At 33.6% G+C, this 115,343-nt stretch carries 102 protein-coding genes and 1 tRNA gene (2 of these 103 only partly in view); 54 read left to right on the top strand and 49 right to left on the bottom strand.

Features of this window, described 5'->3' with window-relative positions:
- From aspS to Q0787_RS06730, 4 genes are all read left to right on the top strand, one after another.
- On the top strand, positions 1-1,452 hold the 3' portion of the coding sequence (gene aspS / locus Q0787_RS06745; protein WP_298901490.1) for an aspartate--tRNA ligase. The gene continues 303 nt to the left of window position 1, outside the view; the window shows 1,452 of its 1,755 coding nt (coding positions 304-1,755); its start codon lies beyond the left edge, outside the window; it ends in the stop codon at positions 1,450-1,452.
- A gap of 45 nt (positions 1,453-1,497) precedes the next feature.
- The gene (locus Q0787_RS06740; protein WP_298901489.1) at positions 1,498-3,276 is read left to right on the top strand and encodes a chloride channel protein; all 1,779 of its coding nucleotides are present in this window, start codon (positions 1,498-1,500) and stop codon (positions 3,274-3,276) included.
- 34 nt (positions 3,277-3,310) lie between these two features.
- Positions 3,311-3,547, top strand: coding sequence for a hypothetical protein (locus Q0787_RS06735; RefSeq protein ID WP_298901488.1), 237 nt, complete (start codon positions 3,311-3,313; stop codon positions 3,545-3,547).
- A 114-nt stretch (positions 3,548-3,661) separates the two neighbouring features.
- Entirely contained in the window at positions 3,662-3,853 is a 192-nt protein-coding gene (locus tag Q0787_RS06730; RefSeq protein ID WP_230934899.1) for a cold-shock protein, read from the top strand.
- A 54-nt stretch (positions 3,854-3,907) separates the two neighbouring features.
- Here the strand turns inward: Q0787_RS06730 and Q0787_RS06725 are convergent, their stop codons facing one another.
- Positions 3,908-4,318, bottom strand: coding sequence for a hypothetical protein (locus Q0787_RS06725; protein WP_298901487.1), 411 nt, complete (start codon positions 4,316-4,318; stop codon positions 3,908-3,910).
- A 14-nt stretch (positions 4,319-4,332) separates the two neighbouring features.
- Entirely contained in the window at positions 4,333-4,782 is a 450-nt protein-coding gene (locus tag Q0787_RS06720; RefSeq protein WP_298901486.1) for a nucleoside deaminase, read from the bottom strand.
- A gap of 78 nt (positions 4,783-4,860) precedes the next feature.
- Here Q0787_RS06720 and Q0787_RS06715 point away from each other — a divergent pair, with 78 nt between their 5' ends.
- On the top strand, positions 4,861-5,772 hold the full coding sequence (locus tag Q0787_RS06715) for an energy transducer TonB (protein ID WP_298901485.1): 912 nt from the start codon (positions 4,861-4,863) through the stop codon (positions 5,770-5,772).
- Between the two features lie 22 nt (positions 5,773-5,794).
- Complete coding sequence (locus Q0787_RS06710; protein WP_298901484.1) at positions 5,795-7,576, top strand: 1-deoxy-D-xylulose-5-phosphate synthase; 1,782 nt, start codon at positions 5,795-5,797, stop codon at positions 7,574-7,576.
- On the opposite strand, the gene Q0787_RS06705 is transcribed toward Q0787_RS06710, so the two are convergent.
- Together Q0787_RS06705 and Q0787_RS06700 are read right to left on the bottom strand one after the other, a co-directional pair.
- Positions 7,554-7,727: a hypothetical protein gene (locus tag Q0787_RS06705; protein ID WP_298901483.1), complete on the bottom strand. Its 174-nt coding sequence runs from the start codon at positions 7,725-7,727 to the stop codon at positions 7,554-7,556. The genes Q0787_RS06710 and Q0787_RS06705 overlap by 23 nt on opposite strands.
- Positions 7,728-7,957: 230 nt before the next feature.
- Positions 7,958-9,301 carry a deoxyguanosinetriphosphate triphosphohydrolase gene (locus tag Q0787_RS06700; protein ID WP_298901482.1) on the bottom strand — a complete coding sequence of 448 codons (1,344 nt, stop codon included), beginning with the start codon at positions 9,299-9,301 and terminating at the stop codon, positions 7,958-7,960.
- Positions 9,302-9,502: 201 nt separating this feature from the next.
- Here Q0787_RS06700 and Q0787_RS06695 point away from each other — a divergent pair, with 201 nt between their 5' ends.
- Together Q0787_RS06695 and Q0787_RS06690 are read left to right on the top strand one after the other, a co-directional pair.
- Positions 9,503-10,771, top strand: a complete 1,269-nt coding sequence (locus Q0787_RS06695; RefSeq protein ID WP_298901481.1) for a hypothetical protein — start codon at positions 9,503-9,505, stop codon at positions 10,769-10,771.
- Between the two features lie 82 nt (positions 10,772-10,853).
- Complete coding sequence (locus Q0787_RS06690) at positions 10,854-13,682, top strand: TonB-dependent receptor (RefSeq protein ID WP_298901480.1); 2,829 nt, start codon at positions 10,854-10,856, stop codon at positions 13,680-13,682.
- A gap of 86 nt (positions 13,683-13,768) precedes the next feature.
- On the opposite strand, the gene Q0787_RS06685 is transcribed toward Q0787_RS06690, so the two are convergent.
- Complete coding sequence (locus tag Q0787_RS06685; RefSeq protein ID WP_298901479.1) at positions 13,769-14,125, bottom strand: nicotinic acid mononucleotide adenyltransferase; 357 nt, start codon at positions 14,123-14,125, stop codon at positions 13,769-13,771.
- Between the two features lie 399 nt (positions 14,126-14,524).
- On the opposite strand from Q0787_RS06685, the gene Q0787_RS06680 reads away from it, so the two are divergent.
- The 3 genes from Q0787_RS06680 to Q0787_RS06670 all read left to right on the top strand — a co-directional run bounded on the left by Q0787_RS06680 (position 14,525) and on the right by Q0787_RS06670 (position 18,980).
- Complete coding sequence (locus Q0787_RS06680) at positions 14,525-15,730, top strand: porin (protein WP_298901478.1); 1,206 nt, start codon at positions 14,525-14,527, stop codon at positions 15,728-15,730.
- 81 nt (positions 15,731-15,811) lie between these two features.
- Positions 15,812-18,139 (top strand): inorganic phosphate transporter, encoded by a 2,328-nt coding sequence (locus tag Q0787_RS06675; RefSeq protein WP_298901477.1) that lies wholly within the window; start codon positions 15,812-15,814, stop codon positions 18,137-18,139.
- A gap of 118 nt (positions 18,140-18,257) precedes the next feature.
- Positions 18,258-18,980, top strand: a complete 723-nt coding sequence (locus tag Q0787_RS06670; protein WP_298901476.1) for a DUF6503 family protein — start codon at positions 18,258-18,260, stop codon at positions 18,978-18,980.
- Here the strand turns inward: Q0787_RS06670 and chrA are convergent.
- From chrA to Q0787_RS06655, 3 genes are all read right to left on the bottom strand, one after another.
- On the bottom strand, positions 18,977-20,116 hold the full coding sequence (chrA, locus tag Q0787_RS06665) for a chromate efflux transporter (RefSeq protein ID WP_298901475.1): 1,140 nt from the start codon (positions 20,114-20,116) through the stop codon (positions 18,977-18,979). The two genes, Q0787_RS06670 and chrA, sit on opposite strands and share 4 nt — an antisense overlap.
- A gap of 68 nt (positions 20,117-20,184) precedes the next feature.
- Positions 20,185-22,668 (bottom strand): ribonucleoside-diphosphate reductase subunit alpha, encoded by a 2,484-nt coding sequence (locus tag Q0787_RS06660; RefSeq protein WP_298901474.1) that lies wholly within the window; start codon positions 22,666-22,668, stop codon positions 20,185-20,187.
- 213 nt (positions 22,669-22,881) lie between these two features.
- On the bottom strand, positions 22,882-23,871 hold the full coding sequence (locus Q0787_RS06655; RefSeq protein ID WP_298901473.1) for a ribonucleotide-diphosphate reductase subunit beta: 990 nt from the start codon (positions 23,869-23,871) through the stop codon (positions 22,882-22,884).
- A gap of 700 nt (positions 23,872-24,571) precedes the next feature.
- Here Q0787_RS06655 and Q0787_RS06650 point away from each other — a divergent pair.
- Both Q0787_RS06650 and Q0787_RS06645 read left to right on the top strand, forming a co-directional pair.
- Complete coding sequence (locus Q0787_RS06650) at positions 24,572-25,306, top strand: LytTR family DNA-binding domain-containing protein (protein WP_298901472.1); 735 nt, start codon at positions 24,572-24,574, stop codon at positions 25,304-25,306.
- A gap of 55 nt (positions 25,307-25,361) precedes the next feature.
- Entirely contained in the window at positions 25,362-27,299 is a 1,938-nt protein-coding gene (locus Q0787_RS06645; RefSeq protein ID WP_298901471.1) for a tetratricopeptide repeat protein, read from the top strand.
- Here Q0787_RS06645 and Q0787_RS06640 read toward each other — a convergent pair.
- Positions 27,296-27,862, bottom strand: coding sequence for a DUF3109 family protein (locus tag Q0787_RS06640; RefSeq protein WP_298901470.1), 567 nt, complete (start codon positions 27,860-27,862; stop codon positions 27,296-27,298). The genes Q0787_RS06645 and Q0787_RS06640 overlap by 4 nt on opposite strands.
- Before the next feature lie 112 nt (positions 27,863-27,974).
- On the opposite strand from Q0787_RS06640, the gene Q0787_RS06635 reads away from it, so the two are divergent.
- The 3 genes from Q0787_RS06635 to Q0787_RS06620 all read left to right on the top strand — a co-directional run bounded on the left by Q0787_RS06635 (position 27,975) and on the right by Q0787_RS06620 (position 29,861).
- Entirely contained in the window at positions 27,975-28,562 is a 588-nt protein-coding gene (locus Q0787_RS06635) for a MarC family protein (RefSeq protein WP_298901537.1), read from the top strand.
- A gap of 220 nt (positions 28,563-28,782) precedes the next feature.
- Positions 28,783-29,385: an NAD(P)/FAD-dependent oxidoreductase gene (locus tag Q0787_RS06625; RefSeq protein ID WP_298901468.1), complete on the top strand. Its 603-nt coding sequence runs from the start codon at positions 28,783-28,785 to the stop codon at positions 29,383-29,385.
- Positions 29,385-29,861 (top strand): hypothetical protein, encoded by a 477-nt coding sequence (locus Q0787_RS06620; RefSeq protein WP_298901467.1) that lies wholly within the window; start codon positions 29,385-29,387, stop codon positions 29,859-29,861. Before Q0787_RS06625 ends, Q0787_RS06620 begins: the two co-directional genes overlap by 1 nt.
- Positions 29,862-29,863: 2 nt before the next feature.
- Here Q0787_RS06620 and Q0787_RS06615 read toward each other — a convergent pair whose 3' ends face one another.
- The 10 genes from Q0787_RS06615 to Q0787_RS06570 all read right to left on the bottom strand — a co-directional run bounded on the left by Q0787_RS06615 (position 29,864) and on the right by Q0787_RS06570 (position 44,422).
- Positions 29,864-31,474, bottom strand: coding sequence for a S41 family peptidase (locus tag Q0787_RS06615; RefSeq protein WP_298901466.1), 1,611 nt, complete (start codon positions 31,472-31,474; stop codon positions 29,864-29,866).
- Entirely contained in the window at positions 31,475-31,906 is a 432-nt protein-coding gene (locus Q0787_RS06610) for a dCMP deaminase family protein (protein WP_298901465.1), read from the bottom strand.
- Between the two features lie 141 nt (positions 31,907-32,047).
- A complete protein-coding gene (locus tag Q0787_RS06605) occupies positions 32,048-32,638 on the bottom strand; it encodes a HupE/UreJ family protein (RefSeq protein ID WP_298901464.1) in 591 nt (196 codons plus the stop codon).
- Positions 32,639-32,742: 104 nt separating this feature from the next.
- Positions 32,743-34,596: a phospholipase D-like domain-containing protein gene (locus tag Q0787_RS06600; protein ID WP_298901463.1), complete on the bottom strand. Its 1,854-nt coding sequence runs from the start codon at positions 34,594-34,596 to the stop codon at positions 32,743-32,745.
- Between the two features lie 16 nt (positions 34,597-34,612).
- Entirely contained in the window at positions 34,613-36,595 is a 1,983-nt protein-coding gene (locus Q0787_RS06595; protein WP_298901462.1) for a Dyp-type peroxidase, read from the bottom strand.
- A gap of 6 nt (positions 36,596-36,601) precedes the next feature.
- Complete coding sequence (locus Q0787_RS06590; protein WP_298901461.1) at positions 36,602-39,130, bottom strand: pyruvate formate lyase family protein; 2,529 nt, start codon at positions 39,128-39,130, stop codon at positions 36,602-36,604.
- Positions 39,131-39,279: 149 nt separating this feature from the next.
- Positions 39,280-40,527: a hypothetical protein gene (locus Q0787_RS06585; protein WP_298901460.1), complete on the bottom strand. Its 1,248-nt coding sequence runs from the start codon at positions 40,525-40,527 to the stop codon at positions 39,280-39,282.
- 24 nt (positions 40,528-40,551) lie between these two features.
- Complete coding sequence (locus Q0787_RS06580; protein ID WP_298901459.1) at positions 40,552-41,193, bottom strand: CHAT domain-containing protein; 642 nt, start codon at positions 41,191-41,193, stop codon at positions 40,552-40,554.
- 3 nt (positions 41,194-41,196) lie between these two features.
- Positions 41,197-42,120, bottom strand: coding sequence for a DNA/RNA non-specific endonuclease (locus Q0787_RS06575; RefSeq protein WP_298901458.1), 924 nt, complete (start codon positions 42,118-42,120; stop codon positions 41,197-41,199).
- Between the two features lie 106 nt (positions 42,121-42,226).
- A complete protein-coding gene (locus Q0787_RS06570) occupies positions 42,227-44,422 on the bottom strand; it encodes a CHAT domain-containing protein (RefSeq protein ID WP_298901457.1) in 2,196 nt (731 codons plus the stop codon).
- A 599-nt stretch (positions 44,423-45,021) separates the two neighbouring features.
- On the opposite strand from Q0787_RS06570, the gene Q0787_RS06565 reads away from it, so the two are divergent.
- Genes Q0787_RS06565 through Q0787_RS06555 form a run of 3 tightly spaced genes read left to right on the top strand, consistent with a single transcriptional unit; the run spans position 45,022 to position 54,088 of the window.
- Positions 45,022-48,975 carry a hypothetical protein gene (locus Q0787_RS06565; RefSeq protein WP_298901456.1) on the top strand — a complete coding sequence of 1,318 codons (3,954 nt, stop codon included), beginning with the start codon at positions 45,022-45,024 and terminating at the stop codon, positions 48,973-48,975.
- 25 nt (positions 48,976-49,000) lie between these two features.
- A complete protein-coding gene (locus Q0787_RS06560) occupies positions 49,001-50,398 on the top strand; it encodes a hypothetical protein (protein WP_298901455.1) in 1,398 nt (465 codons plus the stop codon).
- Between the two features lie 30 nt (positions 50,399-50,428).
- Positions 50,429-54,088: a hypothetical protein gene (locus tag Q0787_RS06555; RefSeq protein WP_298901454.1), complete on the top strand. Its 3,660-nt coding sequence runs from the start codon at positions 50,429-50,431 to the stop codon at positions 54,086-54,088.
- A 324-nt stretch (positions 54,089-54,412) separates the two neighbouring features.
- On the opposite strand, the gene Q0787_RS06550 is transcribed toward Q0787_RS06555, so the two are convergent.
- Positions 54,413-54,494: transfer RNA gene (locus tag Q0787_RS06550), tRNA-Leu, on the bottom strand.
- Positions 54,495-54,637: 143 nt separating this feature from the next.
- Between Q0787_RS06550 and Q0787_RS06545 the strand changes: the two genes are divergently transcribed.
- The 3 genes from Q0787_RS06545 (at position 54,638) to pth (ending at position 56,982) form a co-directional block, all read left to right on the top strand.
- On the top strand, positions 54,638-55,579 hold the full coding sequence (locus tag Q0787_RS06545; protein ID WP_298901453.1) for a ribose-phosphate pyrophosphokinase: 942 nt from the start codon (positions 54,638-54,640) through the stop codon (positions 55,577-55,579).
- A 25-nt stretch (positions 55,580-55,604) separates the two neighbouring features.
- On the top strand, positions 55,605-56,264 hold the full coding sequence (locus Q0787_RS06540) for a 50S ribosomal protein L25/general stress protein Ctc (protein ID WP_298901452.1): 660 nt from the start codon (positions 55,605-55,607) through the stop codon (positions 56,262-56,264).
- Between the two features lie 151 nt (positions 56,265-56,415).
- Complete coding sequence (pth, locus tag Q0787_RS06535; RefSeq protein ID WP_298901451.1) at positions 56,416-56,982, top strand: aminoacyl-tRNA hydrolase; 567 nt, start codon at positions 56,416-56,418, stop codon at positions 56,980-56,982.
- A gap of 48 nt (positions 56,983-57,030) precedes the next feature.
- Here the strand turns inward: pth and Q0787_RS06530 are convergent, their stop codons facing one another.
- Positions 57,031-59,796 (bottom strand): reprolysin-like metallopeptidase, encoded by a 2,766-nt coding sequence (locus Q0787_RS06530; protein WP_298901450.1) that lies wholly within the window; start codon positions 59,794-59,796, stop codon positions 57,031-57,033.
- 104 nt (positions 59,797-59,900) lie between these two features.
- Complete coding sequence (locus tag Q0787_RS06525; RefSeq protein ID WP_298901449.1) at positions 59,901-61,955, bottom strand: T9SS type A sorting domain-containing protein; 2,055 nt, start codon at positions 61,953-61,955, stop codon at positions 59,901-59,903.
- A 238-nt stretch (positions 61,956-62,193) separates the two neighbouring features.
- On the opposite strand from Q0787_RS06525, the gene Q0787_RS06520 reads away from it, so the two are divergent.
- From Q0787_RS06520 to Q0787_RS06420, 21 genes are all read left to right on the top strand, one after another.
- Positions 62,194-63,117 (top strand): bifunctional riboflavin kinase/FAD synthetase, encoded by a 924-nt coding sequence (locus Q0787_RS06520; protein ID WP_298901448.1) that lies wholly within the window; start codon positions 62,194-62,196, stop codon positions 63,115-63,117.
- On the top strand, positions 63,110-64,432 hold the full coding sequence (locus Q0787_RS06515; protein ID WP_298901447.1) for an HTTM domain-containing protein: 1,323 nt from the start codon (positions 63,110-63,112) through the stop codon (positions 64,430-64,432). The genes Q0787_RS06520 and Q0787_RS06515 overlap by 8 nt, the downstream gene beginning before the upstream one ends.
- Positions 64,433-64,473: 41 nt before the next feature.
- Positions 64,474-65,742, top strand: coding sequence for a serine--tRNA ligase (gene serS / locus Q0787_RS06510; protein ID WP_298901446.1), 1,269 nt, complete (start codon positions 64,474-64,476; stop codon positions 65,740-65,742).
- Positions 65,743-66,153: 411 nt separating this feature from the next.
- Complete coding sequence (locus Q0787_RS06505) at positions 66,154-67,929, top strand: tetratricopeptide repeat protein (protein ID WP_298901445.1); 1,776 nt, start codon at positions 66,154-66,156, stop codon at positions 67,927-67,929.
- 15 nt (positions 67,930-67,944) lie between these two features.
- The gene (locus Q0787_RS06500) at positions 67,945-68,394 is read left to right on the top strand and encodes an HAD family hydrolase (RefSeq protein WP_298901444.1); all 450 of its coding nucleotides are present in this window, start codon (positions 67,945-67,947) and stop codon (positions 68,392-68,394) included.
- 3 nt (positions 68,395-68,397) lie between these two features.
- Positions 68,398-68,910, top strand: a complete 513-nt coding sequence (locus Q0787_RS06495; protein WP_298901443.1) for a GNAT family N-acetyltransferase — start codon at positions 68,398-68,400, stop codon at positions 68,908-68,910.
- A gap of 45 nt (positions 68,911-68,955) precedes the next feature.
- The gene (locus tag Q0787_RS06490; RefSeq protein ID WP_298901442.1) at positions 68,956-69,279 is read left to right on the top strand and encodes a DUF4286 family protein; all 324 of its coding nucleotides are present in this window, start codon (positions 68,956-68,958) and stop codon (positions 69,277-69,279) included.
- A 1-nt stretch (position 69,280) separates the two neighbouring features.
- The gene (gene rsmA / locus Q0787_RS06485; protein ID WP_298901441.1) at positions 69,281-70,075 is read left to right on the top strand and encodes a 16S rRNA (adenine(1518)-N(6)/adenine(1519)-N(6))-dimethyltransferase RsmA; all 795 of its coding nucleotides are present in this window, start codon (positions 69,281-69,283) and stop codon (positions 70,073-70,075) included.
- 11 nt (positions 70,076-70,086) lie between these two features.
- Positions 70,087-71,457: a magnesium transporter gene (gene mgtE / locus Q0787_RS06480; protein WP_298901440.1), complete on the top strand. Its 1,371-nt coding sequence runs from the start codon at positions 70,087-70,089 to the stop codon at positions 71,455-71,457.
- 113 nt (positions 71,458-71,570) lie between these two features.
- Positions 71,571-71,936, top strand: coding sequence for a cupin domain-containing protein (locus Q0787_RS06475; RefSeq protein ID WP_298901439.1), 366 nt, complete (start codon positions 71,571-71,573; stop codon positions 71,934-71,936).
- Positions 71,937-72,017: 81 nt separating this feature from the next.
- Positions 72,018-72,959, top strand: a complete 942-nt coding sequence (locus Q0787_RS06470) for a 2-hydroxyacid dehydrogenase (protein ID WP_298901438.1) — start codon at positions 72,018-72,020, stop codon at positions 72,957-72,959.
- 32 nt (positions 72,960-72,991) lie between these two features.
- Positions 72,992-73,402: a response regulator transcription factor gene (locus tag Q0787_RS06465; protein ID WP_298901437.1), complete on the top strand. Its 411-nt coding sequence runs from the start codon at positions 72,992-72,994 to the stop codon at positions 73,400-73,402.
- Between the two features lie 108 nt (positions 73,403-73,510).
- Entirely contained in the window at positions 73,511-74,026 is a 516-nt protein-coding gene (locus Q0787_RS06460; protein WP_298901436.1) for a DUF4199 domain-containing protein, read from the top strand.
- An 11-nt stretch (positions 74,027-74,037) separates the two neighbouring features.
- On the top strand, positions 74,038-74,496 hold the full coding sequence (locus Q0787_RS06455; protein ID WP_298901435.1) for a DUF1801 domain-containing protein: 459 nt from the start codon (positions 74,038-74,040) through the stop codon (positions 74,494-74,496).
- A complete protein-coding gene (locus Q0787_RS06450; protein WP_298901434.1) occupies positions 74,497-74,883 on the top strand; it encodes a VOC family protein in 387 nt (128 codons plus the stop codon).
- A gap of 48 nt (positions 74,884-74,931) precedes the next feature.
- Entirely contained in the window at positions 74,932-75,474 is a 543-nt protein-coding gene (locus tag Q0787_RS06445) for a hypothetical protein (protein WP_298901433.1), read from the top strand.
- A 55-nt stretch (positions 75,475-75,529) separates the two neighbouring features.
- The gene (locus Q0787_RS06440; RefSeq protein ID WP_298901432.1) at positions 75,530-76,042 is read left to right on the top strand and encodes a YtxH domain-containing protein; all 513 of its coding nucleotides are present in this window, start codon (positions 75,530-75,532) and stop codon (positions 76,040-76,042) included.
- A gap of 103 nt (positions 76,043-76,145) precedes the next feature.
- Positions 76,146-76,469: a helix-turn-helix transcriptional regulator gene (locus tag Q0787_RS06435; RefSeq protein WP_298901431.1), complete on the top strand. Its 324-nt coding sequence runs from the start codon at positions 76,146-76,148 to the stop codon at positions 76,467-76,469.
- Positions 76,470-76,525: 56 nt separating this feature from the next.
- Positions 76,526-77,026, top strand: coding sequence for a DUF6428 family protein (locus Q0787_RS06430; RefSeq protein ID WP_298901430.1), 501 nt, complete (start codon positions 76,526-76,528; stop codon positions 77,024-77,026).
- Between the two features lie 8 nt (positions 77,027-77,034).
- Complete coding sequence (locus Q0787_RS06425; protein ID WP_298901429.1) at positions 77,035-77,523, top strand: GNAT family N-acetyltransferase; 489 nt, start codon at positions 77,035-77,037, stop codon at positions 77,521-77,523.
- Between the two features lie 5 nt (positions 77,524-77,528).
- Entirely contained in the window at positions 77,529-77,945 is a 417-nt protein-coding gene (locus Q0787_RS06420; RefSeq protein WP_298901428.1) for an arsenate reductase ArsC, read from the top strand.
- Here Q0787_RS06420 and Q0787_RS06415 read toward each other — a convergent pair.
- The 4 genes from Q0787_RS06415 to Q0787_RS06400 are packed head-to-tail and all read right to left on the bottom strand — an operon-like array spanning position 77,942 to position 82,533.
- Positions 77,942-78,958 (bottom strand): carboxypeptidase-like regulatory domain-containing protein, encoded by a 1,017-nt coding sequence (locus Q0787_RS06415; protein ID WP_298901427.1) that lies wholly within the window; start codon positions 78,956-78,958, stop codon positions 77,942-77,944. The two genes, Q0787_RS06420 and Q0787_RS06415, sit on opposite strands and share 4 nt — an antisense overlap.
- Positions 78,948-80,780, bottom strand: a complete 1,833-nt coding sequence (locus Q0787_RS06410) for a lysophospholipid acyltransferase family protein (RefSeq protein WP_298901426.1) — start codon at positions 80,778-80,780, stop codon at positions 78,948-78,950. Before Q0787_RS06410 ends, Q0787_RS06415 begins: the two co-directional genes overlap by 11 nt.
- A 21-nt stretch (positions 80,781-80,801) precedes the next feature.
- Positions 80,802-82,052 carry an aspartate kinase gene (locus Q0787_RS06405; RefSeq protein ID WP_298901425.1) on the bottom strand — a complete coding sequence of 417 codons (1,251 nt, stop codon included), beginning with the start codon at positions 82,050-82,052 and terminating at the stop codon, positions 80,802-80,804.
- A 1-nt stretch (position 82,053) separates the two neighbouring features.
- Positions 82,054-82,533: a GNAT family N-acetyltransferase gene (locus Q0787_RS06400; RefSeq protein WP_298901424.1), complete on the bottom strand. Its 480-nt coding sequence runs from the start codon at positions 82,531-82,533 to the stop codon at positions 82,054-82,056.
- A 117-nt stretch (positions 82,534-82,650) separates the two neighbouring features.
- Here Q0787_RS06400 and fbp point away from each other — a divergent pair, with 117 nt between their 5' ends.
- Positions 82,651-83,655, top strand: a complete 1,005-nt coding sequence (gene fbp, locus Q0787_RS06395) for a class 1 fructose-bisphosphatase (protein WP_298901423.1) — start codon at positions 82,651-82,653, stop codon at positions 83,653-83,655.
- Between the two features lie 58 nt (positions 83,656-83,713).
- Here fbp and Q0787_RS06390 read toward each other — a convergent pair whose 3' ends face one another.
- Complete coding sequence (locus tag Q0787_RS06390; protein ID WP_298901422.1) at positions 83,714-84,145, bottom strand: TerB family tellurite resistance protein; 432 nt, start codon at positions 84,143-84,145, stop codon at positions 83,714-83,716.
- 98 nt (positions 84,146-84,243) lie between these two features.
- On the opposite strand from Q0787_RS06390, the gene mfd reads away from it, so the two are divergent.
- The 5 genes from mfd (at position 84,244) to Q0787_RS06365 (ending at position 90,889) form a co-directional block, all read left to right on the top strand.
- A complete protein-coding gene (mfd, locus tag Q0787_RS06385) occupies positions 84,244-87,573 on the top strand; it encodes a transcription-repair coupling factor (protein ID WP_298901421.1) in 3,330 nt (1,109 codons plus the stop codon).
- The gene (locus Q0787_RS06380; RefSeq protein ID WP_298901420.1) at positions 87,570-88,436 is read left to right on the top strand and encodes a DMT family transporter; all 867 of its coding nucleotides are present in this window, start codon (positions 87,570-87,572) and stop codon (positions 88,434-88,436) included. Before mfd ends, Q0787_RS06380 begins: the two co-directional genes overlap by 4 nt.
- Positions 88,437-88,489: 53 nt before the next feature.
- The gene (locus Q0787_RS06375; RefSeq protein ID WP_298901419.1) at positions 88,490-89,839 is read left to right on the top strand and encodes a TlpA disulfide reductase family protein; all 1,350 of its coding nucleotides are present in this window, start codon (positions 88,490-88,492) and stop codon (positions 89,837-89,839) included.
- 147 nt (positions 89,840-89,986) lie between these two features.
- Positions 89,987-90,193, top strand: coding sequence for a hypothetical protein (locus Q0787_RS06370; protein WP_298901418.1), 207 nt, complete (start codon positions 89,987-89,989; stop codon positions 90,191-90,193).
- 18 nt (positions 90,194-90,211) lie between these two features.
- A complete protein-coding gene (locus Q0787_RS06365) occupies positions 90,212-90,889 on the top strand; it encodes a hypothetical protein (RefSeq protein ID WP_298901417.1) in 678 nt (225 codons plus the stop codon).
- A 121-nt stretch (positions 90,890-91,010) separates the two neighbouring features.
- Here the strand turns inward: Q0787_RS06365 and lysM are convergent, their stop codons facing one another.
- Both lysM and Q0787_RS06355 read right to left on the bottom strand, forming a co-directional pair.
- A complete protein-coding gene (gene lysM / locus Q0787_RS06360; RefSeq protein ID WP_298901416.1) occupies positions 91,011-91,520 on the bottom strand; it encodes a peptidoglycan-binding protein LysM in 510 nt (169 codons plus the stop codon).
- A gap of 196 nt (positions 91,521-91,716) precedes the next feature.
- Positions 91,717-92,661 carry a nicotinic acid mononucleotide adenyltransferase gene (locus Q0787_RS06355; protein ID WP_298901415.1) on the bottom strand — a complete coding sequence of 315 codons (945 nt, stop codon included), beginning with the start codon at positions 92,659-92,661 and terminating at the stop codon, positions 91,717-91,719.
- Positions 92,662-92,790: 129 nt separating this feature from the next.
- Between Q0787_RS06355 and Q0787_RS06350 the strand changes: the two genes are divergently transcribed.
- The 3 genes from Q0787_RS06350 (at position 92,791) to Q0787_RS06340 (ending at position 94,607) form a co-directional block, all read left to right on the top strand.
- Entirely contained in the window at positions 92,791-93,792 is a 1,002-nt protein-coding gene (locus tag Q0787_RS06350; protein ID WP_298901536.1) for an NAD(P)H-dependent glycerol-3-phosphate dehydrogenase, read from the top strand.
- A 95-nt stretch (positions 93,793-93,887) separates the two neighbouring features.
- Complete coding sequence (locus Q0787_RS06345; RefSeq protein WP_298901414.1) at positions 93,888-94,196, top strand: GIY-YIG nuclease family protein; 309 nt, start codon at positions 93,888-93,890, stop codon at positions 94,194-94,196.
- A gap of 102 nt (positions 94,197-94,298) precedes the next feature.
- Entirely contained in the window at positions 94,299-94,607 is a 309-nt protein-coding gene (locus Q0787_RS06340) for a GIY-YIG nuclease family protein (RefSeq protein WP_298901413.1), read from the top strand.
- Between the two features lie 164 nt (positions 94,608-94,771).
- Here the strand turns inward: Q0787_RS06340 and Q0787_RS06335 are convergent, their stop codons facing one another.
- Entirely contained in the window at positions 94,772-95,167 is a 396-nt protein-coding gene (locus Q0787_RS06335; RefSeq protein WP_298901411.1) for a hypothetical protein, read from the bottom strand.
- A gap of 86 nt (positions 95,168-95,253) precedes the next feature.
- Between Q0787_RS06335 and Q0787_RS06330 the strand changes: the two genes are divergently transcribed.
- A complete protein-coding gene (locus Q0787_RS06330; RefSeq protein ID WP_298901410.1) occupies positions 95,254-96,606 on the top strand; it encodes a carboxypeptidase-like regulatory domain-containing protein in 1,353 nt (450 codons plus the stop codon).
- Here Q0787_RS06330 and pheS read toward each other — a convergent pair.
- The gene (gene pheS / locus Q0787_RS06325) at positions 96,603-97,622 is read right to left on the bottom strand and encodes a phenylalanine--tRNA ligase subunit alpha (protein ID WP_298901407.1); all 1,020 of its coding nucleotides are present in this window, start codon (positions 97,620-97,622) and stop codon (positions 96,603-96,605) included. The genes Q0787_RS06330 and pheS overlap by 4 nt on opposite strands.
- Before the next feature lie 173 nt (positions 97,623-97,795).
- A complete protein-coding gene (locus tag Q0787_RS06320) occupies positions 97,796-98,152 on the bottom strand; it encodes a hypothetical protein (RefSeq protein WP_298901406.1) in 357 nt (118 codons plus the stop codon).
- A 113-nt stretch (positions 98,153-98,265) separates the two neighbouring features.
- On the opposite strand from Q0787_RS06320, the gene Q0787_RS06315 reads away from it, so the two are divergent.
- Positions 98,266-98,793 (top strand): CvpA family protein, encoded by a 528-nt coding sequence (locus Q0787_RS06315; protein ID WP_298901405.1) that lies wholly within the window; start codon positions 98,266-98,268, stop codon positions 98,791-98,793.
- A gap of 54 nt (positions 98,794-98,847) precedes the next feature.
- On the opposite strand, the gene Q0787_RS06310 is transcribed toward Q0787_RS06315, so the two are convergent.
- The 17 genes from Q0787_RS06310 to Q0787_RS06230 all read right to left on the bottom strand — a co-directional run.
- Positions 98,848-99,477 carry a carbonic anhydrase family protein gene (locus Q0787_RS06310; protein ID WP_298901404.1) on the bottom strand — a complete coding sequence of 210 codons (630 nt, stop codon included), beginning with the start codon at positions 99,475-99,477 and terminating at the stop codon, positions 98,848-98,850.
- An 18-nt stretch (positions 99,478-99,495) separates the two neighbouring features.
- Positions 99,496-101,364, bottom strand: a complete 1,869-nt coding sequence (locus Q0787_RS06305; RefSeq protein WP_298901403.1) for a SulP family inorganic anion transporter — start codon at positions 101,362-101,364, stop codon at positions 99,496-99,498.
- A 94-nt stretch (positions 101,365-101,458) separates the two neighbouring features.
- Positions 101,459-101,845 carry a hypothetical protein gene (locus Q0787_RS06300; RefSeq protein ID WP_298901402.1) on the bottom strand — a complete coding sequence of 129 codons (387 nt, stop codon included), beginning with the start codon at positions 101,843-101,845 and terminating at the stop codon, positions 101,459-101,461.
- Between the two features lie 134 nt (positions 101,846-101,979).
- Positions 101,980-102,264: a hypothetical protein gene (locus tag Q0787_RS06295; protein WP_298901400.1), complete on the bottom strand. Its 285-nt coding sequence runs from the start codon at positions 102,262-102,264 to the stop codon at positions 101,980-101,982.
- A gap of 11 nt (positions 102,265-102,275) precedes the next feature.
- A complete protein-coding gene (locus tag Q0787_RS06290) occupies positions 102,276-103,847 on the bottom strand; it encodes a SulP family inorganic anion transporter (RefSeq protein ID WP_298901399.1) in 1,572 nt (523 codons plus the stop codon).
- Positions 103,848-103,935: 88 nt separating this feature from the next.
- Complete coding sequence (locus Q0787_RS06285; protein ID WP_298901398.1) at positions 103,936-104,235, bottom strand: hypothetical protein; 300 nt, start codon at positions 104,233-104,235, stop codon at positions 103,936-103,938.
- A gap of 59 nt (positions 104,236-104,294) precedes the next feature.
- Positions 104,295-105,053, bottom strand: a complete 759-nt coding sequence (locus tag Q0787_RS06280; protein ID WP_298901397.1) for a tetratricopeptide repeat protein — start codon at positions 105,051-105,053, stop codon at positions 104,295-104,297.
- 2 nt (positions 105,054-105,055) lie between these two features.
- Positions 105,056-106,831 carry a BatD family protein gene (locus tag Q0787_RS06275; RefSeq protein ID WP_298901396.1) on the bottom strand — a complete coding sequence of 592 codons (1,776 nt, stop codon included), beginning with the start codon at positions 106,829-106,831 and terminating at the stop codon, positions 105,056-105,058.
- A gap of 22 nt (positions 106,832-106,853) precedes the next feature.
- On the bottom strand, positions 106,854-107,663 hold the full coding sequence (locus Q0787_RS06270; RefSeq protein ID WP_298901394.1) for a BatD family protein: 810 nt from the start codon (positions 107,661-107,663) through the stop codon (positions 106,854-106,856).
- A gap of 29 nt (positions 107,664-107,692) precedes the next feature.
- On the bottom strand, positions 107,693-108,529 hold the full coding sequence (locus tag Q0787_RS06265; RefSeq protein ID WP_298901392.1) for an aerotolerance regulator BatC: 837 nt from the start codon (positions 108,527-108,529) through the stop codon (positions 107,693-107,695).
- A gap of 1 nt (position 108,530) precedes the next feature.
- Complete coding sequence (locus tag Q0787_RS06260) at positions 108,531-109,031, bottom strand: hypothetical protein (protein ID WP_298901389.1); 501 nt, start codon at positions 109,029-109,031, stop codon at positions 108,531-108,533.
- Between the two features lie 84 nt (positions 109,032-109,115).
- Positions 109,116-110,159: a VWA domain-containing protein gene (locus Q0787_RS06255; RefSeq protein ID WP_298901388.1), complete on the bottom strand. Its 1,044-nt coding sequence runs from the start codon at positions 110,157-110,159 to the stop codon at positions 109,116-109,118.
- Between the two features lie 4 nt (positions 110,160-110,163).
- The gene (locus Q0787_RS06250) at positions 110,164-111,168 is read right to left on the bottom strand and encodes a VWA domain-containing protein (RefSeq protein WP_298901387.1); all 1,005 of its coding nucleotides are present in this window, start codon (positions 111,166-111,168) and stop codon (positions 110,164-110,166) included.
- Positions 111,168-112,823 (bottom strand): BatD family protein, encoded by a 1,656-nt coding sequence (locus Q0787_RS06245; protein ID WP_298901386.1) that lies wholly within the window; start codon positions 112,821-112,823, stop codon positions 111,168-111,170. The genes Q0787_RS06250 and Q0787_RS06245 overlap by 1 nt, the downstream gene beginning before the upstream one ends.
- A 4-nt stretch (positions 112,824-112,827) precedes the next feature.
- Positions 112,828-113,694, bottom strand: coding sequence for a DUF58 domain-containing protein (locus tag Q0787_RS06240; protein WP_298901384.1), 867 nt, complete (start codon positions 113,692-113,694; stop codon positions 112,828-112,830).
- A 99-nt stretch (positions 113,695-113,793) separates the two neighbouring features.
- On the bottom strand, positions 113,794-114,795 hold the full coding sequence (locus Q0787_RS06235) for a MoxR family ATPase (RefSeq protein WP_298901382.1): 1,002 nt from the start codon (positions 114,793-114,795) through the stop codon (positions 113,794-113,796).
- A gap of 183 nt (positions 114,796-114,978) precedes the next feature.
- On the bottom strand, positions 114,979-115,343 hold the end of the coding sequence (locus tag Q0787_RS06230) for a DUF4382 domain-containing protein (protein WP_298901380.1). It continues 442 nt past the right edge of the window; the window shows 365 of its 807 coding nt (coding positions 443-807); its start codon lies off the right edge, out of view; its stop codon occupies positions 114,979-114,981.

Here is a 115,343-nt window from a genome sequence, read left to right as displayed (position 1 = left end):
ATTCTAAATGAGTCACAATTACCACCTTTTACTATTGAAGATAACACTGATGGTGGCGAAGAATTACGTATGAAATATCGCTATTTGGATATTCGTCGTAATCCCGTAAAAAACAGCTTAATCTTTAGGCATAAAGTCACTCAAGAAGTACGAAACTATTTATCTAATGAAGGGTTTATAGAAGTTGAAACACCTTACCTAATTAAATCCACACCAGAAGGTGCTCGTGATTTTGTAGTCCCTTCTCGAATGAACGAAGGACAATTTTACGCTTTACCTCAATCTCCACAAACCTTTAAACAGCTGTTAATGGTTGGAGGTATGGACAAATACTTCCAAATTGTAAAATGCTTTAGAGACGAAGATTTACGTGCCGACAGACAACCTGAGTTTACTCAAATTGACTGCGAGATGGCCTTTATTGAACAAGAAGATATTTTAAACGCTTTTGAAGGATTAACTCGCCATCTTCTTAAAGAGATTAATGGTGTTGAAATTGAAAAATTTCCTAGAATGTTGTACGACGATGCGATGCGTCTCTATGGAAATGATAAACCAGACATTCGTTTCGGGATGGAATTTGGAGAACTTAATAAGGTAGCTCAACATAAAGATTTCAATGTTTTTAATTCGGCCGAACTTGTAGTAGGAATTGCGGTTCCTGGAGGAAACAGCCACACAAGAAAAGAGATTGACAAATTAATTGATTGGGTGAAACGTCCTCAAGTTGGCGCCCTAGGAATGGTATATTGCCGATGTAATGAAGATGGAACTTATAAATCTTCGGTAGATAAATTTTACGATCAAGATGATTTGGCAAAATGGGCCGAAGCTACTGGAGCAAAACCTGGAGACTTAATTTGTATACTTTCAGGACATACGAACAAAGTAAGAGCACAATTAAGTGCTTTACGTATGGAACTTGCAGAACGTTTGGGTTTACGTAAACCTGATGAGTTTGCACCACTTTGGGTTATGGATTTCCCGCTTTTAGAATGGGATGAAGATACAGAACGTTACCACGCTATGCATCATCCATTTACCTCGCCTAAACCAGGACAGCTTGAGTTACTCAAAACAAATCCAGGTGATGTTAAAGCTAATGCCTATGACTTAGTTTTAAACGGAAATGAAATTGGTGGTGGATCTATTCGTATTCATGACAAAGAAACTCAAGCATTAATGTTTGATTATTTAGGATTCACACCTGAAGAAGCAAAAGCTCAGTTTGGATTCTTAATGGATGCTTTTCAATATGGCGCACCTCCACATGGTGGTTTAGCTTTTGGACTGGACAGATTGGTAGCCATACTTGGCGGACAAGAAACAATTAGAGATTTTATTGCTTTCCCAAAAAATAACAATGGTCGAGATGTCATGATTGATGCGCCTGCACCAATTGATGATGAGCAATTAACTGAATTGAGTTTAAAACTCAACTTAAAATCATAAATTAAAAATCCTGCTTCATGCAGGATTTTTTAGTAGATTTAATCTATGCCAATCCAAAACCTAATAAAGCGCTTACTCATTTTGCGATACAAATACATTTCGCAAAAAAACTTCGTGTTTTTATTAGCTATTCTTATTGGCTTATTATCTGGGTTGGTATCTGTAACTATTAAAAATATCACATATGGTATTGAGTGGTTGTTGGAAAAGGGCATCATAGAATCTCAAAATGGAATCTATTTTATTTTACCTGTCATTGGTCTTTGGCTCGTATACTTATTCGCCAAGTATGTTTCAAAACGACCAGTAGAACATGCTATTCCGAGTATCTTGTTTTCCTTATCCAAGAAGAACGGATTACTAAAGCGGAGTAAAATGTACCTCCCTCTAATTACTGCACCAATAACCGCTGGTTTTGGTGGATCGGTTGGATTATTAGGTCCCGCAATTGCATCGGCATCGGCAGTGAGCTCAAATATTGGACGATTATTTCATGTGGATAGAAAAACAAGAACCTTACTCATTGGTTGCGCAGCAGCCGGCGCCATTGCCTCTATTTTCCAATCCCCAATTGCCGCCATTATTTTTGCGGTAGAAGTGTTTAGCCTCGATCTTACCTTCGCTTCCTTATTACCGCTTTTAATTGCTTCCGTATCATCCGTATTAACATCATATTTTTTTCTTGGAAACGGCGTGCTATTCAACTATAATGTTTCAACAACATTCGCCCTAAGGGATACATTATTTTTTATCATTCTTGGTATAGGAACCGGAGTTGCTTCAATCTACTTCTCTAAAATTTATTTTGCCGTTTACAAGTTTTTTGAACGTTTTAAAACAAGCGGTCAAAAACTCATTGTTGGTGGTTTAGCTATTGGAGTGATGCTTTATTTTATTCCTCCACTTTATGGGGAGGGTTTTGGTTTTATTAAAGATTTACTAGACGGCAATCATTTACATGCTTTAGGGAAAACGCCATTTGATGATTATTTAGACAATATTTGGGTCGTTATCGCATTGCTTATTGGTATTACTGTTTTTAAGGCTGTAGCCATGACCACTACTTTTGCCGCTGGCGGCGCAGGTGGTATTATTATTCCAACAATGGTTATGGGAAGCGCACTAGGTAATGTCGTTGCAAAAATCATCAACAATATAGGTTTTGGTTTTCAGGTATCTGAATCAAATTTCACGCTTATAGGCATGGCAGGATTAATAGCAGGAGTGCTACATGCACCTTTAACTGCTATCTTTTTAATTGCTGAAATCACAGGTGGTTATCAATTGTTCGTTCCATTAATGATTACCGTTTCCATGTCGTTCATTATTACTAAAAATGCCGTAGATCACACTATTTACACAAAGGAACTTGCCGAAAAAGGAGCGCTTCTTACACATAATAAAGACCAATCGGTATTAACCTTAATGAAATTAGATAGTGTTATCGAAAAAGACTTTACAATTCTAAATCCTGAAATGTCTCTAGGTGAGATGCTCCATCAAGGTGTTGCTAAATCGAGTCGAAATTTATTTCCTGTAGTAGATGAAAACCACTATTTAGTAGGTATTATTTTACTAGACGATATTAGAACTGTCATGTTTGACCAATCCCTTTATGAAACCACTTCGGTAGAAACATTTATGCACAATCCGCCAGACTATATTTACTACGAAAGTGATTCTATGAAAGATGTAATGCGTAAATTTCAAGATAGTAGTGCTTGGAATCTCCCAGTAATTAAAGCGGGTAGTTATTTCGGATTTGTATCAAAATCTAAACTATTAACAGCATACAGGCGAGAATTAATTAATTTTACGTCTTAATTCATAAAATGGTATTTTCCAAAACCACATTCTGATGAAATATATTATTCTTATTGCATTTTTAGCCTCAGCTGCCAGCATTATTTGTGGCTTTCTTATAGATGTTGAGTACTCTCAAAAGCTCATAGGCTTTGGTGTTATTGGGCTTTTTGCCGTGGTCTTTCCACTTTTTGGATATTACAGATGGAAAGGTAAAGACATAAAAGACTACATGTTAACGCAGGAAAACCTTGATAAAATGCGTGAAAACCAGAAAGATAAAAAGTACTAAACAATCTTTTTTTTAACTGTTTAATTTTCAATATTTTAAAAAATTGCAATTAATTAATGCATTGCATTATTATTAGCCTTACATTTGCATCTTAATTAATATATTTTTTTTACAATGACTGGAACAGTTAAATTTTTTAATGATTCAAAAGGATTTGGATTCATTACCAACGAAGAAACAGGAAAAGACATTTTCGTACACGTATCAAACCTTAACGGTGTTGAAATTCGTGAAGGCGATAATGTAGAGTACACTGAAGAAGAAGGAAGAAAAGGAATGGTTGCGGCTAACGTACAAGTTCTTTAAGAAGATATACTTTATATTACAGTTTCAACGTCTAACGAAAGTTAGGCGTTTTTTTTATTGAATTTCCAAATTAATTTCGGTGTCCCACCAACGTCCTGTTCTATTATTCACAAAAAGACTACGCATTGCTTTTTCCGTTTTATAAATGCTTTTAGTATCTATTGTTTCTATTTCCAACGAACGTATTGATTTCACCAATGTATTGACTTCATCATCTGACCACGTTCCTATTCCGAAGTCCATATCATACGTTTCATTTGGCTTTAAATATACAATTAGAGAATCTCCAGTTACATCATCTTTTAATAATCTATTCTCAAAGGTTTCGTTGAAGTGAAACGATATCTTAGCCTCAGATTCGGTTGTATTGATAAGAAATATATTATGTGGAGGGTCACAACTGGATAGCAGTACAAATATTAAAACCACCATCACAGATCTAAATAAATGATTACTAATTTTCATAATGTGTTTAACTATTAATTCAAATTTCGTCTTTGAATGAAAAAGCGCTTCAATAATGCAGAAGCCTCATCGGCAAGCACACCTCCAACCATTTTTGTTTTAGGATGTAGTTTCGTTTTTAAATGAATACAACCTCGTTCTTCATCTCTGGTTCCATAAACAATCTTTGAAATCTGACTCCAATACAAAGCCCCTGCACACATTTGGCAAGGCTCTAACGTAACATACAAGGTACAATTGGTCAAGTATTTTCCTCCTAAAAAATTAGCAGCTGCAGTAATGGCTTGCATTTCGGCATGTGCGGTAACATCATTTAAAAGCTCAGTTAAATTATGTGCTCTAGCAATAATTCGATCATTAATTACGACTACAGCACCTACAGGAATTTCACCTTTTTCAAAAGCATCTTCAGCCTCTTGCAAGGCTTTTTTCATAAAATAGGTGTCATCAAACGGGTTTTCCATAGTTGTAAAAATACAATTCTAAATGTTTTTTCTGAAAGTCGGCAAGAATTTTGATGCTATTCTAGAAATCACTCAACTATGAAACCACGTTACACAATCTCAATTCCTAAGCCCTGTCATGAAAACTGGTCTGAAATGACGCCTAATGAAAAAGGACGTTTTTGTCAATCCTGCTCTAAAACAGTTGTTGATTTCACCAAAATGAACACCAACGAAGTTCAAGAATTTATTCATGAGCATAAACATCAGAGGATTTGCGGACATATTAGACAAAATCAGTTAGATGCTGTTAATTTGCAAATTTCAGAAACCGTATTTGAGCAAACTATGAGTTTCCATAAGCTATTTTTATTGGCCTTGTTATTAGCCATGGGAACATCACTCTTTAGTTGTTCTGATGATAATGGACAAGCCAAAAAGATAGAGAGTGTGGAGATTATTAAAACCGCTATAGATTCAACTGCTTTTGAAGCCAAAACACAAGTTGACTCTACAGCATCTGTTTGTTCAACAAAAGAAAAACAAGTAGATAGCATCGCAGAAAAAATACCGCCTCCACCGCCTCCTATTTCTACACCTACAGGTATTGTAATCGTTGAAGGTGATGTAGACATTGTAGACACGAGTTACCCTTTAACATGGTATACTGTTGATGAAAAACCAAATTTCATTGATGCACCTAAAAACCTTCCAAAGAAAGATATCAAAGCCTATTTTAATACACGTATGAGAGCATTTGTTTTAGAACATTTCAATATAAAAACAGCAACTAACCTTGGTTTAACTGGAAGACAACGGATCTATATTAAATTTACAATTGATGCGCATGGTAATGTTAAAGATATTGACACCAGAGCTCCACATCCTTTATTAGACGAAGAGGCCAAACGCGTTATTGGTTTATTACCAAAGTTTAGTCCAGCAAAATATGATGGTGAGCCCGTTGCGGTTGCTTATAATTTACCTATTGCTTTTAATATGGAAGACTGATTAATTCTCGTATTTTTGTATTGTGCAAAAACGACTATTAGACCATATTAATCTCCCTAAAGACTTAAGGCAATTACAGCCAAATGACTTACCTCAACTCGCCAAAGAGTTACGTGAGTTTATTATCAATATTGTGGCCACAAAAGAAGGTCATTTAGGCGCCAGTCTTGGTGTGGTAGAGTTAACTTTGGCCTTGCATTATGTATTCAACACGCCTGACGATTTACTCATTTGGGATGTTGGACATCAAGCCTACGGACATAAAATACTTACTGGGCGACAAGATATATTTCACACCAATAGACAAGAAGGTGGTATTAGCGGTTTTCCAAAACGTGCAGAGAGTGCGTACGACACCTTTGGTGTTGGGCACTCATCAACCTCAATTTCTGCTGCCTTAGGTATGGCTATTGCCTCACAACTTAAAGGCGAAGACAAACACCATATCGCTGTAATTGGTGATGCTTCTATTGCCAGCGGAATGGCTTTTGAAGGACTTAACCACGCTGGTGTAACTGACACCAATTTGTTGGTGATTTTGAACGATAATGCCATTGGAATCGACCCAAGCGTTGGTGCTTTGAAACAATATTTAACCAATGTAAAAAAAGGAAAAGAGAAGCAAGACAATATTTTTGAAGCCTTAAATTTTGATTACTCAGGTCCTATTGATGGTCATGATTTTAAAGCGCTTATTTCGGAATTAGAACGTTTGAAATTGGTTAAAGGACCTAAGTTTTTGCATGTCATTACCACCAAAGGTAAAGGCTTAAAACAAGCCGAAGACGACCAAGTTAAATATCACGCACCGGGAAAATTCAACCCAGGTACGGGAGAGGTATATGCTAAATCTGCCTCTAGGCAGCAAGCCCCAAAATTTCAAGATGTTTTTGGACATACCATAGTCGAACTAGCTGTGAAGAATAAAAACATAGTTGGTATCACACCCGCTATGCCCACAGGAAGTTCCTTAAAATTTATGATGGAGCAAATTCCAGAGCGTGCCTTTGATGTTGGTATTGCCGAGCAACATGCTGTGACCTTAGCGGCAGGAATGGCAACCCAAGGATTGATTCCGTTTTGCAACATCTATTCTACATTTTTACAACGTGCCTACGATCAAGTCATTCATGATGTTGCGCTACAAAACCTTCCAGTTATTTTCTGTTTGGATCGCTCAGGATTGGTAGGTGAAGATGGGGCAACACATCATGGCGTATTCGATTTAGCCTATTTGAGATGCATTCCCAATTTGATCATTTTTGCTCCAAGACATGAAGTTGAATTACGAAACATCATGTTTACTGCCCAATTAGGATTAGACCACCCTATTGCCATTAGATATCCAAGAGGTCGTGGTCGTATTATTGATTGGCAACAGCCTTTTTCAGAAATTAAAATTGGTAAAGCTATTCAGCTCAAAGAAGGCCATTATCTAGCAGTTCTAACTATTGGATCAATCTCATCAATTGTGGAAGATGCCATCGATTCTTGTACAAACAATGACCATATATCTCATTACGATATGCGTTTTGTTAAACCATTAGATGAAACCTTACTACACCACATGTTTAAAACATATGATCATATAATCACCGTCGAAGATGGTACGATAATTGGCGGATTTGGAAGTGCTATTTTGGAATTTGCTTCAAAAAACAACTACGCTACACCTATAAAAACATTAGGAATACCAGATCGTTTTATTGAACATGCTTCTATAAAACAACAACATCAATCTTTAAAGATTGATGCCGATAGTTTAAGTCTTTTGTTTAGCTCTATTGCTCCTCTTGGTCTGTAGTAGCAATATCTGGCTGCTCATTCACGTCGTAAACCTGAACATTGGGTTGTTGTGGTTCATGATTACCATTACTAGTAATATCATCAATCATTAACAAAAACGCTAGTGTTACGAAAAAAATCACTGCAGCTCCAAGAATATTCTTTTTCATCTGTGTAGGTTTAAAAGATTAGGTTAAACAAATATAGTTATTTATCGTTAAAATACAAATTTAATCGATGAAATGCATAAAATAAAAAGAGAACTCTACAAAGTTCCCTTCTGTATCTCTCTCAAAGATCATACTTATTTTGTGAGTATTTATTTACTTAAGTGAATAATTATCAACACTAATATCAACAAAACACAGCGTCTATTCTGTATTATTACTAACACTCTATATTACAGATGATTCCCTGTCAATTTTTGATAAGTAAGCATTGCATTACTATCAGACATTTTAGAAACATAAAAACAAACAGACAGCAAACTATCATAAAGATTATCTTTTTCGATATCAACATGATGTTTTAATGATTTTAAAATCAGCTTGTCAAAATTAGATGTTTCACCTTTTAAGTTATGGACCACAGCTTTAGTAAATACTTGGAGTAATTCATTTATAACTTTATAACCTACAATTTCTTTATCGATAACCTCTGTAGATTGATATACATTACTAATACTTAAGGTAATAATGTCTTTTATTTGTGCTTCGTATGCGCTGTAATCTATAAGTGCTTTAGAAAATTCTCCAGATAAAATAGAGTTTTCATGTTCCATAAAAATATCTACGGCCTCACTAATAAGGGTATTGATAGCTAATGAACGTAAGTAACTTAACCTGTCTTGGGTGCTTTCTAATGCATTATAGGTTTTTGTTTGAATAGAATCTCTAACTAAATTGATTAAATATTCTAAAGCGTATTCTTCTTGTATAAGTCCTAAATTAATACCATCCTCGAAATCTATGATCGTATAACAAATATCATCTGCTGCTTCAACAAGATATACCAACGGATGTCTACAATAACTAACATCATCATTAGCACCTCTTTTTATTAAGCCTAATTCTTGAGCGATATCTTTAAACGTATCTTTTTCATTTTGAAAAAAACCATATTTTTTATCTGCAATATGAGTTGTGGGTTTCTTCGGAAGGGACTCTTTAGGGTATTTGGTAAATGCTCCAAGTGTTGCATAACTTAGTCTTAAACCTCCAACACGTCCCTTTCTGCTTTCAGTTAGGATTTTAAATCCGTTGGCATTTCCTTCAAAACTGCATAAGTCTTCATATTGCTCAGCGTTTAATTCGTCTTCAAAATAACGGCCTTCTCCGGTTTTAAAGAACTCACCAATAGCTTTTTCTCCAGAATGCCCAAAAGGCGGATTCCCAATATCATGTGCAAGTGCAGCAGCAGCAACAATGGCTCCAAAATCATTAATTTGATACCCGTGTACATCTCTTAAATGAGGATGCTTCTCCAATATTTTCTGTCCGACTTTACGGCCTAAAGAACGACCAACTACACTTACCTCTAAACTATGCGTAAGACGTGTATGGACAAAATCGGTTTTAGATAATGGCACCACCTGAGTCTTGTCTTGTAAGCTTCTAAATTCTGAAGAAAATATTATGCGATCATAATCAACTTCAAAACCTAATCGTGTTTCGTCCTGTTCTTTTCTTAAGCGTTTATGAGTATCTCCAAATCGTTTTAAGGAGAGTAATTGTTCCCAATTCATAGTATCGTTTTAACACCAGCAAGATAAACTATTTCAATGTTAATTTAATGTTTCCAATTAACAAAAAATAGCAATATCCCATAACACTTAATTAACGGTTTTATGATTTAGGTTTAATAACTACTTAACCTTGACTTTACATTGTACAATCATCTTTGCACCGTTACTAAAAGAACATAAAAACTATTTAAAAAAATAATCATGAAAAAATTAGTATTATCTGCATTAATCGCTTCTTCTCTTGTGTTTACAGGATGTTTTAAAGATGATGACACACCTATTATTATAGAAGAAACTACTATCATTCAAAACGGAAATGGTAATGGTGATGAATGCCCAATAGTATCAGTAACTGGAGCTATTACACAAAACACAACATGGACAAACGATAACATTTATCAATTGAATCAAAAAGTGGTTGTTGATAATGGCGCTATTTTAACTATTGAAGCAGGAACTATCATTAAAGGAACTCCTGGAACGGGTTCCTTAGCCTCTGCTTTAATTGTTGCTAGAGGAGCACAAATAAATGCTGTTGGTACAGCATCAGAACCTATTATTTTCACATCTACGGCTGATAACATTACTTGCGGTGAAACTGCTGGTACAAACTTAGATGAAAACGATAGAGGACTTTGGGGAGGTTTAATCCTATTAGGTAATGCACCTTGTTCGTTCTCTGGAGATATTACTGAAGCTCAAATTGAAGGCATTCCTGCAGACGATACTTTCGGACTTTATGGCGGTACAGATGCTACTGATAATTCTGGAGTATTACAATATATCTCCATTCGTCATGGTGGTGCTTTAATTGGTGAAGGAAACGAAATCAACGGTTTAACACTTGGTGGTGTTGGTACCGGAACAATAATCAATAATATAGAAGTTGTAGCCAATGTTGATGATGGTATAGAGTTCTTTGGCGGAACCGTTAACGCATCTAACTTATTAGTATGGGCTCAAGGTGATGACGCCTTAGATATTGATCAGGCGTATTCTGGTACAATCGACAATGCGGTTGTTATATTGGGAGACTTCTCTGATCACGCTTTTGAAATTGATGGTCCAGAAGGTTCTGCTACAGGATCATTTACATTACAAAATGCCACTATTATTGGTAATACCACTACTGAAAATGGAGAATATGCAGATTACAGATCTGGTGCTACAGGATTTACAAATAACATATATGCATACGGGTTTAAAGCGTCTTCAGATGTTGAATTAGATAATGATGGTGTTGCTACCAATTACAATACTGGAGATTTAACGTTTGGAGCTTGGGAAATGGTATTACCTGCAGGTGTTACAGATGTGACTAGCATTTTCGTAAATAAAGCTGAAACCGTTACGGTTACTGGATTTGGTTCTACTGCTACAGCTATAACTGAAGGTGCTAATACTATTGGCGCAACAACTTCTAGCTTAAGCTGGACTTACGCCAACAACGCTGGAAATTTAGGATTCTAAAAAATAATCAAACAATATAGTTTGAAAACAAAGCTATTGCTTGCCAATTACGGCGAGCAATAGTTTCAATAATTAAACAATCATGCATAAAAACATTTACTCCCTTCTGTTCTTTCTATTGGTTAGCATTAATCTTGTAAACGCTCAAAAAGGAACAGTAGCTGGAAACGTAATTGATGGTGAGTTTGTAGAGCCAATGGCCTTTGCTAATATTTTAGTAAAAGGAACTACAACTGGTACCACTTCTGATTTTGATGGGAAATACGAATTAGAATTAGATCCTGGGACATATACTATAATATTCTCATTTGTTGGATACAATACACAAGAAATAACAGATGTTGTTATTAAAGCTGGAGAGGTAACTCATCTTGATGTCACTTTAGAAACAAATTCGTTAGATACTGTAATTATCCAAACATCTGTAAAGCGTAATACTGAAAATTCAGTATTAAATTTACAAAAGAAATCTGTTGTCGTATTAGATGGACTATCTGCTCAGTCTATAAAAAGTTCTGGTGCAGGCAACCTTGCAAGTGCTGTAAAAAGTGTTCCTGGTGTTTCTATTGAAGGCGGTAAATATGTTTATGTTCGTGGATTAGGTGATCGTTATACCAAATCTATCTTAAATGGTATTGACATTCCTGGTTTAGATCCCGATAGAAATACAATTCAAATGGATTTGTTTCCAACGAATATATTAGACAACGTTATTGTATTGAAATCGGCATCTGCAGAATACCCAGCTGATTTTACTGGTGGTATTGTAGATATCGTTACTAAAGATTTCCCTACTAAACCTGAATATACGCTTTCAGTAGGTACATCTTATAATCCAGATATGCACTTTAACGACAAGTATTTAACTTATACTGGAAGTGATACTGACTTTTTTGGTTTTGATGATGGCACAAGAGACCTTCCAATTCATAGATACCAACCTATTCCTGGAACGTTCGAAAACAGATTGTTATTAACGTCTTTAACCAATAGATTTCAGAAAGAACTGCAGGCAAAACAAGAAACCAGTGGAATGAATTTTGATATTGGTTTCACCTTAGGAAATCAATATGACATTGGTGATAACAAAATAGGATATCAGGCCTCATTTTCATACAAGAATGAAACTACATTTTATGAAAATAGAAATGATGGTGCATTCGTAAAAAACTTTAATGACTCTTCAGTAAACGACTTAAGTTCTGTTTTAAATTCAAGAGGGTCTGAAGGTATAAATAATGTGATTCTTAACGGAATGCTTGGCTTAACTTATAAAACGAGCAAGTCAAAATATAAAGCCAACTTTTTACATATTCAAAATGGAGAGTCGACGGCTGGATTTTTTGAGCAAGACATTTCACAAGATGGTGTTGGAGGCGGAATTGAGCCTTTAATTAAAAACTCATTAACCTATACAGAACGTTCAATCACAAACCTATTGCTTAATGGAAAACACCGTTTGAGCGACGACGAGAATGCATTTAATCTAGAATGGAAACTCTCTCCAACATTTTCAAAAGTTATGGATAAAGCTCATAGAATTACACCATTCCAACAGTCTGGAGAAGGGCAATTCTTTGTGAGTCCATCTGCATCGACATTTCCAATTCAATTGTGGAGAAATCTCATTGAAGAAAACTGGGCAGGTAAAGTTGATTTAGACAAAACAGTTGACATTTTTGGTAGACCAGGAAAGCTAAAATTTGGTGGTGCTTATACTTATAAGTTTAGAGATTTCAGCATTGATGATTATACATTTAATATCCAAGGTGATGATTCTTTTGTTGCCGACGGAAATGCCGATAATTTATTGGCTTCACAAAACATATGGAATCCAACTACAGACTCTGGAACATTCCTAGTTTTTGGTGATCAATTTAATCCTATTGATGCTTATGAAGGTGAGCAGAATATTGGAGCAACATATATTTCGGCCGAATTTAACGTAACAGACAAACTGAAAACGGTTGTAGGTATTAGAACTGAACTCTTTAAATCGTTTTACACAGGGCAGAATAATGAAATGCAATTTGATAGAACTCCAATTTTAGATGAGTTCGACCTTTTTCCTTCGGCTAACTTGATCTATACCGTTACTGATAATTCCAACTTAAGAACATCATATTCTCGTACAACAGCACGTCCTTCTTTTAAAGAATCGTCGGTTGCTAGAATTTTTGATCCAATTACAAATCGTTTGTTCATTGGTAATATCAACTTAGTACCAACTTATGTTAACAATTTTGATTTAAGATATGAGCGCTTTGGTGAAAATGGTCAAATGTTTGCCGTAAGTGGTTTTTACAAAGATTTTAAAGATCCTATTGAGCAGTCATTCTTTTTACAAGCACCAACGCAATTAACTGTGGCTAATTTAGGTAATGCTAAAGTTTATGGTGTTGAATTTGAAGTGAGGCAACGTCTAGGGTTTATAACTGAAGGTTTAAATAAATTAAAGTTTAATGCAAACGTGTCTTTTATTAAATCTGAACTAACTATGTCCGACGCAGAGTTTCAAAGTAGACAATTGGCTGCAAGAGATGGTGAGCGTGTTGATAGAGAAAGAGACTTACAAGGCCAGGCACCTTTTCTTATTAATTTTGGTTTAGATTACAATGATCAAGATTCGGGTTTTCAAACTGGATTATTTTACAACGTACAAGGCGAAACTCTTGAGGTTGTAGGTATTGGATTGGTTCCTGATGTATATACAAAACCCTTTAATAGTTTAAATTTCACATTGAACAAAGCCTTTGGAGAAGACAAGAGATCTTCTATTGATTTTAAAGTTTCTAACATATTAAATAGTAAAAGGCAGAGTGACTATGTGTCTTTTGGAACAAGAGATCAGCTGTTCTCAGTTAGGGAGCCAGGCACAGAAATAGCTCTTGGATACAGTTATAAGTTTTAAAACTTATTTTTTGAATTGGTCTATAAGTAAAAAGTTCCCAACATCGCTGTTGGGAACTTTTTTATTTTATGTGTTTTAATATCTATTTAATTGCTAACCGCTAGTTGAACTTTATCTGTCCATTCGCTAACGCTAGCAATTTTTGAATCTACATAATCTACTTCTCTTAGTTTGTCACCTGACCAAAACAGCCACTTTCCAACTTTGTTCCCATTTTTATAATTGGCTACAGTTACTTTGTTTCCTTTTAAATCATAACTAGTCCAAATACCATGAAGTTCACCTTCTTTATTAAATGTACCAACTTGTTCTATGGCTCCATTTTCATAATAGTAGGTTGCAACGGTTAAGTCGCCATCTTTTTTGAGATCCACCTTTTTTTGCTCTTGAGCAAAAGTGAAAGTTACACTTAACATTATCAGTAGTACAAACAATTTTTTCATCTTTATTGGAATTTGGGTTATTAGTTAAACATAGCTTATCAAATTTAAGCAAAAATTTACAATATTTAAACATTCACATAACATTAAATTAACATTGAATTCATAATTCATTGATTTTTAGTTATTTGTGATTTTTGAAAAATCTTAATAATTAGATAATATTAGCATTACAATTACATTACGTTTCGCCTAGATATTTGTAATTGTGTATTAATACACGATTAGTATGTCGTTAATTCTATTAGTTTTTGTCGGCTAAGTAATTATGATTACTAATGAGGCTGCTTTTTTCAAAAGCAGCCTTTTTTATTTTAAAAATGCACATAAAAATTAATCATTAGGAAACATTCAGTTAACATTAGAGTTGGTTATTTGCAGCGACAAAAACTAATACTTATAATGAAATCTAAATTTACTACCCTAACACTACTATTGTGTATTGTATCCTTTGTAAACGCTCAAGAAATTAGCGATACTTCATTTGGAAAAGGCCTCATTAACTTTACTGCAAAAGACAGCTCATTTAGCGTAAAATTCGCACCTCGTTTTCAGGTTCGTTCTGTATCTTCATGGGATCATGATGGCGACCAATATGGAAGTCCAGATCACAACTTCATCGTTAGACGTGCACGTTTAAAGTTTGATGGTTTTGCTTATAGCCCTAAACTTAAATATAAAATTGAACTAGGATTGTCTAATAGAGATATTTCAGGAGCCAATCAATTTAACAGAAATACACCACGCTACATATTAGATGCTGTTATTATGTGGAATTTTGCAAAAAACTGGGAATTATGGGCAGGTCAGACAAAGCTACCTGGTAACGTAGAGCGTGTTGTATCTTCGGGTAACTTACAACTAATTGACCGTTCTTTACTTAACAGTCGTTTTAATATTGATCGTGATTTAGGAATTCAATTGCGTCACAAAAGTAATTTGGGAGGCGATTTTTTAATGCGTGAAAAACTATCTATCTCACAAGGAGAAGGGCGTAATGTAACCGAAGGTAATGAAGGTGGTTTACAGTATACGGCACGTCTTGAATTTTTACCATTCGGAAAATTTAAATCTAAAGGCGATTATAGTCAAGCAGATTTAAAACGTGAGGAAAAACCAAAACTTATGGTTGGTTTTACATATAACTTTAATCAAGATGCAGTGAGAGAACGTGGATTTGCTGGAGATTATATGTTTAAATCTGATGGTTCATTGTATGAAACCAACCAGACAACGATTTTTGCAGATGCCATGTTTAAATACAATGGATTCTCGTTTATGGGAGAATACGCTAAACGAACTGCCGATGATCCGGTAGCTGTTGATGTTGATGGTACTACACCAACTGGTGACATTGTATTAACAGGAAACGCTGTAAATCTTCAAGCTGGTTATTTATTTAAAAGTAATTACGAAATCGTAGGACGTTTTACGACTGTAGATTATGAGGCTGTAACAGAAACACTACCTAGAGAACAGTACACGTTGGGTGCTTCAAAATACATTTTAGGTCATAAATTAAAAGTACAGTCAGATATTAGTTATACAACTTTAGACGGAAATGATGATAACATTACGTTTAGAATAGGGTTTGACGTTCATTTTTAAACAATAAAAACATAACAATAAGGTAACACAATAACGCAATACTCTAAAGATATTTGCACACCTTTTTAAACTATAAAGATTATGGATAATATTTATTTATTTATGTTAATTGCAATTACGGTATTGGCGGTTGCCGATATTATAGTTGGAGTTAGTAATGATGCGATTAATTTCTTAAACTCAGCCATAGGTTCTAAAGCAATTTCAATGAGAACTATTATGATTGTAGCAAGTTTAGGTATTTTTATTGGAGCTGTATATTCTAGTGGATTAATGGAAGTGGCACGTAAGGGAATATTCGTTCCTGGCATGTTTAGTTTTCATGAGATCATGCTTATTTTCATGACGGTAATGATTACAGATATTCTTCTATTAGATTTCTTCAATACACTTGGTTTACCAACATCAACAACGGTTTCTATTGTATTTAATTTATTAGGTGCCGCTGTAGTAATGGCGTTAATAAAGATTGGTCATTCTGACACGCAAACATTGGCAGATTTAGGCAGTTATATTAACACCAAAAAAGCCATGGAAATTATAAGTGGTATACTCTTGTCTGTGGTTATAGCTTTTAGTGTAGGTGCTTTTGTGCAATGGATATCGAGGCTTATTTTCACGTTTCAGTATGAAAATAAAATGAAGAGTTTTGGTGCCTTATTTGGTGGATTAGCTTTAACCGCTATCCTTTACTTTATTTTCATGAAAGGACTTAAAGGAACACCTTATTACAAAGATTTAAAAGGTTATGTTGAAGGTAATGAAGTTTATATTATTGCCATTGGGTTTGCCATATTTACATTATTCTCATATGCATTTCAACAAATCACAAAAAAGAGTATTCTTCTTGTTGTTATTGCCGTAGGTACATTTGGATTAGCTTTAGCTTTTTCTGGAAACGACTTAGTAAACTTTATTGGTGTGCCAATGGCCGCTTATCACTCTTATGAAGCGTGGACCTTAGATGGTGGAGCTGCTTCTGGATTTATGATGGATGTCTTAGATAAGAAAATGCCAGCAGAGCCTTTCTTATTATTTATTGCTGGAGGTATCATGGTAGTGACATTATGGTTTTCTAAAAAAGCAAAAACGGTTGCCGAAACAGAAATTAGTTTATCACGTCAAGGTGAAACACATGAAAAATTTGAGCCTAATGCCATCTCTAGAGCAGTTGTAAAAGGAACATCTTGGTTATCTACAGCTATTAGTTCTATCGTTCCAAAAGCAACTCAAGAACGTATCGCACATAGTTTCCATAAACCAAATGAGAATCTAACAAAAACACAAAGTATTGATGCTCCTGCCTTTGATATGATTAGAGCTTCTGTTAACCTTATGGTGGCAGGTGTTTTAATTGCGATTGCAACATCAATGAAATTACCATTATCTACAACTTATGTAACCTTCATGGTAGCCATGGGTACATCATTAGCCGATCGCGCTTGGGGAGCAGAAAGTGCTGTATATCGAGTAGCAGGTGTTTTAAATGTTATTGGAGGATGGTTTGGAACTGCCTTTGGTGCATTTACTGCAGCAGGTATTATCGTATTCTTAATAAACTGGAATCCAAGCGTAATGACTCCTATTTTATTATTGATAACGGCGTTTTTATTGTATAGAAATTATAGAGCTCACAAAAAGAAATCTAACAAAACTTTAGACGAAGACTCTCTTACTGAAACAGGAAGTCGTTCGGTTCAAGGTGTGATTCATGAAAGTGCTTCTAATATTTCTAATGTTGTAAAACGTGGAAATAGAATTTACACCAATGCCGTTAAAGGTCTTGCTAAACAAGATTTAGTCTTACTTAAGAAGAATAGAAAACAAATTGACAAACTGTCTACGGAAGTTGATAGTTTGCGAGATAACATCTTCTATTTTATTAAAAACCTGGACGAAACTAGTTTAAGAGCAAGTAGTTTTTATATCAATATCTTAGGTTACCTACAAGATATGACCCAGTCTTTAGATTATATCTCTCAGGCAAGTCACAAGCATATCAATAACAATCATAAAAAACTTAAGTTTAGTCAGATTAGAGAACTTAAAGAAATTGATGACACATTAGAGGTTTTATTTAATGAAACTAAAGAGGCCTTCGATTCGCGTTCGTTTGAAAAGATTGGATCAATCATAAATCGTAAAAAGGAAGTATTTGATTTAGTTACTGATAAAATTGTAAAACAAGTAGCAAGAACTAGAACTGAAGAATCTAGTCCAAAAAACACAACATTATACTTTGGATTATTATTGGAGACCAAAGATTTACTAACAGCAACTATGAATCTATTAGAAGAGTACTACAACTCTCACGATAGTTCCATAGAACCAGCAAAAATTAGTGAAACAGCGCCTCCTCCTGCAGAATCAGAATCAGGTCCAGATTCAGCGTCGGGATCAGAATCATAAACAACAATTTGAATAGAAAAAAAGCCACCTTAAAAGAGGTGGCTTTTTTGTTTCTATGATCTTGTTCTAATTCTAGTAATTCAAAATAGTTTAATTTAGTATCTCAAAATTTTCAGTTATGAAATCATTGCTCATAGTTATCATCTCATTTTTAAGTTGTCAATTCATAAACGCCCAAGAACTCTCAGGTAAGGATCTTCTTGACAAGGCCATTAACTATCATGATCCTGAAGGACGTTGGTCTAAATTTGACGGTGAGTTTTATATCACTATGGAAACACCAAACAATCCAAATAGAGATAGTCATATTAAAATTAATTTGCCGAAAGAGTTCTTTTATGTAAGCGCAAAAAGAGATACAACGACCACAGAATACACGATAGCCAAGACCGACTGCACCATAAAATTAAATGGAGAAAGTGCTATTTCCGAAGCTCAAAAAAAAGAACATAACTTGTCTTGTGATCGTGCCAAACTTTACAAAAACTATTATACTTACCTCTATGGTTTGCCAATGAAACTCAAAGATGAAGGTACTATTATCCACGACAAAGTAGAACGTAAAACATTTAAAGGAAAAGAATATCTGGTTCTAAAAGCTTCCTATGATGAAACCGTTGGTAGCGATGTTTGGTTTTTCTATTTCGACCCAAAAACCTATGCAATGGAAGTTTATCAATTTTTTAAAACTGACGATAAAGGCGCTCTAAAAAAAGATAGCGGCGAATATATTTTGCTCACAGACACTTCTAGTATTAATGGCATTAAGATTCCAAAACTTAGAGCTTGGTATTACAACAAAGACAATAAGTATTTAGGAACCGATAAACTCACTAATTAAGAAAATAAACCAAGTAATATATAACCTAAAACAGCTCCAATAAGAATGACCCAAATAGGGCTAATTTTAGTTTTAAAGGTTAAAATTACAGCACCTAAGGCTATAACTATAGCTTTCCAATCTAGCAAAGTTTCTTTAGTCATAATCACTAAAACAGCCAACATTATAGCAACTGCAGCAACGTTAACAGCATTTAAAAAATGCCTTAGCACTTTAGATTTCTGCATTTTAGGAATAAACGGATTTAATATAAGTACAAACAAAAAGGAAGGTAAAAAAATACCGGCTGTAGCAGCAAGTGCGCCATAAAAACCAGACAATTGATAACCAATAAATGTCGATGTTGATAATATGGGTCCTGGTGTAAATTGACCAACCGCAATAGCATCAATAAGCTCTGCTCTTGTTAGCCAGCCTCGTGTAACTAACTCGGCATCTAGATAGGCAAATAACACATAACCACTTCCATAGAGAATGGCACCTACTTTTAAAAACACCCAAAACACATTAAGTGTTGATACTTTTACTAAGGATGTTCCAAGAACTGGCCATAAAAACAATGGTGATATACTATGAATATTTTTATTAGTCTTTTCTTTAATAGTAAAATATAGCATTCCAAGAATGCCGGCTGTTAGTAGCGCAATAATTTCGTTCAAACCCAACAAGCTAGCCATTAAAACAAGACTTCCCAACACGGCAAGTTCTGTGCCTTTTATTGCCTTTTTACCGAGTTTAATTACGGCAGAAGCGATAATGGCTAAAACGGCAGGTTTAATACCAAAAATAAAGGGTTCTACTTCTGGTAATGTTCCGTAGGAAACATACAAATAAGCCAATATTGCAGTAATTAGAGTCGCTGGAATTATAAAGGATAATCCTGCTACAAAAAGTCCTAATTTCCCAGCGCGTTCATGACCGCAATGCATGGTCATTTCGGTTGAATTAGGTCCAGGAATTAAGTTTGTAGTTCCTATTAAATCCAAAAAATAATCTCTGGTCATCCATTGTCTCTTCGTTACAATTTCGTCCTCCATCATAGCGATATGAGCTGCAGGGCCACCAAAGGCAAAACAGCCTAGTTTAAAAAACACACTAGCAACTTCTTTGAGTTTATTTGATTGGTTTTTTTCCATGTTTTAAGATTCCTGCAAATATAAAAAAAGCACCTCTTTCGAGGTGCTTTTTATCTAACACTTAATTACTAAGAACCACACATTAAGCAGTCATCACCTTCGCCTTCTTTAGCTTGAGCAATTAATGCCTTCATTTCTTCTGCACTCATTGGTTCTACTTCTACTTTCTCTGCTGTTTGTTTTGCAAACTTTGCAGCAGTTTCGGCAGCTTTTTGTTGCTTTTGAGCAACATTATCTACGACTACTTGTTGCGTTTGAGCAACAGCAACAGGCTCCGTTTTTTCTGTTCTAGCAATGGTAACCTTCTTGGCATCTACAGCACTCTTAGTACGCAAGTAGTACATTCCTGTTTTCAATCCGCTTTTCCAAGCATAGAAATGCATAGATGTTAATTTTGCCATTGTTGCACCTTCCATAAACAAGTTAAGTGACTGAGATTGATCTATAAAATATCCTCTATGGCGAGACATATCAATGATATCTTTCATGCTCAACTCCCAAACTGTTTTGTAAAGCTCTTTTATATCTTGAGGAATGTTATCTACGTTTTGAATAGATCCATTTGCTCTCATAATTTCATTTTTCAAACCTTCATCCCAAAGACCTAGTTCAACAAGATCTTCTAATAAATGCTTATTTACAACGATAAATTCTCCAGATAATACACGACGTGTATAGATATTAGAAGTATATGGTTCAAAGCATTCGTTGTTTCCAAGAATTTGAGACGTCGATGCTGTTGGCATAGGTGCGACTAATAATGAGTTACGTACACCATTCTTTAATACTTGCTTACGTAATTTCGCCCAATCCCATAGTCCGCTCAATTCTTCATCTTTAATACCCCAAAGGTTGTATTGGAATTCTCCTTTACTAATTGGTGATCCTTCATAACTTTCATAAGGACCATCGGCTTTAGCCTCTTCCATACTTGCTGTTACAGCTGCAAAATAAAGGGTTTCAAAAATATCTTGATTTAATTTTTTAGCCTCATCACTTGTAAACGGTAAACGTAATTTAATGAATGTATCTGCCAAACCTTGTACTCCTAATCCAACAGGTCTATGACGGAAATTAGAGTTTTCGGCTTCTTTTACTGGATAGTAATTTCTATCGATAACTCTGTTTAAATTCTTAGTTACACGTTTTGTAATTCTAAATAATTCTTTGTGATCAAACGCGCCATTTTTAACAAACATTGGTAATGCAATTGATGCTAAATTACATACAGCAACCTCATCTTCAGAGGTATATTCCATTATTTCTGTACATAAGTTTGACGAACGAATTGTTCCTAAGTTTTTCTGATTAGACTTACGATTTGCTGCATCTTTATACAACATGTAAGGTGTTCCTGTTTCAATTTGAGATTCTAAAATTTTCTCCCAAAGTTCACGCGCTTTTATAGCTTTACGACCTTTACCTTCGGCTTCATATTTTGTATATAATGCCTCAAATTCTTCGCTATGCACATCACATAAACCTGGGCATTCGTTAGGGCACATGAGTGTCCACTCAGCATCTTCCTGAACACGTTTCATGAACAAATCTGGCATCCACATTGCATAAAACAAGTCGCGAGCACGTAATTCTTCTGCACCATGATTTTTCTTAAGGTCTAAGAAACTCATAATATCGGCATGCCATGGCTCGATATACATTGCAAAACTTCCTTTACGTTTTCCGCCACCTTGATCTACATAACGTGCAGTATCATTAAACACTTTAAGCATTGGCACTATACCATTACTTGTTCCGTTGGTTCCTGCGATATAACTTCCAGTGGCTCTAATATTATGAATAGATAATCCTATTCCGCCAGCTGATTGAGAAATTTTTGCTGTTTGTTTTAATGTATCGTAAATACCATCAATGCTATCATCTTTCATTGTTAATAAGAAACAAGATGACATTTGAGGTTTTGGAGTTCCAGAGTTAAATAATGTTGGTGTTGCGTGTGTAAAGTATTTTTTAGACATTAACTCATAGGTCTCTAAAGCGGCATCCAAATCATTAAGGTGAATTCCAATAGAGACACGCATAAGCATATGTTGTGGGCGTTCAGCAATTTTTCCATTTAATTTTAAAAGGTAAGAACGCTCTAAGGTTTTAAACCCGAAATAATCGTAACCAAAATCGCGATTATAGATAATAGCAGAATCTAATTTATCTTTATTTTCGGTGATTACGTTGTATACCTCATCACTTAATAGTGGTGCTTTTTTTCCTGTTCTTGGGTTAACGTAAGTATATAAATCTGTCATGACCTCGCTAAAGGTCTTCTTTGTGTTTTTGTGTAGGTTAGAGACTGAAATACGAGCTGCCAAACGTGCATAATCGGGATGTGCGGTTGTCATCGTTGCTGCTTGTTCTGCAGCCAAATTATCTAATTCACTTGTAGTTACACCATCATATAATCCATCAATGACACGCATTGCTACTTTAATAGGATCTACAAGTTCGTTAAGTCCGTAACATAATTTACGTACTCTTGACGTAATTTTGTCGAACATGATAGGTTCTTTTCTTCCATCTCTTTTTACTACATACATACTTTACACATTTTTTAGTTCTTTTCTGAATTAGGGTTCAGAAAAAAGGGTTAGTTGGAACTATAAACCTACAGGAAGTTGATTTATAGCTTGTTAATTAATTAGGTTTTTATATTGAAATTAAAATTGGCTGTACTACTATATTCTGAAGTTGATTAACTACGGAAACGATATGCCAATTAAAATACTTCTGTCTTTGATTTACTCTAAGCTCTAGAAATCGAAATTATCTGAGCCAAAGTCGTATTTATTTTCTTCTTCTTCTTTATTAAGAACACCTGCCTTTTGATATTCAGATACACGTTTTTCGAAGAAGTTCGTTTTTCCTTGAAGCGAAATCATATCCATGAAGTCGAAAGGATTTGCTGTATTGTAAACTTTCTCACAACCTAAATCTGCTAATAGTCCATCGGTTACGAACTCTAAATATTGTGACATAAGTTTAGCATTCATTCCTATTAAACTAACAGGAAGTGATTCTGTGATAAACTCTCTTTCTATATTTAAAGCATCTACAATAATGTCTTTAATACGTTCTTTTGATACTTTGTTTACTAAGTGATGTTCGTGTAAGTGCACAGCAAAATCACAATGCATACCTTCATCACGAGAAATTAACTCATTAGAAAACGTCAAACCTGGCATTAAACCACGTTTTTTCAACCAAAATATAGAACAAAAAGATCCTGAAAAGAAAATACCCTCAACTGCTGCAAAAGCAATTAAACGTTCAGCAAAACTTGGAGATTCAATCCATTTTAAGGCCCAATCTGCTTTCTTTTTAATAGCAGGGAAAGTTTCAATGGCATTAAATAGTTTAGCTTTTTCTTTTTCGTCTTTTACATACGTGTCAATTAGTAATGAGTAGGTTTCACTGTGAATGTTTTCCATCATAATTTGAAAACCGTAGAAAAATTTGGCTTCGCTATATTGTACTTCATTCACGAAATTTTCAGCTAAATTCTCGTTTACGATACCATCACTTGCTGCAAAAAAGGCCAAAACGTGTTTAATAAAGTAGCGCTCGTCGTCTGTTAATTTGTCTGTCCAATCTGTAATATCTTGGTGCAGATCAATTTCCTCGGCAGTCCACATACTAGCTTCAGATTTTTTATACCATTCCCACAAATCATGGTGCTGAATTGGAAAAATCACGAATCGATCTTTGTTTTCTTGTAAAATTGGTTCTACAACTTGAGACATATTAAATTGGTTTTTTAAATTAAAAAAAAAGCTGAAAATTTTAGTGTGATTTGGGACTAACAAAGATTCAAAAATGTATGAGATATTTCGGTGTTTTTTCGGAAAGCTTTTCAACAAGTTTTTAACAATTAGAGAATTAGCAAAAAAATCAAAGAATTGTTAAAAATAATTTTATTTAATTGATTATCAATAAGTTGCAAAATATTTCGTTATCACAAAAACGTAAGTATTATCCTATTAAATACGCAGTCACAAGTGATGTTTACTATAAGTTTATAATCTGAAAAATCGAATTAAAACCAAACAAAAAAAGAGAGCATTGAAATGCTCTCTTTATCCCTAATAATTAACTAAACTAACTAAAACTATTTACTAATGTGAAGTCGTGTTAATCGAAATTAAGATTAAAAAAAGTCAGGTGTGAGCCTGACTTTTTTAATGATTAATAGCATTTAATCAAAAAGTGAATCCCCACGATCACTCTATATTTTTCGATTAAGTTGATTGGTCATCTTAATTTCATTTCAAATATGATAAATATTTTAAGACCTAAAGTTTCCATTTGTATGGTTGGTTATAAAAAGTGTATAATTGGTACTTACCAAGAGCAAATACAAACTTTAAAACACATTACACAGGAAATAGTGCTAACTATACATAATACGAACATGTTATTGTATTATATTTTATATTTGATACTATGATTAAAGCAGTTATAGTCGATGACGAACCAAAAGCAATTCAAGGATTGTCATGGGAACTCACCAATTTTAGTGAAGACATTGAAATTATAGAAACGTTTTCTAATCCCGAAGAAGCTATTGGGTATCTAAACAACAATACGCCAGATTGCCTGTTTTTGGACATACAAATGCCAACTATGGATGGGTTTCAGTTTCTTGAAAAATTATCTAATAAAGACTTTGCCGTTGTCATCACAACAGCCTATGACGAATATGCCATTAAAGCTCTGAAGCATGAGGCTATAGATTATTTATTAAAACCAATAGACTCCGACGATTTAGAAGACACCATTCAAAAAATCAAAAAGTTTAATTCTAGGTTGGTTAATTCTTCAAAGATTGAAGACGTACTTCTAAGTTTTAACGAGCGTTTCGACAAGAAAAAAATTACCATTAATACAGATGGCAAGTTAATTTTCTTAGATATTGACGATATTTTATATGTTGAATCTGATGGTAATTACAGCACTATTGTAACTACAAAGCAACAAAACATTGTTATTACGAAAAAACTTAAAGAAGTTAACGCTATTCTGCCAGATCATTATTTTTTCAGAATACATAACTCATTTATTATTAACTTGAATAAAATTAAAGAGTTTATTAAAAATGAAGGTTATGTTGTTATGGAGTCTAATCATAAAATCCCCGTTGCAAGACAACGTAAATCTGACTTTTTAGAAAAGTTATAATTATCATTTGAAACGCCTTAATTCAAATACAACGTATCAACTTAGCCATCGATTATTGGTAGCTATACTAATGTTGTGTCTTTTTAACTCAAACGATTCTTTTAGTCAAAATCAACAATCAAAATTTGAACAGGATATTGCTAGTTTAATATCTTCAAAACCCAAACAATATACACGCATTGATTCTATTTTTAAACCGTATTTGAGAGACAGTGTAAAAATTAAGACCTTAATCAATAAAGCCAGTAGCATTAATTACCCAGAAGCCGAAAGCTACGGTTTAAATGCCTTAGGCGCTCTTTACAGAAACATATCACACTATCAACAGTCTATTGAAGCGCACAAAAAAGCAAAAACATTAGCTGATATTTCAGATAACACAGAGTTAAAAGTGGTGAGCTTAAATAATATTGGTGTTGCTTATCGTAGAATGGACTTAGTAAAACCTGCTTTAGATTTTCATACTAAGGCCTTAGATATTTCGAGATCTGTTGACCATCCATCGGCAACGATATCCTATAATATTGCAGTATCACAAAATAGCATTGGTAATATCTATCTTATTTTAGAGCAATACGATTTGGCCCTAAAACAGTTTGAAAAATCACTAGAAATCGAAAAAAAAGCGGGAAACAGGTTAGGATTAGCCATTAATTATCAAAATATTGGATATGCATACGAAGCTCAAGGTGAGTTTGGAAACGCACTTCGCAACTATAAACTATCCTTAGAATACAACGAACAGATAAACTCGAATTTGGGTCGAGTGATTTGCTACAACAGCATCGGACAAGTTTATATCAAGCAACACAAGTATTTAGATGCCAAAGTGATTATTGAAAAGGCTCTAGACAAAGCATTACATATTAATGATCAATTCTATATCGCAGCATCATACATTAATCTTGGTTGGGTACAGAAAGAACTTGGAGACTTGTCTGCTTCTGAGGACAATCTTAAAGAAGGACTCAAAGTGGCTAAACAATATAACCTCAACTCATCTATTGTTGAAGCCGACAAACATCTTTCAGAATTATATTATAAAACGAAAGATTATCAATTATCATTAGACCATTATAAAGCCTCTGTAACTATCGAAAAAACAATCAATAACGATCGTAACTTGCGTTATGTTAACGATGTTATTATTCAATACGAAAATGAGGCTAAAAATAAAGAAATTAAGGCTCTGGCAGATGAAAACCTCATTGTAAAATCAAAGCTAGAGCGTAACCAAAAGATTTTTTGGTACTCCATGTTAGCCTTAGCTATTATCGTAGGTATTTTAGTATCTCTTTATAGACATCGCCAGTTACAACAGGAAAAACAAATACTGACCTTAGAACAGGATATGCTTCGCAGTCAAATGAATCCGCATTTTATTTTCAACTCTCTTAATTCTATCAAATTATATATCATAAATAATGAAAAAGAGAATGCCGTATACTATTTAAATAAATTCTCTAAACTGATACGGAAAATTTTGGTGGCTTCTTCGGAAAAAGAGATTTCTTTAGAAGATGAATTAGATACTATGCAGCTTTATATGAATATTGAAAACATCAGATTTTCTAATGAAATTGATTTCGAAATCAAGATAGATGATAATATAAGTACTGCCAATATAAAAGTACCTTCTCTAGTATTACAACCCTTTCTTGAAAATGCGTTGTGGCATGGTTTATCATCAAAAAAAGATGACAAACGCATAACGCTGCGCGTGTATCGTAAACAAGATGACTTTGTTAGCATCTCAATTACAGATAATGGTATTGGAAGACAGGAGGCCGAAAAAATTAATAGAGATAAACTTCTCAAGCGGAAATCTGTTGGTATCGCCATTACTAAAGCCCGATTAGCCAATTTTTCTAAAGGCTACACCAATGATTATCGCATTGCTATTGAAGACTTATATGACGATAATAGAAAGGCTAAAGGCACTAAGGTTATTGTAGAAATTCCAACGCGACCAAGTGTCTTGCAAACAGCCTAACGATAATTCTCTGCAACGTTCTCTAATTCGGTGTACCAATCTTCACCAAACTTTCTTATTAGTGCTTCTTTTACAAATTTGTACACAGGAACTTGCAATTCTTTTCCAAGCGTGCAAGCATCATCGCATATTTCCCATTTATCATAATTTACGGCAGAAAACTCAGAGTAATCCTTTACACGAATGGGATATAAATGGCAAGACACTGGCTTTTTCCATTCAATTTCACCTTGATTGTAGGCCTCCTCAATTCCGCAAAGAGCTGTTTTCTTATCATCAAAAATCACATAGGCACAATCGGCACCATTAATCAACGGTGTTTCTAAGTCTCCAAAATCTGTAGTAATGTGAGTGCCCTGCTTTTCAATTGCATCAATCCCTTCTTGTCGTAAAAAAGGTTTTAACTTAGGATAAATAGTTTCAAGAATTTGTGCTTCTTGTGCATCTAAGGGAGCGCCAGCATCACCATCAATGCAACAAGCACCTTTGCACGCCGATAAATTACAGACAAAATCCTTTTCGATAATAGCCTCTGAAACTATTGTTTTTCCTAACTGAAACATAATTTTTTACAATCAAAACCTTCGTGGCAAAAATAGTCAAACTTTACAATTATTTAATGTTATATATATGAGTTAAAGAGGTACTTTTGCGGAAAAATTAGATCTTATGGATATTCAATTAAGTTTTAAAGAAATATTTACGGCATTTATGATATTATTTGCCGTTATAGATATTATTGGAAACATTCCGATAATTATTGATTTACGTAAAAAAGCAGGACATATACAAAGTGAAAAGGCATCCATTATTGCAGGTGTAATTATGGTTTTCTTTTTGTTTCTAGGAAAAACAATTTTGTCTTTTTTAGGTGTTGGTGTTAATTCATTTGCGGTTGCAGGTGCCTTCATCTTATTTTTCATCGCTTTAGAAATGATTTTAGGAATCACTTTATACAAACAAGAAGAAGGCTCCGAGATGACCGCTTCGGTTTTCCCTTTAGCTTTTCCTTTAATTGCAGGACCTGGAAGTTTAACCACATTATTATCACTAAGAGCTGAATATCGCATTGAAAATATAATTATTGCCGTAATACTAAATGTTATCATTATCTTTATTGTATTGAAAACTTCGGCAAAAATTGAACGCCTAATTGGACAAAACGGAATCAATATCATACGTAAAATATTTGGTGTTATTCTATTAGCTATTGCTGTAAAATTATTTGCCCATAACATAAAAGCGCTTTTTGAGCTGGCTTAATTAAATGTACTAGACACATGAAATTTTTCACAATTTTAGCGACCATTGTTGCTACCGCCCTTATTATTTATAATGCTACAAAACTTGACTTTAATAACCTCTTTGAGGGACAAAGCGTTATAGCACTTATTACTATTTTGGCCTCACTTTGTGCCATAGTGTTATTACAAATTTTACGGTTTTCGAAACGCGTGGATCAAAAATTAAAGGGACGCCGTTAATGTATGATGTTTTAATTATTGGTGGTGGTGCCGCTGGCATGTCATGCGCTTTAGTATTAGGCTCAGCAAAATCTAAACCTTTTGCTGAGGATAAGCATATTGGTATTGTGATGCATCAACGAACATCTCATTTACAAAGCGCCTTATTCAATAACGTATTAGGATTGACTCCTGGAACTTTGGGCTCAGATATTTTAGAAAGTGGTAGGGCTCAACTTGAGCATTTGTATCCTCATGTTGATTTGATTGAAAACGAAAAAGTAAGCTCAATTATAAAATCTTCGGATCATTTTGTTATCACTACAAATAAGTCTGTTTATACATCTAAAGTAGTCGTAATTACCGTTGGATATACTAAGCTGTTAACCATTAAAGGTCTTGAAAATTATATTGAACCTCATCCAAGAGCAAATTTGGAAAAAGAGCGTATTTGGTTAAAAAATGACGATCATTTGGTGGATCATGGTTTGTATGTTGCCGGAACTCTAGCAGGATGGAGAAGTCAATTTGCTATTGCTTCAGGAAGTGGAGCACAGGTTGCTACAGATATTTTAACTCTGTGGAATAATGGAAAACACACAAAAATTCATGACAAATTGTAATGGGAAAGAAAAAGAAAAAAAAGAAGCCAAGTAAGAAAGAAATACTCATACTTATTGTAGTATGTGTTTTGATGGTTTCTGGGATATTCTATGGTTACTTTTCCGAAGATAATTCAGAAAAATCTAGTGTAAGTGGCATTTTTAATGCCTATCAGGAGAAAAAACGACGCTCAAATAAATCAACTAAAACTCATTATTTCGTTTTTTTAGATGGAACAAAATATAATATTCCCAGGATATACATTAGTGCATTGAATAAAAAATCGTTCCTAAATGAAGTTAAACCCGGTGATTCTTTAACATTAGAACTTGACGGAGGGAAGTCTATATATCAAATTACCAAAGCTCAAACAAATTATATAGATCCAATTAAATTAAAAGAAGACATAGAGTCGAATAATTTTGTAGGCTTAATTTTGGGGTGTTTCTTTTTAGGCTGCATATTCTATTTGATATACGTATATACAAGGTTGTGATTTTAGTTATCTTCTTGCTCGTCAATTCTTTGACTCAGTAAGACAACCTCTTCAATCATATCGTCATTTTCGTTAAGGATTTTTTCGGCTTCATTGCTACCAAAAAGCTGTTCGGCTAGCTCAGATTTTATAAGTCGGCGCATTTGATCATGATAAGCCACAAAAGTGATATTTGTGCGTTCTTTCAAGTTAACAAAATCTTGAAATTTAACCACAATGTCATCACTAACTTCAAAATTATTGATAAAATCATTTGCTTCAACACCTTCGTAAACACTTCGATCTTTATCAAGCTCTGTAAACACAAAATTGCTGATATACTCGCGTCTTTTTAAGTAATTCAATGTTTCGTTTTGTACAGAAGTATTTAAGGGCACAAAAATATCTGGAATAATACCTCCACCTCCATAAACAATCTTACCTTCTGGTGTTTTAAACTTTAAAGAGTCTGCAATTTTAATGCTTTCTGCATCTTCAAATTCACCATTACTTAAGCGTTTGTAATAGTCGTTATAATAATCATTATTTTTACCACTATCATAAGGTCTTTGAATAGAACGACCCGTTGGCGTATAGTATCTAGACACGGTTAATCTAACTGCACTTCCATCACCAAGAGACATTTCGCGCTGTACAAGACCTTTCCCATAACTTCGTCTTCCTACAATTGTACCTTTATCATTATCCTGTAAAGCACCTGCTACAATTTCGCTTGCCGATGCAGAGCTTTCATTAATCATAATATAGATTTCGCCTTCTTCAAAATCACCGTCGCGAGTAGCATAGCTGTATTCTTTTTTTCCTTTTTTATTTTTAGTAAACAGAATAAGTTTGTCATCTTCCAAAAACTCATCTACAATCTGTTCGGCAATTCCTAAAAAACCTCCAGGATTATCTCGTAAATCTAAAGCCAACTGCGTAGCCCCTTGATCTTGTAACCTATCGAGTGCTCTTTTAAATTCTTTATAGGTTGATTCGGCAAAACGATTAATTTTTATATAACCTAAATTATCGGTAAGCATATAAGCTGCATCAACACTTTTAATAGGCACGACATCACGTTTTACCTTAAATTCAAGTAATTTATCTTCTCCTTTTCTATATACTGAAAGTTTAACTTTTGAACCTTTTTCGCCTTTTAATTTCTGGATGATATCGGCATTACTCCATTCTTTTCCGAAGATAGAATCACCATCTGCCATAAGAATTCGGTCACCAGCTTTAATTCCTGCTTTTTCACTTGGTCCTCCTTCGACGGTTCTAATAACAGTAATGGTATCGTTGTAAGTATAAAAATTAACACCTAGCCCTACAAAGTCCCCTTTCATATTATTGGTAACCCGCTCTAATTCGCTTTTTGGAATATAGGTAGAATGTGGATCTAGATTATCTAAAATTCCATTAACAGTTACATCAACAATGCTATCTGTGTTAACATCATCGACGTACTCATAATCTATATAATCTATAAGTCTATTAAGTTTGTCTTTTTTGCTATTAGAAGTAAATAATCGATCGGAAGTATCTTCAAAATTCAATTGTCCGCCAATAAAGACACCAGCCGCAATTGCGACACCTACAATAAGTGGTATGTATTTTTTATCGATTGTCATTTATACTTTGACGTCTTCTATTAATGTTAATTCTATGCCTGCTTTTTCTAAAAATGCAATTCCTGAGCAATCTTTATAGGCTTCACTATAAACAACTCTTACAATTCCTGCCTGGTGAATAAGTTTACTACACTCTTTACACGGAGACAATGTAATGTATAATGTTGAACCTTTACAAGACTGTGTGGAAGCCGCAACTTTTAGAATAGCATTTGCCTCGGCGTGCAAAACATACCATTTTGTGTAGCCATCATCATCCTCACAATAGTTCTCAAACCCCGTTGGTGTTCCGTTATAGCCATCAGATATTATCATTCTATCTTTAACAATCAAAGCACCTACTTGCTTGCGTTTGCAATGTGATAGTTTTCCCCATTCTTTAGCAATTCTAAGGTAAGCTTTATCGTATCGTAATTGTTTATTCTCTGGCATTATTTAGTTTTAGTGTTGGCTATTTTCCGAAGAACAACAAACACGTTATAAGTCAAATGTAATAATTATTAAAAATGTTTCTAGGGTTTTAAGACTTTGATAACGTTAAAGTTTTATCAAAACTTATGTTGTTAGTCAGTTTTAGGACAACATTTCGCTATTAATTATCATTGGTAAAACGAAACCAACAACAATTGCCGAGATGACCATAACCCAATCTCGTTTTGAAAATCTAAATATAGTCTGACATAAAAAACTTAAAAAGATTACAATAAACACGGTAATAAGCTGACCAACTTCGATTCCTAAACCTATTTCAAGAAGTGCGAGTAATTTATTCTCTGAACTAGAAATGAGTTTTTCAAACGTACTTACAAAACCTAATCCGTGAATCAATCCAAAAAATAAACTTACAAAAAACAGAAGTCCGATGGTCTTTCCATGAGATTTCTTCCCTGAAGTAAATACGTTAAAAAGGGCTACAATTAATATGGTAATTGGAATTAAAAGCTCAATCAATCTTACATTTACACTAATAATGTTATAAGTAGTTAAGCCAAGAGATACACAATGCCCAAGTGTGAACACGGTAACTAAGAGTAACACGCGCTTCCAATCTTTAAACAAATATGGTATAGCAAGTACTATTAAAAATAAAATGTGATCGTAGGCTTTTAAATGGAGTACGTGGAAAACGCCATCTTGAAAATTTGACACGAAATTGTCAATCATAATAATTTTATTTGGGTGGAATCAAAGTTACATTTTATAATTGATAATGAAAAAGGCTTTAACGTTCGTGTTAAAGCCCATTCGGTTCTAAATTGATTTTAGTGTTATTCTCCTTCTACGCTAAAGAGTATGCGTTCGTTTGACATTGGGCTTCCCGTTTTAAAATAAGGTTTCACCCATGAGTCATCTGAAGTTAGATGGAGTGTCTTCTGATAATCGGCGTTGTTGAGGGCATTCTCAACATTTCGATTGCGGAAATGGTTAAACATGCGCATAAACTCGGTTAAATAGATATCTGTAATTCTAGTATTCCCTCTAATGATTAACATGTTTTCATCATTATCACATGTAGACGCTTTACTGAAATTTGCCGATCCAGATATCACAATTGGATCTTCAGTTAAAGCGTCAATAATCATATATTTGGTGTGTAAATAATTTACGTTGTGATTTAAACCTGTAAGAGATTCTATTAATTCTTCTGTTTTATTAGCTCCTCTTCTAGCTCTTAATTTATCACCATGAGCAACTCTATTTTGCTCACATTTAACCATATCTGGATATTTAGGTTTGATGTATTGAGCATTTTTACTCTCAACTAATAGATATCTTAAAAAGGCAGAGGTCTCTGCATGTTGTGCTTTTTTCTTTACAACATTAAAAAAACTATCATCAATTGAAAAGGCTAAAGTTAGAAACACAGAATTCTTAGCTTGGTCTATTCTGTCTGCATACCATTGCAGCATCTTTTCATCTGATCTTGGACTGAAAATAGCATTCACACTATCTTCGGGAACATTACCATCAAGATTTGGATTTTTTTCTTTAAGCCAATCTCTAATACCCTGACCTGTTTTTTTGCTACTTGATTTTTTAGGGTTTTCAGACAATTTTTCCCAATATTTAAAGTACTCTAAAGCAATGTCATTATCCCTAATAATTTGCCCAACATTAGATTGCCCAAACAGCCCTCCACCAGTTAAATTTGTAGAGCCTGTCCATACTTGAATCGGGATATCATTCTCCAACAAAATGATAAATTTATTATGTGAAATATTAGCTTCGGTACGCGGTAACAGTATGGTTTTAAAAGCGTCTAAATACTTCGATTTTGAGATTCCAACAGAACCCATGGTTCGCATTGCGACTTGACTAATCCCATCTGGAATTCTATCTTTTTTAATTTCAGACCCTTTGAAAACGACTTCTTTAGAACCATCAACAGCTACTGTTGTAACCGCTTGTTTATTTGAATACCTCCTGTATGCTGTTTGTTTTTTTGCATGATGAATAACTTTAACATCAGCACCACGTTCTAAGGCATCAACAAATGCTTGTGCAGCTGGGAAATGTGACAATTCATATATGGAAGCGCGTATTGAATACTTACTATTTTTAGCCTGACCAATAAAATCTAATAACGCTTCTTCCAAGCCTCGAGACAACCATTTATAGGCTTCTCTTTTCGGAATATCTGCAGGTTTAAGAAATCGTGTATATCTTACTTTCGTAGGGTCTTGTTCTGTAGGATCGTCCTTGTACCATTTTTGATACTTCTCAAAACGCCTTGAGTAGGCTTGACTTCCCGCGACTCCTCTGTTAAAAAACACACCATGCTTGTCATCATCTGGGTTTTCTGTCGTTATATCGATAGTAATGGTTTCAGAAAATCTCAGGTCATCTAGAGTGCCATAAGCGGCAGCAATTCTGTATGTGTACGCCGTTGCTGAGTCCACTTGGTAATCACTCCACATAAACCTTTGTATTAAAGATTTATCTGAATCAATAAACGTTCTTCCGTCATGTAGTGAATACCAAGAATTTTTTATTTTTTTTTCAATTTTAAACCCTAAAAGTTCATTGATTTCGTCGTCAGGAACATTTAAACCAAATAGAATAACTTCTGTGCCTGCTATGGCCTTAACCGATAGACTGTCATTTTTAACTTTAACTCTCATTGTATTTCTTGTTTAGTTAGTCTTCTTCTGTAAATGGCTTCATTTCACCATGATCTACAATAAAAGCGCTAAATTTAATTGGAATCATGTCATCTGTTAGATGATGTTTTTTTATAACGGCGTCTATAATCGGCTTTGGAACGGACTTAGACAGTTCTAAAAACTCTGTTAGATTTTTTTTATCATCATCAATAAGTCTAACCCTTCTAAACCGTTCTTCTTTTAAATATTTTAGAATCACCTTTTTCTTTTTTTCAGCAACTGAAATATTTGACGTGTCGTTTCCAGATCTTTCAACGTAAACACGATCAGAATCCATATCTATTCCATACCTTCTAAAGGTATTTAGAAATATGTCTTTGTTATCAAAATCGCTTCTAGCCGTTAGGAAGACTACCATGCTCCCTTCAGACCTAGTTGTAACTCTATGAATAATCTCTTTAACTCTTGATAACATTGCGTTGATAGGTTTTGATGTTTCTTTAAATATTTTGGCGTTTTTAAACTCTCCAAAATCATAAGATTCACCTTCCTGAAGTTCGTATGTATTAAATTCTTGATTGTTCAACAATTTTTCAACCTTGCCATCTTTGATTACTTTTACCATTGCAAAGGTCCTAAACACAGTTTCGTCTATATCAATAAACGTCACGCCTTCCCCATAAATGTAATCTGGAATTTTATAGGTTTTAGGTCCAAACTCTTGAAACATTCCAGAACCTAAAAAGTCTCTTCTATTTTGCGGTGCTGGTGGGCAAAAATAGTAACCACCATCAACAGTTTTTAAAACCTCCTTAGCATAAAGCGCATCAATTCCAGTTCCTGGTACAGGGAAATCTTCGTTCATTTGCCACATGTTTGTTACATGTTCAAATTGCTGCTGAATATTTTTCATATAGGCAACAAACTGTAAGCCATTGACGCCTTTTCCGTTTTCATCAACGCCATCAAAGAAAGGATACGGTCGTCTCAAAAAACGCCTGTCTAAATCATTAATTCCAAACAAATCTGGGTCTGGTCGTCTTGGTTGTACTTTTCTAATATGAGAATTTAATTTCCCGTCTCTTTTATCTTTAGGGTTAGGATAAACAGGTGTTAATTTATCATCACCTGTTTTTTTTCGTGACAATGGCTTGCTCGATCCTTTGTCTCTTCCTATCATGTGACTTTGAGTTTTATCTGTAAATGCTTCCCATACAGGCATCATTTCTCGAATTTTTCGATAGACCATATACGATCCATTAACACACCAAGAAGGTTCGTGAGAACGTTTATCTACAAAAACCAATTCTTCTAAATCAACTTCAGATCTTAAATTATCTATACCATCATTAAATCTAAGGAATTCTCTTTCATCTGGTCTACCAAAACCATGCTCAACAGAATCTACTTTAAATAATGTCTTAACTGTATCCAGTTCCAACTTATCTGAGCAAGTTTTATTTATCTTTTCTGAGAAATATCGAGCGATACTAACATTTACATATTGACTATCGCTGGCTACAATAATAATGATATCGGATTGCGTTTCTTTTGGATTAAAATCATCGCCTGGAAATGATGGCATTCGTTTAAGATACCTTGGTTTCTGCCCTCTTAAACCATATCGATCATTTTCATGTTCATCAACAAAAAGGCCATAACCAAACCCGACAGTAACAGTAACTCTGTAACTTTTCGGAATCTTAGGACGATCTAAAGGCAATAAATTATTCTTTGATGGTTCTTTTTCCATCGACTCATAACTATACCTTGTAATGACTTCTAAAAGAGTTTTTAACTCTTCTCGATTAGAGCAATACACATCGCCTCTTATTATCGTACAACATTTTTGTTTATCAATAATACCTTTATACCTACTGTATTTTTTAGGTTCCTTGATATATTCTGGAGGGCTTAGAGGATATTTTGGATCGCTTATTCCACTTTGAAAATAGCCTTCATAAAATGGCAATGGTAATGGTATTGGCAATGGTATTGGTGATTTTTTATTTTCCATCAGTGATTATTTTAAAGATTTATACAATGGTCTTCTACGGTGTTGCTCCTTATGGTCTGGAAATAAGGTTATAAAAAACTCAGTCCAACCACCCATTCTAACTCTTAATAAATTATAGTCTTCCGGATTTTTCTGAGCTTCTTCAAAGGTTTCTGGGTTAGCTACTGTTAATGTCAGAATATTTCCACCATTACCTTTAGCAAATTTATCTATAACATCTACCAATTCGTTTAATGGAAAATCTTCTCTAATATTTAAATCGGCTGGTGCTCCATCTGATAATAAATCAATTCTAGAATCTTTATAGGAGTTTAACCCCTCCATAAGTGTTGTAGAAGGCGCACTAAAATCTTGATCAATATTACCCATTTCAGTATTTAAAGGAGCTGGAGACATATCAGAGGCAATCGATTGAAATTTAAATCGCCCATCTGGAGTTGCTCCAACAAAAGACCCTCCAAAAACATATTGTTCAAAAGTTCCAACACCAGGAGCAATTAATATCTCGAACGGCTTATCTTCCAAACCATATTTATCTTCTAGTTTTTCCCATTGCTCTTTATGAATTTTGGATGCTTTCGTTTTAACTAATTTTTCGTAAAAGTCTTCAATAAGTTGCCAGGCAATTTCATCGACAGCTTTATTATTATGACCAAATTTAGGTTGACTTATACAGGCTTCTCTTATCTCATTAATTCGTTCTTTAGTGATATATTTCCCAACGAGCTCTGATTCTTTACCCCAATTCGTTCTTAGTGCACTTACAAGTTCTTCGAGCGTCATAAACTTATCCTGAAATACGAGTTTTTTAATCACATATAGCGAATCTGTTGTGGTACTGATACCTGTCATTAAGGGAGAAAATAGTTTGTATTTCGCTCCTCCTCCTGAAATATCTCTTCCAGTTTCCATACAACCCGCAATCATTGCAGACAGCAAAGGAGAAGGACTTACGTTTTCTTTTATACCATATTGATTTAAAATGCCATTATAAAACTTGTGACATCCAATTTCCATATGCTGAAGAAATATGTCATAGAATTGCTTAAAAGATGTTATCTCCCTTGCAGGTTTTGTTCGATAACTCCCCTTGCTTCCTCGTAAATACGTTCCTCCCGAAAATGCAAATCCCGCACCACTGTTAAGTGCTTTTTCAAGAACATCTAGAGCACCTACAAAGCCAAAACTAAACTCTGTTTCTCCGGCGAATAGGGTTTCATAACATCCATCACAAGCATAATTTCTGGCGCTAGCGAGATCAACATTACCTCCTGTTTTTTTATGCAAGGCTGGTATTATTCTATCATCATTTAGCAAGACTGGGTGAGCGCCTCCACTCTTTAATGCTTCTGCGGCTAATTTGAGAATTTTTGGTTTGGTTTTGCTATGAACTCGCAAATCTAATGTTGGGCTATTTAGTGGTAATCTTCTAGCCGAATTAAGGCACATTTCTGTGATTTCGTTTGCTGCATCTTTGGCTGTCCTATCATTATTGGCAATTGTGCCTCCAATAGTAATCTGCTGCATCCATTGATTGAGCAATGCGCCTTGATCAAAATTACTAGCTGCTCCAGACCCAAGTAAGGCGCCATCTGAAGAGGTAAACCTGTCTTCGGCAAATCGTCTTTTAAGAATCACTTTCTCATCTAATTTGATCCAAAAAGCATCTATAGCGTCTTGAGCCTCCTCTTTTGTTATCACCTTATTCTTTACATCTTCTTTATAATAGTTTATGAGCAGTTGATCTAACCTTCCTATTGGGACAATTTCACCCGTGAAATGTAGCGCACAATGCATAAAATAAATACATTGAAGTGCATCAATAAAAGAGGTTGCTGGCTCTGCTGGAATGCGTCTTAATCTATTAGAAATAGACTCCATGTTTTTATATTCAATAGTGTCCGAAGTATACAAGTCTTTAATACGTCCACAATGATCTGCATAAGCATTAGCATAGTGATTAACACCTTCCATGACATTGATAATCGACTTATAAAATGATATTTTACGTTTATCTTTAGTATTCGCCATATAGCTTTGACACATTGTTATAACTCCAGAAGTACCATGTTCTAAAATAACGGTATGATCAGGAACAGTATGACCAAAAGGAGACCATTCATTTAGATATTGAATTTCCCATTGGATGGTTTCTTCATCGGTTAGATACCGCATCAACTCTTTACCTTGACCTACCGAGTAAGGAGGTAAGGCTCCTACTACAGTTTCTAAAGGATGTACATGCATGGTTTGCCCATTAAACCAAAACTCTTTTCTAGTTATTAATTCTAATGTTTTCTGAATCGCTAAGCCTTTACGTTCCATTATGGGCAAGCCTTTAACTTTTCGTTTACTATTTCCTTTGAAATAATCAAACAAATGACCCAATTGATCTTGTTCAATCCAAGCGGGTTTGGAATGCCACTTTTCAAACATTTCCTGAAGTAAGATGCAATTTCTTGATGAAGGTTTATCCCTATGTCCGTTTGGCAAATTTTCTAGTGAGCGCCAGTAGCTCAAAATATTCTTGTGCATTTCTATAGTGAAATTAAAGTTGGTTACATAATTAAGAAAAATGTGTACATCATACCATACCCAATATTGGGTATAAATGATTCTATTCTTAATTCTTTAGGGAGATATGAGCTATAAATGCTCCTTTTAAATATAGTGAAAAAAAATGACTAATCTTTATTTAGGGAAAATAATGTTTTTGAAATTTTAAATGAAAACCAAATATTTACCAAGCACACCACGCCTACCAGAACTGCCTTATTCTCAGTGTTTTCAAAATTTCTTAAGCTTAAAATAACAGATAAGATTGGCAAAATTGAAAAGAATATAGTATTTATAATAAGGTAAAGCCATTGCCTATTTATATGATAATCTAAGCCAAAAAACAAGGCTCGTTTTTCATCAATATTAAGTGATTCACCTTTAGCCTCTTCTAGTCGATAAGAAAGCCTTTTAAGATTGAATGCCATGAAATAAAAATAGATTAATATTCCTAGATTAATTAAGCCTCCAAATAAAGCAAATTCACTAAAAGAAAGATTAAAATTTACAACGGGAATTCTAACTTTTTCATCATTTTCAAATTCATTAATTTTCTTTTTGAGATCTATATTTCTTTCAACCAACTCTCCATAGCTACTAAATTGCATTAATTCTAAAGAGGTTTTTATTTTATTTATTTTTAATAAGTTATCTTTTTTTAATAGCCCTTCAAGGTGAGGACTATAGTAATTCATGAGCATAATATCAAGGGTTTTAAATTTCCCCGAAGACTTTTCTAAATCATCCAATTCTTCATAAATGTTTTGCGCTATTTCGCTTATAGTTATTTCTCCGGATTCATGTTTTTTTTGGGCATCCTTAGATATTAAAATTGAATACTTAGTTCCGTTAGTTATTTTAGAAAAATCATCTATAGCCCATCTAAAATTAAGAACATTAAGAACTTTTTCTATCTCCATTCTGCTTAAGTCCTCAAAACCTTTATTTCTTTTGTGCAAGGTTAATAAATACCTCAAATCGTTATGATATTCGGACAACTTTTGTGCAGAAAAATTCACATAGCTTTTTATACTATCTACAGGTCTTTTTTTAGCAGTATCGAGCTCTTCTGGGAAATAGCCCTCTGAATCTACTTTTGCGCATAAAACACTATAGGGTCCAGAGTACTTATTAACATAATCATCTAAGTTTATATAAAACCCGTCATAAATTTGACGGAATTCGTCCCAAGGACAATCTAAAATTTCATTTAAAGCAATTATTTTATTTTCATAAGACTTTTTTCGCTTCTGCTCTTTTAGAAGAATTAAAATAAAGGTGATAATAAAAATTAAAAGCAGTGCGCCAACATTAACAATCCTATGCCTTAGGTATTTTATTCTGTCTTTATAAATATTTGTTGCGAATTCGTCCATGTTATTAGTTTTTATGTTTCAGTATTAGGAATAGAGAAGATATCCTAATACAACTATAGTTGCCAAAACAAAGCCGACGATTACCCACTTAATTTTTGGTAAATCTGGTGGTACTGAATCTATGTTTTTATTGACAATAATTTTTAATACATCATGATCTTCGGCGCTGGATAAATTGAGTTCTGCTTTAGCAATACCAAAAGCCGATTCAAACGTTTCGCCTGAACATAACGAATCGTAAAAAGCTCTTGAAAAATCTATAGCCATTGTATTTGCAACAGCCATTTTCATACCAATAACGCAATGAATTTTACTGGAAAAGATTTCAACGTTGTTTAGACTGTAACATGCCGATAAGACTACACATTTTAAATACTTACTATAATGGTCTAAAAAAGTTCCGAGTTGATCAATATATACAATCTCGGTATGGCCATTTTCATCCTCAAAAAGTAGTGTTTGATCATCATTACCATGTCCAGATATATGCAAAACATTAGGTTTATATTTATTTAAATATCTTCGCATAGCTCTTTTTGTAGACGCATTTCTTACATAGAGCCTGTTATTCGTTGGGTCTACAATATCTTTAATAACATTAATCTCGTCTTGAAGCCTAAGTTGGCCAGTATCTTTAGGATTAACCCCAATAAACAAGATTCTCATATCTTAAAGTTTTAAATTTGTTATGTCACCTGTATCCGATTCATCTTCTCCTGAGCTTCTATAGTTAACTTCTTCTAATATGAGTCTTACTATTCTATCGTCTTCATAAACATCTGTAGCTTTTTGAAAAGAGAATCCAGTTAATGTTTCAATAACATGAACTCCTGTCTGATAGGTATCTGCATCTTTAAAATCAAGAAAATAATCATCCTCACCATCAGTGCTTCTGGTAATTTCCATTGTAGGTTCAACAATGCCATTATTAAGTAAAAGATTGGACTGATTAGTTATAAAGGCGACTCTCGATAAGTCATTGTTTTTATTTAAATAATAAATTACTTTCCAAAAAATCCTAGGAATTTTAACTTCATCACCATCAATTCTAGTTACAAAAACGGGATCATTTTGATTGAGAATAGGCCCAGTAAAAACGATTAATTTCTTTTTGTGCTTAACCCCTTGCGTATGAAGAATATAATTTTCTATTCGTCTCCATATACTCCTGTTTAATCTGGCATGTTGAGGCACAGCATTGGTATAATAAAACGTAGAATCTGCAGCTTCCTTAGCCACAGATGGGCCAGTTCCCCATTGTGTGTCTTCCCTTTTTGTCATGTGACCTCGATCAAAATCACTGTGGTATGCACTATATAACTCTTTCCCAAATTGATGTGAAAGCGGAATTCTGTCATCTTTATCAAAATCATCTTTTCGATCTAATTTTTCTATAAATTGAGATCCATCAATATTGGTTGCTGAGAAATAAGGAAATTTTCTAAATGGATTTTGTAAAACAGAGTAGTTAATATAATTTAAATAGTAACGATCTAAATTAAGTCCTGCCTGCTCATATTGATGACGCTGCTTTTTAGAAATGCTTGGCACTTCTATCTCAAAATTCGGTATAAAATTTTTGTTATATGACATTTCGGTTTTGGTATTTATAAACACATTGCTTTCTAAGGTTTTTCATTTTTTAATCATTGTATTTGAGCGTCAATTGTTATTTAATTTAAATAAAGCTCTTCATTTATTATTCTGCATGTTCATTTGATGTGTTCCTGATTTTTAGTCTCCTGTCTTGCCCTTCAAATTTCACATACTCATTTCCTATTTTTCCAGATGTGATATTATCATTTAATCTTGAGCCAATTAAAAAATAGTAGAACAAAAAGTTCTTTTTATAAATGCTATGTACAAAAAAGATAAAGACCGCTTTTAGCAAGAGTATCGCAAAGAGGACAATGATTTTTATTGTTCTAAATTGATTACTGACATAAGCCTCGTCTATAATTTCTTTTTTTGACAAGAGTAAATTGGTCACTATACTTTGGTCAAAAAGAATAAAAAACACTTGCATCGCTGCATACAAATACAGAAGGCCTAATACATAATTCTTTGCGGCAATAAATTTACTATCCAACCTACCTATAACCAAGCAAAGACTAACGGCTACAACAATACCGCTAATAGATCTCGTGATTAAATGAAACATTCCCTTTATTATGTCTAGATCATAACCAAATAAAGTGTTATGGTTTGTGTTATAAATATATATTCCAATAGTTGATAAAATTAAAATGGTACCAATTAAAATAAATAGTGGTTTTTGATACTTCACGGTATTCACATAATGCAGGCCATTTTTAATGTCATAGTTTTCTTTTAAGGTTTTATCAGTCAATAACTTATACAAGATGTAAAGAAAAAAGGCCTCTATACCATTTAATGAAATATCTATGAGATGTACATATTTCTTTAAAAAATCCCCATCTGGGTCTATTAAACTGGATATTTCGGATATGTAATAGAAAAGGTATAACGACAAAAATGAAATACCTAATAACTTCCACCATTTTGCAAATTGCTTAATAGCACTTGTAGCCCTTAAGTAGTACTTATACATATCGAAAACATTAGATTGAAACACTTTTTTCAAATAATCATCAGATTTTCTAATGGCTTCAAACTGAACAAATCCAATGGTGGGTACGATTTTATAAAAGATCATATAAAAAATAAGACCTAGCTGTAGAATAAGATTGATAAGAAGCATAGGTGGTGTGCCTTTTGTAGAGTCTTTAATAGCAAAAGCGCCAACAAAAATTAAACTTGTAAAGGTTACAGCTATTGCTGTTTTTTGATTAATAACACTAATCCCGTTTTTTTCGTCTATAACATCAGCAGCAACTTCGATTACTTTCTTAAAATCGTCTCCATATAAATCGCCTAACTGCGTTAACGTCGATTCTGGTATTTGATGTGATGTTTCGTTGGATTGATTCTCAATATTCTCAATTGTGCTCTTTAACTGTACTATAAATAAGCCTATTTTTTCAATTATTTTTTCCTGATTATCATGATATTCATCTTCAGAAATTAAGTCTTCTTCTAAACTCTCTATATTAGTTCGGTATAATTTTGAAATACTATCAATTTCAACTTTTAAACTAGAACTTACGGCACCATAATGTCTTCCTTTTTTGGATGGGTCTAAGGTTTCCATAAGATCATTTATTGCTCTCAATTCTCTAAGTCTATCAAGCAAGGCAAAGTATTCATCTTTAAATAAGTCATATCTAACTTTTACATCCTTAATACTAGAGATTTTAGACGAGGGAACTATAGGGCTTTCAGGTTGGTCTTTTGAATCGAGATCACTTAAAACCTTATCATTGACTATTAAAGTAGGAATCTCAGGGTCATTTTCATCTTTAAATCCTAAAACATCTCTTCCTATTTTAAAGGCTACTGGCACTGGTTTTCCTGAAAAAAGACTATCATAGAACGCTTCAGAAAAGTATTCTGCCGATTTATTAGATACTGGTTTTGACATCCCAACCACATAAGCGATTTCTGGTTTGAAATTTTTTAACGATACCGAGCTACGACAAGCATTTAAAACTAGGCATTCCAAATCAGGAGAGTAATTACCCAAAAACTTTGACAGGCCCTGTATACTTAAAGGTTGGCTATACTTGTCATCTCCTTCAAACATAAGGTTTCCATTTTCATCTCCATGGCCAGCAATATGTAGAATATTAGGTTTGTGTTTATTTAAATAATGCACCAAATCTCTTCGAGTTACTGCACCTCTATCAATAAACACGAAATCATCTTTAGAATTACTCTTTGCCAGAGCGTTTTCTATTAGTTTGACTTCATCTTGTAATCTTAAATAAGGTGTATCTATTGGGTTAGTCGCTAGAAATAAAATCGTTTTTGCCATTCAATTTAATTTTAAGGGATAATGCGTTTTATGTTCACATTTCCTTGTGCATTCTAAAAAACGCCATAGTTGATACTATTTGAACAACTGGGTTTACTTTTAATTTCATTGATTTAAGGGCGTTTGTTCTTTTTCCAAAAACATCAATAAATATAATAAGTGCTACACGTAAATAAATACCCAATATTAGGTATTAATACATATCTACATTAAAAAACTACAAATAGGGAGGTATGATAATAGAATATCACTCCTAAAGTTATGCAAAAAATATGATATGGAATAACTGGCATTTCTGAAATTGTCCCTGTGCTCTGAAAGGGAATTTCTTTTAATGACATATTAGAAGTCTAATAGTCTGTAATCCCTAATTTGTAAGCATAGTAAAGATGTGATAAAAAACATCAATGTTCTAACACTATTCTTATACTGTTTTAATGAATATATTTTTTACCTCAATAACAGATCTAAATGTAACACCAAAAATAAAAATTTCGTAAAACACTGTTTTTCAGTTGATATGAACTAATATTTTTTGTAACTTTAAACATCTCCCTTAGTTCCGATTAATAGCTCCACGTAATTATAATTTATTTATTATGGAGTACACAATCAATGGTAAAATTATATCCGAAAACGGAGATGGTTTCAAGAACTTATTAGTTGTTTTTTATGATACGGACAAAAAACTAAACTTACCAAAAATCCTTAAAAAAAGTATTTTCGAATATTTAGAAGACAATGGTTCTGAAAGACTTGGGTCAACATATTCTGAAAATAACGGTTCTTTCACCTTTGGTTACAACTATAAAGACTTCGCGCCTGATAATGAAGAGGAAAGACCTGACATTATTGTAATCGTTCTTACTCCAGAAGAAAAAAACAAAACCCTCAAAGATAGAATCCTTTATTTCTCAAATCATCCATTGTTAAATGGAGGTCAAAATGAGGCAATAGTAATTAAGTTAGATGTTGCAAATGACATTAATATTGAGCCTGAATATAAACCAACTCCTCCAATGCTTTATAATTATATTAAAGTTACCAAAGAGAAAGAGAAACAATTTTCAAATAAAATAGCTCCGTTACTTATTGATTCATATAAAAAGAAAAAAAAGATTAACGAAGATTCGATCTTTAAAAATACCTACCTAACCACTTTATCTAAAACCATATTAAAAAACGACAACTTTATTAAGGATAGAAAAGACAAATCTGTTTTGTCTAAAAAAATGAAAAAGATGGTTGAGGCTTCATATAAAAAGTTCGAACTTCCATCAACAACGCTTTCCACTTATTCCCTTAACCTCACAAAAGAAGACTTTAAAAAACTGAAAATTGCTGAAAACCATTTTGACAATAACGATACTATTGAAATTCCATATAACAAATATTGTGGATTGATAAATGAAAAGATGGGAGGAAAACAATTAATAAAAAAGGGGAAATTAGACAATTGGATTAGATTAGCGACTCAAGAGGTTATCCCATCTGATTTTACAGATATTCCTCCTGACAATACCGATTCAAACACTCCTCCTACAATTACTATTGGAGAGCCAAGTTTAACAGAAGAAGAGGATAAAGATGTTACGTCATTAGTTAAAAATCAACTAAACCAAATCTATGCAGACTCCAATATTGAACTTAATAATAAAGGCTTACACGAGAAGATTAAATCCGATATACGGTTTTATAAAAAGAATAGTGATAATAATTCTGATAGTATAGATAGTCAAATTGCTTATCACGATTTTCACAATTTACAAATTGCATTTGAAAGTATTTGGGCAGAAGCTTTTGATGGTAAAGTAAAAGAAGATATAAGCAAACTATATAATTATGTCGTTGAAGTTTTAGAAGAGTATAACGACCCAAATTTCACTAATTCTGAAATCAATGACATAAAAGCAATCTTGGATAATGAAGTTGTTGATTACAGAGATGTGTTATCAAAAATTGGTTCAGTTACAAGAACTTTAGGCGAAGGAATACCTATTCCATATCAAGTAATGTCAATTGGGTTACCAAACATAGGGGATAAATGGAGTAAACTATCTATTCAGCAACAAAGTATTATCATTGAATTGGTAGAAAATATAAACAACCCAGAAATAATAAATATTGATTCATATCATAAATTTAACAAGGAGGAAAAAAAACAAGCTCTATTTGAAATAGTCAGGAATAATTTAGACTCCATTGCTAAGACCATCATTAATAAAAATTGGAATGGAAGAAGGGGTCAAACTTTATATTATATTTGGTCTGATTTATCAGATGGTAATTCTGGCAGCATGAATAATGCAAGAAATCATTTTTTAAATCAAGTTTCACAAAACAAGGATTTCTTTTCTGTTGATGAGTTATATTTTTCAATGAATCATGGATTCGATTGGAAACCATGGCATGGGAATCATCATGAGCGCATGTATTTCAATGTTAAAGATTATGTTTTTGAGAAATATGGTGCTTCTAAAGAAAAAGAAAGAGATGAAATTTTAAAGATTCTAAATAATCCTCAAGGAATATCTACAAGAACAGAAAACCTTATTAAACAACTAAATGAAAGACTTTTAGAGCCTTATGCGTTTCATGTCTTTGCACCAGATTCTGTCAATTATGGTATTCTAACAACCTATAGGCAAGAATGGAGACCAGAAAACTGGCAAGTGGGTGATTTGGTATCTACTATTCCACTAACACCTGGTGAAAAAAGAAAATTCACTAAAAAATTAAAGGTTAAAAAAACACGTTCACAAAAAGAAATCGAAAAGTCTTTATATAGCAGAACTGATGAGTCAAACTACATTTCTAAGGCTCATACAGATATTGTTCAAAAAGCTCAATCTGCAAATAATTTCAATATGACGGTCAATGGTAATTTTGGGTTTTCTGTCGGTGTTTTTAATGGTGGAGGAAGTACGTCTACAACATTTCAAAATAATCAAAGTGTAGAATCTGCTAAAACCAAAAAGTCAATTCGAGAATCAACGATTAAAGCCGCTCACGAATATAAAAATGAGCGTAATATCGAAATATCAACAACTGATGAAACAGATTTTGAAGAAACGACATCAGGTGAAATTTCAAACCCTAATAATGAGATTACTGTAACCTATTTATTTTATGAATTAGAAAGACAGTTCAGAATTACTGAAAGCCTACATAAACTTACACCAGTAATTATGGTGGCATTCGATGTGCCAGAGCCACATGAAGTTGATGAAGATTGGTTATTAACACATGAATGGATATTAAGACGAATTCTATTAGATGATTCATTTAACGAAGCTTTAGATTATATACGTGAAGGTATTGTTGGCGACCAAATAAATTATGAAGCTGCAAAGGCACATTATAACAATCAAAAGAAAATCGTTGAAGAAATATCTGGAAATGTAGAGAGCATGTCTTTATTGAAAGCGTCTATTCAAGAACAGCTTAATAAGACACGTGAAAGGAAAAATATAGTAGAGTTTAATAATAGAAGAAAATCAACATTTGATGCATTCACAGCATTCACTGGAGCTGTAACAGGTGCTTTGCCAATTATTGAAGGAATCAAAGGAGAAGCTAATGGGTATGACCCTGAATATTACAAAGCTGAAATGGAAGCTTTTGAAAATAGGCTAAACCTCACAAAAGATGAATTAGTTGCTGTGCAAAATGAGCTAGCAAGAGAGATTACGGCCTTAGAAAAAGCCAAAAATCAAATGATGGGCTTGACAGAGAAAGTGCAGACCAAACGAAATCTTATCAATCAACTACGTATTCATGTAAAACAAAACATTTTATACTACATGCAAGGCATATGGGAAATGGAGCCACCTGACCAACGGTTTTTTAGATTGTATGACAAAGTTGCTCCTATGGTCAAGCCAAAAGATATAATATTGGAAAAAACCTCATCACAAAATACTCGGTCACGTTATAATATGAACTTTATGACTACCGATAGGACATTTGGTGGGGACTTTGTTCGTACAGTATATGAAGTACCAGAAGATATAGATGAAACCAGAAAATTGCACGAAGTAGCAGATTTAGATAATTTAATGGGTTTTAAAGGTAATTATGCCATTTTTCCTTTAAAAGAATGTACCTACTTAACCGATTTTATGATGAAAGATTATGTCAATGAATTTCTTGGTTTGGCAGACCCAGACGAACATGGTAATTACAAAATAGAAGAGTTAAGAAAGGCATATAAGTTATTAGAGAAAAGTGGCAAGTTTAAGGAGCTTGCCGAACAGATTAAGGAGCTTATTACAGCCAAATTAGCAGATCCACAAATGAAAGATGAATTGGTTGTTGTGCCCACAGGTCAATTGTTTATTGAAGCATTACCTGGCAAGCATGCTTTATTAGAAGACTTTAAATTAAAGCATAGAGCTATGGATGTCCTTAAAGTAAAAGAAGAAGTTAGAGAGGCTCAAATTGAGAATTTAAGGAAGAGTGCGAGGATTTTAGATAAAGAATATAATGACCCCTTAAACGATAAAAGAATAAATATTTATGGTAAACAAAGTGATTTAGATATAAACATCTAAATTAACCTTAATATATATCTTTTTAATGGGAGAAAAAAGTAAAAAAACATCAAGAGGAAATTCAATTTCTTCAAGTGACAGAGGCTTAGGTTATAAAATTGATAATAAATCTGTTCTACAGTTTGAAGCAGATTCTTTTATTATAGACCCAATACGCTTTAGACCTTTTAACACTAACAATAAGTTTTCTAAATATTTTACTATTGGACTTCAAGTGAAAGGTGAAGTAATGGTAAATTCAATAATCTCTTCTGATAAAACAGTTAACAAAGAGTTAATTTCACTTTCTTCAACATCTATTGAAGCACAAACTCCAAGTAGTCAAACAAATTTCGTAAATGTTCTAAAAAAAGAAGAAATAAGATATTTTTCTCAGAGACTACATATAAAGACTGAAAAACTATTGCTTTCCAAAAATATAGGTCATTGGTTTAATGCACTTAATAAGTTAACAGAAGATTTAAGTACAAAAAGATTTTTAAATTCAGTAAAGAAAATAACCAATAATCTACCTGAGAGTCAAAGCATAAGAAAAGGCATTGTCATCGACGATTCAATTGAATTCAATATTGGACTGTCAATTTCTGGTAGAGTTACTCCTTGGCCAGTTTTATATTTATATATAGGCACAATAGAGATTCCTGTTAAAAGTTTCAATTTTGAAGAAAGTTATAAAGGCAATAAATTCAATTTAACTTTTAATGGATTATTAATAGTTTATGTAGGGTTTTCTATTGGTTCGCTTGAAAAAACTTTAGAGTTCTTAATGGAAAGAGGATACATCGATAGAGCTGTTTTAACCTATTTCAATTCTTCTAAAGCAATCTTGTTTAAAAGGCTGAGTGATTTTCTTGAATTAATAAGATCTATGCAAATGTTTAAACCTCTTTTACGAAGTGTAACAGGTTTAATTACTACAATTGGGTTAGTTGTTTCACTAATATATCTTGCTTATAGAATGTTTGAAGAACTATCTATTGCAAGAATAAGAGGAAGTAAAAGAGCCCATCTACATAGGTATTGCAGAGTGTTTATTGCTCGGCTTTTATGGAATAGTAAAACTGTTAATTCAATTAAAACCAGAGATGATTTGATAAAAGCCTATGAGTTATTTAGTAAAGAACATGCTAAGAAAATATTTTTAACGGATTCAAGAAAGAAAAAAGAATTTAGACCTACTGAGATTAAGGCTATAAATGATGTAGAAAGTCTAATGAATAAATTTTCAATTCATTCAGAATTACAATTTTTAAGATTTCATATATGGGCTTTAATCGAATCTCAGAATAATGCTGCGACTAAAAGAAGAGTAAAAAAAATGCGCAATAAATTCTCAAAAATAAGAAATGAAAGAGAAGTAATTAATCTTTGGGTAGAGACATCTTCTTTATTTGAAAGTTTTTTAAAAAGGATTCTTTTTTAATTTACCTAAACTATATTCAAATAAAAATAAATGATTACAAGAGTAGAAAAGGAATTATTAATATGTAATGAAGATAAGTTTGCAAACATTTGTAGACTATATTTAGCTTATAGATATTCAATAGTGCATTCATCTGGTTTTGCTCTTGGAAAAGAAAAATCTAAACCTGGTATTCCAGACAATTTTATTACATATAAAGATTATTACATATTCAATGAAATTACGACTCAAGAAAAGAGTCTAAAAGCAAAGTTGAAAAAGGATATATCTGATTGTTTTAGTCAAAAAGAAATTCCTAATGAAAAAATAGTCAAAGTTATACTAATCTGTAATAGTAAAATAAATCCAAAATTAGATAATGAACTGCGTGAACATAAAAATTTGATTGATGAAAGTTCAGAATTAGAAATTATTGGGATAGACGCATTAGCGAATATAATTGTTAACGAATACCCATCTATTTCTAAAGAACTTGGCATACCAATAGACACAGGTCAAATATTAGAAGTATCAGCATTTGTTAATCAAATAGAAGAAAGTAAATTTTCAACCACATTAAAAAATCGCTTTTTCAATAGGACTGAAAATATCCAAACTGGATTAGAATCCTTGATTAATCAAAATATACTTCTCATTTCTGGTCAAGCAGGAGTAGGAAAAACTAAACTATCGTTAAAGTTAGTTGAAGAATTTAAAGAGCAAAATCAGGATTATCTTGTCAAATACATTGTTAATAATGGTAACCTTGATATTTGGGAAGATTTAAATTCGCAAATCTTAAAAAACAAAAAATATCTCATTGTTATTGATGATGCAAACAAATTAAAAAACAATTTAGGTTTAATAACTGGTTTCATTAAAAATAGAAAAGATGAAAACATTAAGTTGATTCTTACTGTTAGAAATTATGTAAAATCAGAAGTTGAAGGCTTTATAGAAAGCTATGGATTGATAGATTTGAAGGAATTTACGAGAGAAGAATTATCAAACATTCTTAAATCACCTGACTTCAACATATCAGAGTATTACATAGATAAGATATACTCAATTTCAAAAGGAAACCCAAGAATTGCAATAATGGCAGCTATTGCTGGATTGAATAATGAGTTAGACAAATTAAATAATGCATGGCAAATTCATGAAGAATACTTCTCAACTTTAAGCGATAGCATTAAATCTTTAAATGATACAGACCTTTTAAAGGTAGCAGGGATATTATCATTATTCAAAACTATTGATACCAAACACATTGAAACAGTATCAGAAATTGAAAGTTATTTTTCGGTATCGCAAGACACCCTAATAGATAAACTTAAATTATTGTATTCATTTGAGGTAGCAGATGAAATGCAGGGCATTTATAAAATAGCTGACCAAATATTGGGTGAATATATATTCTACAAAATATTCATAAAAGAAAAACAATTATCTTTTCAAGTTTTACTTGATGCTTATGTAGATAAAAGACAATTTAGACTATCTGGAATCTTGACTCCAATTATTAATAACTATGGTTTTGAAACAGTAAAAGATTTAATTGAATATGATATTAAAAATAAATGGGAATCTATTAAAGTTGATGATTTCAAAGCAGTACAATACCTAAAAGACTTTTGGTATTATTTAACATCAGAAACACTAATATTTCTAAATAGTAGAATAACAAGCTCAAAACCTGATAATCTTTCTAATTTTAAATTTAGTATTCCTAATGAAAATTATATAGAACGATATGATGACAACTATATAGACCTACTAATTAAGTTTAAAGAGATACCTGAAAAATTTGACTTCGCTCTTGATTTATTATTTAACTACGGTCTGTCATCTCAATTACTATTTTCTAAAACCCTAAAAGCTTTAAGGCAATCATTTACATACGGTCAGTATAGCTATGAAACTGGATACAAAATTCAATTAAAGCTATTTGATTTTTTGTATTCAAGAATAGAAATTGATGAAGTGTTTTATTCTAAAATTATACTTTATATAGCTGACAAATATTTAATTGATTCTTATGATTATACAAGGAGTCATGGAAATACTATGGCCATTGTCCCTCAAGCTATTCAACCATCAAAAGAACAACATAATTTTAGAGATAAGCTTTGGACATTCATTTGTAATTGTTATAAACATGTTGAATTAAAAGACTCAGTATTAGATTTCTTTTTGAAACACCATTATTCTCATCATTTTAATGTTGACGAGATTATAAACTTTGACCAAAAATATATTATCCCATTTATAGAATCGAACTTTTCGAACATCAATTTTAAAGAATCAATGGTAGTTAATCAATACCATAGAAGGTTTAATTTAGAAGATTCAGAAGGTTTTAAAAATAAATTTACAAGTAAGGAATATCACACTTGGCTATTACTTAATGAAAGAGGGGAAGAAAACAAACAACTTGTTGTCGATACATATAAAGATTTAAAATATACTGACTATAAGAAACTTTTAGATGAGATAGAAATCATTGAAAAACATAAACCAAATTACTTTAGTGGTTGGTCTACAATTTTAGATTCTATATCCTTAATATTTGAGGATTTAGCAAAAAGAGATTTTAAAGTATTAATAAAACTAATCGAAGAACTGCCTAAAAGAGAAATCTCAAATAAGATACGAATTGGAAAGGCTTTTAAAGTTATTGATTATTCTAAATCAAACTTAAATGTATTAAGGAAGGTTGTAGTTAATAACAAGAATAATCATACTTTCTTGTTAAATCTAATTCTCAGTATGCCAAATTATCTAATAGTTAGAAATGAATACGATTTAGCTATTGAATTATTAAAGAGAGAAGAGGCAAATCATATAACTTTTCTTGAAGATTTACTTCCAAAAGTAGACCACCTCAATATAGATATTGATTTAGAATTAAATAGGATATTTAAAATTTTAGTAGACAGAACAAAAAAAGAAGGCTATTACTTTGTACATCCAGATTTCTTCAAATTTGTCAATGATAGCTTTCCGAAATTATTTGAAAAATATATTGAAGAAATAAAGATTATATACCTAAACTTAGATGAAAAAGGAAGACGTTTTGATTATAACCTTGAAACTCTTAGATTAATTTTAGATTATGATAGTGCCTTCATAACTGATTTACTGAAATCAAACTTTGATGAACACACACGAATAAGCAAAAGAGACCTATTGGAGAATGATTTTTCTAAATTGTGGTCTATGGATAACTATCAAACCATCTTTAAACTAATTCTTTCATATTTCAATTCACATCCAATTATCTTCCGTTATAGTGCAATCGAAGTCTCCAATTTATTTAAAGGCAATAGTGACAGAGAATTATCCCTACTCCGAAATACTATAAATGAGACAACAAATAAAAACCTAATGAGGAGAATTTATAATATAGTTGTCACTAAATACAATGATGAAAAATTCACTTTTCTAAAAACCATTTTAGAAAAGAACAATGATTTAGAGTTTTTTAGAGATTTAGATTTTTATGTTTTGAGCATTACATATAACGGAAATGAAATACCAAGAATACATCATAAAATAGATGCATACAAAGAAGCTAAAGAGTTCTTAATCCAACTAAATAACATTGAGTACTTGGAACACATAAATGCATTAGAACAGGCTATAACAAATTCTAAAGCAAGTATCGAAAACGCACGGAAGAGAGATTTTTTAGATAGATGGGGATTATAACATTTAATTAAATATGTATTGGGGGATACCACCCTCTTGAAAACTACCCTTATCCTTGTCTTTTTTTGCCCCTATCCCCCTTGTTATCATAGAAATTCTTTAGGATATAGGATGATAAATAGTGTGATTCCCATAGGATAAAACTTTATTTTATAGATAAAAGATTTTATTATAACTTTACTTTACTTATTAACTGTCAACACAGCACCCATAAGATTTAGTGAATTTTTTAAAAAGCATTGTGTTATGGGGCAAATGTGGGGAATATAAAAATAAATAATCCCTTAAAAGACTAATTTTAAGTCGATTAAAGGATTATTGCAGTACTCAAGGTGGGAATCGAACCCACACGACCGAAGTCACTGGATTTTGAATCCAGCGCGTCTACCAATTCCGCCACTTGAGCAATTTTGGACTGCAAAACTATAAAATAATTTATTACAATCAATCAAAAATAGTAGGTTTTATGCTTTTTCAGTCCAAATAAATTCCTAAATTTGCACCTCGTTAAAATAAAGCGCCTTAATTAATATAAATAATTCATTACCAATGTCAAATATAGCGACAGAAGCAAAAATTTTTGCATGTGGACAAAGTAAAGAACTTGCTGAAAAAATTGCAGTGACTTTCGGTGTACCTCTTGGTAATGTTATTACATCAACATATAGTGATGGTGAATTCCAACCTTCTTATGAAGAATCTATAAGAGGTACTCGAATTTTTATTATTGGTTCTACTCACCCAGGACCAGAAAACTTAATGGAAATGTTATTGATGATTGATGCCGCAAAACGCGCATCAGCAAGACACATTACTGCTGTTTTACCTTATTTTGGTTGGGCTCGACAAGATCGTAAAGACAAACCAAGAGTTCCAATTGCTGCAAAATTAGTAGCAAAAATGCTTGAAGTTGCTGGTGCTACACGTATTATCACAATGGATTTGCATGCCGATCAAATTCAAGGGTTTTTTGAAAAACCTGTAGATCATTTATTCGCTTCTACAATATTTTTACCTTACTTAAAATCACTTGCTTTAGACAATTTAACCATTGCTTCTCCAGACATGGGAGGATCTAAAAGAGCTTATGCTTATTCTAAGGCTTTAGAAAGTGATGTTGTAATTTGTTATAAGCAACGTGCAAAAGCCAATGTTATTTCTCATATGGAACTTATTGGCGATGTCACTGGAAAAAATGTTGTACTTGTAGATGATATGGTAGATACGGCTGGAACATTAACGAAAGCGGCAGATTTAATGATAGAAAAAGGAGCACTTAGCGTAAGAGCTATTTGTACACATCCTATTTTATCTGGAGATGCCTATAACAGACTTGAAAACTCAAAATTGCAGGAATTAATTGTCACAGATACAATTCCTTTGAAACAACAAAGCGACAAGATTAGAGTATTGAGTTGTGCTAATTTATTTGCTGAAGTAATGCAAAACGTACATTACAACAAATCAATTAGTTCTAAATTTTTAATGTAATTTAATATTAATATAAACACAAACAATGAAATCAATTACAATCAATGGATCTCAAAGAGAAAGCGTAGGCAAGAAGGCAACGAAAGCCTTACGTAATGCTGGTCAGGTTCCTTGCGTATTATACGGAGGAGACCAAAACGTGCATTTCTCTGCACCAGAATTGGCTTTTTCTAAACTTGTATACACGCCTAATGCGCATACAGTTGTGATTGCCTTAAACAATGGCGAAACTTTCGATGCTGTTTTACAGGACATCCAGTTTCACCCAGTAACAGATAAAATTTTACACGTAGATTTCTACCGTTTATTCGAAGACAAAGAAATTGCTATGGATATTCCAGTTCATATTATTGGAACATCTAGAGGTGTTTTAAATGGAGGTGTTCTTCGTAGAAACAGACGTAAATTAAGAGTAAAAGCTTTACCTAAAAATTTACCAGATTTCTTAGAGGCAGATATCACTCCTCTTAAAATTGGTAACAAGCTATATGTAACAGCTTTAGCAGGTGAAGGGTATTCTTTATTACACTCAGACAACACAGTTGTTGTTCAAATCAAGACAGCTAGAACTGCTGTTATTGATGATGAAGATGAAGATGATGAGTTAGAAGAAGGAGCAGAAGGAACTGCAGCGGCAACTGAAGGAGGAGATGCTCCAGCAGCTGAAGCACCAGCTCAAGAATAGAACACATATTATTCTATAATTATTAAAAGCATTCTATTTATTTAGAATGCTTTTTTATTTTTACAAAAAACACTACTTAATTATCTGGAAGTTTATACGTAATTTATTTAATTGGAATTCAATACCAGAAACTATTGAAGACATAGATCCTATGAAAAAATTTCTCATCGCTGGACTTGGTAATATTGGCGATAAATACACCAATACAAGGCATAATATCGGTTTCAAAATTTTAGATGCACTTGCAGAAAAAGAAGCACTTAAATTTGAAACTCAAAAACTTGGAGACTTAACCACATATAAATTTAAAGGCAGAACCTTTATCCTACTTAAACCTAGTACATATATGAACCTAAGTGGTAAGGCTGTAAAGTATTGGTTAACAAAGGAGAAAATTCCATTAGAAAACCTATTGGTTGTTACCGATGATCTCAATCTTCCCTTTGGTAGTTTAAGGCTAAAAACTAAAGGAAGTGATGGCGGCCATAATGGACTAAAAGACATTCAGAATGTATTACAGACTACCAAATACAATAGATTTAGGTTTGGAATAAGCGATACTTTTAGCAAAGGTCGCCAAGTAGACTATGTTTTAGGCGAATGGACAGATGATGAAAACGAAAAGATTACAGAACGTCTTGACAAATCTATTGAACTCATAAAGTCGTTTGGAACGGCTGGAGTCAGTAACACAATGAATACATTTAACGGAAAATAAAAAAAGAGAGCTTAAAAGCTCTCTTTTTTTATTTAAATTCAATAATTACTATTCGATAACTATTTTCTTAGTTGCTTTTCTATCTCCATCATTTACAGTTACTAAATACATTCCAGATTGAACGTTATTCAGGTTTATAATTTGATTGAATTCTGAATTGCTACCGTATGAATTATTAAAAATTCTTCTTCCTCTAATGTCCACAACGTTGACCGTTATATCCTTATTTGAAGTTGAATTTAATTTAATTGTAAACTCACCATTGTTTGGATTAGGATAAATAGCAAAGTCATTAACACCAAACTCATCAACACTTAAAGGTGTTTCTGTTGTAGAGCAAATTTCAATATACCAATCGTTAAGTGTTCCTGTATCAGCATTGAAAAAATCTTGAATCTCTATGGTCCAGTCACCCGAACTATCTAATCCAGAAAAAACATCCAATGGAGACGCAGGGCTATAAGTTCCTGTTGTAGGAGAAGCACATGCTACACCAGGTGCTCCGTCTTCAAAAATAACATCAAAATCTGTTTCCCTTCCGCCGTTACATGTTCTGTTCCAAACTGTACTTAACGCAGTTCCATTTGGATGAGTAACACCAACAACTAAATCACCAATCCAAGTATGAGCAACATCAACGTTTACTTTAACCTCTCCAATAGATCCAGTATCTGGAATATTGATTATGTTACTTATTGCTGCTCCAGGTTGGTTAGCTCCAGTTCCATCAGGTATTGCCGTCCCAAGTGCACCTGAAGCGTATTGTGTACATGTTGTTGTTACTTCATAATCTAATGGGAATTCAGAACTGTTTAATGCGTAGTAAATATTACCAACTGCTTCGATCATAATTCGGCAGTAAGGTGCTGGTATATTTGGCACTGTAATCATTTCAGAACCGTCATTAGGTGTATTTGACGCTAATACGGTATCAAAATTTTGTCCACCATCAGTAGACAACAATATGTTTACGTTGGCTGTATTAATACCATTGGCATTTGTTCCAGCAACATCCCAAGTAACCATTTCGGCAGTTCCACTAGTCCATAACGCCCCACTGTCTTGAGATGTTACTTCAAAAGGACCTGAAGTACCGCTTACATTTACTGTCATGGTATCAAAATCACTTTGAGGCATTTGGTTCACTCCTCCTGCTTCAGATCGGTCTCTTACAGTTAAGGCAAAAGTTAAACTTCTTCCTACTGTTGAGACTGTTTCCCATGTTGTATTATTTGCAGACAATAATGGATTTGATTCTGTCAATTGTCCGTTTAAAACACGTGAGAAAACTGGCATATATCTATCTGGTGAAGTACTTGGAGGTCTAGATCTCCATAGTGGTCCAGTCGTAAGAGTTGGTGTAAAATCATTTCGAGTTGTGTACCCATCATTTATTTGTTCCCAAGTATAGGTCAAAGCATCACTTCCATTTGGGTCTGTAGCATCACCTTTCAAAATAAATGCTGTACCATTAGGAATAGTATAATTTGGTCCTGCATTTGATACAGGAGGTGCATTTGAAATACCAGTTGTAACCGCACAATTGTTAGGTGCTGTAGCAACGTTATTTAAAATTTGATTGATACTTCCATAATGGAAATATGGATCACTATGACTTTGAACATCATTGGCTCCTGTTATTCCAGCGTAGCCCATAATTGTAGTACCACTTCCAGGTTCGAAATTTACAGAATTATTATCAGCCGCTGCATGTGTATGCAAAGCTCCCATTTGATGTCCTATTTCATGAGGAACATAATCAATATCAAAGAAGTCGGCCATGTAAGGTCCTCCATCATTATCTTGGAACGAATGAGAAGAAAAAGCACTTCCCTTGTTACTTTCGCATACACAACCAATACAACCTGCATTACCATTATTTCCAGCAAAAGCAAATAAATGACCAATATCATAATCTGCTGATCCTACAGTTGCTGTTAAGTTAGTTTGCAAACCACCATTTAAATCCCCTCCATATGGATCAGGAAACGATGGAGAATAAATTAGATCTAATGCTGGATCATCTGCTGTATCTACAAGAACAAAAGTAATTGCCATATCTACTTCATAAACCTCATTTGTTCTATTAAGTGTTGATACGACTTGAGCTAGTGCATCGGCTCTGTTATTTCCATTAGCATTATTTCCATCATCCCAAAAATTGGTATATTCCTGAGTTACTGAAATTGCTATTCTATAAGTTCTTAACAATTGATCATTAGCATCTCTATTAAGTGTAGTGCCATTTGTTCTATTTGAACTTTCTAATTCTTCTGTTAAACACTCAAATGTTTCTGAAGAATTCTTTCTAGCGCTTTTATTATACAAAAGGTACTGTCCGTTAGATACCTTCGTTGCAGGTTGAATAAAAAATGTGCTTTCGTCAGGTTTTGAAATCATAGCATTTAAACCTAACTGCGTTACACTAAACCTCACTCTAACAGTTGGGTCATCAACTTTTGAGCCCAAATAGGTTTTAATGTTTTCATGCATTGCTGCATTGTCTTCAGAAGAGAAAATTGAGGTCTCCACAACACGATACTGTTGTAAGGAGCCATCTAAACTTGGAAAATCAATAACAACATTAGATACACCATTTGATTGATTTCTCAAAGGAGCATTAAGGAGTTTTGATTTAAAACTTTCAATATTAAATTGAAAAACGCTAAAATTATTCTCATCTAAGTTGGCAAAAGATACATCATCAATACCTCTTTTATTGTTTAACAATTGCCAATCTTGAGCTTGCGTGCTGATTACGGTGACCAAAAATAATAGACAAGTCACCAAAACTTGTTTTGATAATTTTTTCATAGGTGGTAGATTTTTTTTGTTTGTTTGAGTCGACTATTCGACTATTGTGGTTTTAGAAGTATAAAAAAAGAGAGGCCAAAACATGACCTCTCTTTTCTTATGAATTATTCAATAATTATTTTTTTAGTTGTTGTCTTATTTCCATCGCTCACAGTAACAAGATACATTCCAGACTGAACATTGTTCAATCTAACAACCTCATTAAAATCGGCATTGTTTGCATAAGAATTATTAAAGATTCTTCGTCCTCTTATATCAAATACATCAATATTGATGTCGCTATCCGAAGAAGAATTTAGCTTCACAGTGAATTCACCTTTATTAGGATTAGGGAAGATTGTAAAATCTTCAAAAGCAAACTCTTCAGTGCTTAATGCTTGTTCAGAACATATTGTAATTGACCAATCATTAAGTGTACCTGTATCTCCAGCAAAGAAATCTGCAACAAAAAGCGTCCAATCTCCTTGAGCTTCTAACCCATTGAATGTACTTAATGAACCTGATGGCGCAAATGTTCCCACTGTTGGCTCTGCACATGCTATTGCGCCAGCAGCATCATCAAACGTAATATCTAAATCATTTTCACTACCACATTCTACTTCCCATAAGTTGATGAATGTTGTACCATCTGGATGAACTAACTGAAGTACTAAATCTGAAACATAAGTATGTGTCACATCTACATTTACAGTCATACTTTCAATTGTCGCCATATCTGGTATATTAATAACATGATTAGCAACAGGTGTTCCTGGAGAACCTCCAGAACCATCAGTTATAGCGATAGCAAGGTTTTGAGGTGAATCGTAAGACTCACAAACTATTGTTGTACAAGTGTTTTTCAACAGAACATCTACATTTTTAGTCTCAGAAGCAGAAGTTCCTGTTACTGTAATTGTATATTCTCCTTGCGCACTAGCTTGTAAATTTCCGATAGTCATTGTAAAATTACCATCAGTATTTCGAGTCGTAGGGTTAAACGTAACTGTGGTACCTGCCGGATTACCTACAGCAGAGAATGTAGCAGTTTCGTTAAAATCTAATATTGTTGTATATGAGAATGTAAACACAGCTTCGGTGTCTGTAGTTGGACAACTAAGTATTTCGCTATTATCTGCTGCAATGACAAACGAAGGCGTTGCAGGCGTACAAACACCTGGTTTAAAATCTGCTGCTATACCAGCAACATAAGTATCTACAACTGTCATTTGTTGCGGGGTAAACATGTACATACAGGCGTCATTAACATAATCCATATAATTCATTGTCAAAGAACTGGTACCAGGAACACATCCAGCAACACTACCATTAGCTGGGCAACCATAGGTACTGTTCGGAATTTTTGGAGTATCTGCAATACCATCAGCATCAGGATTTGCACAATTGCCTGGTGCTCCATCAGAAATAAACGTATGATTTAAGTTATAGAAGTGTCCTAGCTCATGAGTTACTGTTCTTCCTAAGTTATAAGGAGTTTGTGGTACAACTCCAGAACCTGGACAACCTGCTCCTGATCCAAAAGCATTATCATCCATAGTAACAGCTTGACCAGCAGTAATACTTCCTCCTAATGGAGAAAATCCTAAAGCTCCAATTGGTCTTATAACGAAGTTCATATATCCAGCCCAATTTGCATCGGCATTATTTCCACCTCCAAAATCATATCCAATTGTTACAGCTGGATTACCTTCTATTAGTTCTGGGTCTAAACCAACTGGATGATTAGATACAGCAATACAAAAAGAGATATTAGCAGATCCAAGATTTAGTCCTGGATAAAATGCACTTGCAGCGGCCCATTGCGCATTATCGGCATTGGTTGCTGTGTAATCGGCATTTAAAATATCTATTTGATTCTGTGCCAATGCTTCTAAACAAGCTCTATCAGCTTCATTTGCAGTTGGAAAGTGCACAGCGACTGGGATAGTAATAGTTGCCCCACGCTGAGCAAATTCTCCTTGAGCCAATACTTCAGCTAATCTAGCTTTAAATAAGGCTTGGTTCTTTTCATACTCTTTAGCAAATGCAGGATCTTGCATTTGTTCTTCCATATACTCAAGCATTCCACAAGTACGATCTTGATCTTGGGCTTGCATATTAACAGCACACAAAAGAAAGAATATTACAAAAATTGATTTTAAAGTAAAGTTCTTTTTCATTCAGTTGTTTTTTAGTTAAAAAAAGTAAAATTTTGATTAATGACATCAAATCTAATGAAAATCAATCATAATATTATTGTGTTGATTAACAAAATTTTATGATTTTAACACAAAAAAGGTGTTCAAAGTCAGAATCTTGATAAAAATCACTTAAAATAAAATAAATCTCTAATTTTTTCTTTTTTTTCATTCCCTTGTTGTTTATGGTTATTTTTATCAAAAAATTGATCGAAAATCAATGCCAAATCAAAATACAGAAATTAATACCTCTTCAATTATCACTATAGGCACTTTTGATGGTGTTCACATAGGTCATCAAAAGATAATTGAACACCTAGTGAAAACAGGACAAGACAAAAATTTAAAATCGGTCGTGCTTACGTTCTTTCCACATCCAAGAATGGTACTACAACCTGATTTTAAAATGCAGCTTCTGCACACAATAAATGAACGTCAGGAGATTCTAAAAATCTTCGGAATTGATAACCTAATTGTTAAAGAATTTACGAAAGATTTCGCTAATCTCTCTGCACATGATTATGTCAAAACTATTCTTGTAGATGAACTTAAGGTTAAGCATATCATTATTGGTTACGATCATCATTTTGGAAAAAACAGAACTGCCAACATTGACGATCTTAGAACTTACGGCAAAGCATATGGGTTTACGGTAGAAGAAATTTCTGCCCAAGACATCAAAAATGTTGCAGTTAGTTCTACAAAAATCAGACATGCCTTAATGGAAGGCGATATAAAAACCGCTAATGCTTATTTAGGATACCCTTATTTTATAACAGGACAAGTTATAAAAGGAAAAGGAATTGGTAAAACACTAAACTTTCCAACAGCCAACTTAGCTATAGAAAAAGATTACAAACTCATTCCTAAACAAGGTGTTTATGTTGTGCGTTCAACATTGCATAACCAACCTGTTTATGGCATGATGAATATTGGATTAAACCCAACTTTTAATGATAAAAAACAATCCATTGAGGTTCACTTTTTTAATACGGAAGAAAATCTCTATAATAGAACATTAAAAGTAGAACTATTACATCGTCTTAGAAATGAGCAAAAGTTTGAGTCTAAAGACCAACTAATACTCCAACTTAATAAAGATAAAAAGCATTCAGAAGATTTTATAAAAGGATTAAATGAATAAATTCTTGTTTAAACATATAGATAACACTTCACTTATTGTTTTCAGAATGATCTTTGGAGCCCTAATTTTTCTCGAAAGTGTTGGTGCTATTTTCACAGGCTGGCTTAAGAAAACTCTCATAGATCCTGAATTTACTTTTAATTTTATTGGTTTTGAATGGCTTCAACCGCTTCCCGGACAATGGATGTATGTCTATTACATAATTATGGGACTTTGTGGCATATTTGTGATGATAGGTTACAAATACAGGTGGAGCATGCTCACATTTGCTCTACTTTGGTCAGGGACGTATTTAATGCAAAAATCATCTTATAATAATCACTATTATTTTTTGATGTTATTAAGTTTTATAATGGTGTTTTTACCTGCTCATAAATATGCATCAATCGATGCCAAACATCATCCTCATATAAAAAGTATATCAATGCCTAACTGGTGTCGATGGATATTTATCATACAACTGTTTATTCTATACACCTACGCATCAATTGCTAAAATGTATCCTGATTGGCTGGACTTAAGTGTTCCTGAATTGTTAATGAATAATAAAAAACATTATCCTCTTGTTGGAAATCTATTACAAGAAAAATTTGTGCACTATGGTATTGCCTATGGTGGTATTTTATTTGACGGACTTATTATTCCTTTGCTGTTATGGAAACGCACGCGTAAAATAGCATTCTTTGCTTCGATATTTTTTCACCTCTTTAATTCGTTTATTTTTCAAGTTGGTATTTTTCCATATCTATCGTTGTCGTTTGCAGTATTCTTTTTTGAACCAAAGGTTATTCAAAAGATATTTTTGAAACACAAACCTATATATACTGAAAACGCTGTAACAACTCCAGCATATGCCTCCATTTTTAAAGCAGTTTTTATATTTTATTTTAGTATTCAAATTGCGCTTCCAATAAGACATCATTTTATTCAAGATAACGTTCTTTGGACAGAAGAAGGCCACAGATTATCATGGCGAATGATGTTACGTTCAAAAAGTGCCAGCACAAGTTTTAGGGTTGTTGACAAAGCATCTAAAACTGTAATCCCTATAAATCTTAAAGACTTTTTGTCTTCAAAACAAATAAGAGCAGTAAGTTCTAAGCCTGATGTAATGTGGCAATTTGCGCAACGCTTAAAAGCAATGTATGCTGAAAATGGGATTGATGTTGCTGTATATGTTAGAGCATTTGTTGGTGTAAACGGCAAACCTCTAAAGCGACTTATTGATCCTGAAGTTGACCTAGCAAGTGTGAAATGGAACCATTTTAAACATCACGATTGGATTTTACCATCAAATCAAGACGAGAATAACTGACAATTCATTAAATTTGGCGTTTCAAAAAATATAACAACACCATGTTACAAGTAGCATTTATTAGAGAGAACAGAGACGATGTCATCAAACGGTTAGCCAAACGAAACTTAGATGCATCACAAATGATTGACGAGGTCATTACACTAGATGAAGAACGCCGACAATTACAAACGCAATTAGATAACACTTTAGCCGAATCTAATAGCCTTTCAAAAGAAATAGGTAACCTCTTTAAATCTGGCAAAGCTGCAGAAGCAAATGAACTTAAAGAAAAAACAACGCTACTTAAAGAGCGCTCTAAAACACTCGGTGAACAACTGAACACCACAGCCGACAGTTTAAATAATTTACTTTATAAAATACCTAATGTACCTCATGAGAGTGTTCCAAATGGTAATTCTGATGAAGACAATGAAGAGATATACACTGAAGGTGATATTCCAAAACTTCATGATGGTGCGCTTCCGCATTGGGAGCTTGCTAAGAAATATGATATTATCGATTTCGAATTAGGAACTAAAATTACTGGCGCTGGTTTCCCTGTATATAAAGGAAAAGGAGCGAGGTTACAACGTGCCTTAATTGCTTATTTCCTAGATAAGAATACAGCAGCTGGTTATACCGAATATCAACTACCACATTTGGTTAATGAAGCCTCTGGTTTTGGTACTGGACAACTCCCAGACAAAGAAGGGCAAATGTATCATGTTGGGGAAGACAACTTATACCTCATCCCAACAGCTGAAGTTCCTGGCACTAATTTATTTAGAGATGAATTATTATCTCAAAACGACTTACCAATTGGTATAACAGGTTATACACCATGTTTTAGAAGAGAAGCTGGAAGTTATGGTGCTCATGTAAGAGGACTTAATCGATTGCATCAATTTGATAAAGTTGAAATTATTCGTGTTGAACATCCAGACAACTCATATAAGGCATTTGAAGGAATGATAGAACACGTGAAAATGATACTAAGAGAGTTAAAATTACCATATAGAATATTAAGATTATGTGGCGGAGATGTGACTTTCGCTTCTGCGTTAACCTATGATTTTGAAGTGTTCTCGACAGCTCAGGACAGATGGTTAGAAATTTCTAGTGTGTCAAACTTTGAGACTTTTCAAGCAAACAGATTAAAATTGCGATTTAAAAATCAAGATGGCAAAACACAATTGTGTCATACACTTAATGGAAGTTCTTTAGCATTACCAAGAGTTTTAGCTGGTATTCTAGAGAACTATCAAACCGAAGACGGCATTAAAATTCCTGAAGTTTTAATTCCATATACAGGATTTGATAAAATTTAAATTTGTAAGAATTTTATTATTTAATATCGTTTAAATGCTAAAAAATAACGTTGTTCAACGATTTTTTAGCATTTTTCTTTGTTTTTCAATTAATATTTGTGATGTTAGTATTCCAAATAAGAACTAACCTACTTATTATGAAAAATATTAAACGTATCGTACTGCTAGTGACACTTGTTGTAATGGCTAGCAAAGTCTTTTTCTAAACATAAAGACCACCAACCTGACCTTACAAAAGCCATAGCAGAATAACTGAATCATTTTGTAAAGAATAGATTAATAGCACATTTATTTTGTTGTGAATGCCTAAACTTGTGTTTAGGCATTTTTTTTGCACTTTAACGAATTAATTATAAAAACATTCACAATATCTCGTAATTGCATTTGTTATATTTACATAAAATAATAAATATGCGTCGTCTTTTAATCATACTTACTCTTTGCAGTTGCGGACTTATATTCGCACAAAGCGAGCAATTAGCCGACGACTACTTTAAGCGTGGCGAATTCGAAAAAGCATTGCTTACCTACGAAAAACTCAACGCCAAGAAAAAAAGCTCAAAATACATCTATAAAATTGTTGCTACACTTCAACAGTTAGAACGTTATAATGAAGCCAAAGAGATTATTTTACAACGAATGCAGGAAATTAATTATCCTGCTTTATTAGTTGAGCTAGGGTATAACTATCAACTTATGGACAGTACTAACTTAGCCAATAAGTACTATAAAGAAGCTATTTCAAAAGTTACAGAAAAACCAAGCTACACCTACGGTATCGCTAGAAAATTTGAAGATCATTCACTTTTAGACCAGGCCTTAGAAGCCTATAAAAAAGGAATGGAAACAAACCCAGATTTTAACTTCAATATGCAAATGGCTCGTATTTATGGAGAACAGGGTAATATTGAATTACTTTTTTCAAATTATATCGATTACATTGAAGTAAAACCTAATTTTCTAAGTAATGCCAAACGTGCCTTTAGCGATTTTGTTTCAGAAAATAAGGACAGCGAAAACAACCTAATTTTAAGAAAACTACTACTTAAAAAATTACAATCTAATCCCGAGCCATACTGGTACGATATGTTGAGTTGGTTATACATTCAACAAAAAGAATACAACAAGGCTTTCATACAAGAAAAAGCGCTGTACCGAAGAAGTCAGGAAAGTTTAAGTCGCATACTAGATTTGGCAATGGCCACAGTTAAAGAGAAAGAAAATGATATTGCCAATTCAATTTTCCAATTTATATTAGATAATTCTCAAGATATTGACACGAGACTAACAGCTCACCAATACATGCTCGATATAGAAATTGAAAATGCCGAAAAACAAGAGTTAGATGACATAGATGAGAAATTCAACCAATTGTTTGACCAATATGGTAAATACGAACAAACGATTGCGCTTCAAATTGCCTACGGAAATTTTCTCGCGTTCAATAAACATCAACCTAAACGTGCTAGTGACTTTTTGAAAAAGAGTCTAGAGTTACAGTTATCTGTATTTCAAGAGGCAAAAGTTAAGCTGAAGTTGGGAGATATCCTTGTCTTTCAAGAACGATTTAACGAAGCCTTAATTTACTATACTCAAATTCAGGCTAACCTTAAAAACAGTACCATTTCTCAAGAAGCTAGATTTAAAGTAGCAAAAACAAGTTACTATAAAGGTGATTTTCAATGGGCAGAATCCCAATTAAAAATATTGAAATCATCTACATCACAGCTTATAGCTAATGACGCCCTAGATCTTAAGTTGTTGATTTCAGATAACAAAGATGAAGACTCGTTACAAACAGGATTAAAACTCTATTCTAAAGCAGACCTGATGTCTTTTCAAAATAAAAATGAAGAAGCTATTGGGCTTTTAGATACCATTTTAACCGAGCATAAGGGTGAAACCATTGAAGATCAAGCCTTGTTTATGCAAGCAAAGTTGTTTGAAAAAACCAATCAAATTGACAAAGCTGTGGATAATTATGAATACATCATTGCTAACTATAGAGATGAAATTTTAGCCGATGACGCGCATTATTTTTTAGCAGAACTCTACCAAAACAAGCTAGATCAGCCAGAAAAAGCTAAAGAACTTTATGAGAAGATTATTTTTGACCATGAAGACAGTATCTATTTTATAGAAGCCAGAAAACGCTTTAGACGACTGCGTGGTGATGCGATAAATTAGATATGACTAGTTGAGATGAATATTAGCTTTGATCTTGATAGCACATTAATTCCATGTGGAAACGAATTTGAAACAGAATATAGAAGTGTAATAGCTAAGTTATTGGGCGTAGAAGAACTACGAAAAGGCACTAAAGAGTTGATTTTCCAGTTACAGAAGCGTGGACATACTATTCATATTTACACAACATCTTTTAGAACAAAGAATAAAATTCGGAAAACCTTAAAATACTATGGAATTAAGGTTAACACGATTATCAATCAGAAAGAAAATCAATACGTTTTAAGATCTAAAAATATAGATGCCTCAAAATATCCAAAAGCATTTAATTTTGATCTGCACATTGATGATTCGAAAGGAGTCGCTATTGAAGCAAAAAAATATAATTTTGAAACGCTTATAATAAAGCCATCTGATAAAAACTGGGTTGAAACCATAAAAAAGAACATTAAAAACCTTAACTAACCAATGCAAATCGCAGAAACCAACAGACTTATATTCTCTAAAATCACTGTAGATGATGCGCCTTTTATTCTAGAATTAATGAACTCTCCTGGTTGGATAAAATATATTGGAGATCGCAACGTGAAAACTGTTGAGCAAGCCAAAAGCTATATACAAAACAATCAACTCAAATGTTATGAAGATTTTGACTTTGGATATTACAAAGTGCTACTAAAATCTGAAAACCTAAAGCCTATTGGTTCCTTTGGATTATTAAAACGAGATACCCTTGACCATGTTGACATTGGGTTTTCATTACTTCCAGGTTATGAAGGCTTAGGCTATGGTTTCGAAGGTGCTTCCCAACTTATGGTTCTTGCAAAAGACACATTCAACATAAAAACAGTATGTGCCATTACACTTCCAGAAAACCAAGCTTCAATTCATCTTTTGGAAAAATTAGGCTTATCTTACCAAAAAAGGATAAAACCCTTTGACAACGGCGAAGAACTTCTGTTATTTGTAAAAAATTTATAAAATTCAATAGTTTGCGTCAATCGCAGGATCATTAAATAAAAACATATGATTATATATAACGTCACTATCAATATTGATGATAGCGTTCATGATGAATGGTTAGTATGGATAAAAGAACATATCCCTCAGGTATTAGGAACTGGAAAATTTGATAAAGCTACTTTAACCAAAGTACTTGTTGAAGAAGAGATGGGCGGACAAACATATTCTGTACAGTATCGTTCTTATTCTAGAGAAGCTCTAGATGCCTATTATAGAGAAGATGCTGAAAGACTAAGAACAGACGGTCTTAAAAAATTTGCAGATAAAATGTTAGCCTTTAGAACTGAGCTTCAAATCGTAGATGAATACACCGTAAACTTTAAATAACGTGGCAAACAACTATCAAGTTAAAGCAAAAAAACACTTAGGTCAACATTTCTTGACAGACGAATCTGTAGCTCAAGATATTGCAGACACTTTAAGTCTAGAAGGCTACAAACATATATTAGAAATTGGTCCAGGTATGGGTGTTTTAACCAAATACTTGCTAGACAAACCCATCAAAACTCATGTTATTGAAATCGATACCGAATCTGTAGATTATTTAAAAGCCAATTATCTCAATTTGGCAGATCGTGTATACGAACAAGATTTCTTAAAGTACGACCTCACTAAAATTTTCAACAACGAACCCTTCGCCATAATAGGAAATTTTCCTTATAACATTTCAACTCAAATTGTCTTCAAAACGTTAGAAATGAGGGCTCAAATTCCAGAATTTTCAGGCATGTTTCAAAAGGAAGTTGCGCAACGTATTTGTTCTAAAGAAGGCTCTAAAGTGTATGGCATACTTTCAGTATTAACCCAAGCATTTTATGATGCCGAGTATCTATTTACAGTACCACCAACTGTTTTTAATCCACCTCCAAAAATAGACTCTGGAGTATTACTTTTAAAAAGAAAAGAAAACATGACACTGCCTGTTGATGAGAAGCTTTTTTTCAGAGTGGTAAAAACGGCATTTCAACAACGCAGAAAAACCCTACGTAACAGTTTAAAAACATTCAATCTTTCCGATAATTTAAAAGCAAATGTTATATTTGGCAATCGTCCAGAACAACTAAGCGTCGATTCTTTTTTGGAACTCACACAACTTATTGAAAACGACGATACAAATACGTAAAACCATCTCGTTTGATCGAAGAGAAAGAACATAATCAATTTGAGCTTACCAATGAACTCATTGAACAAGTAGAAATGCATGTCGCAAATAGCGATGACAAAACACTTAAACTACTGTTAAATGAATTTCATTACGCCGATATTGCCGAAATTCTAGATGAACTAGATTTAGATGATTCGATTTACGTTATTAAATTATTAGATTCTGAAACAACTTCATATATTCTTACAGAACTTGATGACGATACCAGAGAAAAGGTACTCGAAAACCTATCTGCCAAAGAAATTGCCGAAGAAGTTGAAGAACTAGACACAGATGATGCTGCCGATATCATTGCAGAGCTTCCAGAAGAACGTCAGGCCGAAGTTATCTCCAGAATTGAAGATGATGAGCATAGAGAAGAAATCACAGAACTTCTTGCCTATGACGATGATACTGCAGGTAGTTTAATGGCTAAAGAACTCGTTAAAGTTTACGAAACATGGACAGTTGCAGGATGTTTACGTCGTATTAGAGGTCAGGCTAAAGAGGTGACCAGAGTCCATTCTATTTATGTTGTAGATAAAGAAGAGAAACTTATTGGTCGGCTGTCATTGAAAGATTTAATCGTAGCCAAAAGTGAACAAAAGATAGCTGATATCGCTAAAGACAATGTAGACTATGTTAATGTTGAAGACGATGTTGAAGACGTTGCCAAAGTTATGGCTAAATACGATTTAGAAGCCATTCCTGTAGTTGACAATGAGCAAACCTTATTAGGAAGAATTACCATTGATGATATTGTCGATGTTTTAAAAGAGGAAGCAGACAAAGATTATCAACTAGCAGCTGGTATTACACAAGATGTCGAGGCCGATGATAGTATTATTGAACTCACTAGAGCACGATTACCATGGCTGTTCTTAGGATTAGTTGGTGGTGTTGGTGCTTTTTTGATTATGGAGGGTTTTCAAAATACATTTGAAAAATATGCAGTATTGTTCTTTTTTACACCATTAATTGCTGCAATGGCAGGCAATGTTGGTGTACAATCGAGTGCCATTATTGTACAAGGTTTGGCTAATGATGATGTTAAAGGTAGCATCAATAGTCGTTTACTAAAAGAAATGTTCCTCGCAGCACTTAATGGTACTATTTTAGCGCTCTTCTTGTTTTTATTTGTTTGGGCAACAAAAGGCGAATTCTATACAGCACTTGCTATTTCGGCTTCTTTAATCGCTGTTATTATTGTTGCAGGTTTAATAGGAACTTTTGTTCCATTATTCTTAAACAAAAGAGGTATTGATCCTGCAATCGCAACAGGGCCTTTTATCACAACAAGTAATGACATTTTCGGAATTCTCATCTATTTCTGGATTGCCAAATTGATTCTTAATATTTAGGGCGTTCCCCTTCGGGTCGTGCTCTCACAAGTCGCTCTCTTCGAGGAGCTCCAACACATGTTCCATCACTAACGCAAAACTTTGTAACTTTAAAGCATAAAAATCTATTACATATGAAACCCATAAATATTAAAGAAAAACACGCCATGTTCTCCAAACAATGGCATCCACATCGCATAGCCACAGTAGATAATATGCAAGTCATTCTCGCTAAAATAAAAGGCGAGTTTGTATGGCATAGTCATGATGATGAAGACGAGTTATTCCAAGTTATAAAAGGCACGCTCTATATGCAATTTAGAGACCGAACCGAAATCATAAAAGAAGGAGAACTCATCGTTGTTCCTAAAGGCGTTGAGCATAACCCATGCACCAAAAATGACGAAGAAGTGCATTTGTTATTATTCGAAAAGTTAGATACAGCGCATACTGGTAAGGTCGAACATGAAAAAACACAAACCGAATATCCCGAAATTTAATTGTCATGTCGAACGAAGTTGAGACATCTCAAGACTAGATTTATCAATCATCACTCTGTTCCTCATGTCGAAATGACCACTATGAATATACTTCACCTAGACAGCAATCATCCTTTGCTTATATCACAACTTAAGGCTTTAGGTTTTACCAACAACGAAGACTACACCTCTTCAAAAGAAGCTATAGAAAATCAAATTCATGTCTACGATGGCATTGTTATTCGCAGTCGGTTTAAAATCGACAAGCAATTTCTTGATGCTGCCAGTAACTTAAAATTTATTGGACGTGTTGGCGCAGGACTTGAGAATATTGATTGCAATTATGCTGCAAAAAAAGGAATCAAATTAATATCAGCTCCTGAAGGTAATCGTAACGCCGTAGGAGAACATAGTCTTGCCATGTTATTAGCACTTTTAAATAAATTAAACAAGGCTAACGATGAAGTTAGCAACGGCAAGTGGGATCGCGAAGGTAATCGCGGCAGTGAACTAGACGGAAAAACCGTTGGGCTAATTGGTTATGGTAATATGGGAAAAGCCTTTGCTAAAAAATTGCGAGGTTTCGATGTTGATGTGCTTTGTTATGATATCAAACCCAATGTTGGGGATCAGAACGCCAGGCAAGTGTCTTTGGAGGAACTTCAAGATAAATCTCATGTGCTAAGTCTTCATACTCCAGAAACACCATTAACGGTTAATATGATTAATTCAGAATTCATTAGCAGGTTTAAAAACCCATTCTGGTTAATCAATACAGCTAGAGGAAAAAGTGTTGTTACCAAAGATTTAGTAGTCGCTTTAAATTCTGGTAAAATATTAGGTGCAGGACTTGATGTGTTAGAATATGAAAAGTCGTCTTTTGAGAATATATTTTCCAACCAAATGCCAGAAGAATTCAAGTATATCATTTCCGCAGAAAATGTGATACTTACGCCACATGTGGCAGGATGGACTGTTGAGAGCAAAGAGAAACTCGCTCAAACAATAGTCGATAAAATAAAAACAGAATTTCTATTGAAGTAATCTATTGAACTTAAAATTTATAATTTTAAGACATGAAAAAAACCATTCTTGTTTTTGGCTTGCTCATTTTAGCATTACTCTTGTTATTTCAATTTAGTAAGTATGCGTTGGTTTCAAATAACTTAAAAATTGAAATCATAATAGCCATTATTGCAATTGTATTCTTTGCTATTGGTGTTTTCATAAACAAGAAAAGTTTGCACAAACACAATCTAGTATCTAAAGAAATTGATCATAAAAAAATAAAAGACTTAGAAATTAGCAATCGAGAATATGAAGTTCTTATAGGAATTTCAGAAGGTTTATCTAATAAAGAGATTGGAGACAAACTTTTTGTGTCTGAAAGCACTGTAAAAACACACGTTTCAAATTTATTATCAAAGCTAAATGCTAAGCGTCGTACTCAAGCCCTTCAAATTGCTAAAGACCTTCAAATTATTTGAAATACTAAGGTATTAGAACCAAAGTATGACCATTTTGGTACTTTAGTATGAACTAAAAAATCGAGCATAAATCTACTTTTGATGTGATAACATTTAAAACTCATCATTATGAAGAACACAATTATTAAATACGGAATTTATGCCTTTATTACGGCCTCTGTACTATTCTTATCGGGATTTTTAATAGGCAAACAAATTGATTTAGATTTTAATACCATGGCCATTTTCGGATATGCCTCAATGGTATTATCCTTATTGTTCGTTTATTTCGGAATCAAACATTTTAGAGATCATGTTAACGATGGAAAAATTAATTTAGGAAAGGCCATTGCGATTGGGTTGTTGATCTCCTTGTTTGCGGCTATTGGTTTTGCTATAGTAGATTATATTTACACGACTTCAATTAATCCAAATTTTGCCGCAGAATATAAAGACTATTCAATGGCGCAGCTCCAAGAAGCCAATCTTTCTGCGGAAGTATTGAAAGAAAAAACAGAACAACTGGAAACATCAATGGCAATGATGGGAAGCTCAACAGCTCTTGCATTTATAATGTTTGCGACTGTTATGATTATAGGATTTATCATATCTTTAATTTCTGGATTAATCCTTCAACGTAAATAAAATTAAATATTATGCAATACAAAGCAACGTCACCGGAAGACTATATAAGTCAATTACCTGAAGAGAGAAAAGCACCAATTACAAAATTAGATCAACTCATAAAAAAACATATGCCAAAAGGTTTAGAAGCAGGATTAGGATATGGTATGTTGGCCTATTATGTTCCAAAATCTATATATCCACCAGGATACCATTGCAAACCTTTTCCACCCCTACCTTTTATAAACTTAGCATCACAAAAGAACTTTATTGCATTGTATCATTCTGGACTATATGCCAAAAAAGAACTTCATGATTGGTTTGTTGCAGAATACCCTAAACATAGCAAGTACAAACTAGATATGGGGAAAAGTTGTATCCGATTTAAAAAAATTGATGATATTCCTTATGACCTGATAGTTGAACTTTTAGGCAAGATGTCTGTAGACGAATGGATTGATATTTACGAAACCGCAATACATAAAAAATAAATGAAACATAGAGTAACAGGAATAGGAGGTTTGTTTTTTAAATCAAAAAGCCCTCAAGCATCAAAAGATTGGTATCAAAAACACTTAGGGTTTAACACCGATGACTATGGCTGTACCTTTTGGTGGAAAGATAAAAACGGTAACGATTGTTCTACACAATGGAGTCCATTTAAGGATGACACAAAATACTTCGAACCGTCTAAAAAAGAGTTCATGTTTAATTATCGTGTTGAAAACTTAAAGGAACTTTTAGTGACTTTAAAGGAAGAAGGTGTCACAATAGTAGGCGACATGGAAGAATACGATTATGGAAAATTTGGTTGGATTTTAGATAATGAAGGTAATAAAATTGAACTTTGGGAACCTGTTGATCAAGCTTTTAAGTAGTCGTGTAACAAATTTTATATTTAAACTACTCATAAATAAACAATTAGAATGACCGAAGACAACGAAAACTTAGAAGACGATTTAAAAAACACTGTAGATGCTGCAGAAGATGCCGTTAATGACACAGCAGATGACGTTTCAGACACAACAAATGAGCTAAAAGATAATGCTGTAGACGCCTTTAATACAGCAAAAGAAAAGGCCTCAGAACTTGCAGAAGATGCTAAAGAGGTTTTAGGAAATGCCAAAGACAAAGCCACTGAATTTATTCAAGGAGATGGCAAGGAGATGTATAATAATGCCAAAGAAAAAGCCTCTGAATTAGCGAATGCAGCTGGCGAAAAAATTGGCGCATTTGCAGATACCGCTAAAGAAAAAGCAAAAGATCTTGCCGAGGATGCCAAAGAATTTGCTGGTGAAGCAAAAGAAAAGGCTGGAGAATTTATAGAAGATGCTGGCGAAAAACTCGGGGAATTTGCAGATGTTGCTGAAGACAAACTAGAAGATTTGGCCGAAGACGCCAAGGAAACATATACCGAAGCAAAAGAAAAAACTAAGGGCTTCTTTCAGAAGTTGTTTGGTAAAAAATAACATCATCTATCACATTTTTATTAACTTTATAAGATAACCATAAACGCTATTTATTATGTCTGACGATAATAAGAACTTAAGTGACGACCTCAACGAGATGTTAGGTGACGCCAAGGACAGTGCAAAAAAAGCCGCTGATAAAGTAAGTGAAAAAGCAAGTGAATTTGCAGAAGATGCAAAAGAATTTGCCGGTGAGGCTAAAGAAAAAGCAAGTGAATTTGCTAAAGAAGCTAAGGCTTCTGCAAAAGAATTTGCAAACGATGCCGAACAAATTCTAAGTGATGGAAAAAATGTTGGAATAATTGCTCACATAACTCTTATAGGTTGGATTATCGCATTAGTTATGAACAATGGCAATAAAACGGAGTTTGGTTCATTTTATATCAGGCAGGTTTTAGGTATTGCGCTCTTGGCATTAATACTTGCAATTATTCCTATAGTCAACTTTGTAGCTTGGATACTTCCATTAATAATGTGGATTATGAGTTTAATTGGTGCCCTAAGCGGAGAAAAAAAGCCCGTCTTTTTGTTGGGTGATCAATTTCAGGATTGGTTTAAATCCTTATAAAATAAGAGCCGGAATATCAAATATTCCGGTTTTGTTATATTTTTATTATCGTAATATTGCAATATTACGATAATTTACTATCTTTGTACTCAAATTGAAAGTTATGGGAGTTACAAAACGCTTTATTTATTCAGACCATATTAATGACATTGCCAATATTGCAAAAGTATTTGCGCATCCTGCTCGTGTTGCAATTTTAAAATATATTAGCGAGCAAGAAGGCTGTATTTGCAACGATTTGGTTGATGAAATTGGTCTATCTCAAGCCACGATTTCGCAGCACCTTTCTGTTATTGGTGATTCTGGGCTGTTAAAAGGAAGGTTTGAAGGCAAGAAAAAATGCTACTGTCTCAACCTTGAACGTTTTGAAGAATTCCAAATACTATTAAACTCATTTTTTAACAAAGCAGCATCTAGTTGTTGCTAAACCTTTATAATAAAAGAGATTATATCTCCTCACTAAAAAACATAAATAGAACTCAGATGAAAACACAAGAATTATTTTCAATACTAGAACAAAACCAAGACAAATCTTTACTTTTTGAATACTTACCAAATGCGTTTGTTGGTGCTAATTATCACATTACTGAAGTTAAACATATGGCCATCAACTCTGTAGATTGTGGCTCGCAAACCGATAACTGGAACGAAACAATTATCCAGCTGTGGGAAAGCCCTAGTGAAATTGGAAAAACCGAATTCATGTCTGTATATAAAGCGCTTGCCATTCTAAATAAAGTAGGAAAAATGAAGCCATATGATGTTGACGCTGAAGTTAAATTTGAATACAGTAATGCAACATTTCACACAGCACAATTGTTTGTTAGTGATTTTCAAATCGAAAATCAAAAACTTATTTTCAAATTATCGGTTGAAAAAACAGATTGTAAAGCTAAAGAAGCATGTGGTATTTCAGAACAATCTAAAGAATTAGTTGCTTCAACTGACGAGCCTTGTTGTTCTCCAGATGGCAACTGCTGCTAAACAATGCTATGGTTATTGAGTTAAGAGCATTTAGAAAGGAAGATTTCAAAGCCGTTTTGAACATCTACAATGAGGGTATAAAAACTGGTATCGCTACATTTGAAACCAAACTACCCAAATGGTCAGAATGGCATAAAAAACATAATCTTCACCCAAGACTTGTTGCAACCTTTAATCAAAATATTGTTGGATTTGCCGTACTGTCAAAAGTGTCTCAAAGAGCGGTTTATAAAGGTGTTGCCGAAGTAAGTATTTATGTTGCACCACATATGCAAGGTAAACACATAGGAAAGCAGCTGCTTTTGCAACTTATAAAAGAGAGTGAATCGCTCGGCTTTTGGACCTTGCAAGCTAACATTTTTAAAGAAAATAAAATTAGTATACATTTACACAACGTCTGCGGATTCCAAGTTGTTGGAACCCGTGAAAAAATAGGAAAACTAAATAATAAATGGTTTGATAACGTCCTTTTAGAAAGACGAAGTCAACTAATATAAACATAATGAAAAACATACTCGTTCTCTGTACCGGTAATTCATGCCGAAGTCAAATGGCCCATGGATATCTCAATATACTTACTCAAGAAAAGGCAACAATTTATAGTGCTGGCATAGAAACTCATGGTTTAAATCCGGGAGCCGTCGCTATTATGGGAGAAGATGGCATTGATATCACCAGTCATACTTCTAATCATGTAGATGAATATGCTCATGTTGATTTTGATTATATCATTACAGTTTGTGATCATGCCAACGAAAATTGCCCTTTTATACCGAGTAAAAATGCGGAAAGGTTACATCATAATTTTTTTGATCCATCAAAAGTTACTGGGAGCGAAACCGAAAAACACGCCGCTTTTTTGAAAGCAAGAAACGAGATTAAATCTTACTTAGAAGTGTTCGTAAAAGAACGCTTCTAATCTTGTTTTAACCCATAATTAGTTGGTAGCAAATCACCAATACGCTGGTCTCCCATAACACCGCTAAAAAGTAGTCCTGGGATAGGGGTATAATTGCCATATTCGTCAATATAAAATTGAGAAACTAAGGGTGTTAACACAGATTGATCCTTGCCTTTAAAAAGAATGTTTACTTTAGTTTCAAAAGTTACTTTTTTAGAGGCAGAGTCATTAATATCCTCAACCTTGAAAAACTCCCATTCGTTAACCTTAAACTTTTTGTGAAAAATATCGAACCCAGCATCTTTCAGATTCATATGATATAATGAACGCATAAAATGTTGAATCGAACCTTCATAGGCTTTCTTTCTATGCTTTAATGCCTTCTTCTTTCCGCTGTTTAAATCTTTATAAAACGAAGTTCCTGTATATAATACCGAATGAATCCCAAACTGGTCCTGTTTGGCATCAACGTATCTGAAGGTAATTTCAAAATCTTGAATATCATATGCAATTTCATATTGCAAACTCTTGTTTTTAACCAACACAGGTTTTCTGGCACTAACAGATAGCACATTATCTGCTTTATTAAACCGCAAAATTAAATCATCTTCATTAAGAATCTTACACGATTTCGAAAACTCAGAAAAGCCCAAAAACTCCTTTCTAAATAATTTCAATTTTTGTTTCCGAGTTAAACCGTCATTTGTATTTACGACAACTTCATCTAACTGATTTAAAGATTCTTTCAATGCAATCGAGAGCTCTGTCTTTTGCCTGTAGTCTGATACAATTATCGTTTCATATCCTAAATATGATACAATTAACTGCGACTGAATCGCGTCAGAATAATCAATAGAAAATCGTCCTAAATCATCAGTGGTTGTTCCAATGGTTGTATTATCAAAATAGACTGATACAGCCATTAGCGGTTGCTTGGTCTTAAAATCAATAACGGTTCCCGAAAGGGTTTGGGCGTAAAGTAATGACGTTAATAGAAATGAACAGAAAAAACCTAAAGTCTTACTCTTCATTATTATTTGAGAATTTACGTTCTAATTCGGCTTGAAACTCTTCCATCACAGGTTTCACAGTGCTTTCAGGTAAGTCGGCTATTTTAATATACATCAACCCATCTACCGAATTATTAAATAAAGGATCTACATTAAATGCTACCAGTCTTGCATTTTGTTTAATGTACTTTTTGAGTAATACAGGTAAGCGTAAAGCTCCAGGTTCAACCTCATCAATAATTTTATCGAACTTATTTAAATCGGCCTCGGCAGCATCAAACACAAAATCTTTATCAGCATCCTTTAATTTTACTTTAAATTCCTTTTTTGGATGCACATATTGAGCTACATAAGGATCATAGTAATGCGATTTCATAAACTCAATCATCAATGATTTTGAGAAATTTGAAAACTGATTACTAATGCTTACACCTCCTATTAAATACTTGTGTTCTGGGTAACGTAATGTTGTATGTACGATTCCTTTCCAAAGCAAAAATAAAGGCATTGGTTTTTGCTGATATTCTTTAATAATAAAAGCGCGTCCCATTTCTATGGATTCGCTCATCATTTTATACAATTCAGGTTCAAATCTAAACAGGTCTTGAAGATAAAACCCATCAATACCATAGCGTGCATATATTTTAGACCCTAAGCCCATTCTATATGCGCCTGCCAATTGTTTGGCTTCAGTATCCCATAAAAACATATGATGATAATAGGTATCGAAACTATCCAAATCAATCGCTTCATTTGTACCCTCTCCAATAGCTCTAAAAGTAATCTCACGCAATCTTCCAATTTCATGAAGTATGTTTGGGATATGATCGGCATCTGTTAAATACACCTCGTAGTTTTTACTAACCAAAAGTCTATAATCTCCTTCCCTTAAGGCATCAACTTCTGCTGCCATTTTTTCGGTACTTACAGATCCTACAATTCGTTTTGGCGGCTTTGCTGGCGGTTTAAGTGTATTTGATAAGTTGTCTAAAATCTTAGGTTTGTCCTCAAAAGCATTAGATAACATATACGTTTTTCGACGTATAAATTCTGAAAAATCAGAAAGCGTTTCGTGTTCTTTTTGAGCATTAACAGAAATAGCTTTTCCTATTCTAACCTTTATAATTCGGTTTTTTTGTGTGAGTAATTCCGAAGGTAATTTTGCTGTTCTAAAGGTATCACTAATCTTCGATAATTTATAAAACAACTTGCTGTTTTTAGCATGAAAATAAATAGGAACAACTGGCACTTCTGCCTTTTTTATGAGCTTCATGGCCGCTTCTTCCCAAGGTTTATCAACAACTAATTTACCGTCTTTATATGTTGAGACTTCACCCGCTGGAAACACCCCTAAAGGATGACCTTCTCGTAAATGTAAAATAGCGTTCTTAAATCCTGCAATACTAGACTTCACATCCTTTCGGTCTTCAAAAGGGTTAACAGGCATTATATATGGCTTTAAAGGCTCTATACGATGCAATAGGAAATTCGCTATGATTTTAAAATCTTGGCGCTGCTCTATCATTAACTTCAGCAATAAAATACCATCAATTCCTCCAAGTGGATGATTTGATACAGTAATATAAGCGCCATCTTTAGGTAATCGCTTTAAATCTTCTTCAGGAATTTCAAACTTAATTTGAAAATCATCCAATATACCGTCTAAAAAGTCAACATCACTCAAGTGCTTGTTACGCTTATAAATTCTGTTAAGCGTTGATATTTTTAATACTTTCATCAACAACCATCCAAAGAATGTACCTATAAATCCATACTTATCAGCTTTAATAGCTTTAGCCACTTCTTTTGCGGTTACCAATCCTGTATCTTGTTGTTTAGTCATGAGTGTAAAAGTACTAAATTGTTATTTAGTTACAATTTGAATCGTTTCTTGAGTTAACTGTTTTAATAGCAATTCTTTACCTTTTTCTATAGAAGAAATAGCTTGCTCATTATAATGTCTTACAGTATATAGACTCACATTATCGTAAGATGTTACTTTAAATTTTGCTTTTAAATGCTGAAGTAAGCGATCGAGGTTATTATAGTTATTATCAAAACACACCGAAAAACTAATAGCCGAGTTTTGAATCACATCAACTTTCATCTTATATAAGTGTAATAGTTTGAATATTTCGCTAATATTTTCTTCAACAATGTAACTAAAGTCTAGTGAGGACAATGATATCAATACTTGATTTTTTTTAACTATAAAACACGGGATATTGGGTTCTATTCCAAAACCTTTACCAACGCGTGTGCCTGCTTCTAAAGGATTTAAAAACGACTTTACAAACAGCGGAATCTCTTTTTGTTGTAGTGGTTGCAAGGTTTTAGGATGAATAACTGATGCACCATAAAATGCTAACTCTATGGCTTCGCGATATGAAATACTATTTAATAATTGTGCATTTTCAAAATAGCGTGGATCGGCATTTAAAACACCTGGTACATCTTTCCAAATGGTTACACTTTCGGCATTTAAACAATACGCAAAAATAGCTGCTGTATAATCACTCCCTTCACGTCCCAATGTCGTGGTAAAGTTATTGGCATCACTTCCCAAAAAACCTTGAGTAATATTTAGAACTTTCGCGTCAAATTCAGTTTTTATCTTAGTTTGTGTTTGCTCCCAATCTACATTTGCTCTACGATAATAATCATCTGTTTTGATACACTCACGCACATCTAACCATGTATTTGTTAATCCTATTTCATTGAGATATGAACTAATAATAGTTGTTGATGTAAGTTCTCCAAAACCAATGACCTGATCATAAACAAAATTATAATCTGGAGATTTATTACGATTTAAAAAATAATCTAAGTCCTCAAAAATAGAGCCTATTTTTTTAAAAATTGGATGCTGCGTATTTTCAAAAAGATCCAATAAAATCTCATTGTGATAAGTTTTCACGTCGTGAATAGAGCTCTGTAAGGCTGCCTTATTTTCAAAATAGTTTTTTATGACAACTTCAAGGGCATTTGTTGTTTTCCCCATTGCCGAAACCACAACAAGTGTATTATCATAACCTACTTGTTGTAAAACTGATGCTAAATTTTTGACACCTTCAGCATTTTTTACCGAAGCGCCACCAAATTTGAATACTTGCATGCTAAATATTTGCTATATAATTTTTTATTCCGTCTTCATTAAGCTGAACAACAAACCAGTCGCGCTTAACAAGAGCTCCTTTCTTCTCATAGAACTTAATTGCAGGTTCGTTCCAATCAATCACTTCCCAGCTCACGCGTCTAACGCCTAAACTATATCCATACTTTACAACCTCATCTAATAGGGCTGTACCTAAACCTGTTCCTCTTTTACTTTGGCTCACCACTAAATCTTCCAAATGAAGCACCTGACCTTGCCAAGTAGAAAAACGATTATAGACCAAGGCAATACCTTCAATGTATTCCTCGTATTCGGCTACAAAACACACAAACTGTTTAGGGTCTTCAAAACCGCTTTTTTCTAAATCGGCAACCGTCACTTTTACAGCATCTGGTTCCTTTTCAAAAACAGCAAGCTCCACAATGAGTTCTAACACTCTGGGCATGTCTTCTTTTGTAGCTTTTCTAATGGAAAATGTCATGGTTTTTTCTTTACCTCAAATATAGTTTAAAACTTGAGAATTTAATCACATAATTATACTACGAAATCGTTGTAGTTGATTAAAAAAATGAGATATTTGCATAAACAATCACACTACATGTCTCGAAAAAATCAAACGCTAGGTGAATTTATAATAGAAAATCAGTCTTCTTTTAAATACACCTCTGGCGAATTATCGCGTCTTATCAATTCTATAAGATTAGCCGCAAAAGTAGTTAATCACGAAGTTAATAAAGCTGGTTTAGTAGATATTATTGGTGCTGCTGGTGACACTAATATCCAAGGTGAAGACCAACAGAAACTAGATGTTTATGCCAATAATAAGTTCATCCAAACCATGACCAAACGTAATATTGTTTGTGGTATTGCTAGTGAAGAGGAAGACGATTTTATTTCCATTAATAGTCAGGATGAAAACCATCAAAACAAGTATGTGGTTTTAATTGATCCCTTGGATGGCTCATCTAATATTGATGTGAACGTTTCAGTAGGAACCATCTTTTCTATTTACAGACGTGTAACACCTGTAGGAACACCTGCAACTATTGATGATTTTCTTCAAAAAGGAAATCAGCAAGTGGCTGCTGGATATATTATTTATGGTACCTCAACTATGATTGTTTATACCACTGGAGATGGTGTAAATGGATTTACGCTAAACCCAGCCATTGGAACTTTTTATTTGTCACATCCAGACATGAAATTTCCTGAAAACGGTAAAATATATTCTGTAAATGAAGGTAATTATATTCACTTTCCTCAGGGTATAAAAAACTATATCAAATACTGTCAAATGGAAGAAGGAGACAGGCCTTATACGAGCCGTTATATAGGCTCTCTAGTATCCGATTTTCATAGGAACATGATTAAAGGCGGTATTTATATGTATCCTAAAAGCTCTAAAAATTCTAATGGGAAATTGCGTTTATTATATGAATGTAATCCAATGGCTTATATAGCAGAGCAAGCCAACGGTAAGGCTAGTGACGGCTTTAATAGAATTATGGATATAGAACCTACAGAATTACATCAACGTGTGCCTTTTATCTGCGGAAGCAAAAACATGGTTGAAAAAGCTGAAGAGTTTATGCGTAATGCATAATTAAACATAAAAAAAGCCACTAGATAGTGGCTTTTTTTATGACGTATAACAGATATTTCTATCTGTTCATTGTTTTTATTTCTTCTGTAAACGTATCTAAATCCACACCATTACTTACTAATGTTAAGGCTTTATCTACAACGTACTTTACGTTTTCTGTAGAAAATCCTAAGCCAATCGCAATTTTACGTAATACGATTTCTTCATGATCTCCCTTAATATGATCAACATACACCATTCGTGCTAAATCATACAAACGCTCCAAACGTCTATCATACGATGTTGGAGGATTAATTGGGTGCGACTTATAATCTTTAAGTATTTGCTTGTATTCTGTTTCGGTAACATCTAATTTTCTAGCCAAACGATCTAAAAACGCTTGTTCTTCTTCTGAAATAATCCCATCATCCATAGCAACTCTAACAATGGCTGCAAAGTGGTCTTCGTTACGTTTCTTAAATCCGCTATCAAATAAATCTGAAAATGACATATATATTATTGTTTTAGTGCCACAAAGATAGTTTTATTAATACATTTTAACAATAAGAAATAAGACAAAAAATTTATATTTGCACAAAATAAAATGCCTTGAGTAAATCCATTCTCTCGCAAACGTATGTACAGGCTTTGCAAATGCAAAATCTGCAAATTACTATTGCTCAAACTCAAAGTAAACTTCATTTAAAAGGCCTTGTTGGGTCATCATTATCACTCGTAATTAGTGAAATTTTTAAAACAGTTGAACGTCCTTTTTTATTAATATTTAATGATAAAGAGGAAGCCGCTTTTTATCTCAACGACCTCGAAGTCTTACTTAATGATAAAGACGTTCTCTTTTATCCAGGAAGTTACCGACGACCATATCAAATTGAAGAAACCGATAATGCCAACGTTCTACTAAGAGCCGAAGTATTAAATCGTATCAACTCTCGAAAAAAACCAGCCATCATTGTCACTTATCCTGATGCACTTTTCGAAAAAGTTGTAACGCGTCGTGAACTAGAAAAAAACACATTGAAAATTGCGGTTAATGATGAGTTATCAATCGATTTTGTTAACGAAGTCTTATTTGAATATCAGTTTAAGCGTGTTGATTTTGTGACCGAACCTGGTGAGTTTTCGGTACGTGGAGGTATTGTTGATGTCTTTTCTTTTTCGCACGACGAACCTTACCGTATTGAATTTTTTGGAGACGAAGTTGATAGCATTAGAACCTTTGATGTAGAAACGCAACTCTCTACAGAGCAAATTAAAAAGATTGGAATTATTCCAAATGTTGCCAATAAATTTTTAGAGGAAAGTAGACAGAGTTTTCTAAAATATATTGCACAAAAAACAGTGGTTTTTGCTAAAAATGCCGATCTACTTTTTTCGCGTATTGATGATTTCTTCGGAAAGGCCGAGGAAACATTTAAAACGCTATCTTCAGAATTAAAACATTCTGAACCTGAAGAACTCTTTTGTAATTCAGATTTACTAAAACGCCAATTACTAGATTTTAGCTTAATCGAATTTGGAACGTCTCGCCTATTTTCAGAAGAACACATTGTATTTAATACAACACCGCAACCGTCTTTCAATAAACAGTTTAATCTATTAATTGACGACTTAAACATAAATCACAATAAAGGTTATACCAACTATATTGCTTGCGCAAGCGAACAACAAGCCAAACGTTTTCATGATATTTTTGAAGATGTTGAACAGGATGTTCATTATAAAACCATCGTACTATCCTTATACCAAGGTTTTATAGATCACGACCAGAAAATCACCTGTTATACAGATCATCAAATTTTTGAACGTTATCATAAGTTTCATCTTAAAAATGGCTACGCAAAAAAACAAGCCATTACACTTAAAGAACTCACCAATCTTGATGTTGGTGATTACGTGACACATATTGATCATGGGATCGGAAAATTTGGTGGACTCCAAAAAATTGATGTCGAAGGAAAAAAACAAGAAGCGATTAAATTGGTTTATGGCGAACGTGATGTGCTCTATTTGAGTATCCACTCCTTACATAAAATCACTAAGTTTAATGGTAAGGACGGAAAACCTCCAAAAGTGTATAAACTAGGAAGTAAGGCCTGGAAAACACTCAAGCAAAAAACCAAGTCTCGCGTTAAAGAAATTGCGTTTAACCTCATTAAGGTGTATGCAAAACGTAAACTAGAAAAGGGATACCAATATAGACCAGACAGTTACCTTCAACATGAGTTAGAGGCATCGTTTATATATGAAGACACTCCAGACCAAATCACTTCTACAGCAGATATCAAAGCCGATATGGAAAGTGAACGTCCTATGGATCGTCTTGTTTGTGGTGATGTGGGTTTTGGTAAAACCGAAGTGGCTATTCGAGCTGCCTTTAAAGCTGTTGATAATGGAAAGCAAGTTGCTGTTTTAGTGCCCACAACTATTTTAGCTTATCAACACAATAAGACATTCACAGATCGTCTTAAGGATTTTCCGGTTACTGTAGATTATCTCAATCGCTTTAGAACAGCAAAAGAAAAACGCATTACCCTTGAAAAACTAGAAAAAGGACATGTTGATATCATTATTGGTACACACCAATTGGTGAATAAAAATGTAAAGTTCAAAGATTTAGGGCTACTTATTGTTGATGAGGAACAAAAGTTTGGGGTTGCCGTAAAAGAAAAGCTTAAAACGCTTAAAGATAATGTAGATGTATTAACGCTTACAGCAACACCTATTCCAAGAACTTTGCAGTTTAGTTTAATGGCTGCACGCGATTTATCAGTCATCACAACACCACCACCAAACCGTTATCCTATTGAAAGTCATGTGATACGATTTAATGAGGAAACCATTAGAGATGCCGTGACTTATGAAATTCAACGTGGTGGTCAAATATTTTTTATCCATAATCGCATAGAAAATATAAAAGAGGTTGCTGGTATGATACAACGCCTTGTTCCTGATGCTAAAATTGGTATTGGTCATGGTCAAATGGAAGGAAAAAAACTAGAGCAGCTCATGTTAGCCTTTATGAATGGTGAGTTTGATGTTTTAGTGAGTACAACCATTGTTGAAAGTGGTCTAGACGTGCCCAATGCAAATACCATTTTTATTAATAACGCCAATAATTTCGGACTTAGTGACTTACATCAAATGCGTGGTCGTGTAGGTCGAAGTAATAAGAAAGCCTTCTGTTATTTTATTACACCAGAATACTCTGCAATGACAACAGATGCCAGAAAACGTATCACTGCACTAGAGCAATTTACAGAGTTGGGTAGCGGTTTCAATATTGCTATGAAGGATTTAGAAATTCGTGGTGCTGGCGATTTATTAGGTGGTGAGCAAAGTGGTTTTATTAACGATATTGGATTTGACACCTATCAAAAAATCTTAAATGAAGCCATTGAAGAGCTTAAAGAAAAGGAGTTTAAAGACTTATATCAAGATGATGGTAAGCCAAAAGATTATGTAAAGGATATTACCATAGATTCTGATTTTGAATTACTCTTCCCAGACGATTATGTAAATAGTATTACAGAACGCCTAAATCTGTATACGAAACTCAACACACTCAAAACTGAAGCTGAATTACAAACCTTCGAAACCGAAATTATTGACCGTTTTGGAGAGCTGCCAATTCAGGTTAGTGATTTATTAAATAGTGTTCGTGTGAAGTGGATTGCAACCAAAATCGGACTTGAAAAAATCATCATGAAACAAGGGCGTTTCGTTGGGTATTTTATCAACGATCAACAAAGTCCGTTCTATCAAAGTGACAACTTTACCAAAGTGCTTAAATACATTCAAAGCAGACCAAAAGATTGTAAGATGAAAGAAAAACAAACCAGAAATGGCCTGCGTTTGTTGCTTACCTTTGAACATATAAAATCGGTTAAACAAGCCTTAATTAGGCTTCAGGAGATATGAAAGACTCGCATTTTAAACATGTGCTTTGGCTTACAGCTGCTACTGTTTTTATAAGTACATCTGGCGCTTTAGGTAAATTTATAGAAATGCCTATCCCTGTGATCATATGGTGGCGTTCTGCTTTAGCGGCTGGTCTACTCTTTATATTTTGTAAGTACAAAAAGATTAGCCTCAAGGTTCATACGCGTCAGGATCGTATCACTTTTATCATTTCGGCTTTACTCTTAGGCGCTCATTGGATCACTTATTTTTACGCGCTTAAATTATCTAATGTGGCTATTGGTATGTTGTCCCTATTTACATTTCCTGTGATCACAGCTGTTTTAGAACCGCTATTTTCAAAAGTAAAATTTGATCCAATCCATATTATTCTTGGTGGTTTGGTTCTTGTTGGCATCTATTTTCTCGCTCCAGAATTTGATCTGGAAAGCGCCCAACTCAAAGGTGTATTGTTTGGGATACTTTCGGCCATTTGCTTTGCTATTAGAACACTCATGCTAAAACAACATACGCCCAAATACAATGGTACGATGCTCATGTTTTATCAGGTTTTGATTTTATCTGCTGTGTTGGTACCCTTTCTATTTACACTAGGAACCTCAGCTATAGAAACGCAATTTCCATATGTCATTTTATTAGCGCTGCTCACCACTGCCATTGGCCATACCATGTTTATCAATAGCCTAAAATATTTTAAGGTAAGTACCGCAAGTATTATTGCCAGCACACAACCTGTATTTGGGATTATTATTGCCTTTTTCTTCCTAAATGAAATCCCATCTTGGAACACTTATTTAGGCGGCGCACTTATTATTTCTACAGTGCTTATTGAAAGTATGCGATCAAAAAGAAAAAAATCCTGATATTTGGCTTGATATTTGAAACTGATAACGTGTTTAAAATAAATTAAATACCAATGAAACGACTTTTACTTCTTCTTACTCTAATTCCTACAATCCTTTGCGCTCAAAATAGTATTAGCGGCGTGTTTACGCCAGCAGAGCAATTTACATATGCTTTTCTATATCGCGCTACACCTACAGGCTCAGATTATATAGACAGAGCGCAACTTGCCGATGATGGTAGTTTTAGTATTACATTAAATGAAAACGCAACACTTGGCATCTATAAAATTGTTTATGCCTTACCTCCAGAAGAGAACAACTTTGATTTTATTTACGACGGAAAAGAATCGGTTAAATTCACATTCGACCTTGATAAAGGGTTAGAATTTACCGATAGTAATGAAAATAAACTATGGGCTAGCTATATGAAAAGTATGGATCTGGTAAATAGAACTCTAAGTAATTTTTACACGCAAGAAAGCACCGATAAAAAAGCCTATCTAGATATTATAAAAACAATGAGTGACACTCAAAAGGCCTACGAAGATTCTTCTAAAGGCACCTTAGCATCACAATTTATAAAAGCGAATACACCATATATTCCTCAACAGTTTGAAGACCTATCTACCTATTCCAAAAATTTAAAACGCACCTATTTAGATCATGTTGACTTTGGAAGTCCTGTATTACAAAGTTCTGATTTTTTGATAGATCGTGTGTTAGCCTTTATCTTCGGAATGACGGTCAACACAAATAATGACACCTATAAAAAAGATGTGGATCACTTAATGAGCACTATTGGCGATGGTAATATTGAAATTAAAACCATTTTATTTGAAATGATTTGGAGACGTTTTAAGGAGACAGACAACCCAGAGTTGGCTAATTACGTTGCCGATAATCATTTATTAGAACTGTCTAAAAAAGTAAACTACGATGCCCTCACAGAGCAGCTTATTGTTTATAAAAACAATACAATTGGTAATACAGCTGCCAATTTTGATTTGGCCATTACTAAAGACGGAAACACCGTAAGTACAACATTGCACGACCTAGATTTGTCGAGCAAATACCTACTGGTATTTTGGAGCAGTACTTGCGGACATTGCTTAGACGAGCTTCCAAAATTAAAGGCGCTCATGACAAGCTCAAACGATGTTAAAGTGATTGCCTTTGGAATGGAAGATGACGATCCTACAAATTGGCAAAAAGTCATTGCAGACTACCCAGACTTTATTCATGTTTTAGGATTGGGTGCAGCACGAGCAGGTGGCGATCCAACAGACTTAAGCAAATGGAATAATGCCGTTGTAAACCAATATGGCGTAAGTTCTACCCCTTCCTTTTTCCTATTAGATAAAAACAAAACCATTATTGCTAAGCCTTATGATGTTGAGGCTTTAGAAGCAATTTTGAAATAATTAAAACAAATACAAAGGTTGTTATGTCATAATGTTTATTAAAACCATTATGTTTTAGAAAATTTTCTCTATATTTGAGTTCCTATATTAATTAATAGTTTCATCGTGCTGTAAACAACAGGCGTCATTTAAAACTATTTATACCTTATGAAATACCTACGTAAATGTGTGTTTCTATGTTTAGGGCTTCTTGTCATTACCTTTTCTTGTCAAAAGGAAGATGTTAGCAACGATACTACTAATCTTCAAGAAAAAGGCGTTAATAATGATGTATTCAGAAAAGGAAAACTCTCAGATTATAAACATGTGCGTGATTTTGTTGCTACAATAAAAGCAACCCAGCCTATTCAATAATAGCAGTAAATGAACAAAATGGAACAGAACAAGCTAAAGGCACAAAGTGTGAATAAATTAAAAATCGCATTAGTTTTAGCATTAATGCTAAACTGCGCTCCAAAAGAATCACAACCAGATAATGATGATTATAAGCTTTTGAGCTTATATGTGTCAGAGCAGATTGCTAGTCAAAAAGCTAATAATCCCAAAAACGACTCCCTAGTATTTGGTTTAAGTAATACTAATAGTTTTATACTCAATAAATGCAAAGAATATTTAGAGTTAAAGCAAGATTCGTTTCTTAAAATGCCAAAGAGTATATCTAAGATCGTAAATGGTAAAATGATTTTCGTAGATATTGTAAAAGGTGATAGCATTTATAAAAGTGAATTAAATAAACCTTGGATTAATATTAAATTATACTCTATAGTTCATAAAGTGTACGCTGATGCAGAGTATGCAAATTATGAAAAACAATTGTCTAATGGACAATGGGATTCTATTGTTTACAAAAAATTTAAAACGATACATCCGCCAAATTCAGAAACAAAAAGGGCGTGGTATATGTCGAAACCAATGTATACCATAAATAAAAAATACGCATTATTGTATGGGTTTGTTAAGCCAAACGGAATTTATCCATACATAATTATTTATGAAAAGAGAGCCAATAAATGGTATGAAATTCACCAGATTAAGCCTGGTGATTTTTAAGTTGGGTTTTCAAAAGCACTTGAGTATTTGCAATAAAGAGAATAACAATGAGATCAATACATCACCAATCATAAAAAAAGCGCAACCGTTGGTTGCGCTTTTTTTATCATCCATCTAAACCTTAGTCTAAATGTGGTATACGTAATACTTGTCCTGGATAAATTTTATCAGGATCTGTTAGCATTGGTTTGTTAGCTTCAAATATTTCAGGATATTTCATCGCATTACCATAATAGTGCTTTGCAATTTTTCCTAAAGTATCACCACTAGCTACAGTATGAAATTGTGCTTCTGGCTCTACATGCTCTACTGTCATTTGATCATCAACTGTAGAAATTCCTGCAGTATTACCTATAACAAGCACTACTTTCTCTTTAGTTGCTTGATCATAAGCCATACCAGAAACTCTAGCCATTTCATCATCAACAACTACATATAGATTGTCTACTCGTAATTGTAAATCGTTAATTGTTTCTTCTAAATTACGTGCTGCTGCTTCCTCCAATTTTAGCTCTGCTGCATCCGCTTCTCTCCTTGCTTTTGCTCTTGCTTCTGCTGCTTCCTCTTCTGTTGTTTTTCCTATTCCGAAGACCTTTGCGCCCGCGTTTTTAATAAATGAAAATAGTCCCATAGTTAATTGTTTTAATGTTAATAATGTAGTACTTGTAAAGTTGGTGAAATTTCTTAGCAATTCCAATTATACAACCAACTCCATAACTAAGACACAAGATCTCATTATAAGTCACTTAATGCCTATTAAACGAAGAAACGCCCATCTCAAATGCATGAGATGGGCGCCTTATGGAGTCTAAATAACCAACCAAAATCTAGCTCCTTGTACTTACCCGAGGGTTATCTTTTTTAGCAGTTTTCTGCTTACGTTTTTTTAATTTTTTCGTACCGTCAATACGCTTTCCTGAAGCATCTGCTTCTCTTAAGAATTGAATGTATCCGCGTCCTGTAAATTCATATACCGTTTCAGACGATGGATGAAATAATTCTATCCTTTGATCATTAATAACGCTCAATTCGAAGTATTCATTGTCAAAGAAATCATAATCTAGTGTTAATGTTTTTAAGTACATATTATTACTAATGTCTCCAACACCATAAACACCTGTGTAATCCCAATAGATATTATCTGGGTTTGAGATATTTACATCTTGAGAACTTCTAAACTCTGAGTCATTTCCACCAGCTAAAAACTGAAGGTAATTTTCATTATCAAATTCATTTAACACACCCATTTCACTTGTATATGTCTTTTCCCAAGCCTCATACTCCTGTAAGAAATAGTGAATATTATCATAGAATACAAAGTCATAATCAAAGCTGTTTCTCTGGTATCCATTTAAGAAATATGATGTGTCATTAAACGGATTATACAACTCGATTGTATTATTATCAATTTGATAAACATCAAAAGTTTCAAACCCATCAATGTCGTGATTGATATCTAAAATCATATTATAAGCATCATAGGTTCCAACATCAATACCATAACCATTGCCTTGGCTTCCAAAACCTACCAAATTGTTATTCGCATATAAAACGCCATTTCTAAATGATACCGTAAACGCAATTTGTAAAAACGGTGTTTCTCCATTTCCTAAGGTTTGATTGATATCAACATACCATAACTCATATGAGTTTAACAACTGGTTTAATGAAATACCAGGATTGTTATCTGTGATAATCACCTCGTCTGTATAACAAGACGTTAATAATGTTGCTGTTAAAGCAAAGCCTAAGAGTATTTTTATCGTTTTCATAATCGTTCGTTTTAGGGTTACACTTTCTTAACTTTCAAAACACGTGCCAAAAATTTAAAGTCTATGGTTTTCCCTTCGGAAAAGCGTATAAATTATGTATTTTTGAATGACACTAATTATAATCCATTTATGAGTCAACCATTAAAATATGCTGTTTTTGGTGCAGGAAGTTGGGCCACTGCCATTGTAAAAATGCTTTCTGAAAACCTAGATGAAATTGGTTGGTATATGCGTAGTGTGTATACTAAAGAACATTTACTCAAAGAACAGCACAACCCTAGTTACCTTAGTTCTGTAGAGTTTAAGACCGAGCAGCTTAAAATTAGTAATGATATTAATGAAATTGCTGCATGGGCAGATGTGCTCATATTTGTAATTCCGTCTGCTTTTATTCATGGTGAACTCCAAAAATTAACGGTAGACATCTCACAAAAAACTGTGGTATCTGCAGTAAAAGGAATAATGCCCGAATCTGGATTATTAGTAGGCGAGCATTTTCATGATATTTATAATATTCCATTCCAAAATATTGCAGTAATTGCTGGACCTTGTCATGCCGAAGAAGTCGCATTAGAGCGTCTGTCTTATTTAACTATTTCTTGTGCAGATCCAGATAAAGCTCAGGCCATTGCCGATGCCTTATCTAGCAACTATATTAGAACAAAAATTAGTGATGATATTATTGGTACCGAATATGCAGTCATGCTAAAAAATATTTATGCCATTGCTGCTGGTATTGCACATGGCTTAGGTTATGGTGATAACTTCCAAAGTGTATTGATGAGTAATGCTATTAGAGAGATGAAACGTTTTATTAAAAAGATGCATAAGATGAAGCGTAACATTAATAATTCGGCCTATCTAGGTGACTTGTTAGTAACGGGCTATTCTACATTTTCTCGTAATCGTATGTTTGGGAATATGATTGGTAAAGGTTATACTGTAAAGTCTGCACAAATGGAAATGAATATGGTGGCCGAAGGCTATTACGCCACCAAGAGTGCACATGAGCTTAATCTCAAAAATGTTAAGAAAACGCGCTTACCTATTATTAATGCCGTTTACAGTATTTTGTATGAGAATAAGAACCCAAAAAAGGTGTTTAAGAAACTGACTGAAAAATTGGATTAGATTCCTCCACTTTGGTCGGAATGACAATACATCACATGTGAATAACAATCAATTGTCATTTCGAGCTTGTCGAGAAATCTTTGTTAATTTATTTCATGGCGAAATTAATCGGTAATCATAATTATTACATCTACATTTTAACGAATAAGCGTCGAACTGTATTATATATTGGAATGACCAATAATCTTCGTGATCGACTTTATTATCATAATACTCCTTCCTCGAATTCTAAATCATTTACACATAGATACAAATGCAAATATCTTATTTACTTCGAGCATTTTTTTGAGGTTGAAGATGCTATAAAAAGAGAGAAACAATTAAAAAAGTGGAATAGGAACAAAAAAGAAACTCTAATAAATTCGAATAATCCAGAATGGTTATTTCTAAATGATACTGTCTAAATGATAGATTCCTCCACTTTGGTCGGAATGACAATACACCACATGTGAATAACAATCAATTGTCATTTCGAGCTTGTCGAGAAACCTTTGTTAATTTATTTCATGGCGAAATTAATCGGTAATCATAATTATTACATCTACATTTTAACGAATAAGCATCGAACTGTATTATATATTGGAATGACCAATAATCTTCGTGATCGACTTTATTATCATAATACTCCTTCCTCGAATTCTAAATCATTTACACATAGATACAAATGCAAATATCTTATTTACTTCGAGCATTTTTTTGAGGTTGAAGATGCTATAAAAAGAGAGAAACAATTAAAAAAGTGGAATAGGAACAAAAAAGAAACTCTAATAAATTCGAATAATCCAGAATGGTTATTTCTAAATGATACTGTCTAAATGATAGATTCCTCCACTTTGGTCGGAATGACAATACATCACATGTGAATAACAATCAATTGTCATTTCGAGCTTGTCGAGAAATCTTTGTTAATTTAAAATCAACGTTTTTATAACAGTAACTACGTTAAAAACAGCTCAGATTCTGTCGCAATGACAAACCATCACTTTACCAAAACACCTTTTAATTGCATGAGCGGAATGCTTTGCAATGCCTTTGTATTAATGGTGTTTTTTCTAAACAAATAGGTTTTATCTAACATCGCATTGCCTTCAAAGAAGGTGACTTTAAACTCGTTGTTTAATTGCAAGACATCGTTTTGCATGAACTCTATTTTAGCATAACTTCTGGCTGGGAGGAGTTTTATCGTATGACGCATCACAGGAGTAACCTTGTCTTCTGAGTAGCCTTTAGACACAATTAAAACCGTATCAAGATCAACGTCTTTATTATTGATGATATAAGCATTCCAATCATCGGTTTTATACTCTGGGTGTTGCTCTTGCACTACAGCAACAAATACATCTTCTACTTTTGGGATATGAATGTCCTTTTTCATGGTGCAAAACTAAAACATAAAGTTAAGATTTTGATACTCTCATAAAAATAATCGAACTTAGATTATTGTTACAAATGATAAACCTTATGAGATTAACATTGATATTCTTCATTTTTTCACAGTTGATTATTGCGCAAAATATCAGTGGACTAATTTTAGATTCTGAAACTAATGAACCTATTGAAAATGTAACTGTTTATTTCGAAAAATATAATACTGGTTCTGTTTCGGATGCTAATGGAGTTTTCAATATTAAAGTAAATTCTCGCCCAACCGAAAATGATTACTTAGAATTCTCGTTAATGGGTTATCATAGTAAGGCTATAGCACTAACAATGTTGTTACCTACAAATAACAAGATTTATCTGTCTAAAAAGCTAGAAAATCTTAATGAAGTTGTCATTAATTCATCTAAAAAATTAAAATCTAGAATACACTTTAAAAGGCTGAAACCTCTAAAGACAGGCGTATTTGCATTTGACTCTCAGGTTGTAGGGAATAACATATATGTGATTAGTGGAAACTCATCGCAAATTGAAGATTCTGGAAAAAGAGCGCTATTAGCAGTGAGTAATTTACCTAGAGGTAGTTTTGCTGATCTTATAAAGGAGATGAACCAAAATTTTTCTTTTGAAAACTATACAGACAAGCTTCAAATCTATAATATCGAAGATAATAGTTGGTCTGTTTCTGAAACCAAATTTAGAAATCGAGCATACCATAATCTCAATTGCTACGGAAATGAACTTTATAGTTTGGGAGGGAAACGATTATCTATAAATAGAAAAAAGGAATATTTGGATGATAAGATTGAAGTCTTTGATATGGGTTCCAGACAAATTACAATTGATCATACCAATCCGCATCAAGCCATAAACTTTGCATCATTTACATACAACGATAACATTATTGTTATGGGCGGTTCTTTTTCGAAAAATAAAAAAGGAAAAAAAATGTTTACCGATGCGTCTCACATTTACAATATAAGCTCTGGGCATTGGTATGAACTTCCCAAAATGACAATTAAAAAAGAAACCCAGGGTGTCATCATTGATGATGTTATATATCTAATTGGTGGTAGTAATGGGAAAAAGTTGAATACTATTGAATCTTTTGCTATAAAAACTGGAGTATGGAATACAGAAGGCTCCCTATTCAACGCCATGGAATATCCTGCTTTAGCTGTTCATAAGCATATGATTTACATATTTAATAATAGGCGACTTCTTAACTATAATACAAAAACCAAAGTCTTAGAATCTTATAAAATTGATTTAGATCTCAACCGGCCTAAAATGCATTATCACCAAAATAAACTTTATATCATTGGTGGATATTTGTTAAACGAGTATTCTAAAAAGGCATCATCAAGTTTATATGTTATAGACCTAGTCGAATTTGACAAAACAAAGCTTTTTAATTCCAAAGACGTTAATTAAAGCGCGCTCTTAAACTGTTCTAAGAAACGTACATCATTTTCGCTAAGTAATCTGATGTCACTAGTTTGGTGAAGTAATAAGGCAATACGATCGATGCCCATACCGAATGCAAAACCAGAGTATTCTTTAGAGTCTATACCGCAGTTTTCTAGTACATTAGGATCTACCATACCACAGCCCATAATTTCCAACCAACCTGTTCCCTTGGTCATCTTATAATCGGTTTCAGTTTCTAAACCCCAATACACATCTACCTCAGCACTTGGCTCAGTAAACGGGAAATATGACGGTCGTAAACGAATTTTAGACTTCCCGAACATTTCGGTAGTAAAATATTGAAGGGTTTGCTTTAAATCGGCAAAACTTACATCCTTATCAATATATAAACCTTCCACCTGATGAAAAAAGCAATGTGAACGTGCCGAAATAGCTTCATTACGAAACACACGGCCAGGAGAAATGGTACGAATAGGTGGCTTGTTATTTTCCATATATCGTACCTGCACCGAACTGGTATGCGTACGTAGTAACACATCTGGATTGGTTTGAATAAAAAATGTATCCTGCATATCACGAGCAGGATGATATTCTGGTAAGTTTAATGCAGTAAAATTATGCCAATCGTCTTCAATTTCTGGACCCTCACTGACGTTAAAACCAATGCGTGAAAAAATATCGATAATCTGGTTTTTAACTATGGAAATGGGATGGCGTGCACCAATTTCGATAGGTTCACCAGGACGTGATAAATCGCCATAAATTCCTGCCGATTCTTCCTTATTCTCTAACTCTTCCTTTAAAGCATTAACTTTCTCTTCGGCGGTTTTTTTGAGTTGATTAATGGTTTGACCAAACTCCTTTTTTTGCTCATTTGCCACATTTTTAAATTCTGCAAAATATTGCTTTAAGAGCCCTTTAGACCCTAAATATTTTATACGGAAATTTTCAACCTCTTCTTTAGATTGGGTTGTAAAAGCTTCGGCTTCTGCTATGAGTTCTTTTATCTTATCTATCATGCCTGTGCTGCGTTTGGTTTGCTAACATAAAATGAAACGCAAATTTAATCAATTTATCGAGATTTGCGTTAAGGATGGAGGCATTTGTTGAAGCTCTCCCGATGGCTATCGGGAAGCGACTGCCGAGAGCCTGACACGCTGTAGCGCTTGGCGGAAGCGTGGAACGCCCAGATTTAATCTATAAAATTTGTTTCTATAAAGTAATTGACAATAGCGTCTTTCATTAAAATACTTTGTTCTCCTGCTTTTAATGGTGGTAGTTGCTCTTTTACCTTGTAATGCGGCCAACCATCGTCATCTACAAAATCGAATTCATAAAATCCGTAAGGTGTAAGCAATTTACAAATGGCAATATGCATAAGATCTAACTTGTGGTCTTTTTTAAATCGACGGTCTAATTGCCCTAGTTCTTGGACACCTATTAGATAAATAATGGCATCTAAATCTAAAGGATCACCATCTGAAAATCGCGCAGATAATTTCTCTACCACTTCTTCCCAACGCTGTTTTAATTGCTCATCTCTAGCCATATATTCTAATCAAAGATAGTTAGTTTGCAAAGTTAGTAAACTATAACATCAACTTTAGCGTTATTAATTTAAAATGGGAAAATTTATGTAGGTTTGTTAAAATTAACTAGACTATGGCTGTAATTGATATCATATTAGGCGCGCTTTTGTTATTTGGACTCGTTAGGGGTTTTATGAAAGGGCTTTTTGTAGAAGTAGCTTCTTTAGTAGCACTTATTGCTGGTGTTTATGGTGCCATTCACTTTAGTAATTTTGCCGCTGGGTTTTTAGATAGCCGACTTGACTGGGATGAAAAGTACATTAATATAGTGGCCTTTGCTATTACGTTTGTCATTATTGTTTTGGCTATTGCCCTTGCTGGAAAAGCCTTGACGAAATTAGCAGATTTTGCAGCACTTGGCGTATTAAACAAACTGCTTGGAGGCGTATTTGGCGCTTTAAAAATTGGCTTAATTCTTAGCGTGTTACTTATTGTCTTTGATACTATGAATAATTCGATTCCATTTGCAGATAAAGAAGACCTTGAAGACTCTGTGCTTTATAAGCCTGTAAGATCTTTAGCTCCTATGATTTTTCCTAGCATCTTAAACAAAGGCAAAGAAGACCTTGATGATAACGATGATACTAATGATGAGGCATAAAAAAACTGCCTATTGAAATATAGACAGTTTTTGTATGGTTTGAAACTAATTGTCTTAAAGCATTTCTACTTTTCCTGTGTGTAAGTTATACACACCACCAACGATTTTAATCTCTCCATTATCCTCCATTTCTTTTAAAATCGGGCTTTTCGCACGAATACGATCAATAGTTAATCTAACATTATTTTCTACTGTTTTAGCGACAAAGGCGCCATTAGATGAATTAGCCTCACCTTCAACCTCTTCGGCAGATTTTCTAACGGCTGGTAAGATATTATCTAGCATGGCTGTAATATTTCCTAACTCTACACCATCACAAGCTGCTTTAACAGCTCCGCAACTTTCATGTCCTAGTACAAGAATTAATTTGCTCCCTGCCACTTTACAAGAATACTCTAAACTTCCAAGGATGTCTACATTTTCGAAATTCCCTGCAACACGCGCCACAAATATATCACCAATGGCTTGGTCCAATACCGTTTCAACAGGTACACGAGAATCTATACACGATAGCACTACCGCTTTAGGAAACTGTCCGCCTGTAGTTTGATTTACTAAAGCCGAATTATCTGTAGCTTGAGAATTTCCATTAGTAAAACGATTATTACCTTGTAATAAATCTTCTAATACACCATTTGGTGTTAATGCGGTTTGAACATCTTTTGTTATTGCTATATTTTTCATTTGTTATAATTTTTATTGTTAATGTTGATCTTTTACGTTGGTTTTAATCCATTCGATACACTCATCAAACGAATTAAAAATATGGTCTTCGGAAATAAAATCTGGAATGATATCAATACGCTCCATCATATATCGTGGTTGCTTGAGTAAGCCAACAAATAATGCTGTAACGTCCTTTTGTTTTAAGTCTTGTAACATATCTTCCATAGCATATAATCCAGACTGATCCATGTACTGCATACGGTCTAATCGCATAATTACGGTAACGGCTGTATCTGGAATTTGCTGAGCAAGAGCTTGGAAGTCGCTAGTTGAACCAAAAAACAGAGGTCCTTTAATGTGCTTTACAAAAACTTCTTCTTGTAAATTGACAGGAAAATTGCCTTCATCTGCCCAAGCTTCTTCTTTTAAAGATTTCACATCGGATCGCTCTGCTGTAAGGTCTCCAATTTTTTTCATGAACATTAATGAGGCAATGACAAGGCCAATACCTACGGCATATACCAAATCCCAAAAAGAAGACAGTATTAATACAACTAGCATTATTACCACCTCTGAACTCAATTTTAAAGGTCCAATTTTGATGTCTTTTGGTAGGGCAGGAATGGCCCTCAAACCTTTATAATCCATCACTCCAATACCTACTGTAATTAATATTCCTGCTAAAACAGCTGCAGGTATTTGAGACGCCAAATTTGGTAATCCAGGAATCATTAAAATACTAAATAGTAATACCCCAGCAATCATACCTGATAGTTTAGTCTTTCCACCCGAGTTAATATTTACTACCGTACGAATAGTGGCACCTGCTCCAGGAATACCTCCAAATAAAGCGGCAATACTATTACCAATACCTTGCCCTACCAGTTCTTTATTAGGTTTATGCTTGGTTTTGGTCATATTGTCTGCCACTATACTTGTTAATAGTGAATCTATAGCTCCTAATAATGCCAAGGCTAAAGCTGTAAAAATATAAGGCGTTATAGAGCTTAAATTAAAACTTGTGATAATTTCTAAGTTTGGCACTGGTAAACCTTCTGGAATTTCAGGAATAGGTTTATAATCTAAATTCCCAAAGATTGCTATGGCCGACATCACAACCAGAGCAACAAGCGTGCTTGGAATCTTGGTGGTTATCCGTTTAAACCCATAAATTATGAATATAGTACCCAAGGCCAGTATCACTTCGAGCCAGCTAATATTTTTAAGTGCTCTAGGCAACACTTTAAGCGCTCCTAAAACACCTGAAGCATTTTTCGCCGCAAGCGTCTGAGACTCTTTTAAAATATCGTCCTGAGTGATTTTATTTGCTCTATCTATAGTTACCTTAAAATTTTCTAAAACTAGAATACCTTCTCCGGCTTCATCTTTTAAAATATTTTCTAAAATAACTTCTTCGGCCTGCGGTTTAAACTGGTTGACATAATCCATGTCTTCTTTAGGATAGTATCCAAGCGAAGGCAAAATTTGTGTAATTAAAATAATGACACCAATGGCAGTCATAAATCCAGAAACAACAGGATAAGGGATATACCGAATGTATTTACCAAGTCCTATGGCACCTAATCCAATTTGCATCAAACCAGCCAATAAAAACACAGTTAGAATTGCCGGCAGTGCTTTTTCTACACTTCCATCATTAGTAGCAATAATTCCTGCTATAATTACCATGCTTACTGCAGTCATTGGCGCTGTAGGACCAGAAATCTGTGTACTGGTTCCGCCAAAAAATGCTGCAAAGAAACTAATAAAAATGGCTCCGTATAATCCTGCACTAGGTCCAAGACCAGATGACACTCCAAAAGCTAAGGCTAAGGGTAAAGCTACAATTCCGGCTGTAATACCTCCAAAAGCATCGCCTTTGATATTTGAAAATAAGTTTTTCATAATTTAAGTGTTGGTTTATCCTTAAAAATATAATTTTTTAAATTAAAAAAAAATATATTAGGCCTTAGCTTCTCCAATTAACACGAATTTATCACTATTGTTTTTGCTCTTCGGAAATGAGCAACGACACATTCACATTGTTTATTACATCTTTAATTCTAGGTTTATTATTTGCGGTTTTACTGCTGTCTCTATTTAAGCACAATAAATTAACATCACTTTTTGCTAAATAGTTAGATAAGCTCTTAATAGAATTATCTCCATAATCAAAAACCAACTCCACTGTATCTTCTTTTGCAATGTTATTTTTTCCATTGGTCTCAACCAATTCCTGATCTGTTCTAAAGGACTTTAATGGCTTTTGTGTATGATTAAATAAGGCATCAACGAATTCTAAGTTAAACGTTGTATTAGCATCATTAAATAACCCTAAAGATAGTTCTTTTTCTGGTTCTAACACCCCACCATCTGACGCAATCATTATAGCTCCATTGTAATTTTTAATTACAAAATCTGTAAGCTTATCTCCTAATAAATTAATTGGCTTTGATTTACGTCTTCCTAAGACTATAATATCTGGTTTTTGTTTTTTAATGCAATCTAAAATTTCATTTTTTACGTTACCAAACGTATGACTATAGGAGATCGAGTATTATAATCTTTAGCTATAGGTTCTATCAAATTTTGAATATCACTTGAAATAGACACATGGGCCTTATTAATTGTTCTCATAGCAGACAATTGACTCTCTTTTTCTACAACTTCTGTTGGTTTCTTCACATGAAAAAAATGGATATCCCCATCAATCATCTTAGAAAGGCTAATACTACTTTTTATAGTTCTTGTCGCTGTGCTTTTCATATCAGAAAGCACAAGTATTTTATATTTATTTGTCTTCATATTATATAATTTTAGGCGGTTTTTGGTCTTAGTTTAAAAAATTCTATAAAGCTATCTGGGTTTTCAACAACACCACGTTCTGAAATAAGTTGAATGTCAATATTTCTCTCTTTTGCCTTAAAAGCGAAGTCGTCAAGAATCTCAATAATATCATTATCTAAGTATCTTGTTTTCCTTACATCTAATTCTAGATACGTGTCTCTAGGTAAGCTATCAAGCTCTTTTAAGATTGCTCCTTTATTGAAAAATGTAACTTCTTCGGCAAGTGTCATTTTAATTTTATGCTTGCCATTACTCTTATCTTCAATGTGTAAAAAGTGCGAGTTTTGGTAGCTTTTTATTAAAATCACAATGATTCCAATTGCTAATCCCATACCAATTCCTATTAATAAATCTCCAGTAATCACCATTGGTAAAACTGTTGCCATAAATGGAACAAACTGTTTCCACCCTAAATTGTACATCTTTTTAAACAATGAAGGCTTTGCTAACTTGAAACCAACTATTAATAACACTGCAGCTAGTACTGATAGAGGAATCATATTCAACAATTTTGGTATTAAGATTACTGAAATCAACAATAAAAAACCATGAATAACGGCAGACATTTTACTACGACCGCCAGATTGAATATTAGCCGAACTTCTTACAATTACTTGGGTAATTGGTAATCCACCTATTAATCCAGATAATATATTTCCTGTTCCTTGAGCTAATAATTCTCGATTTGTTGGTGTTACATTTTTGTGTGGATCTAATTTATCTGTAGCTTCAACACATAATAAGGTTTCTAAACTTGCAACTAATGCAATTGTAAAAGCTACAATCCATATATCTGGATTTGTAATTGCAGAAAAATTTGGAAAGCTAAACTGACCTATAAAAGAATCAAATCCATCAGGAACTGGCACACTAACTAAATGTGCTTCGGCAATGGCTAAACTTTCATTAGATTTCGTTAGTAAAAAAAAGACAATTCCAAATACAACGGCTACTAAGGGCCCTTGAATTATACTAAATATCTTTCCTTTTTTAGATAAAACTTTATCCCAAAGTATTAAAATTAATAGTCCTATTATTCCAACAACGGTAGATCCAATTTGGATATGATCAAAAATGCTTAGGATTTGGCTAACTGCGCCTTCTCCACTTCCTTTGAAAAGTGTAAAGGCTTTGTCATAACCAAAAAAGTGAGGAATTTGCTTTAAGATAATGATAATCCCAATTCCTGTAAGCATTCCTTTAATAACTGAAGATGGAAAATAATAACCAATAATTCCGGCCTTAAGAAGACCAAAAATTAATTGAATAATACCTCCTAGAACTACTGCAACTAAGAAATTTTCATAACTTCCTAGCGTTGCAATTGCGGTTAAAACAATTGCCGCTAAACCTGCAGCTGGACCACTAACTCCAATTTTAGACCCACTTAAACTTCCTACAACAATTCCCCCAATAATACCAGCTATAAGTCCTGAAAAAAGAGGCGCTCCACTGGCTAATGCAATACCTAAACATAAAGGTAGTGCAACAAAAAATACGACTATACTCGCTGGCAAGTCAGTCTTAATAGTTTTAAACATATATAAATTCATTTAGGCTAAAGAGAAACTCAATAGCTATTTTTAATAATTTTTTTGGATATGGTATATCCAGTTATTCTTAAAATTATTAAATGAATTCGGGGGGTGGAGAAATTAAATTAAGGTGCGGTTTCGGATAAGTTTTATACGAATATTCCAAATCTATACTAGCTTTTGAAGTAAGTAAGTTATCCGATTCGGTGTCTAAATCGACAACAAATTTTTCAAACTCTTTATTCTTTTTATTACTTTTTTCTTCCTCTTCTTCTGAAATATCATAGAAAAATGCTATGTCAACAGAATCCTCAACAAATACGAGAATTGTAGGCGCTGTAACAAGCGTTAAAAAAAACAATGAAAAAAATATGGCTAGTAGGTTTCTGTTCATAATTTCAAATGAAGGAACAAATATAAGTCTAGATTTTTGATTTTTTTGTTAAAGAATCTTTAAAAATTCTTCAACATTTTAATGTCATCATTTAAAACCCATCCTGTTTGACCATCGGCTATTCTAATTTGCTTCCATTTCGATACAGTGTCTAACACTTGGACCTTAGTCCCTTCATGAAGTTTAAATGATTCTACGCTTCTCAAATTGGGTTCACTCTTAACTTGAGCTTCCTGTGCAAAAACAATAGCTGGTTGGTTTTTTTCATCCAAATCAAATTTATGAAAAGCAAAAGCAACAGTCACAAAGGCTAGGAGTAAGCAAGAAATACTTGTTACAAATGCAAATCGCTTTTTTCCTGTGCTTAAAGAAAAATAATACATTAAAAATAAAATCACGAAAAGCATAACCATACTTACAGATAGCATTGCCCAATGATCAAAGCTAAGCGTATTAGTTGCATTTTTGATGAGTTTTGAAAACCCAACTTCAGGCACAACTTCAATGGCATCAATGGTCATATTTCTAGCATAAGCAATATTGTTTTGTATGTCCTTATCATTAGGTTTTAACAATAATGCTTTTTCGTAATAGTAGATACTTGGCGCAATATGGTTTAGTTTATAATGGGCATTAGCAATATTAAAATATAATTCTGCCGAATGTTCTCCAGAATCTAAAACCGCTTCATATTTATCTAGAGCTTCGGTATAATTCCCTTCATTATAAAATGTATTTGCTTGATCAAAAAGTGTTTCATTTTGAGCAAATATCGTCGTGCTTACCAGCACAAAAAATATGTAAAACAGTTGTTTCATAACTATCTTATATCTTTGTCTATTATAGAAATGGTCGAAGCTGCATTTTCATAATCCTGTTGCATTTCTACATTTGTGATTGGCGTATATCTTGCCAATTCACAGTGTTCTAAAATGCTAATAAACTCCTTAACAGTAACTTCATTTACTTCTCGTTCAATCAATATATGTTCTATTTTTTCTTTGCTAAAATCACTCGTTTCAATATGAATTTTGGCTTTTAAATAATTATGCAGTGCTTTTTCTAATGCGATATAAAACGCTTCTTTTTGACCTAATGATTTTTTCGCTTCACTAAGATATCGCCTTGCCAATCGGTCTGCTTTTCTAATTCTATTTCCAAAGACATCAGCATGCCGTTCTTCTTTTTTCTTACGATACACCATAGCTAATGGAATAGCCAATAAAGGCAATAATAAAGAACTCCAAAACCCCTTAGATTTAAAGAAATTTTCATTTGAAATAGGCCTGAGATTCGCATTTGTTTTTACAAACGCAAATTGAGCGCTATTGGCAGTTACATCCTTTTTATTGGCATTAATATCGGTAATGTTATTGTCGCCAGATGTGTTATTAACTGGTCCTTCGATAACATCAATAATAATTTCTCCAGATGTTACTGTTTTATATGTTTCTGTTTTTAAATCAAAGTATGAGAACGACATGCTCGGAATAGGGTACTTCCCTTTATATTGCGGAACAATAGTATAATTATCTGAAATAGAACCCTGCATGCCATCAGTACGTGTTCTTATATTTTCATTATGTTCTGGTTCATAAACCTCCAGAGAGCTTGGTACTGTTAGCTTTGGCAATTGAAACAAGTTTAAATTACCTTGTCCAGTAACTTCAACTCTAGCTTCTAAAGACTCAGAAGCATTTAACTCAGATTTTGAAGTAATAACGTTAAATTCAAAATCGCCAACAGCTCCGGTAAAATTTTCGGGTTTCCCTTCCTCTGGTAATGCTTTTACATTAATTGTTCGGCTACCTGCAGATACCGTTCTATTGGTTTGCGCCATACGTCTTCCTCCAAAAATATCACGTCTATTTGTTGGTACTTCAACCGTAATATCAAGTGTTAATGGTTCAATTTCAAGCTTACCCGTTTTTTGAGGATATAATATCGTTTTGCGAAGTACAACATATCTATAATCTTCCCCTTTATATTTACCATTTTGTATACGATAACCTCTAGTATCAATTTTTTGACTCCAAAAGTCATTATATCTCGGGTTATCAACTTCCCTCCAATTACTAACACCTGTATTTGCAGATACATATAATTTATACACCACAGTAATGGCTTCGTTAAGATAAGGATCTGACTTAGATACCTCAGCAACTAAGTGAATGTTTTCTTCAGCGACTCCCTCAACATTATAAGGGTCATTTGGACGCTTTACTGCATTAGTTATATTAACAGCCACTGCTTTGGTTTGATAAATAACACCTTCTATTTCAATACTAGCTTCTTTAATTTTAATTTTTCCTTTTTTAGTTGGTGCCAAGAAATAACTATACGTTTTAGTGTAAGAATGCTGTCCATTAAGCCAAGAATTACTCACTGAAGTATTTGGACCTCCCACAACATTGAAACCAGCAAAATCTGGGGGATTAAAATTATCCCCATCTTTATTCATAACAAAATCCACTCGTAAACGCTCATTTACGCCGAGCTTCTGCTTACTTACTTTAGCTTCAAATTTGACTTGTGCAAAAGTCACACTTGAAAAAAGTATTGCACACAAAAGAATGGTATGTTTAACGGTTTTCATTTTGAAAAATACCTTAGGTTTATTAATTAACAGTTACGATAATCGTATCTGTAGTTAAGGTTTTGTTTACTATTTGCATTACTGGACCTCCAAAAATATCTTTCTTATCAGTTGGCATCTCCACAGTAACATTAAGTTGTAGTGGTTGTAATTGAAATTCTCCTTTTTCTTTTGAAGTTAGTTTTGTTTTACTCAACAATACAAAGCGATGATCCTCTCCTTTATACGTTCCTGATTGAACTTTCATTGGTTTAACATCAATTGTTTCAGATTCAAATCCTTTATATTCTGGCATTTCTAACGTTTTCCAATTTGAAATCCCTACATTTTGAGATACATACAATTTATAGGTAACTTCAATAGATTTCCCTACTGACAGTGTATTATTTGAAACTTCAGCAATTAAATGAACATTTTCACTGAATTTTAAAAACTGTGCGGTCTCTTCTTTGCTTTGATACATATGATCAACCTTTACAGCTAATGATTTTGTGACGTATGTCTCATTATCTACACTCAAACTAGCTTCATCAATTGTTAAGTCTCCTTGTTTTTGAGGAACCACATAGTAGGTAATTGTTTTCTTATAACTCTGTTCCCCATTAATCCAAGTTCTACTTATATTTTTCTGAGGCCCACTTACAACTTCAAAATCATCAAAACTAGGTGGTGTAAACTCTTCTTCTTCGGTATCCATTTCAAAATCAACACGAATAGATTCATTAGGCGCTACTTTATCCTTGCTTATTTTAACTTCGAAATTCACTTGTGCAAATACGACACTTATTGAAAAAATGTTCAATAGAAACAGTGTAAGTTTAATGGACTTCATATCGTTAGGATTTTGGTTGTACTTTTAAGTTACCAGTCTTTTTCGGGTTTGACTTTCACTCCTTTTTGCTTTTCTGCATTTATTTTTTCTTGAACTTTTTGTTCTTGATTGTTCATTGCTTCTAGCAAGTTTTTAATTTGTTGAGGAGACAATTGTCCAGGTTGCGGTTTGGGCTTTCCTTGCTCCTTTTTATCTTCTTTCTTTTCATCTTTGCCTTGATCTTTATCATCTTTAGGCTTCCCTTCATCATCTTTTTGGTCGTCACCCTCCTTTTTCTCTTGATCACCTTCATCTTTAGGGTCGTCCTTTTTTTCTTCGTCTTCCTTCTTTTCTTCGTCTTTCTTTTCCTCTTCTTTTTCTTCTTCGTCCTTTTTCTCCTCGTCTTTTTCTTCCTCTTTCTTTTGTTGCTCAGCACACTCTTTAGCTATGGCTAAATTGTAACGTGTCTCATCGTCAGTTGGGTCGTTTCTTAAGGCGTTTTTAAAAGATTCAACAGCCATTTCACACAGTTCTTTTTTCATTAAGATATTTCCAATATTATGAAATATCTTGTGCTTTTCTGATTTTGAATTTGAGTTATCGGCAGCTAATTTTAAGCGATATAGAGCTTCTTCATAGTTTTCCTTTTCGTAATAACTATTTCCTAAATTATACGAGCCTGCCACAACAGATGGTGCCTTTGAAATAGCTTTTCTGTATTCCATTTCGGCCGAAATATAATTATCGGCATCTACCAACTCATTGCCTTCATATACATAATCTGTAGCTGTTTCAAGCGTCAATTTCTTTTGACGTTCTTTATCCTTGTCTTGAGCAAAAGCCAATGTTGTCATTAAGACTGCACAGATGATACTGAGTTTCTTCATTTTATTTCTGTTCTTTAAAAACGGTATTAAGATACACTTGTTTCCAAGTGCCATTATGATAACTACCTACTTTAAAATTATAAGTTGAATCATCAACATATTCCCACATATCAGTAATAACGCTATCGCCATATTGATATTGGTAAATGATATTTTTACCTTCGGCATACACCTTACCTTTAGTTACATTTCCGAAGACATCAAATTCCCAAAACTTAATTGTCTTAGATGTTTGGTCGTATTGTCTTATGCCATGGTTTCTGTTGCCAAATTTAGTTTGTTCTTTATTTATATATCCTTTTGAGTCTACAAGAATAATAGAACCTTCCAAATCATAACTAAATTTAATTTCTTGTTTAAATTTTGGACCATTATTTTCCCATCGTCCTTCAGCACTCCATGTTTTATCAATAAGATTATCGAATAGAGCTAAATCTTGGTTTTGACCAAAATTTAACATTGGAAACAATAACGATAGGACGATAATCTTTATTAACTTCATTCTCATGTTTTGTAAATAGCAAGATAAAAAACTGTAAGACTTGATATAGTTAAAGAATTTATAAAATATCTAACAGACAAACGATTATATATTCTCATTAAACAGGTTAAGACGTTTTAGCCATCCTGTTTTTCGCTCGAGTAGAAAAATATCTATGAATAAAAAGAAAATTCCAAAGCCTAAAAACCATTGAAATTGATCCTTAAAATCGGCAAACTCTTTGGATTCAAATTCTGTTTTATCCATTCGATTTAAAATGTCTTTTATTTCATCAATCACCTCGTCTGTATTATTACCCTTTATATATGCGCCATTGGCTTCGTCTGCAATTTCTTTTAGTGTTTCTTCATTAAGCTTGGTGACTACAGTTTCGCCTTTGCTATCTTTTTTATAATTTAAAAGTACTCCATTTCGTTTGATAGGTATTGGGCCTCCTTTTTCATCGCCAACTCCAATTGTAAAGATGCGAATACCTTCATCTCCGGCTTCTTCAGCTACATTACTTGCAACATCACTGTGATCTTCACCATCTGAAATGATAATTAACACACGGTTGGTGTCTTCTTCTTCATCGAAATAGGTTTTGGCCAACTCAATAGCTTCGTTGATTGCGGTTCCTTGAGAGGACAACATATCTGTATTTAAGTTTTGAAGAAACATTTTTGCCGAACCATAATCTGTAGTTATAGGTAACTGCGGAAATGCTTTCCCTGCATAGGCAATAATACCAACACGATCGCTAGCCAAGTTATTAATAATTTGCGTCACCAATTGCTTCGATTTTTCTAATCGGTTTGGCGCTATATCCTCGGCCAACATACTTTTTGAAACATCAACTGCAAAGACAATATCGACGCCTTGACGTTTTACAGTCTCTAATTTGGTTCCAATTTTAGGATTAACCAAGGCAATAGCAAGACAAGCAAATGCTAAACTGAGTACGACTATTTTTAAAATGGACTTAAACAAGGATTGGTTTGGACTCAATCGCTTTAGCAACTTGCTATTAGCAAATCGTTTTTGTGTTCTATATTTCCAAAACTGAAGTATAGCAAATAAGAAGATAATTACTGGAATAATCAGTAATACCCAAAACCAAATTTTTTCTTCTAATTGAAAATCAAACATAATACTATACAAAACTTCTAAAAACGGTTAATCGAAGAAGTGCTTCCAAAAGGATAAGACCTAATGCAATCAAAATTAGTGGTCGATATTTTTCATCGTACGTGGTGTATTTGATTTCTTCGATTTCTGTTTTTTCTAGTTTATTAATTTCGTTGTAAACCTCTTTTAATTTCTTGTTATTAGTAGCTCTAAAATATTTTCCTCCAGTAACATCTGCAATTTCATTAAGCAAATCCTCATCGATTTCTACCTGCACTCGTCTGTATTGAAATGTCCCATTTCTATTAATAGAATAAGGCGATAAGGCCATACCATTGGTTCCTAATCCAATTGTATAAACTTTAATACCATATTCTACAGCTAATTCGCTAGCGATTTTCGGATCTATAAAACCAGAATTATTGACACCATCAGTTAATAAAATGATGATTTTGCTTTTGGCTTTGCTATCTTTTAACCTATTTACGGCTGTTGCTAATCCCATACCAATAGCTGTTCCTGTTTCAATAATTTCATTGTACTTCACATCTCGAAGTGAGCGTAATACAATGGCTTTATCGCTAGTTATTGGAGTTTTAGTATAGCTTTCTCCTGCGTATTCTACTAAACCTATTCGATCGTTAGGTCGACCTTGAATAAACTCTGATGCTACTTTTTTCAGAGCTTCAAGCCGATTTGGCAACAAATCTTTGGCAAGCATACTAGCCGAAACATCTATAGCCATGACAATATCAATACCTTTCGTTGTTTTTGTCTTGGTGGTTTCATCAGACGTTCTTGGTCGAGCTAAAGCCGTAATTAAAAATGCCAAGGCCAACAAACGAAACGCAAATAATAATGGGCGTAACTTAGGTAGTATAGCATTACCAACCTTAAATCCTTTTATACTTGATATCTTAAACTCTGCCGTTTGGCGTTTTCTTTTTAAAACATACCAAAGGATAGCAAATGGTAGTAGTAAAAACAACCAGAAAAACTCTTTATTTAAGAACTCTATTCCTTCAAACATTACTCTTCTACTTTTTTAAGTTCTACTGAATTTAAGACACGATCCATAATATCGTTGGTATACTCGTCTTTATTATTCCAAACAAGTGCTATTTTTTGCATGACCGATTTATCATCTGACACAAAAATTAAGATAACATACTCACCAGACCTATATTGCCCTTCTACATCGGTTGGAAACTCTCCTGTTCCAAAAACTTTTAAGCCTTCTGCAGCATTTGGTGTAATAAATTGCTCGCGTTTCACAACAATATTTCTTGCGCCATTGTTTTCAAACGATTTAATTGTTTCTTCTACTGCACCATTAATATCAATTTCTTCTCCTTCCTGAAGGTTATATTTAGTTGTTCCAACTCCTATATTAAAGCTACTATTGACATCTCCATAGGCAAATGCTGTTCTTTTTAGTTGTTGTGTGGAGTCTATAGCTTGTAACTCTATACGTTCTAAAACAACAGGTGTTGATATCATAATTGGTGGCACACCATAATCACTTTGAACCCAATCCCCTTCTAGAAGCTCTTTGGCTTCATTTCCAATAATGGTATCAGTAACATATTTGAATCCGTATTTGAGTCCGAAACCAACATAAGTTGCTATTAAAATCAAGATACTTGCGCCAACCGTCAAGATAATTTTTCTTCGTTTTTTCTTAAGTTCTTGCTCTTCTTTATACTGTTTATCTAGGAGCTTTTCTTCTTCTGTAGGTTCAGGTAACGCTTCTTTAACTTGGTCAATTTCGACATCTATGGTATTTCTATCAATTTTTGCAAGCTCGATATCTGGGGCAGACTTTGCGAATTTCACCAAATCGGCACGTTTCAATATGGTTTCAATATTATTGATGTCTGACGTACTCAGTTCGATCTGATTGGCATCACGAAGTAAGTTAAGTCGACCTACCAGTTCGTCTGTCGTACTTTCAAGCGCTCGATCATACACTTTTTCATCTAGATACTTCCTAATAATAAAGGTGAGTTCTGAATAATAATCTTTTAGCTCTGAACGCTGAAGGTAATTGCTCTCATCTAATTTCTTAAGTGCCAGTTTCGCTCTATCATATGGCGGCAACATGGCAATTTCCTCCTCTTCTGTTAATGGTTTTTTTCGCCATATAAACCAATACAATAAGAAAGCGATAAAACCTAGCGCAACTAAGGTTATAAGAAGGTATATCCACCAATCGCTTGAGGCCTTTTCTACTTCAATCATTGGTTTGATACCATAGAGATTTTGTTTGGTTGTATCTACAGCAACAGTGTAAACTTCAACATGCAAAGAATCTGTAAAATATGTTTTAGTACCAACAATTATTTTCTGCTTCGGAATTTTATATGAACCCGAATCAAATTGCGTTAAACCGTACGTCTTTATGAGTTTAAACTTTGCCTCATTTTTGGTTGTATCTATTTTGTAAGACTCTATCATTTCAAGAGGCCCAAACGTTTGACCTTCTGGAAAAACAACTAAATCTGTAGTATCTGCGTCAACTTCAACTTTAAAAGTAATTTGCTCTCCTATTTTGATTTTCGTTGTATCAATTGAAGATGTCACTTGAGCATTTGATGTCAAAACAAAAAAGAGACAGCAAGCTAAGAACAAGATTACGCGCTTGCCATAACTATTAATTACATGTATGAAATTTAGATGTTTCACTTAATTATCCTCTTCTTTTAAAATATCCTAGTAGTTTTTTTACATAGCTTTCATCAACCCGACAGTTAATTGTTCCAGAACCCGATTTTGTAAACGTGTCTTTATAATAATTCACTTTATCATTATAATAATTACTATAATTCTGTCTTACAGATTTTGATGCCGTATTTACTAATATAAGTTCACCTGTTTCCTCATCTTCCATTTGTACCATTCCAAGATTAGGAATAGCCTCTTCTCCTTTATCATATACACGTATTCCGGTAATGTCATGTCTTCCTGCGGCAATTTTCAAGTTTTGTTTGTAATCATCAGCTATAAAATCACTAAGCACAAATACAATAGCTTTCTTTTTCATCACATTAGACAAAAACTTAAATGCTTCACCAACGTTAGTTAATTTACTTTTTGGCTTAAATTCAATGAGTTCTCGTATAATTCTCAAGACATGGGAACGTCCTTTTTTAGGAGGAATATAAAGTTCAATATTATCAGAAAACAAAATCAATCCTATCTTGTCGTTGTTTTGAGTTGCAGAAAAGGCTAAGGTCGCCGCTATTTCGGTTACGATTTCATTTTTAAACTGAACGTCTGTACCAAATAATTCAGATCCTGAAATATCAACCATTAGCATCATGGTTAATTCACGTTCTTCCTCAAAAACTTTTACAAAAGGCTCATTATATCGTGCTGTAACATTCCAATCAATGTTACGAACATCATCACCAAATTGATACTGACGAACTTCAGAAAAAGTCATACCTCGACCTTTGAATGTCGAATGATATTCACCCCCAAATATGTGATCAGACAAGCGACGTGTCTTAATCTCAATTTTTCGTACTTTTTTTAGTAATTCCTTAGTATCCATTTATAATTGCTTCCTCCCTTTTAGTATAACTTAGTTTACACACGATTAACACATAATTATTGATGCTAGAGTTGTGTGTTTTATGATGTATCACATCTACTAAGGCACTTCTATTTCGTTTACAATTTTATTAATGATATCTTCAGAAGTTACATTCTCTGCTTCGGCTTCATAAGTGATACCAATTCTATGACGAAGGACATCATGAACAACAGCTCTAACGTCTTCAGGAATCACATATCCTCTACGTTTTATAAAGGCAAAGCATTTCGCAGCTGTTGCCAAATTAATACTTCCACGAGGAGAAGCTCCAAATGAAATAAGTGGTTTTAAATCTGCTAATTTATATTGTTCTGGATAGCGTGTTGCAAAAATGATATCAAGAATATACTTCTCAATTTTTTCGTCCATATAAACATCTCTTACAGCCTCTTGCGCTTTTAAAATTTGTGCAACTGAAACCACTGGATTTACTTTATCCCAAGCACCTTTCAAGTTGGCTCTCATGATAAGTTGCTCTTCTGCTTGTTTAGGGTAATCTATAACAGTTTTCAACATAAAACGGTCAACTTGTGCTTCTGGCAAAGGGTAAGTTCCTTCTTGTTCAACTGGATTTTGTGTTGCCATTACTAAAAATGGTTTATCTAAAATAAACGTCTCATCACCAATGGTTACTTGCTTTTCTTGCATAGCTTCCAGTAAAGCCGATTGCACTTTAGCTGGCGCTCTGTTAATCTCATCTGCTAAAACAAAATTTGCAAATATCGGACCTTTTTTAATTGAAAAGTCATTAACCTTCATATTATAGATAAGTGTTCCCACAACATCGGCTGGTAATAAATCTGGTGTGAATTGGATTCGACTGAAACTACCATCTACAGCCTGAGACAACGTATTAATTGCAAGTGTTTTTGCAAGTCCTGGGACACCTTCTAGTAAAATGTGTCCTTGCCCCAAAAGTCCAATGAGTAAACGTTCTACCATGTGTTTTTGTCCAACGATGACTTTGTTCATTTCCATCATTAACAAATCAACAAAAGCACTTTCTTTTTCTATTTTTTCATTAATGCTCTTAATGTCAATTGTTCCTGTTTCTTCCATTATTTATATGTTTTAAACGCTGTGAATATGTCTATTTAATTTAGTTCTGCAAATTGTTAAAATTTTTCCTGTGTTGCTGTTAATAATTGGTTAAAAGTTAAACCCTATTAAGATTGTGTCGTACAAAAGAACAAAGGGCAATACAGATTGTATTGCCCTTTGTTCTTTTGTATCGTCTATTGGTCATTCTAAGTAGATTGTCTCAACAACAGTATTTTCTCCAACCACAACTTCTATATTTTCAATTATTTCCTCTGAAAACTCCGATTCTGGATCAGGTGTTATCGTAATGTCATATACACCTCCAGGCAACCCTACTAATAAGAAGGCACCATTCTCATCTGCATAAGTAGAAACAATATCATCTCCAACTGTCACACTAATTTCAGTTTGGACATCAATTGGAGAAATACTACCACTAATTGTCCCAGTAGAAATTTCAGCCGACGCCCTTAGTACAGGTTTCAAAATTATGTTCCCAGAATTACCAGACATAACGATAGATTCATCTACATCAAAGTCTAGCCAAAAAGTATATTCAAAATTTG

This window comes from uncultured Psychroserpens sp., from assembly GCF_947492715.1.
Lineage (GTDB): Bacteria > Bacteroidota > Bacteroidia > Flavobacteriales > Flavobacteriaceae > Psychroserpens.
Note: the sequence above shows the minus strand (reverse complement) of the source record. Positions and strands in the feature narration are given on the sequence as shown.

What these genes read in the sequence shown, in the direction of transcription:
- Q0787_RS06715 (WP_298901485.1), top strand. Translation starts at nt 4,861, where the DNA reads ATGAAACCACGTTACACAATCTCAATTCCTAAGCCCTGTCATGAAAAC.
- Q0787_RS06450 (WP_298901434.1), top strand. Translation starts at nt 74,497, where the DNA reads ATGAAACATAGAGTAACAGGAATAGGAGGTTTGTTTTTTAAATCAAAA.
- Q0787_RS06735 (WP_298901488.1), top strand. Translation starts at nt 3,311, where the DNA reads ATGAAATATATTATTCTTATTGCATTTTTAGCCTCAGCTGCCAGCATT.
- Q0787_RS06730 (WP_230934899.1), top strand. Translation starts at nt 3,662, where the DNA reads ATGACTGGAACAGTTAAATTTTTTAATGATTCAAAAGGATTTGGATTC.
- Q0787_RS06740 (WP_298901489.1), top strand. Translation starts at nt 1,498, where the DNA reads ATGCCAATCCAAAACCTAATAAAGCGCTTACTCATTTTGCGATACAAA.
- Q0787_RS06530 (WP_298901450.1), bottom strand. Translation starts at nt 59,796, where the DNA reads ATGAAAAAATTATCAAAACAAGTTTTGGTGACTTGTCTATTATTTTTG.
- Q0787_RS06555 (WP_298901454.1), top strand. Translation starts at nt 50,429, where the DNA reads ATGATTACAAGAGTAGAAAAGGAATTATTAATATGTAATGAAGATAAG.
- Q0787_RS06615 (WP_298901466.1), bottom strand. Translation starts at nt 31,474, where the DNA reads ATGACAATCGATAAAAAATACATACCACTTATTGTAGGTGTCGCAATT.
- Q0787_RS06695 (WP_298901481.1), top strand. Translation starts at nt 9,503, where the DNA reads ATGAAAAAATTAGTATTATCTGCATTAATCGCTTCTTCTCTTGTGTTT.
- Q0787_RS06605 (WP_298901464.1), bottom strand. Translation starts at nt 32,638, where the DNA reads ATGATTGACAATTTCGTGTCAAATTTTCAAGATGGCGTTTTCCACGTA.
- Q0787_RS06240 (WP_298901384.1), bottom strand. Translation starts at nt 113,694, where the DNA reads ATGGATACTAAGGAATTACTAAAAAAAGTACGAAAAATTGAGATTAAG.
- Q0787_RS06435 (WP_298901431.1), top strand. Translation starts at nt 76,146, where the DNA reads ATGGGAGTTACAAAACGCTTTATTTATTCAGACCATATTAATGACATT.
- Q0787_RS06255 (WP_298901388.1), bottom strand. Translation starts at nt 110,159, where the DNA reads ATGTTTGATTTTCAATTAGAAGAAAAAATTTGGTTTTGGGTATTACTG.
- Q0787_RS06420 (WP_298901428.1), top strand. Translation starts at nt 77,529, where the DNA reads ATGAAAAACATACTCGTTCTCTGTACCGGTAATTCATGCCGAAGTCAA.
- pheS (WP_298901407.1), bottom strand. Translation starts at nt 97,622, where the DNA reads ATGATAGATAAGATAAAAGAACTCATAGCAGAAGCCGAAGCTTTTACA.
- chrA (WP_298901475.1), bottom strand. Translation starts at nt 20,116, where the DNA reads ATGGAAAAAAACCAATCAAATAAACTCAAAGAAGTTGCTAGTGTGTTT.
- Q0787_RS06705 (WP_298901483.1), bottom strand. Translation starts at nt 7,727, where the DNA reads ATGAAAAAGAATATTCTTGGAGCTGCAGTGATTTTTTTCGTAACACTA.
- Q0787_RS06505 (WP_298901445.1), top strand. Translation starts at nt 66,154, where the DNA reads ATGCGTCGTCTTTTAATCATACTTACTCTTTGCAGTTGCGGACTTATA.
- Q0787_RS06265 (WP_298901392.1), bottom strand. Translation starts at nt 108,529, where the DNA reads ATGAAGAAACTCAGTATCATCTGTGCAGTCTTAATGACAACATTGGCT.
- Q0787_RS06465 (WP_298901437.1), top strand. Translation starts at nt 72,992, where the DNA reads ATGAAAAAAACCATTCTTGTTTTTGGCTTGCTCATTTTAGCATTACTC.
- Q0787_RS06525 (WP_298901449.1), bottom strand. Translation starts at nt 61,955, where the DNA reads ATGAAAAAGAACTTTACTTTAAAATCAATTTTTGTAATATTCTTTCTT.
- Q0787_RS06350 (WP_298901536.1), top strand. Translation starts at nt 92,791, where the DNA reads ATGAGTCAACCATTAAAATATGCTGTTTTTGGTGCAGGAAGTTGGGCC.
- Q0787_RS06375 (WP_298901419.1), top strand. Translation starts at nt 88,490, where the DNA reads ATGAAACGACTTTTACTTCTTCTTACTCTAATTCCTACAATCCTTTGC.
- Q0787_RS06660 (WP_298901474.1), bottom strand. Translation starts at nt 22,668, where the DNA reads ATGTATGTAGTAAAAAGAGATGGAAGAAAAGAACCTATCATGTTCGAC.
- Q0787_RS06300 (WP_298901402.1), bottom strand. Translation starts at nt 101,845, where the DNA reads ATGATTGCGTCAGATGGTGGGGTGTTAGAACCAGAAAAAGAACTATCT.
- Q0787_RS06490 (WP_298901442.1), top strand. Translation starts at nt 68,956, where the DNA reads ATGATTATATATAACGTCACTATCAATATTGATGATAGCGTTCATGAT.
- Q0787_RS06655 (WP_298901473.1), bottom strand. Translation starts at nt 23,871, where the DNA reads ATGTCTCAAGTTGTAGAACCAATTTTACAAGAAAACAAAGATCGATTC.
- fbp (WP_298901423.1), top strand. Translation starts at nt 82,651, where the DNA reads ATGTCTCGAAAAAATCAAACGCTAGGTGAATTTATAATAGAAAATCAG.
- Q0787_RS06580 (WP_298901459.1), bottom strand. Translation starts at nt 41,193, where the DNA reads ATGAGAATCTTGTTTATTGGGGTTAATCCTAAAGATACTGGCCAACTT.
- Q0787_RS06475 (WP_298901439.1), top strand. Translation starts at nt 71,571, where the DNA reads ATGAAACCCATAAATATTAAAGAAAAACACGCCATGTTCTCCAAACAA.
- Q0787_RS06305 (WP_298901403.1), bottom strand. Translation starts at nt 101,364, where the DNA reads ATGAAAAACTTATTTTCAAATATCAAAGGCGATGCTTTTGGAGGTATT.
- Q0787_RS06625 (WP_298901468.1), top strand. Translation starts at nt 28,783, where the DNA reads ATGTATGATGTTTTAATTATTGGTGGTGGTGCCGCTGGCATGTCATGC.
- Q0787_RS06345 (WP_298901414.1), top strand. Translation starts at nt 93,888, where the DNA reads ATGGCGAAATTAATCGGTAATCATAATTATTACATCTACATTTTAACG.
- Q0787_RS06355 (WP_298901415.1), bottom strand. Translation starts at nt 92,661, where the DNA reads ATGAAAACGATAAAAATACTCTTAGGCTTTGCTTTAACAGCAACATTA.
- Q0787_RS06335 (WP_298901411.1), bottom strand. Translation starts at nt 95,167, where the DNA reads ATGAAAAAGGACATTCATATCCCAAAAGTAGAAGATGTATTTGTTGCT.
- Q0787_RS06540 (WP_298901452.1), top strand. Translation starts at nt 55,605, where the DNA reads ATGAAATCAATTACAATCAATGGATCTCAAAGAGAAAGCGTAGGCAAG.
- Q0787_RS06390 (WP_298901422.1), bottom strand. Translation starts at nt 84,145, where the DNA reads ATGTCATTTTCAGATTTATTTGATAGCGGATTTAAGAAACGTAACGAA.
- Q0787_RS06720 (WP_298901486.1), bottom strand. Translation starts at nt 4,782, where the DNA reads ATGGAAAACCCGTTTGATGACACCTATTTTATGAAAAAAGCCTTGCAA.
- Q0787_RS06640 (WP_298901470.1), bottom strand. Translation starts at nt 27,862, where the DNA reads ATGTTTCAGTTAGGAAAAACAATAGTTTCAGAGGCTATTATCGAAAAG.
- lysM (WP_298901416.1), bottom strand. Translation starts at nt 91,520, where the DNA reads ATGGGACTATTTTCATTTATTAAAAACGCGGGCGCAAAGGTCTTCGGA.
- Q0787_RS06570 (WP_298901457.1), bottom strand. Translation starts at nt 44,422, where the DNA reads ATGGCAAAAACGATTTTATTTCTAGCGACTAACCCAATAGATACACCT.
- Q0787_RS06565 (WP_298901456.1), top strand. Translation starts at nt 45,022, where the DNA reads ATGGAGTACACAATCAATGGTAAAATTATATCCGAAAACGGAGATGGT.
- Q0787_RS06270 (WP_298901394.1), bottom strand. Translation starts at nt 107,663, where the DNA reads ATGAAGTCCATTAAACTTACACTGTTTCTATTGAACATTTTTTCAATA.
- Q0787_RS06370 (WP_298901418.1), top strand. Translation starts at nt 89,987, where the DNA reads ATGAAATACCTACGTAAATGTGTGTTTCTATGTTTAGGGCTTCTTGTC.
- Q0787_RS06590 (WP_298901461.1), bottom strand. Translation starts at nt 39,130, where the DNA reads ATGCACAAGAATATTTTGAGCTACTGGCGCTCACTAGAAAATTTGCCA.
- Q0787_RS06725 (WP_298901487.1), bottom strand. Translation starts at nt 4,318, where the DNA reads ATGAAAATTAGTAATCATTTATTTAGATCTGTGATGGTGGTTTTAATA.
- Q0787_RS06685 (WP_298901479.1), bottom strand. Translation starts at nt 14,125, where the DNA reads ATGAAAAAATTGTTTGTACTACTGATAATGTTAAGTGTAACTTTCACT.
- Q0787_RS06250 (WP_298901387.1), bottom strand. Translation starts at nt 111,168, where the DNA reads ATGTTTGAAGGAATAGAGTTCTTAAATAAAGAGTTTTTCTGGTTGTTT.
- serS (WP_298901446.1), top strand. Translation starts at nt 64,474, where the DNA reads ATGTTACAAGTAGCATTTATTAGAGAGAACAGAGACGATGTCATCAAA.
- Q0787_RS06585 (WP_298901460.1), bottom strand. Translation starts at nt 40,527, where the DNA reads ATGGACGAATTCGCAACAAATATTTATAAAGACAGAATAAAATACCTA.
- Q0787_RS06520 (WP_298901448.1), top strand. Translation starts at nt 62,194, where the DNA reads ATGCCAAATCAAAATACAGAAATTAATACCTCTTCAATTATCACTATA.
- Q0787_RS06560 (WP_298901455.1), top strand. Translation starts at nt 49,001, where the DNA reads ATGGGAGAAAAAAGTAAAAAAACATCAAGAGGAAATTCAATTTCTTCA.
- Q0787_RS06575 (WP_298901458.1), bottom strand. Translation starts at nt 42,120, where the DNA reads ATGTCATATAACAAAAATTTTATACCGAATTTTGAGATAGAAGTGCCA.
- Q0787_RS06690 (WP_298901480.1), top strand. Translation starts at nt 10,854, where the DNA reads ATGCATAAAAACATTTACTCCCTTCTGTTCTTTCTATTGGTTAGCATT.
- pth (WP_298901451.1), top strand. Translation starts at nt 56,416, where the DNA reads ATGAAAAAATTTCTCATCGCTGGACTTGGTAATATTGGCGATAAATAC.
- Q0787_RS06320 (WP_298901406.1), bottom strand. Translation starts at nt 98,152, where the DNA reads ATGGCTAGAGATGAGCAATTAAAACAGCGTTGGGAAGAAGTGGTAGAG.
- Q0787_RS06700 (WP_298901482.1), bottom strand. Translation starts at nt 9,301, where the DNA reads ATGAATTGGGAACAATTACTCTCCTTAAAACGATTTGGAGATACTCAT.
- Q0787_RS06295 (WP_298901400.1), bottom strand. Translation starts at nt 102,264, where the DNA reads ATGAAGACAAATAAATATAAAATACTTGTGCTTTCTGATATGAAAAGC.
- Q0787_RS06545 (WP_298901453.1), top strand. Translation starts at nt 54,638, where the DNA reads ATGTCAAATATAGCGACAGAAGCAAAAATTTTTGCATGTGGACAAAGT.
- Q0787_RS06260 (WP_298901389.1), bottom strand. Translation starts at nt 109,031, where the DNA reads ATGAAGTTAATAAAGATTATCGTCCTATCGTTATTGTTTCCAATGTTA.
- Q0787_RS06275 (WP_298901396.1), bottom strand. Translation starts at nt 106,831, where the DNA reads ATGAAAACCGTTAAACATACCATTCTTTTGTGTGCAATACTTTTTTCA.
- Q0787_RS06455 (WP_298901435.1), top strand. Translation starts at nt 74,038, where the DNA reads ATGCAATACAAAGCAACGTCACCGGAAGACTATATAAGTCAATTACCT.
- Q0787_RS06280 (WP_298901397.1), bottom strand. Translation starts at nt 105,053, where the DNA reads ATGAAACAACTGTTTTACATATTTTTTGTGCTGGTAAGCACGACGATA.
- Q0787_RS06620 (WP_298901467.1), top strand. Translation starts at nt 29,385, where the DNA reads ATGGGAAAGAAAAAGAAAAAAAAGAAGCCAAGTAAGAAAGAAATACTC.
- Q0787_RS06310 (WP_298901404.1), bottom strand. Translation starts at nt 99,477, where the DNA reads ATGAAAAATATAGCAATAACAAAAGATGTTCAAACCGCATTAACACCA.
- Q0787_RS06430 (WP_298901430.1), top strand. Translation starts at nt 76,526, where the DNA reads ATGAAAACACAAGAATTATTTTCAATACTAGAACAAAACCAAGACAAA.
- Q0787_RS06290 (WP_298901399.1), bottom strand. Translation starts at nt 103,847, where the DNA reads ATGTTTAAAACTATTAAGACTGACTTGCCAGCGAGTATAGTCGTATTT.
- Q0787_RS06440 (WP_298901432.1), top strand. Translation starts at nt 75,530, where the DNA reads ATGTCTGACGATAATAAGAACTTAAGTGACGACCTCAACGAGATGTTA.
- Q0787_RS06425 (WP_298901429.1), top strand. Translation starts at nt 77,035, where the DNA reads ATGGTTATTGAGTTAAGAGCATTTAGAAAGGAAGATTTCAAAGCCGTT.
- Q0787_RS06235 (WP_298901382.1), bottom strand. Translation starts at nt 114,795, where the DNA reads ATGGAAGAAACAGGAACAATTGACATTAAGAGCATTAATGAAAAAATA.
- Q0787_RS06410 (WP_298901426.1), bottom strand. Translation starts at nt 80,780, where the DNA reads ATGACTAAACAACAAGATACAGGATTGGTAACCGCAAAAGAAGTGGCT.
- Q0787_RS06445 (WP_298901433.1), top strand. Translation starts at nt 74,932, where the DNA reads ATGACCGAAGACAACGAAAACTTAGAAGACGATTTAAAAAACACTGTA.
- Q0787_RS06330 (WP_298901410.1), top strand. Translation starts at nt 95,254, where the DNA reads ATGAGATTAACATTGATATTCTTCATTTTTTCACAGTTGATTATTGCG.
- Q0787_RS06315 (WP_298901405.1), top strand. Translation starts at nt 98,266, where the DNA reads ATGGCTGTAATTGATATCATATTAGGCGCGCTTTTGTTATTTGGACTC.
- Q0787_RS06365 (WP_298901417.1), top strand. Translation starts at nt 90,212, where the DNA reads ATGGAACAGAACAAGCTAAAGGCACAAAGTGTGAATAAATTAAAAATC.
- Q0787_RS06340 (WP_298901413.1), top strand. Translation starts at nt 94,299, where the DNA reads ATGGCGAAATTAATCGGTAATCATAATTATTACATCTACATTTTAACG.
- Q0787_RS06650 (WP_298901472.1), top strand. Translation starts at nt 24,572, where the DNA reads ATGATTAAAGCAGTTATAGTCGATGACGAACCAAAAGCAATTCAAGGA.
- Q0787_RS06680 (WP_298901478.1), top strand. Translation starts at nt 14,525, where the DNA reads ATGAAATCTAAATTTACTACCCTAACACTACTATTGTGTATTGTATCC.
- Q0787_RS06460 (WP_298901436.1), top strand. Translation starts at nt 73,511, where the DNA reads ATGAAGAACACAATTATTAAATACGGAATTTATGCCTTTATTACGGCC.
- Q0787_RS06670 (WP_298901476.1), top strand. Translation starts at nt 18,258, where the DNA reads ATGAAATCATTGCTCATAGTTATCATCTCATTTTTAAGTTGTCAATTC.
- Q0787_RS06415 (WP_298901427.1), bottom strand. Translation starts at nt 78,958, where the DNA reads ATGAAGAGTAAGACTTTAGGTTTTTTCTGTTCATTTCTATTAACGTCA.
- Q0787_RS06610 (WP_298901465.1), bottom strand. Translation starts at nt 31,906, where the DNA reads ATGCCAGAGAATAAACAATTACGATACGATAAAGCTTACCTTAGAATT.
- Q0787_RS06595 (WP_298901462.1), bottom strand. Translation starts at nt 36,595, where the DNA reads ATGGAAAATAAAAAATCACCAATACCATTGCCAATACCATTACCATTG.
- Q0787_RS06495 (WP_298901443.1), top strand. Translation starts at nt 68,398, where the DNA reads ATGCAAATCGCAGAAACCAACAGACTTATATTCTCTAAAATCACTGTA.
- Q0787_RS06405 (WP_298901425.1), bottom strand. Translation starts at nt 82,052, where the DNA reads ATGCAAGTATTCAAATTTGGTGGCGCTTCGGTAAAAAATGCTGAAGGT.
- Q0787_RS06470 (WP_298901438.1), top strand. Translation starts at nt 72,018, where the DNA reads ATGAATATACTTCACCTAGACAGCAATCATCCTTTGCTTATATCACAA.
- Q0787_RS06400 (WP_298901424.1), bottom strand. Translation starts at nt 82,533, where the DNA reads ATGACATTTTCCATTAGAAAAGCTACAAAAGAAGACATGCCCAGAGTG.
- Q0787_RS06285 (WP_298901398.1), bottom strand. Translation starts at nt 104,235, where the DNA reads ATGAACAGAAACCTACTAGCCATATTTTTTTCATTGTTTTTTTTAACG.
- Q0787_RS06500 (WP_298901444.1), top strand. Translation starts at nt 67,945, where the DNA reads ATGAATATTAGCTTTGATCTTGATAGCACATTAATTCCATGTGGAAAC.
- Q0787_RS06515 (WP_298901447.1), top strand. Translation starts at nt 63,110, where the DNA reads ATGAATAAATTCTTGTTTAAACATATAGATAACACTTCACTTATTGTT.
- Q0787_RS06380 (WP_298901420.1), top strand. Translation starts at nt 87,570, where the DNA reads ATGAAAGACTCGCATTTTAAACATGTGCTTTGGCTTACAGCTGCTACT.
- Q0787_RS06600 (WP_298901463.1), bottom strand. Translation starts at nt 34,596, where the DNA reads ATGAGAGTTAAAGTTAAAAATGACAGTCTATCGGTTAAGGCCATAGCA.
- Q0787_RS06675 (WP_298901477.1), top strand. Translation starts at nt 15,812, where the DNA reads ATGGATAATATTTATTTATTTATGTTAATTGCAATTACGGTATTGGCG.